The sequence below is a fragment of the Rhizobium sp. BK196 genome (assembly GCF_014193255.1).
GTDB lineage: Bacteria > Pseudomonadota > Alphaproteobacteria > Rhizobiales > Rhizobiaceae > Rhizobium.
Window position 1 is genome coordinate 1 of the sequence record NZ_JACHZB010000011.1, and the last position, 115,343, is coordinate 115,343.

The following is a 115,343-nucleotide window of genomic DNA, read 5'->3' on the forward strand; positions in this document are numbered from 1 at the left end:
TTGATTTCTTCAGAACGAGGAACTTCGTCGCCAGCAGCGCCGCCGCCCTCGTCAGTGAGTGGGCTTATAATCCCACACCCTCGAAACAGTCAACACATCCAATCCAACTTTTTTGACATTTTTGTAACAGGTTGATTTTGCTGACGGTTTTATCGGATCCGATCGAAGGGAGGAATTTCCTCGTCAAATCACCCCATTCGGATCGACTTTCGGCGATTCCGGCCAGTCAGCGTCGGCTTTGCGTGCTGTCTTTTAATGGGCCGGTATACAGGTGATTTCCATGGCGCTTGCCTCAACCGCCCCAATCGGTAGTTTGACGGGATATATCCATGCCTTTGGGGAGTTCGGAATGCTTGTCCTCGATGAAGATCAGACGCGGTCGGCGCTGCCTTGGGCGCAGCTCATCGATGCGATCGAAGCGATGTTTCGAAGTGATTGCGTTATGCCCGTCCGCCATCATCACGACATGGAGGTTCCAGGAGAAGAGAATGCCACCCTGCTGCTCATGCCGGCTTGGCTTCCTGGACAATATACAGGCATCAAGACGGTTTCGGTGTTTCCCGGTAATGTTCGTCGCAGCCTGCCTGCGATCTTCGGGAGCTATCTGCTTTCTTCTGCGGCAACCGGACAGATGCTGGCCATCATCGAGGGCGGAGAATTGACGGCGCGGCGGACGGCAGCGACCTCGGCCTTGGCATCGCGCTATCTTTCCCGGACCGATGCAGAAGAAATGCTGGTCTGTGGCACCGGCCGGCTTTCACTTAACCTCATGCAGGCACACGGGACAGTCAGGTCGATCCGGCGCTACCGTATCTGGGGACGCAATAGCGAGGCGGCGGAGAAGGTGGCGGAGGAAGCGCGGGCTCTTGGACTGCGGGCCGAGGCGGTGAGCGATATTGAAGCGGCCGCAAGAACAGCTGATATCATTTCCTGTGCGACACTCTCCATTGAACCACTTGTTCGTGGCGAATGGCTTAAGCCCGGTGCCCATCTCGATCTGGTTGGCGCCTTTAAGCCTAGCATGCGGGAGAGCGACGATGCGGCCGTGCTGCGCTCCGCCGTCTATGTTGACACGAGGGCAGGTGCCCTGAGCGAAGGCGGCGACATCGTCCAACCTTTGAGAAGCGGGCTGCTGAAAGAGAGCGATATTCGCGGTGAGCTGGTAGAGCTGATATCGGGCGCCTGTGACGGGCGGAAAGATGCACAAGAGATTACCCTCTTCAAATCCGTCGGCGCAGCGCTTGAGGATCTGGCCGCCGCCATCCTTGCCTATGAAATGGTGACGGGCCGAAAGTGAAGACCGTGCCTCCTTTGCCGGAGCTTCCGGTTTCGCATGTGCTGCCTGATATCAGCACGGCGCTTGGCAAGGAGAAGCGAGCCGTGCTTTCGGCTCCTCCGGGCGCCGGCAAAACGACCTTCGTGCCGCTTCATCTGCTTGGCCAGACCTGGCGCGGCGACGGGAAGATCATCCTGCTGGAGCCACGCCGGCTGGCGGCACGTGCGGCGGCGAGCCGCATGGCGTCCCTGCTCGGCGAGCAGGTGGGCGAAACGGTCGGCTATCGCATGCGCCTGGATAACAGGATATCGGCGAGGACGCAGATCGAGGTTGTCACCGAAGGCGTCTTCGCCCGCATGATTCTCGATGATCCCGAACTCTCCGGAGTCTCCACCGTCATCTTCGACGAGTTCCACGAGCGGTCGCTGGATGCCGATTTCGGCCTTGCGCTGGCGCTCGACGTTCAATCGGCGCTTCGCGAGGATCTTCGAATCCTTGTGATGTCGGCCACGCTCGATGTCGAGCGGGTGGCTGCACTGCTTGATCATCCGCCTGTCATCGAAAGTACGGGGCGAAGCTTTCCGATTGATATCCGCTATCAGGACCGACCAGGCGGCGAGCGTATTGAAGACGCGATGGTGCGGGCGATCGTCGGTTTTCATGCAAGCGAATCCGGATCGATTCTCGCTTTCCTTCCTGGTCAGGCGGAGATTACCCGGACGGCAGAGCGGCTCGAGGGGCGGTTCGGCTCAGAAACGCTGATTGCGCCGCTCTACGGCAATCTCAGCCAGAAGGAGCAGGACGCGGCGATCCGCGCTGCGGCACCGGGTACGCGCAAAATCGTGCTTGCGACCTCGATTGCCGAAACCTCGATAACCATCGACGGCGTGCGAATCGTGATCGACAGCGGGCTGCAACGACTGCCGGTCTTCGAGGCATCGACGGGCATCACGCGGCTGGAAACCGTGCGGGTGTCGCGCGCTTCGGCCGATCAGCGCGCCGGCCGCGCGGGAAGAACAGAGCCCGGCATCGCGGTCCGCCTGTGGCATCAAGGGCAGACGGCGGCGCTTCCGGCCTTTACGCCACCACACATTCTTTCGAGCGATCTTTCCGGTCTCGTGCTCGATCTCGCCTATTGGGGCGTTCAGGACACGAAATCGCTGGCCTTTGTCGATCAACCGCCGGAGACGACGATCAAGGAAGCACGCGCGCTGCTGGTGCAACTTGGGGCGCTGGACAAAGACGGCACGTTGACGGCGCGGGGGAAGGTGATGCGCGACCTCGCCCTCCCGCCGCGGCTCGCTGCCATGGTGGTTTCGGCTGGCGAATCGGGTCACGCCAAGGAGGCGGCGCTGATCTCCGTGCTGCTGACCGAGCAAGGGCTCGGCGGCACCAGCGTCGATCTGGAAGAGCGGCTCAGGCGCTTCAAGAGTGAGAAAGGCGAAAGGGCCGAGGCTTCGCGACGGCTGGCGGGGCGGCTGGCGGAAGGGCTCAATACTGTTTCGAGTATTGCACCTGCGCTCGCAGGAAGGCTTTTGCTGCATGCATTCCCGGATCGAATCGCACTTCAGCGCGGCGCGCGCGGACGGTATGTCATGGCGAATGGGCGGGGCGCCGAGCTTGCGGAAACCGAGCGCCTGGCCGGCAGCCCAATGCTGGTCATTGCCGATCTGACAGGTCGGGCCGCACAAGGGAGAATTCTGGCGGCAGCGGACGTCTCCCGCGCCGACATCGAAGTCGAGCTTCCGGGTGAAATCCGGACGGAAGACCAGACCTTTTTCGACAGGCAGAGCCGGCAGGTACGGGCACGCCGCGCCACAAGGCTTGGCGCGATCATTTTCGAGGAAGCGCCGCTTCCGCGCCCCTCGGGCGAGGCGGTGGTGCGGGCGCTTGCGCAAGGATTGCAGGAGCTGGGGCTCGGTCAGCTACCCTTTTCCAAGGAGACCCTGCAGCTTCGGGAACGGATAGGCTTCCTGAACCGGACGATCGGTGAACCGTGGCCAGACGTGAGAGACGAAGCACTGCTTGAGCGGATGGAAGACTGGTTCATTCCTTTCCAGACGGACGCCAGAGGACTTTCGGATATTTCCGTCTCCGGGCTCTCCGACGGGCTGATGGCACTCGTGCCGCACGATCTGCAACGCGATCTCGCACGTCTTGCACCAACGCATTTCGAGGCACCGACAGGGCAACGCCATCCGATCCAATATGACGGCGAAGAACCGACGCTGACGATCCGGGTGCAGGAGCTTTTCGGCCTCAAGCAGCATCCGGCGGTTGCCGGTGGGCGATTGCCCCTGCTGCTGGAGCTTACTTCACCGGCTCACAGGCCAATCCAGACGACCCGCGACCTGCCCGGTTTCTGGGCGGGCTCGTGGAAGGATGTGCGCGCTGACATGCGGGGGCGCTATCCAAGGCATCCCTGGCCGGAAAAGCCTGACGAAGCGGCGCCGACGACAAGGGCAAAGCCCCGTGGTACATAATCTGCCGTCCTTGGAGCGCCGTGCGTCGATGCTGTAAGAGTATGGGCTGTAGGAGTATGGCGTGATTGAGAAGACCGAAACCCAGACACAGGAAGACAGGCTGAGCAGCCGCCGGCTGCGCTTGCAGACTTTGGTGCGATTGCGATGGCTGGCGGTCACCGGCCAGGCGGTAACAGTCGCCATCGTTGCATTCCTATTGAAATTCCCGCTGCCGCTGGTTGCCAGCTGCTCGCTGATTGCGGCTCTCGCCGGCGTGAATTTCTATCTGATGATTCGCTATCCGGCGACCCACCGGCTTGAGCCGCGTGCCGCTTTCGCGCTTTTGGGTTTCGACCTTCTGCAGCTCTGTGCATTGCTCTTCATTACCGGCGGTCTTGCCAATCCCTTTGCGGCACTGGTCTGCGTTCCCGTCATCATTTCCTTCGCCTCACAGCCGATCCGCTACAGCACGGCATTGATCGGCTTTGCGATGGTCTGCATTACCGTGCTTGCCTTCTCCCCCTTTCCGCTTCCGTGGTTCGACGGGATGGAAATCAATGTGCACAATGTCATGCAGTTCGGCGTCTGGTGCTCGATCGCTTCGACCATGGCCTTCGCCGCCTTCTATGCCTACCGGGTGTCGATGGAAGCGAGCCAGCTAGCCGACGCGCTCGCCGCAACAGAGCTGGTGCTGCAGCGGGAGAAGCACCTTTCCCAGCTCGACGGGCTTGCGGCCGCTGCAGCCCACGAGCTCGGCACGCCGCTTGCGACAATCAGCGTCGTTGCCAAGGAGATGGAGCGTGAACTTAAAAATGATGACCGGTTCCGCGAGGACGTGCAGCTTCTGCGCAGCCAGAGCGAGCGCTGCCGTGACATCCTTCGCCGGCTGACGACGCTCTCTGCCGAGGGCGAAGCGCATTTGCGGCGGCTACCGCTCTCCTCGATGATGGAGGAAATCGTGGCGCCGCATCGCGAATTCGATATCAAGCTGGAGTTGGTGGAGAAGAGCCCGCGCAGGGGCGAGCCTGTCACCGACCGCAACGCCGGCATCATGTACGGGCTTGGCAACCTGATCGAGAACGCCGTCGACTATGCGCGGGAGAAGGTAACGGTCACGATCGAGCACGATCACGAAAAGGTGCTCATCGTCATCGAGGACGACGGCAACGGCTACGCGCCCGAAATTCTGACGCGGATCGGCGAACCCTACGTCACCAAACGACAGAGAGAAGATACGGCTGGAGGCCTCGGACTGGGGCTTTTCATCGCAAAAACGCTGCTGGAGCGCTCCGGGGCATCTTTGATTTTCGAAAACCGCGAACCTGAAAGTGCCGGCGCCCGCATTCGAATCGAATGGCCACGCATATTGATAGACGCAAATTCGACAAAATGACTTTGTCGGCATAAACAGGATATAAGCGGTTGACGCATTTCCGACATTCAACCGCCGGGACCGTAGCCATGACAGACCAGAACCACGAGATTGCCGCAGGCTCCAACCAGGAGCATATCGGGCCTGACCCGAGCCTGCTGATCGTCGACGACGACGGACCTTTCCTGCGTCGCTTGGCACGCGCCATGGAGGCACGCGGCTTCCACGTGGAAACGGCCGAATCGGTGGCGGAAGGTGTGGCGAAGTCCAAAGGCAGGCCGCCGAAATATGCGGTGGTCGACTTAAGACTTGGTGACGGCAACGGTCTCGACGTCATCGAAGCTATCCGCCAGCGCCGCGACGACACGCGGATCATCGTGCTGACGGGTTACGGCAATATCGCAACCGCCGTGACGGCAGTGAAGCTCGGGGCTGTGGATTACCTGGCAAAACCAGCCGATGCCGATGATGTATTTGCGGCGCTGACACAGCGGCCGGGCGAGAAGGCAGAACTGCCTGAGAACCCCATGTCGGCGGATCGCGTACGCTGGGAGCATATCCAGCGTGTCTATGAAATGTGCGAGCGCAACGTGTCTGAGACGGCGCGCCGGCTCAACATGCACCGCCGCACGCTGCAGCGCATCCTCGCCAAACGCGCACCGAAATAATTAGACATCATCCACGCCGAACGGCTTGCCGTTTGCCCATTCGGCCATCATCAGCCGTTGCGCGGCCGCACGCGAGAAATTGAGCGTTACGGCCTTGCGGGTCGCCGGCGGCAGTCGGTGTTCAGGCGCTTCGCGCAGCATATGCGCGCCGTAACCATCTGAAAGAAAAAGACCACACTCTTCCGGGAAGATATCTGCAGGCACATCCTTGTGCGTCGCGAAGAACAGCCTGTCGCAATGCGGGCGGTAATCCGGCCATTTGCGATCGACCTTGAAGTCTTCGATCGACGTCTTGATCTCTATGATCCAGACCTCTCCCTTTTCAGAGATCGTAATCAGATCGGCCCGGCGGCCGCTCGCCAGCGGCAGTTCCGGCAGCACCGCGTGGCGCATGTCGTGAAGCAAAATCTGCATGCCACGACGCACCATCATCGCCCTGTCCGATTGCCGGCCATCGATTAACGGATTGTTATTGTAAACACTCAAAATCGTCATGGATAACCGTCGAGCGGGGTTGGCCGTTGTTGCAAAAAAGCCATGCGCTTTTAATTTGCGCCGCAGATGGACTTTGTCGCGCCGCAGCAGCTTGCAAAGACAAAGTTAATCGAAAATAAACCATAAGCAACGATGGTCGAAAGACTATCCTCTCTTGCCCCAAAACCTTCACGAGTCATCCATGCGCATCCGCAATGCATTCCCTGTATTTGGCCTGCTGGCGACCCTGGCACTGGCCGGCTGCTCCGCGACGTCCGACTCCGCGTCCCTCGACGACAAGGGCGCAGGTCCGACCGTTCAGACGGCACAAATCTTCAACGACGCCTATGGCGTGACGTCGGATGCCGGATACTCCCTTCCGGCAATCCCGATTAACCGCGTCAAGCCGGAGTTCCGCCGCCAGATCGTCAGCTACCAGAGCGACGAGCGTCCCGGCACGATCATCGTCAACACGCGCGAGCGGCACCTCTATTATATCCTGCCCAACGGCAAGGCCGTCCGCTACGGCATCGGTGTCGGCAAGCAGGGCTTCGCATGGTCCGGCACGGCCTATGTGGCCTGGAAGCAGGAATGGCCAAACTGGCACCCGCCGAAGGAAATGGCTGTCCGCCGTCCGGAAATCGCCAAGTATGTCGAAGACGGCATGGGTCCCGGCCTCACCAACCCTCTCGGCGCACGCGCCATGTATCTCTTCAACGAAGAGGGCAAAGATACGCTCTTCCGCCTGCACGGCACCCCGGAATGGGCTTCAATCGGCACCGCCGCCTCGTCCGGCTGCATCCGCCTGATGAACCAGGACGTGATCGACCTCTACAGCCGCGTCCGTCCGGGCAAGACCACCTCCAAGGTCATCGTTATCCAATAAGCTAAAAGCTGAATTCGGTATAAAAAAGGCCGCCGGATTTTGGATTCGGCGGCCTTTTTGTATCTGGCAAGTTCAGGCTCAGGCGGTCTGCTTTGCCTTGAGCTCGATTCGACGGCGATGCAGGACAGGCTCGGTGTAGCCATTCGGCTGCTCCCTGCCCTTCAGGACCAGATCGAGTGCCGCCTGGAAGGCGATCGAATCATCGAAATGTCCGGCCATCTGTATGTAGGCCGAATCGCCGGCATTCTGCCGGTCGACGACGGCGGCCATGCGCTTCATGGTTTCGACGATCTGCTCCTTAGTGACGATCTTGTGGTGCAGCCAGTTCGCCATGTGCTGGGCGGAAATCCGCAGCGTCGCACGGTCTTCCATGAGGCCGACATTATTGATGTCAGGCACCTTGGAGCAACCAATGCCCTGGTCGACCCAACGCACGACATAACCCAGAATGCCCTGAGCATTGTTGTCGAGTTCACGCTGGATTTCTTCCGGCGTCCAGTTCGGACGTACAACGACCGGCACCGAGAGGATATCGGATAGCTTGGCGCGGGTGCGATCCATCAGCCCTTCCTGCACCTTGGCGACATCGATCTGGTGATAGTGTGTGGCATGCAGAGTGGCCGCCGTCGGCGACGGCACCCATGCGGTGTTAGCCCCGGCCTTCGGATGGGCGATCTTCTGCTCCAGCATCGCGGCCATAAGATCCGGCATGGCCCACATGCCCTTGCCGATCTGCGCGTGGCCGGAGAGGCCGCATTGGAGACCGATATCGACGTTCCAGTTTTCGTAGGCGCCGATCCAGGCGGCCTGCTTCATGTCGCCTTTGCGGATCATCGGGCCCGCTTCCATAGAAGTGTGGATTTCATCGCCTGTGCGATCGAGGAAGCCCGTGTTGATGAAGACGACCCGTTCGCGGGCAGCGCGGATGCATTCCTTGAGATTGACCGTCGTGCGGCGCTCCTCGTCCATGATGCCCATCTTAATGGTGTTGCGTGTCATGCCGAGGGCATCTTCGACGCGTGAGAAGATCTCGACGGCGAAGGCGACCTCTTCCGGCCCATGCATCTTCGGCTTAACCACATACATGGAGCCGGCGCGCGAATTCTTGCGGCGGCCGGAGGCGCCGACATCGTAAAGCGCGATAAGGCCGGTGATCATGGCATCCATGATGCCTTCCGGCACCTCGTTGCCGTCGTAATCGACGATCGCCGGATTGGTCATGAGGTGCCCGACATTGCGCACCAGCATCAGAGAGCGGCGGTGCAGTTCGAAGGTCTCACCGCCCGGCGCTGTATAAGCGATATCGGGATTGAGCTTGCGGGTGAAAGTGGAGCTGCCCTTCGTCACTTCCTCCTGCAGGTCGCCCTTCATGAGGCCGAGCCAATTGCGGTAGACGGCGACCTTGTCCTCCGCATCGACGGCTGCAACGGAATCCTCACAGTCCATGATCGTGGTGATGGCAGATTCCAACCAGACGTCGGAAATATGGGCCGGATCGGTCTTGCCGATCGGGGTCGAGGCATCGAGCACGATTTCGATATGGATGCCGTTATTCTTCAGGAGAATATGGGTCGGCGCGTTCGCATCGCCGCGATAGCCGGCGAAATGCCCAGCATCTTTCAGCGCCAGTGCTTTGCCATCGACGGCAGCAACCGTAAGAGCGGCATTCCTGACGGCGAAGGAACCGACATTTTTCCAGGAGCCACCCTCGAGGGGAACAGCAGAATCGAGAAAATTGCGGACCCAGGCGATGACTTTCTCGCCGCGCTTCGGATTGTAGCCCTTGCCCTTTTCCGCGCCGTCCGTTTCCGGGATGGCATCGGTGCCATAGAGCGCGTCATAGAGCGAACCCCAGCGAGCGTTGGCAGCGTTCAGCGCGTAGCGGGCATTCATGACGGGAACGACGAGCTGCGGGCCGGCGATAGAGGCGATCTCGGCGTCGACATTGGCAGTCGAAACCTGAAAATCCGGCCCCTCAGGCAAGAGATAGCCGATCTCCTTCAAGAAGGACTGATAGGCGTCCATATCCGTCGGTGCGCCGTTCCGGCGATACCAGTCGTCGATCTTTGCCTGCAGCTGGTCGCGCTTCAAAAGCAGCGCGCGGTTCTTCGGCGCCAGATCATGTACGATCGCCGCGAAATCGGCGAAGAACTTGTCCGCATCGATGGTGAGGCCCGGCAATGTCTCCTTCACGAGGAAATCATGAAGGACGGGTTCGATGAAGAGACCATTCTTTTCAATGCGGCTCATGCGGTGTCTCCCTTGCTGTAGCAGCTTTTTCATGCTGCCACTTTGCCCGGCTTTCATTCACAGTCAATTCAGCAACAATTCGAAAGATTTATGCAGGTTTGGAAACAGTCCGGCGGGTCACGCGCATCGGCAGGCCGTTTTGCGGCTGCGTCGTCAGCTTCTGCACCGGCCAGGGATTCGTCTGATCGGTCGAATCGAAACGATAGTCCTGCATCAGGACGGCCAGTGCGATAACCGCCTCCTGAAGCGCAAAGGTGGCGCCGATGCAGACGCGCGGACCGGCGCCGAAGGGCAAGAACTGGAAACGGCCAATGGAAGCACGGTTTTCCGGCAGAAATCGCTCCGGCATATAGGCGCGCGGCCGATCCCAATGGAGCTCATGGCGATGCAGCGTCCAGGGCATGACGAGCACGGTAACGCCAGCTTCGATTTCGACACGCTCGCCCTTGGGACTGGTCCAGGAATCATCTGCGATGGCAGCGCGATTGATCGAAGGGGCTGGCGGATAAAGGCGGAGTGCCTCTTCGAAGGCGGCGCGGGTCTGAGGCATCAGATCCGGCCATTCGACCGGTTCCGCGCCTGACGCGAGGATCCGGTCGATCTCCTCTTCCATCGCCTCGCGGATATGCGGGCTGTTCGATACGCAGTAGAGCGTCCAGGCGAGCGCGCGGGCTGTGGTCTCATGGCCCGCACCAATGAAGGTCAGGATATTGTCCTCGATCTCCTCCTTCGTCAGGCCATCGGGACCGGCCTGCTCCAGCAGCAGGGTCAGGAAATCGTTTGGTGCCGTGCTGCGGTCGGCTTTCATCTTGGCAAGCCGCATATCCATGGTGTTGCGCACAATGGCTCGGAATTTCTCCAGGACCTTCCGGCCGCCGATGCGTGTTACACGTGGAACCCAGGACGGCGCACGCAGCAGATCCATCGGATCGACGCGGCCCATGCGATGCAGCAGCTCGTTAACATCATCGGCGAAGTGGCCGCTCGATGTGACGATCTCACCGGAAAATAACGTGTCTGCGAGGATGGCGAAGGTCAGTTCCGTCATGTCGGTGCTGATATCGAAAATCGTGCCGGCCTCGCCGACATCGGCATATTTGCGGGCGTAGTCTTCCGACTGGCGCAGCATCTGGCTGGCAAAGCCCTTGGCATGCCGGGGCGTGAAGACGGGGGCAACGGCCTTGCGCGAGCGTTTCCAAACCGAACCTTCTGCGGTCAGAAGACCGTCACGCAGGATCGGTCGCAGTACCAGCTGGCGGACGTCGGACATGCGGTAGTTATTGGCATTGTCGACCAACACGTGCTTGATCAGCCCAGGATCGTTGACGATCAGCGTTCTCTGGCCGAAGAAATTGGTGTGGATCCACGGCAGCGTATAGGAAGGCTCACCCCAGAGCTCGAGCGGATTGCGGAAAATGATCCTGATGATCTCGAGCCGAGACGGCGGCACGGTGCGCGGCAGCGGTGCCGGCGGAACGAAGGGGTCTGGACGCATGTCCATGAGCATAGCCTTTCACGGGAGATATCGTCTTCCCGGCAGGCTTGAAGGTTAGAGCAGGCCCTTCAGCTCGTCCAGTTTGTCGTTGATCAGCCAGCCGTAATAATTCTCTTCCGGCCAGACCGTCGTGCCGGAGGAGCGGTTCCTGGCGGCAAGAGCTGCGGCGCGCTGGCGGGAATTGCCGACATTATAAAGGGTGGCTGTCACGCCCGGATTGCCGGAGATATCCATGCCGGCGATCTCCTTATAGTCGTCAATCGATCTGCGGATCGAGGCGGCGACGAAAGCGAGCGAGATGTCCGGATCCATGATTGCCTTGTAGACCGAGCCGGCATTCTTCTCGTTCAGCTTCGGATAACCGGAAACGCGCGATACGAGATCTGATAGCATCAACGCCGTCAGCGGGTTGACCTGGCCAAGGCCGAAGGTCTGGCCTGCATAGAAGGGCTGGAAAAAGACAGCGCTGAAGCGGTTGTTCGGAAAGCTCTTTCCACCAACCGTTTTGCCACGGAAATCACTTTCCCAGACATCCTCACGGCAGCTCCAGAGCGTGTAGGAATCGCTCTTGCCGTTGCAGGCGGCAAATTGCGGCCGGTCGACGAAATCGTCGACGCTCTCGCCATCATAGGCGAAACGGAAGCTCTGGCCGGCATAGGAAGCAGCCTTCACATAATAGGCCTGAAGGCGGTCATAGGCATCGACATTATAAGTATGTTCGCCGACGATCGCGCCGATCACATGAATAGGATTGATGCCGTAGGCGTTCGAAACCTTCTTGATCTTGCCCAGGAGCTCGTGGTCGGTCGACAGGAGGTCGTAAACCTTCTCATATTTGACATCAAAGGTCGTCTTCGTGCCCTTGGTGCGGCGGACCGAAGCGCCTGGAATATCCGGCTGCTCGGCATGACGGTTTCCGGGCGGAACAGCCTGCGCCGCAAGCGCAGGAACCGAGCCCGCAATGGTCATGGCAATCACAAGGCTTGTCAAAAGGCGTCGCACGATCGGCTTTCCCGTCTTTCCCTGTCGTCTACATGTCGCGGCTGACTGGACCAGAATCTTGTCCGAATAAAGCCGTACAAAAAACAAAGCGGGCCTTTCACTAAAAAGTAAAAGGCCCGCTGTCGAGAGTTCAGATCGTCAAAGTTTCTGCGTTATCTGCGCAAAGACAGGAACCGATGTTTCCCGATCACAGGATGAAGCGCGACAGGTCGGTATTCTGGGCGAGATCGCCGACATGCTCGCGCACGTAAGCGGCATCGATCTTCACGTCACTGCCAGCGCGATCCGGTGCGTTGTACGAAATATCGTCCAGCACCCGTTCCATGACCGTCTGCAGACGGCGTGCGCCGATATTTTCGACAGACGAGTTCAGATGGACGGCGACATCGGCGAGAGCATCGATCGCGTCATCGGTGAAATCGAGTGTCAAGCTTTCCGTTTCCATCAGCGCCTTGTACTGGCGGATGAGGCTTGCCTCGGTTTCCGTCAGAATGCGGCGGAAGTCTTCCTTGTTCAGCGGACGAAGCTCGACGCGGATCGGCAAGCGGCCCTGCAATTCGGGCAGCAGGTCCGACGGCTTAGAAACATGGAAGGCGCCCGAGGCAATGAAGAGGATGTGATCCGTCTTTACCGGGCCGTACTTCGTTGAAACCGTCGTGCCTTCCACCAGCGGCAGCAGGTCGCGTTGGACGCCTTCGCGGGAAACGCCGGCACCAACACCGCCATCGCGAGCGGCGATCTTGTCGATTTCGTCGAGAAAGACGATGCCGTCGTTCTCGACCGAGCGAACGGCTTCGCGCTGGATGACCTCGTTGTCGATCAGCTTGTCGGACTCATCACGGATGAGGTCCGTGTAAGAGGCCTTCACTGTGGTACGGACCTTCTTGGTGCGTCCACCCATCGCCTTGCCAAACATTTCCGACAGGTTCAGCACGCCGATATTGGCGCCTGGCATGCCGGGGATGTCGAATCCGCCAATGCCCGAGCCGGTATCGGCCACTTCGATATCGATTTCCTTATCGTCGAGTTCGCCGTTGCGCAGCTTCTTGCGGAAACTCTCGCGCGTCGCAGGCGAGGCTGTCGCACCGACCAACGCATCAAGAACACGTTCTTCAGCGCTCATATGCGCCTTGGCCTGAACTTCGCTGCGCTTCTTTTCACGCACCAGGCCGATGCCAACCTCGACGAGATCTCGGATGATCTGCTCGACATCGCGGCCGACATAACCGACTTCGGTGAATTTGGTGGCCTCAACCTTGATGAAAGGCGCGCCGGCGAGCTTGGCGAGGCGGCGAGAGATTTCCGTCTTGCCGACGCCGGTCGGACCTATCATCAGGATGTTCTTCGGCATGACTTCATCGCGCAGGCTCGGATCGAGCTGTTGGCGACGCCAGCGATTGCGGAGCGCGATCGCCACGGCACGCTTGGCCTCGTGCTGGCCGATAATGTAGCGGTCGAGTTCGGAAACGATCTCGCGGGGGGAAAAAGTGGTCATTGTCTGTTATTCTCCTGGCGGTCCAGGGCCATCAGAAGCGCCCGGCCGTAATTCGTAGTAGTTTCGCCAAGTCTTTGAAAGCCTGCCTTGGTATAGGCTCTGATTGCGAAGACATTGTCCGGATGCGGATCGACCAGAACGCGGTTCTTGCCTCTGTTGAAAAGCGTCTGGCAAAAGTGCGCCATGAAAGCCGGGCCGTGACCCTTTCCTAGAAGCGCTTCGACGCCGATAAACTGATCGATGCCACAGGTGCCGTCCGGCTGACCGTCCAGTGCAGCATCGTCTTCATCATCGAGATCCGCCACCTGAATGAAGGCAAAATCCCTGCCCTCAAGCGTCACGATATAGGGTTCGACCGTTGGATCGCGCAGATGCTCCTCGATTGAGGCCAGTGCCTCTTCCGGCTCGCTCCACCAGCGGCGGACATGAGGCTCCTCAAGCCATTCGGCCAGGAGCGGCAGATCAGCCACCGTGACGGGACGGAAGACATAGTCCGTCATTCCGAATCCAGCGTTTCCACGATGACATTGTGGTTCGTGTAGACGCAGATGTCGGCCGCGATATCCAATGCCCGGCGGGCAATGTCTTCGGCGGACTTATCTGTGTCGCCCAGCGCAAGAGCTGCAGCAAGCGCGAAATTACCGCCCGAACCAATGGCCGCAACGCCGTGCTCGGGTTCCAGTACGTCCCCGTTACCGGTGATGGCGAGAGTCACCGACTTATCGGCAACCAGCATCATGGCTTCGAGATTGCGCAGGTAACGATCGGTGCGCCAATCCTTGGCGAGCTCGACGGCGGCGCGCATCAGCTGGCCCGGATACTGCTCCAGCTTCTTTTCGAGCCTTTCCAGAAGGGTGAAGGCATCAGCGGTAGCGCCGGCAAACCCAGCGATCACCTCGCCCTTACCGATGCGGCGGACCTTGCGCGCATTACCCTTCATGACGGTCTGACCAAGGCTGACTTGGCCATCGCCAGCCACCACGACCTTGCCGCCTTTTCGAACTGTAATAATTGTCGTCATCAAACACCTGTTGCCCCAACTCATGGGCGGTTCCAGCGGGCCGAACATCGGCCCGTTGAACCCTATGTAAGAGGGCCTGCGGAGATTGCAAATGGCGTGCCTTTTCTGCCCTCCGGCTTCTGGATATTTCGCAATCCGCCTGATAAGGAACCACCTTGATTTCAAGGAGAAAGCCATATGGCCGAGACCGCCGCAAGCCGAACGGGCAGTGTTTCCCGCAAGACCAACGAAACCTCCATTTCCGTTTCCGTCAATCTCGACGGCACCGGCAAATCGACGATTTCGACGGGCGTCGGCTTCTTCGACCATATGCTGGATCAGCTTTCGCGACATTCGCTGATCGATATGCAAATCGAGTCCAAGGGTGATCTTCATATCGACGACCATCACACGGTCGAGGATACCGGCATCGCCATCGGCCAGGCGATCGCCAAGGCGCTCGGCGACCGCCGCGGCATCACCCGCTATGCATCGATCGATCTCGCTATGGACGAGACGATGACGAAGGCCGCCGTCGATCTCTCCGGCCGCCCCTTCCTCGTTTGGAACGTTTCCTTCAGCGCGCCGAAGATCGGCACTTTCGATACCGAACTGGTGCGTGAATTCTTTCAGGCGCTTGCCCAGAACGCCGGGATCACCCTGCATATTCTCAATCACTATGGTGCCAACAACCACCATATTGCAGAGACGTGCTTCAAGGCCGTCGCTCGCGTTCTGCGCACGGCGACAGAGATCGATCCGCGGCAGACGGGCCGTGTTCCCTCGACCAAGGGCACGCTCGCCTGAGCCCCATCAGGGAGCGTCAGATGGCATCCAGCTACGTTTTTCTTGTTCCGCCTGATGGTCAGCGCGAGGACACGCGCACGATCCGTGACGGTTTCTCGTGGCTTGCTTTCCTCTTTCCCTGGATCTGGCTGCTTGCGCATCGCCTCTGGCTTCATGCGATCATTGCGTTCGCGCTGCAGGCGATCGGCGGCGTGCTGGCAGAAGAACCAGGCTTCGGGCCGGCGGGTATGGCTCTCGCGTTTGGCGTCAACCTGCTCGTCGGGTTAGAAGGACAGAATTTCCGCATCCGCGGTCTCGCCTCCCGCGGCTGGCGCGAGGAGGCCGCGATCGGCGCTTCCTCGATCGATCTTGCGGAAGAGATCTATTTTTCCAACATCGAGACCGGCGCCGATTTGAAGGTGCCCGAATGGAACCAGGCTTCCAGTCCGCAGACGCGGCCGGGTCATTCCACTTCGCTCGGTCTCTTCGGTTTTGACGGAGGGCGCAAATAATGCGCGTCGCGATTATCGACTACGGCTCTGGCAATTTGCGCTCGGCCACCAAGGCTTTCGAACGCGCGGCCCGCGAAGCCGGCATCGAGGCCGAGATCAATTTGACCGACAAGGCGGAGATCGTTGCCGCGGCCGATCGGATCGTGCTTCCCGGCGTCGGCGCCTATGCCGATTGCCGCCGCGGGCTCGATGCCGTGCCCGGCATGACAGAAGCTTTGCTTGAGGGTGTGGAGAAGAAGGCGCGACCCTTCCTCGGCATTTGCGTCGGCATGCAGCTCATGTCCTCGCGCGGTCTCGAAAAGACGGTGACCCAAGGTTTCGGATGGATTCCGGGTGACGTCGTCGAGATGACGCCCGCGGATCCCGAGCTGAAAATCCCGCAGATTGGCTGGAACACGCTCGACCTGAAATATGAGCACCCGCTTTTCGAGAGCATCCCGATCGGACCTGATGGCCTGCACGCCTATTTCGTGCATTCCTACCATCTGGCTGCCCAAAATGCCGGAGACGTCATTGCCACCACCGACTATGGCGGGCCAATGACGGCCTTCGTAGGTCGGGACAATATGGCTGGTTCGCAGTTCCATCCGGAAAAGAGCCAGAAGCTCGGACTGGCGCTGATCGCGAATTTCCTGCGCTGGGCGCCGTAAGGGCTGTCTTTTAATACGCGCGCCTTATTTCCCCTATAAGTGAAGAGGTTGATACAGGAGCGTGCTCAATGCCGGCTTCGCGGAAATCAGGCAAGGTATTCTACAGGCTGCGGCCGGCCAGAGAGGGCCAGCCGCCGTTCGTCGATATCCGACTGCCCGGCGGGGTGATCATCCGCCAGGTCGATGAGGCCCTGCATCGCAAAGCACTCGCGAAAGCCGCCAAGGCTCTTAAAGAGAGGCTCGGCGGCTGATGCAGGAGACCTTCCCAGGGAACGAGAATTCACGGCTGCGATCGGGTGAAATAAGCGCCGGCGATCTCGCCGAAGCGGTGCTGGAATTCTACATCGAAGGCGAAGACGATCTGATCGGTCTGCTTGCCTATGCGCTTTACGAGCGCCAGAAGCGCGACTTCGTCGTCAGCCATCGCAAGCGTAATGCAGGCCGCTCACCAAACGAGGCGGAAATCGCGGCGGTGACGAGCAACTACCTCTCGGCCGATCTGCGCAACACGCTGCGCGACCGCGCCTCGCAGATCCTGTCGAGCTATGCCGAAACCTATGTCGAAGCCATGGAGCCCCAGATTCAGCTCGTCGCAACCAACAGCGAGGCATTGCGCCAGGTGCGCGATATCGAAAAGTCGGTGAAGAAGCGTGCCGGCTTCTGGCGTCAGGTGCGGGTGGGTTTCACCATAACCTTGCTGCTAATCGTGCTTTTTGCAACGCTCACCATTGCCGCTGTCTTTTTTCGCTCGGATATCGTAGATGCGTGGAATGCACTGATGGTGCCAACGACGCTACGGACTTGAGACGAATGATCCTTTTTCCCGCGATCGACCTGAAGGGCGGACAATGCGTTCGCCTGAAGCTCGGCGACATGCAACAGGCAACGGTCTACAATACCGATCCGGCTGCCCAGGCGAAATCTTTCGAGGAGCAGGGTTTCGAATGGCTGCACGTGGTCGATCTCGACGGCGCCTTTGCGGGACATTCGGCCAATGGCGATGCGGTTGAAGCGATCCTGAAGGCCACGAAAAACCCTGTTCAGCTCGGCGGCGGCATCCGTGCGCTCGATCATATCGAGAACTGGCTGTCGCGCGGACTGCGCCGCGTGATCCTCGGCACGATTGCCGTGCGTGATCCGGCACTTGTTATCGAAGCCTGCAAGACATTTCCGGGCCGCGTTGCCGTCGGCATCGACGCCAAGGGCGGCAAGGTGGCCGTAGAAGGCTGGGCGGAGGCTTCCGAGCTCGGCATCATCGAACTCGCAAAGAAATTCGAAGGCGCCGGCGTCGCCGCAATCATCTATACGGATATCGACCGCGACGGCATCCTGACCGGCATCAACTGGACATCGACGCTGGAGCTGGCGGACGCCGTCTCTATTCCTGTCATCGCATCAGGAGGACTTGCCTCGATCGACGACATCAAGCGCATGCTGCAGCCGGATGCCCGCAAGCTCGAAGGCGCCATTTCCGGCCGCGCCCTTTACGACGGCCGGATCGATCCCAAGGAGGCGCTCGATCTCATCAAGGCCGCCCGGGCGAAGGAGACTGCATAATGAGCCTGAAAGCCCGCGTTATCCCCTGTCTCGACGTCAAGGACGGCCGTGTCGTCAAGGGCGTCAATTTCCTCAATCTGGTCGATGCCGGCGATCCCGTCGAAGCGGCCAAGGCCTATGATGCGGCCGGTGCCGATGAGCTCTGCTTCCTCGACATCACCGCGTCCTCGGACAATCGCGAGACGATCTTCGATGTCGTGGCGCGCGCGGCAGAGCAGTGCTTCATGCCGCTCACAGTCGGCGGCGGCGTTCGCACCATCGCCGACATCCGCAAGCTCCTGCTTTGCGGTGCCGACAAGGTCTCGATCAATTCGGCTGCCGTCAACAATCCGGATTTTGTAGCCGAAGCGGCTGACAAGTTCGGTGACCAGTGCATCGTCGTGTCGATCGATGCCAAGCGGCGCCTCACGCAGCAGGTCGGCGGAGACAATCTCAGCGCCTGGGAGATCTATACGCATGGCGGCCGCAACGCCACCGGCATCGATGCGGTGGAATTCGCCCAGAAGATGGTCGCCCGGGGCGCCGGCGAGTTGCTCGTCACCTCCATGGACCGCGACGGCACGAAGATCGGCTATGATCTGGAGCTGACACGGGCGATTGCCGATTCCGTCCGCGTGCCGGTCATTGCGTCGGGCGGTGTGGGCGACCTCGACGATCTCGTGGCCGGTGTGAAGGAAGGTCATGCCAATGCGGTGCTTGCCGCGTCAATCTTCCATTTCGGCACCTATTCCGTCGGCGAAGCAAAACACTATATGTCAGAGCGCGGCATCGCGATGCGCCTCGACTGAGTTTGAAAGCAGTATCATGAGCGGATTTTCCCTTTCCGACCTCGAACGGATCGTCGAAGAGCGGGCTAAGGCCTCCCCGGACGAATCCTGGACCGCCAAGCTGGTGGCGGGCGGACAGCAGAAAGCAGCCAAGAAACTCGGCGAGGAAGCGATCGAAGCTGTCATGGCCGCCGTCACAAACGATCGCGATAACCTCACCTATGAAGCAGCCGATGTCCTGTATCACCTATTGGTCGTATTGAAGATTGCTGAAATACCGGTAGAGAATGTCATGACCGAACTTGCGCGGCGGACCGCACAATCCGGCCTCAAGGAAAAGGCCAGCCGGCAGAGTTCATGAGCATCGCGACACAGATTATCGGAGTGGCGGAAAAGGTGGATGACTTCCAGACCGCTTCTTATTCTCCCTACCATTTCTTCAGCTCGGATCAGTGGGCAAAGTTTCGAGCCGATACGCCGCTGACGCTGACGGGAGACGAGGTCAAACGGTTGCGCTCCATGGGCGATCCAATCGACCTCGATGAAGTTAGGCGCATCTACCTGTCGCTCTCTCGTCTGCTTTCGGCGCATGTTGAATCTTCGCAGTTGCTGTTCAAGCAGCGCAATCGGTTCCTCAGCCTGTCGAATGTGACCAAGACGCCGTTCGTGATCGGTATTGCGGGATCGGTGGCTGTCGGTAAATCCACGACGGCGCGTATTCTAAAGGAGCTGCTTGGCCGGTGGCCGTCCAGTCCTAAGGTCGATCTCGTCACTACGGACGGTTTTCTCCATCCGAACACGGTGCTGAAGCGCGAGAACCTGATGCAGCGCAAGGGTTTCCCGGAAAGTTACGACACCGGCGCAATCCTGCGTTTCCTGTCGGCGATCAAGGCCGGCCTGCCGGATGTGAAGGCGCCCTCTTATTCGCACCTCGTTTATGACGTGCTGCCGGACGAGTACAAGATCGTCGACCGGCCCGACATCCTGATCTTCGAGGGCATCAACGTCCTGCAATCGCGTGACCTGCCGGCAGACGGCAAGATCGTGCCGATGGTGTCCGACTTCTTCGACTTTTCGATCTATATCGACGCTGAAGAAACACAAATCCATAACTGGTACGTGACGCGCTTCATGCGCCTCAGGGAAACCGCCTTCCGGGATCCGGATTCCTACTTCCACCGTTATGCGTCAATCAGCGAGGAAGAAGCCGTTGCGATTGCCGAAGACCTCTGGGCGAATATCAATCTCAAGAACCTGCGCCAGAATATCCTGCCTACACGGCCGCGCGCCGATCTCATCCTGCGCAAGGGCAAGGATCACCTGATCGAGCAGGTAGCGCTGCGCAAACTCTGAAGAACGTGGGTCAGGGATTGACGCGGCGGAGCGTCAGATTGATGCGGCCGCCATTCTTCAGAAGCGTCGAGGTGGCCGGGTAGATGCGGTCGACGCCATGGAAGCAGAGGCGTCCCTCCCCACCGAGAATGACGAGATCTCCGCTCGATAGCTTGAAAGATATGGTCTTGTCGTTGCGGTTCAGACCGCCCACGCGAAACAGGCAGGCGTTGCCGAGCGAAATCGAGACGACAGGCGCTTTCAGGTCGTTCTCGTCCTTATCCTGGTGCAGGCCCATGCGCGCCGCATCCGAATAGAAATTGACGAGGCAAGCTTCGGGCGGCTTATCATAGGCCGAAACATCGCTCCAGATTTGCAGCAATTCCGCAGGGATGGGCGGCCATGGCCTGCCGGTCGCCGGATGCATCGACTGGTAGCGATAGCCGCGTTCCTTATCCGTCACCCAACCAAGCGAACCGCAATTGGTCATCCGGACCGACATCGGCTTGCCGGTGCCGGGCATGACCGGCACGTAAAGTGGCGCTTCTGCGACGATAGTCCTGATGATGCCGACCAGCGCCTCCTGACGGGCACGATCCAGGTATCCTGGAAGGTGGCGGACGCCGCTCAGGAGTTCCGGCATGTCATTCTCCGCCGCCCGGCCGGCCGCGCATCTTCTTGACTTCCGAGCGGCCGGATTTTTCCTTTAGGCGCCGTTCAATCGAGCCTTTGGTCGGCTTTGTTTTCTTACGCGGCGGCGGTGGCGGCTTGGCGGCCTCCAGGATCAGTTCCTTCAGCCGCTCGCGCGCATCCTCGCGGTTGCGGTCCTGGCTGCGGAACCGGCTTGCCTCGATCATCAGCACACCGTCCTTCGACATGCGCCTGCCGGCGAGCTTGATCGCATTGGCCTTGACCCGCTCGTTGAGCGAGGGCGAGTTCGGGATGTTGAAGAAGAGTTGGACGGCGGTCGACACCTTGTTGACGTTCTGACCGCCCGGACCGCCCGCCAGAACGAACTGCTCCGTCAGCTCCCATCCGGCGATGGTGATCCTGTCATCGATGTAGAGCGCGTCGCTGGCCATGCCGCCTTCTAGCGCATAATGACTGCGAATTGAAAGCGGGTGAAACCCGGCGCTGGAGCGATCGGGTTTCACGTGAATCGACTGGTTCCAGTACCGAGTTACTCGGCTGCAACCTTGATGCCGGGCGCTGCATCGCGCACGCCGCCGTCGACATGGTTTTCGAACTTGGCGAAGTTGGCGATGAACATGGAGACCAGCTTTTCGGCCTGCGCGTCATAAGCCTGCTTATCGGCCCAAGTCGAACGCGGATCGAGGATGCAGGTATCAACGCCTTCGACTGCGACCGGAACGGCGAAGCCGAAATTCGGATCGATGCGAAGCTCGACCTTGGCGAGTTCGCCGGAAAGGGCGGCCGTCAGAAGTGCGCGCGTTGCCTTGATCGGCATGCGCTTGCCGATGCCGTAAGCACCACCGGTCCAGCCAGTGTTGACTAGCCAGCACTCGACGCCGTGTCGGCCGATGAGCTCCTTCAGCAGATTGCCGTATTCGGCGGGATGACGCGGCATGAAGGGGGCGCCGAAGCAGGTCGAGAAGGTTGCTTCCGGCTCCGTGACACCCTTTTCCGTGCCTGCCACCTTGGCGGTGTAGCCGGATAGGAAGTGGTACATGGCCTGCTCGGGCGTCAGCTTGGCGATCGGCGGCATGACACCGAAGGCATCAGCCGTCAGCATGATGATCGTCTTCGGATGAGGCGCAAGGCCGGTTTCCGATGCATTCGGAATAAAATCCATCGGGTAGGCACAGCGCGTGTTTTCGGTCAGCGACGCGTCGTCGAAATCCGGCTCGCGGTTTTCGTTGAGAACGACGTTTTCAAGCACGGTGCCGAAGCGCTGGGTCGTTGCGTAGATCTCCGGCTCCGCCTCTGCCGAGAGGCGAATGGTCTTGGCATAGCAGCCGCCTTCGAAATTGAAGATGCCGTTTTCGCCCCAGCCATGCTCGTCATCGCCGATCAATGTGCGGGCCGGATCTGCCGAAAGCGTCGTCTTGCCGGTGCCCGAGAGACCGAAGAAGACGGCGGCGTCGCCTGCCGGGCCGACATTGGCGGAGCAGTGCATTGGCATCACGCCCTTTTCCGGCAGCAGATAGTTCAGCACAGTGAAGACCGATTTCTTCATCTCGCCGGCATAGGAGGTGCCAGCAATCAGAACGATGCCGTTCGTCAGATCGCAGGCGATCACCGTTTCAGTGCGGCAGCCATAACGATCCGGATTGGCCTTGAAGCTCGGAAGGTCGATGATCGTCAGCTTCGGTGCGAAGCTTGCAAGCGTATCGGCCTTCGGACGGATCAGCAGGTTGCGGATGAAAAGCGAATGCCAGGCGAATTCGGTCACAACGCGAGTCGGCAGCGCGTGGCCTGCATCGGCGCCGCCGACGAGATCCTGTACGAAGAGGTCCTTGCCGGCCGCGTGGGCCAGCATGTCCTTATGCAGCAGGGCGAAATGCTCCGGCGACATCGGCTTGTTGTTGTCCCACCAGATCTGGCCGTCGGTGTTTTCATCGCGGACGACGAACTTGTCACGTGGCGAGCGGCCTGTGTGCTGGCCGGTGGTGGCACGGAGGGCGCCCTGGGCTGTCAGTTCGGCCTCTCCCCGGCGAATCGCTTCCTCATAGAGAAGAGCGGCGGAGAGGTTGTAACGTACGCTCCGTACGCCGCTGAAACCGATCGTCGCCAGCTCGATTGCCTGGTTATGAACTCCGAACGTCTCCATAGCTTTTCCCTTCGCTGAGGCGCCTTGGCCATTAAAATCTGCCTGAAAGTAAAAGGAGAAATTTTAAATGGCAATAGCATTAATCCCGAAAAATACAATGATATCAAACAATTAATCGATTTAAATTCCGTAAGCCAGTTTTAAATCGTTTGAAGACCTCCTGTTGAAACAACTAGTCGCACCACTTTTGATTGTGAACCGCCAGAACTGGCAATCTACCCCTTTATCTTTGCCACAATTTGTTCCACCTTTATCCTCCATAAGCGCAACCGGTCACGAAGACCGCCTGGGGACGACCAATCCGGGAGATTGCGCACTGATGACGGAGACCAACACCATGCCGACAATCGCGCTCGTTGATGACGACCGCAACATCCTCACTTCCGTGTCGATTGCACTGGAAGCCGAAGGATATAAGGTCGAGACCTACACGGACGGCGCTTCTGCGCTGGATGGTCTACTCGCTCGCCCGCCGCAGCTGGCGATTTTCGATATCAAGATGCCACGCATGGACGGCATGGAGCTGCTGCGCCGCCTCCGCCAGAAATCGGACATGCCCGTCATCTTTCTCACCTCCAAGGATGAAGAGATCGACGAACTCTTCGGCCTGAAGATGGGCGCAGACGATTTCATCACCAAGCCTTTCTCGCAGCGTCTTCTGGTCGAGCGTGTTCGCGCCGTTTTGCGCCGCGCTTCGAGCCGTGAAGCAGCCGCAACCGGCGGCGTTGCCGCTGTCGGCACGCCAAAGGCGGGTGCGGTTCAGCAGGCCCGTTCGCTCGAGCGCGGCCAGCTGGTCATGGACCAGGAACGCCACACCTGCACCTGGAAGGGTGAGGCCGTCACCCTCACCGTCACGGAATTCCTTATTCTGCATTCGCTGGCCCAGCGCCCGGGTGTGGTGAAAAGCCGCGATGCCCTGATGGATGCCGCTTATGACGAACAGGTGTATGTTGATGACCGCACCATCGACAGCCACATCAAGCGGCTGCGCAAGAAGTTCAAGATGGTCGATACTGACTTTGATATGATTGAAACGCTTTACGGTGTGGGTTACCGCTTCCGCGAAGCAGCCTGACGCCAAGAGGCGCGGCAAGAGACGATTGAGGGCGGCGGGCCAATCAAACGGCCCCGCCCTGCGAAAGGGCCGTCATTGGCACAGTTGGTGCAGGAAAGGGATTTGGACGATGCGGAGGGCGTGAGCACCCGCCGCGTCAGAGGCCGGCGTTGGTCGCATCCCTTCACCCTGATCCGCCGAATTTTCGGCAACGCCGTCTTTTCGAGCCTCACGCGCCGCATTGTCTTCTTCAACCTTGCGGCCCTGCTCGTCCTAGTCGGTGGCATTCTCTACCTCAACCAGTTCCGTGAAGGCCTGATCGACGCGCGCGTCGAGAGCCTGCTGACGCAGGGCGAGATCATCGCCGGCGCGGTTTCGGCCTCAGCCTCCGTCGATACGAATTCGATTACCATCGATCCGCAGAAGCTGCTCGAACTGCAGGCAGGCCAGAGCATTACGCCGGTACCGAACGACGAGGATCTCGAATTTCCGATCGACCCGGAAAAGGTAGCACCGGTTCTTCGCCGGCTGATCTCGCCGACCCGCACCCGAGCCCGCATCTTCGATGCCGACGCCAATCTGCTGCTCGATTCCCGCCATCTCTATTCGCGCGGACAGGTTCTTCGTTTCGATCTGCCGCCGGTGGAAGAAGAAAAGCAGACCTGGAGCGAATGGTTCACAGCGCTCTTCAACAAGGCGCTGCAGCCGGGCAATCTTCCCGTCTACAAGGAGGCGCCGGGCGGCGATGGCTCCATCTATCCCGAAGTGATGAATGCGCTGACGGGTGTACGCGGCGCGGTCGTGCGCACGACGGAAAAAGGCGAACTTATCGTCTCGGTTGCCGTGCCGGTCCAGCGCTTCCGCGCCGTGCTCGGCGTATTGCTGCTTTCGACGCAGGCCGGCGATATCGACAATATCGTGCATGCCGAGCGCCTTGCCATCATGCGTGTCTTTGGTGTCGCAACGCTCGTCAACGTGCTCTTGTCGCTGGTTCTTTCCTCGACCATCGCCAATCCGCTGCGGCGGCTTTCGGCCGCCGCGATCCGCGTGCGCCGAGGCGCCAAGGAGCGTGAAGAAATTCCTGATTTCTCCGTGCGCCAGGATGAAATCGGCAACCTTTCCATCGCTCTGCGTGAGATGACGACCGCCCTTTATGACCGGATCGATGCGATCGAAAGCTTTGCGGCCGATGTCAGTCATGAATTGAAGAACCCACTGACCTCGCTGCGCAGCGCCGTCGAAACGCTACCACTTGCCAAATCCGACGATTCCAAGAAGCGGCTGATGGATGTCATTCAGCACGATGTACGCCGCCTTGACCGCCTGATCAGCGATATCTCAGACGCATCCCGTCTCGATGCGGAGCTCGCACGCGTCGATGCCGGCTCCGTCGATCTGGAAGTACTACTGCGCGATCTGATCGATGTGTCACGCCAGATTCGCAGTACCAAGAAGCAGGTCGAGATCGAATATGTCATCGACCGCAAGCCGAATGTGAAGACGCGTTTCGTCGTCAATGGCCATGACCTGCGGATCGGCCAGATCATCACCAACCTGATTGAAAATGCGCGTTCCTTCGTGCCTGAGCATAACGGCAAGATTACGGTCCGACTTGTCCGCACTCGCTCGCGCTGCGTCGTCTATATCGAAGACAACGGTCCGGGCATCCAGGCGGAGAATATCGACCGCATCTTCGAACGCTTTTATACCGACCGGCCGGAATCAGAAGGCTTCGGCCAAAATTCAGGTCTCGGACTTTCCATCAGCCGGCAGATCGCCGAGGCGCATGGCGGTTCTCTGCGAGCCGAGAACATCGTCGACGACGAGAATGGCAAATTGCTTGGCGCCCGCTTCATCCTTGCCCTTCCGGCAGATGCCGCAGCATGATCAATATCCACGCCACCGCAATCGTCATCGGAAAGACCGGCCTGCTGTTCACCGGCCCGTCAGGCTGGGGCAAGTCGATGACCGCCTTTACCTGCATAGTGGAGGCGCGGCGGCAGGGTGTTTTCTCTGTTCTCGTGGCTGATGATCAGGTGCTTCTTTCAAAGCAAGATGGAGCAATCACGGCCGCCTGTCCGCCCGCCATTGCCGGGCTCATCGAATTGCGCGGCACCGGCATCGTAGAGCAAGATCATATTACCCAGGCGACGATGCATTTTGCAGTTCTGCCGGCCAGCGCGACCGGAGAAAACCGGATCCCTCCCGAGCGAGAAACGGTTGTTGTTGCCGCGGGTTTCGAACTGCCCGTACTGCGGCTGCTGCCCAATCTTCCACTACCCCTTGCGGTGTTGATGGCGAAAGCGCCGGAAATCGGAAGCTGAAGTCTTCCGCAGGTCCCGATACGGCCTACATATTTGTATTTTTATCTTGCACTTCGGCTTTTGATCGCCAAGATGTGCCCCCACTGGTGGACGTAATTGCTGCGTTGCGATATTGGGGCCACGATTTGCGTATGCCATGGGAGCAGTAATATCATGATCGGACTTGTGCTTGTCACTCATGGCAAGCTGGCTGAAGAGTTTCGTCATGCCGTAGAGCACGTCGTCGGTCCTCAGAAATTCATAGAAACGGTCTGCATCGGACCGGAAGACGATATGGACCAGAGACGACAGGATATTCTTGAGGCCGTTTCCGGCGCAGACGACGGTCATGGCGTCGTCATTCTTACCGATATGTTCGGCGGCACGCCTTCCAATCTCGCCATCTCAGTGATGAGCAGCGGCCATACCGAAGTCATCGCCGGCGTCAACCTGCCGATGCTGATCAAGCTCGCCGGCGTGCGCGGCGAGAACAATATGGAAAAGGCGCTTGCTGAGGCTTCCGAGGCAGGTCGTAAATACATCAATGTTGCGAGCCGGGTTCTAAGCGGAAAGTAAGAAGCCTCCATGACACCGCTCTCCCGCGAAATCCTCATTATCAACAAGCGCGGCCTGCATGCGCGCGCTTCGGCAAAGTTCGTTCAGACGGTCGATGCGTTCGATGCCACGATCACCGTTTCCAAAGACGGCATGACGGTTGGGGGCACCTCCATCATGGGCCTTATGATGCTTGCGGCGAGCCCCGGCTCCAGTGTCATCGTCTCGGCGAGCGGCAACCAGGCTGCCGAAGCGCTGAATGCCCTCGATCAGCTGATCCAGAACAAGTTCGGCGAAGAAATTTGATCTTCAACGCCATATAAAGATATAAAGACCTCTTTATATCCCCGTTGCCTTCGTGACCGAAGCCTGCTAAACGGCGAGCATGACGTGCACCCGCACCTGTTCGATCCGTTGCGGTCATCGTTGCGTCCTTGCGACGTTTTTTTGAGCCGTTTTCAGCCTGGAGAGCCCTATGAGCACTGAGAAAGATTATGTTGTCGCCGATATCGGTCTTGCAGATTTCGGCCGCAAGGAAATCACCATCGCCGAAACCGAAATGCCCGGCCTCATGTCCTGCCGGGCCGAATTCGGTGAATCCAAGCCGCTGAAGGGCGCACGCATCACCGGCTCGCTGCACATGACGATCCAGACGGCCGTTCTCATCGAGACGCTGGTTGCGCTCGGCGCCGAAGTTCGCTGGGCTTCGTGCAACATCTTCTCGACGCAGGACCATGCCGCTGCAGCGATCGCCGCCGCCGGCATTCCGGTTTTCGCGATCAAGGGTGAGTCCCTCGTCGACTACTGGAACTACACAGACAAGATCTTCCAGTGGAGCGATGGCGGTTTCTCCAACATGATCCTCGACGATGGCGGCGATGCCACCATGTATATCCTGCTCGGCGCTCGTGCCGAAGCCGGTGAGGACGTTCTATCCAACCCGCATTCGGAAGAGGAGGAAATCCTCTTCGCCCAGATCAAGAAGCGCCTTGCCGCAACGCCCGGCTGGTTCACCAAGCAGCGCGATGCCATCAAGGGCGTGACCGAAGAAACCACGACTGGCGTCAACCGCCTTTATCAGCTCAGCCAGAAGGGCCTTCTGCCTTTCCCGGCGATCAACGTCAACGACTCCGTCACCAAGTCGAAGTTCGACAACAAATATGGCTGCAAGGAATCGCTGGTCGACGGGATCCGCCGCGGCACCGACGTCATGATGGCCGGCAAGGTTGCCGTCGTTTGCGGTTACGGCGATGTAGGCAAGGGTTCTGCCGCTTCGCTCTCCGGCGCCGGCGCCCGCGTCAAGGTCACGGAAGCCGATCCGATCTGCGCCCTGCAGGCCGCGATGGACGGTTACGAAGTCGTTCTGCTCGAGGACGTCGTTTCCTCGGCCGATATCTTCATCACCACCACCGGGAACAAGGACGTCATCCGCATCGACCACATGCGTCAGATGAAGGATATGGCGATCGTCGGCAATATCGGCCACTTCGACAACGAAATCGAAGTCGCAGCGCTGCGTAACCTGAAGTGGACCAACGTCAAGCCGCAGGTCGATCTGATCGAGTTTCCGAAGGGCAACCGCATCATCCTTCTTTCCGAAGGTCGCCTCTTGAACCTCGGCAATGCGACGGGCCATCCGTCTTTCGTCATGTCAGCCTCATTCACTAACCAGACGCTGGCGCAGATCGAACTCTTCACCAAGCCCGGTCAGTACGAAAGCAAAGTCTACATCCTGCCGAAGCACCTCGACGAGAAAGTTGCGCGCCTTCACCTCGACAAGCTCGGCGTGAAGCTTACCCAGCTTAGCGAAGAACAGGCTGCCTATATCGGCGTGAAACCGCAGGGTCCGTTCAAGTCCGACCACTACAGATACTGATTGCGCTTTCGATATCCACAAGATGTGGTGGCCCTGGCATTGACAAATGCCGGGGCTTATTTTTTGGGCGCTCTCTTTCCGTCGATTCCCTTCCGAAGTATTGTTTTAAGACTTGATTCGTGGTTTCGGACCTCTCCGTTTCCACGAAAATGGGATGTCTTGTCGTGATGCGGCACATTAAAGGACGGAGACATACCTCGGATGTCGAAAATGAAACACAGCCTGCCCTGCCAGGCGGACGATAGCGCTTACGCCGCTGACCGCCCGCTTCAGGCGGGCCAAAAATATAAGTTCGCCGCGGTCCCTGTGACCGCCAGGCAGAAGCAATGGTCTTTGGCACGTATTGCAAAACTATGCGCTGCAAGCACAGCAATCGCCGTACCGGCATGGCCGGTTCTGGCGCAGGCGGAGCCTGTTATCGGCGCATCGGCACGTCTTTTCACTTCTTCGCAGGTTGTCGGCCTTTCCGTCGTCATCGGTGTAATTTCGGCTGCCCTGCTTTCGACGCTCTGGCTGGTGCGCCAGCGCGGCAATCTCGAAAATGAAAGTCGCGAGATCCGCTCGGCGCTTTCGGACGCGCAGCAGCGCATCTCCCAATATGAGGCGCTCATTGCCGACAAGAACCGGCGCATCGTCATCTGGGATGGCGGTGCCCGACCGGAACTCCTCGGCCAGCTCCCACCGGAAACCGGCGCCCCACAGGACAATGAGTTCCTTGCCTTCGGCCTCTGGCTGAAGGCGCGATCGGCTTCCGAACTGGAGCGGGCCGTCGGTCGTCTGCGTGAACAGGCTGAAAGTTTCGACATGGTGATCGAGACTATCAGAGACGAAGTAATCGAAGCACAAGGCCGGGTTTCCGGCGGCCGTGCCTTCGTGCGCTTCGTGGCGCTCAACAATCTGCGCGCCGAGCTGGCTGAACTGAAGATCGAGCGCGATCGGCTGATGACGTCGATCTCCGCCTTCCAAACCATGCTCGACGCTATCGACATGCCGGCCTGGCAGCGTGATACCGCCGGGCGTCTGACCTGGGTCAATCACGCTTATGGTGACGCTGTCGAAGCGCAATCACCCCAGCAGGCTGTCAATGAAGGCCGCGAAATCCTGACAACCGTCGCCCGCGAGCGCATCCACGCTACGGCAACGCCGGAATCGCCTTTCCATGACACAATTTCGACAGTCGTTCGCGGCAACCGCACATTCTTTGATGTGGTCGACGTAAAGGTCCCCAACGGCTCAGCCGGCCTTGCCGTCGATGTTTCCGATGTCGAAGCGGTTCGCGCCGAACTCGAGCGGACGCTTAAGAGCCATGCGGAAACACTCGATCATCTGGCGACCCCTGTTGCTATTTTCGACGGCGACCGCCGGCTGCAATTCTACAACCAGGCCTTCGTTTCGCTCTGGGAACTCGATATTTCGTTCCTCGAAAGCAAGCCTGACAACAGCGAGCTTCTGGAACGCCTTCGTGCAGCCAAGAAACTGCCGGACCAGCTGAACTGGAAATCGTGGAAGGAAACGGCGCTTTCCGTCTATCGTTCGCTCGATACACAATCCGACCTCTGGCACCTGCCGAACGGGCAGACGCTGCGTGTCTTTGCGACCGCGCATCCACAGGGCGGCGCAACATGGGTCTTCGAGAACCTGACCGAGCAGGTCGATCTCGAAACGCGCTACAATACGCTGGTGAAAGTACAGGGCGAGACGATCGACCACCTTTCGGAAGGCGTTGCGGTCTTCGGGCCTGACGGCCGGATCCGCCTCTCCAACCCGGCCTTCCGTGCGCTCTGGGGTATTACCGAGACGGAAGCCAAGCCCGGCACGCATATTCGCGGCATCGGCGAGGCCTGCGCCCCCTCCTATGACCAGCCCGACGGCTGGAAGACCTTTGCGGAGCTGATCACCAGCTTCGACGACGAGCGTCGTTCCAGCCAGGGAACGCTCGAACTGCTGTCCGGCCTCGTGCTCGACTTTGCTGTCATCCCTCTGCCGAACGCTCAGACCATGCTGACCTTCGTCAATATGACAGACAGCGTACGCGCCGAACGGGCGCTGACGGAAAAGAACGAGGCGCTGCGTAAGGCGGATGAGCTGAAGAACGACTTCGTGCAGCATGTCTCCTACGAACTGCGCTCGCCGCTGACGAATATCATCGGCTTTACCGATCTGCTGCGCACCCCGGGTGTCGGCCCGCTGAATGAGCGGCAGGCCGAATATATCGACCATATCGCAACCTCGTCCTCGGTGCTCCTGACGCTCGTCAACGACATCCTTGATCTCGCGACCGTCGATGCCGGCATCATGCGGCTGAACTACGCGGAAATCGATCTCGCCGACCTTCTCGACGATGTTTCCATGCAGATCGCCGACCGGCTGCAGGAGAGCGGTGTATCGCTGGAAATCACCGCCCCGGCCTACCTCGGATCGATCGTTGCCGATCCGCAGCGACTGAAGCAAATCCTGCTGAAGCTTCTGGCCAATGCCGCAAACTTCTCGCCCGAGGGTGCGTCGATCGCGCTGGAATGCCGTCGCGAGGGCACGGATTTTGTCTTCTCCGTAAGGGATCGTGGCCCCGGTATCTCGCCTGATATGGTTGCTACCGTCTTCGACCGTTTCGCAACCGGCGCGAAGAGCGGCAAGCGCGGCGGTGCCGGACTTGGCCTCTCGATCGTCGACAGCTTCGTCAGCCTGCACAATGGCGAGGTCAGCATCGACAGCGAACCCGGCAAGGGAACGACGGTGACCTGCCGCATCCCTTCCATCAACCTGCCCCATTCCGTCGCCGCCGAATGACGCAAGGCGACATCATCTCGCTTTTTCTGGAAGACGATGCGGCAACCCTTCGCCTTGGCAATGATCTGGCGCTTGCGCTGAAAGCCGGTGATTGCCTGGCGCTGTCGGGCGATCTCGGCGCCGGAAAATCCTCGCTGGCGCGGGCTTTCCTGCGCACCATGGCTGATGATGACGGCCTGGAAGTTCCGAGCCCCACTTTCACGCTGGTGCAATCTTATGATCTGCGCATTCCCGTTTCGCATTTCGATCTCTATCGGCTTGGCGATGCATCGGAACTGACGGAGCTTGGCTTCGACGAAGCGCTTGAAAACGGCATCTGCATCGTCGAATGGCCGGAGATGGCTGAAGGTGAATTGCCGATATCGCGCATCTCGTTACGGCTGGAGCATGAGGGCGTCGGCCGTCGTGCGACAATCACGGCACCGGAGAAGGTATTGGCCCGAATCCATCGTGTGCTGGCGATCCGCCGCTTCCTCATTGACGCTGGCTACGGCGATGTGGAGCGACGGTTCTTGACGGGCGATGCTTCACTTCGCGCCTATGAATATTTCCATCTCGGTAATGGCACGCGGAAAATCCTCATGGATTGGCGGCCGCCTCCGGAAGGCCCCCCGATCTATGAGGGCAAGCCCTATCCAAAGGTCGCGCATCTTGCGCAGGACGCCTATCCTTTCGTGGCGATCGCCGAGGCGTTGCGCGAGCGCGGTTTCGCAACGCCGGAAATCGAAAAGGTCGACTACGAACAAGGCATCCTGCTGATCGAGGATTTGGGCACGGGCGGTGTCCTGGATGACGAAGGCCGGCCGATCGTCGAGCGCTACCGCGAAAGCGTCGCCTGCCTTGCCCATCTCCACTCGATGAAAATCCCGCAGGATATCCCGGTTTCCGCCGCGCATACGCATCACATTCCGGACTTCGATCGCGTAGCGATGAAGATGGAAGTGCGGTTGATACTCGACTGGCATATCGCCTGGAAGCGCGGCACGGGACCGACGGATGCGGAGCGAGACGAGTATCTGGCAATCTGGGACTATCTGATCGACGAGCTGCAATCGGCCGAAAAGAACCTGCTGTTGCGCGACTTTCATTCGCCCAACATCATCTGGCGCGAGCGGGAGAGCGGATTCCGCAGGATCGGCATCATCGACTTCCAGGATGCGATGATCGGGCCAACCGCCTACGACCTTGCCTCCCTCGTTCAGGATGCGCGCGTCACGATCGAGCCGGATCTTTTTCGCCAGCTGATGGATGACTACCTTTCGCTCCGGCGCGCCCAAGGCGGCTTCGACGAAGCCGGATTCATGAAGGCATGGGCCATCATGTCGGCGCAGCGAAACTGCAAGCTTGCCGGCCTCTGGGTGCGGCTCCTGCAGCGGGATGGCAAGCCCGGCTATCTGCAGCATATGCCGCGCACGCTTTCCTATCTTAAGGTTGCGCTGGAACACGAGGTGCTTGCCCCCTTGCGCGAATGGTGCACAAGGGCTGGAATACTGCCAGTCAATCATAAATCCGGACCAGCATGACCATCAGACAAGCCATGGTACTGGCCGCGGGACTCGGAACCCGCATGCGCCCGATTACCGACACGATTCCGAAGCCTCTGGTGAAGATCGGTGGAAAGCCGATGATCGACTATGCACTGGATTCGCTTGTCGAAGCCGGGGTCGAACAGGCCGCGATCAATGTCCATCATTTTGCCGATCAGATGGAAGATCACCTGAAAAACTATCGCGGCCTCGATATTCTGATTTCCGACGAGCGCAATGCACTGATGAATTCGGGCGGCGGGCTGGCGAAGGGCCTGAAGCTGCTCGGCCGAGAACCAGTTTTCGTCATGAATGCCGATCTTTTCTGGATCGGTGAACCGACCGACCGGCCCAGCAATCTACGGCGCTTAGCCGGATTCTTCGATGCCGAACGTATGGATATGGCGCTGCTCTGCGTGCGCATCGAAGATACGACCGGCCATAATGGCAAGAACGATTTCAGCCTGAGGCCCGATGGTCGATTGACGCGCTATCGCGACGATCCCTCCAATCCGGTCGTCTATGCCGGTGCAATCGTCATGCACCCTGCGTTGCTGGACGATGCACCCGAAGAACCCTTCAACCTGAATATCTATTTCGACAAGGCGATCGGCCGCGGCCGGCTTTTCGGCATGATGATGGAAGGCCATTGGCTGACGGTCGGCACGCCCGATGCAATTGACGACGCGGAGGAGACGATCCGGCGGTTCCGGACGTTTGCGTGAGACATGACGGAGCGGCACCGGCCACGCATTCTGACGATCCCCTCCGGCCTTCCCTTTCTGAAGACGCTGGCGAGTTCGCTTTGTGACGGACGCCTGACACCGCTTTTCGCACATGATCCCGCCGACCCACTGTCTCTTGCCAAGGTAACGATCTACCTGCCGACCCGGCGCGCTGTACGCGTGCTGCGTTCGGAATTCGTCGATCTGCTTGGCGGCCGTTCGGCGATCCTGCCGGTTATCCGGCCACTGGGAGAGACGGATGACGACAGCGGCTATTTCGACGAGGCGCTGCCGGGAACGATCGATCTTGCCCAGCCGCTTTCCAATACCGCGCGCCTTCTGGAACTGGCCCGGCTGATCCTTGCCTGGCGCAACAAGCTGCCGGAGATCGTCCGACACATCCATTCGGAATCGCCTCTCGTCGCGCCGGCAAGCCCGGCAGATGCTATTTGGCTTGCCCGCAATCTGGCGGAGCTGATCGATTCGATCGAAACGGAGGATCTTGCCTGGTCCGAACTCGGCAAGCTCGATACGGGTGAGTATGCGGCCTGGTGGCAATTGACGGCGGAATTCCTGCAGATCGCCAGCGCCTTCTGGCCGGAACGCCTGATCGAACTTGGCCGATCATCGCCGGCCCGCCACCGCAATGCCATTCTGCGCGCTGAGGCTGGCCGGCTTTCGACGGCGAAACCTTCCGGTCCGATCATCATTGCCGGTTCGACGGGTTCGCTTCCTGCCACGGCCGATCTCATCGGCGCCGTGGCGAACCTTCCGGAAGGCGTAATCGTGTTGCCCGGCCTCGACCTCTCCATGCCGGAGGAACATTGGCGGCTGGTCGCGCCCGATCTTCTGCCGGGTCAACGGGCCAATCCGGCAAGCCGCACACATCCGCAGTATGGTCTTTCCGTGCTGCTGAAGCGGCTGAAACTGACCCGTGAGGACGTTCAGCCGATCGAGGAAGCGGAAGCCGATCTGCGCTCGCGCGCGGAAGTCCTCTCGCGGGCGCTTACTCCATCGGAAGCCACGAGTGGCTGGGGCGATTGGAAAAAGGACCTGCCGGAAGGGACCCTTGCCGCGGCATTCGCGGACGTATCGATGATCGAAGCCGCCAACGAGCGCGAGGAGGCGACGGCGATTGCCGTTGCGCTGCGCCTTGCCCTGGAACGGCCGGGAAGAGATGGGGAAAGCAGGGCTGCGCTTATTACGCCAGACCGCAACCTGGCGCGCCGGGTCATGGCGGAGCTTTCCCGCTTCGGCATTCTAGCCGACGATTCAGCCGGTACGCCACTTTCGGCAACGCCACAGGGCACGCTGCTGCAATTGCTCCTTGAAGCGACACTTCGTCCCGGTGATCCCGTCGCCATCGTTTCGCTGCTCAAACATCCGCTTGCCCGCTTCGGGCTGGAGCGCGGCTTTCTGACTGGAGCTGTGGAGGCATTGGAGTTGCTGGCGCTGCGGGGCGGCGTGACAGAAGTGGATATAGGATCGCTTGAACAGCTGCTCGACCATCAGCTTTCGGAGCAGGCGCTCGACAGGCACGCGCCGGTGTGGCGCAAGTCGCTGCCATCAGAAGCGTCGGAGATGGCCCGCAGGTTAGCCCGGAAAGTTGAACGTGCCGTGGAGCCATTGGTATCGGCGCTCGTGCGGCATCCTGGGGATGATGACGGCCTGACGGGTCTCTTGCTCTCGCAATGGGCCGAACGGACGGGCCGCGCTCTGGAGAGTATCGCTGCCGACGGACATGGCAATCTGGCAAGCCTCTGGTCCGGTGAAGCGGGTGATGCCCTGGCAAGTCTGCTTGGCGAAATCATCGATACCGAAGGCCAGATGGAAGCGGAGGGGCCACAATGGATCGATATCATGCAGGCGTTGTCGGCCGGTCATGCCGTCAAACCCGGCGCCCTCAGCCACCCTCGCCTCTTCATCTTCGGTACGTTGGAAGCGCGCCTGCAGAATGTCGACACGCTGATCCTCGGCAGCCTCAACGAAGGGTCATGGCCGGGGCAGACGACCAATAATCCCTTCGTCTCCCGCACGATGAAGACGGAAATCGGGCTGGAGCCGCCGGAACGGCGCATCGGCCAGCTGGCGCATGATTTCGAGATGGCGAATGGCACACGCCATCTGATCTACTCGCGCGCGCTGCGTCAGGGCTCGACGCCGACGGTCGCCTCCCGATGGCTGCAACGGCTGCTGGCGCTCGGCGGCGAGGATCTCGAAGAGCAATTGCGCAAGCGGGGCGCGCGCTTCGTTCACTGGGCAAACCTGATAGACCTGGGTGACAATCAGGCGCCAGCGCAGAGACCCTCTCCCAGGCCACCACAGGAACTGCAACCCAAATCCTATTCCTTCAGCGAAGTCGGTCGGCTGCGCCGCGATCCCTATGCGATTTATGCGCGGCGCGTGCTGCGGCTCGATCCCGTCGACCCGTTCAATCGCGATCCTGGCGCGGCGGAACGCGGTACGCTCTACCACAAGATCATCGATCGCTTTGTTCGCGAGGACCATGCAGCAGGCACGCCGGAGGCGGCAGCGGCGATGGAAATCATTCTGAACGAACTCTTCGATATGGAGCAGTTGCCGCCGCATATCGACGCCGTCTGGCGGCCGCGCTTCCGCGAAGTCGCGCGGGCTTTTCTGAACTGGGAGGCCGGACGGCAGCCCGATGTGCAGAAGAGGCTGACAGAAGTCAGAGGCGGCATCGAACTCGATGGAATCGATATCCGGCTCACCGGCATCGCCGACCGCATCGATATCAAGGGGCCGAACAGTGCCGATATCATCGACTACAAGACCGGCTACAATCCCTCTCCGACGCAGGCCCGAGCGCTGCTGGACCCGCAGCTTGCGCTTGAGGCAGCCGCGCTTCAGGCCGGGGCCTTTCGCGATGCGGGCAGCCTTGTTCCAAATGATCTTCTTTATGTCCGCCTGCGGCCAGGCACGCGCTTTCTGGTCGACAAGATCAACAATGAGGAAGCCAACAGCGACAAGGCAAAATCGGCGATGCAGCTCGCCGAGGAATCGATCGATCAACTGGTGAAATTCGTGGCCCTGCTGCAGTCAGGTGAAAAAGGCTTCACCTCGCGGCTGATTCCCGCGCAGCAGTTCGATTTTGGCGGCGATTACGACCATCTCGCCCGTGTTGCGGAATGGGCAACCGCTGACCCGGAAGGAGGAGGCGATGATTGAGCCGACAGCGCTTCCCGAAGATGACGATCCCGGCACATGGATCAGCTGGACGACGATCCAGCAGGCGATCGCATCCGATCCCGGGCGTTCGGCATGGGTGTCGGCCAATGCCGGTTCCGGCAAAACGCATGTTCTGACCCAGCGCGTGATCAGGCTTCTGCTGGCGGGTGCGCGGCCTTCCGCCATTCTCTGCCTCACCTATACGAAGGCTGCCGCCTCCGAAATGTCGAACCGCGTCTTCGAACGGCTGGCGGAATGGGCAATTTTTCCGGATGAGGAACTAGCCAGGCGCATCACCCAGATCGAAGGTCGTGAGCCGGATTCACTGAAGCTTGCGGAAGCAAGACGGCTGTTTGCCAAGGCACTGGAAACACCGGGTGGGCTCAAGATTCAGACGATCCACGCCTTTTGCGAGGCGCTGCTGCACCAATTCCCGCTGGAAGCAAACGTCGCGGGGCATTTCTCCGTTCTCGATGACCGGGCGGCCGCGACGCTGCTTGCCGATGCGCGACGCTCGCTTCTGACAGCAACAGCCCCAGAGAAAGATCGAGAACTCGCCGATGCCTTCGGCTATGTGCTCAATCTCGGCGATGAAACGGGGCTTGAAAATCTGCTCGGTGAGATCGTTGCGAACCGAAATGCCATCCGCCGTTTCATGCTCGCAGCCGAGCCGCATGGCGGCGTTGATCGCTTGCTCCGCAAGAGGCTAAGCCTTTCACCTGATGATACGGAGGAGGGACTGGCCGAACGATATTGGCCCATGCCTGGGCTCTCCGGTGCAACGCTGGAACTTTACCTGTCGCTTGCCACAATGAAGGGTGGCGCTAAAGCGCAGGATGTTGCCGAAGGCCTGCGCCGCGCCGTACGCGAACGAGATGTGACCGCGCGTTCGCAGATTCTGGAGAAGATTTTCCTGACATCGAAGGGCGAGCCGAAGACGGACGGGCAATTCTTCGTCAAGGCGATGCTCGCGGAAGCGCCACAGCTTGCCGATGCGATCGCTTCCGCGCGGACGCATGTCGTCATGTGCCGAGACCGCCTGAAGATGATGCGAATGCATACGGCAACTCATGCCGCCCTCGTGCTCGCGGACCGGCTGAACCGGGATTATGAGGAGCTGAAAAAGCAGCGCAGCCATCTCGATTTCGAAGACCTGATCACACGTACCGCAGACCTGCTTACAAAGAGCGGCGTCGGCCCGTGGATCCACTATAAGCTCGATCAGGGAATCGACCATATTCTCGTCGATGAGGCGCAGGATACCAGCCCTATCCAGTGGAGTGTCATCCAGTCGCTGGCGGAAGATTTCTTCTCGGGCGAAAGTTCGCGGCCCGTGGCCCGGACATTGTTCGCAGTCGGCGACGAGAAGCAGTCGATCTATTCCTTCCAGGGCGCACGGCCCGAACGATTCTCCGAGGAGAAGGAGCGAACACAGCGCCGGGTGCAGAACAGCGGTCTCGATTTCTCGACCGTCCGCCTGCCGCTCTCCTTCCGCTCCACCTCCGACGTGCTGCTCGCCGTCGATCACATCTTTACCCCACCGGAGAATGCACGCGGCCTCGGCACCGAACCGGTCGTTCATCGCTCCAGCCGTATCGGCCATCCCGGTGCCGTCGACCTCTGGGAAATGGTCGTGCCCGATGCCGTGGTAAAGGACGAGGATTGGACCGCTCCTTTCGATGCAACGCCCGAGAGCGCGCCGGCCGCCATCCTGGCACGGCGCATCGCGCACACGATCGGTACTCTCGTCGGCCGCGAAACGATCGTCGAAAAGGGCAAGGAACGCTTCATCGAGGCCGGCGATATCCTCGTTCTCGTCCGCAAACGGGACGCCTTCGTCAATGCGCTGACGCGGGAACTCAAACGGCGTGGCGACATTCCGGTCGCCGGCGCGGACCGGCTGGTGCTAACCAGTCATATCGCCGTACAGGATCTGCTGGCGCTCGGCCGTTTTCTTCTTCTGCCGGAAGACGATCTTTCGCTCGCCGCTCTCCTGAAAAGCCCGCTCTTCAATCTCTCGGAAGAGGATATTTTTGCGGTTGCGGCGCTGCGTGGCGAGCATGAAAGCGTCTGGCACCATCTTCGCAAATATGCCGACGACGGCAATGAGCGCCTCGGCGCGGCGGTTGCAAGGCTGGGGCTCTTCCTTGCCCAATCCCGAAACCTTTCGGTCCACGATTTCTATGCCCGTGTCCTTGGCAGTCATGGCGGCCGGCGACAGTTTCTGGCGCGGCTCGGTACCGAAGTCAGCGATATTCTCGACGAGTTCCTGACCTTTGCGCTCGACCATGAGACATCGGGTCTCCCCGGCCTGCAGTCCTTTATCTCGACGTTGGAACTTGAAGCGCCGGAAGTAAAGCGGGAGCAGGACAAGGGCCGCAACGAGGTGCGCATCATGACGGTGCATGCCTCCAAAGGTCTCGAAGCGCCAATCGTCTTTCTGGTCGATGGCGGCTCCAAAGCCTTTACCCATACTCATCTGCCGAAGCTCCGGTTGCTTGATGCCGGGCCGGACGAGCCGCCGATGCCGGTGTGGATTCCCGTCAGCGATCTCGGCAACTCGCTGACGTTGACGGATGCAGCACGCATCCAGCTTCTTGCCGAAGAGGAATACCGGCGCCTGCTCTACGTGGCGATGACGCGTGCCGCCGACCGGCTGATCGTCTGCGGCTATCGTGGCGTGCGGCTGAACAACGACACTTGGCATATGATGATTTCCACTGCGCTCGACGCGGAGCATCCGCATGTCGAAAAGGCGACGTTCGCCGGCCCGGATGGCGAGTGGGACGGCATGCGCTGGCGTGTGCCGCAGGTCGAGCGCAGCTTCGAGCGAATGGACCGTGTGCCTGAGCAGGCAACGGTCGAAACGGTTCCCCCGGACCTGTTCCGCCCTCTGCCGCCTCAGAAACAATTGCCGCGACCACTCAGCCCTTCGGGTGCCGGAACGATCATTGACGAAGAGGCCGATGATCTCCTGGTGACCTCACCGCTCTTCGGCGATCAGGAGGGCAGCGATCGTTCTCTGGAAAAGGGCCGTCTTATCCACCGGATGCTTCAGGCTCTTCCCGATATTCCGGCGGAGGAGCGAGCCGACGCAGCGAAGCGTTATGCTGAACGCGCGGCGCAATTCTGGCCGGCTACAGAGCGGCAGGCTTTGGTCGATTCGGTCGTGAAGCTTTTGCAAGATGAAAGGCTTCAGGCCGTCTTCGATGATCGTGCCCAGGCGGAAATCTCGATCATGGGAACCTTGACGCTGGAAGACCGGGAATACGCAGTTTCCGGCCGGATTGACCGTCTTGCTGTCCTGCCAGACAACGTCGTTATCATCGACTACAAGACAAATCGTGTTCCACCGGCGAGCGAAGACAAAATCCCGTTTGCGCACAAGGCGCAGCTTGCGATCTATCGGGAAATACTGAGGCCGCTCTATCCTGCCAAACGGATTGATTGCATGCTGGTCTATACAGAAAATGCGACCATCCATACTCTTGGCGAACAGGCTTTGGCTTCGGCACTTGCAGGACTCAGCACAAAGTGAAATATCGGACATTGAAATTCCGGCGCCGCACCCTCACATGTTACGCAACAGCAAATTCCGGTAAAGGAGCAGCCTATGACCACCGTTAAGGTCGATATCAACAACTTCCAGTCGGAAGTTCTGGAATCCGCAGAACCCGTCGTCGTCGATTTTTGGGCCGAGTGGTGTGGTCCGTGCAAGATGATTGCTCCGAGCCTCGAGGAAATAGCTACGGAATTGGCCGGCAAGGTCAAGGTTGCCAAGCTCAATATCGATGAAAACCCGGAACTGGCTGCCCAGTTCGGCGTTCGCTCGATCCCGACGCTTGCAATCTTCAAGGGCGGCGAAGTAGCCGATATCTCTGTCGGCGCAAAGCCGAAGACGGCGCTTTCAAACTGGATTTCCAGCGCAGCCTAACGATATCGAATTCGATGCAAAAAGCCTGGCCAATGCCGGGCTTTTTTCATTTTGGGGGAGTGCCGTTTTCCGCCAGCACTTCGCCGACGAGATAAAGTGAGCCGCCGATCAAAATACGCGGTGGCGGCGCCTCGGGGTCGGCTGTCGAAGCGATGGCTTGCAGGGCTTCGACGACTGAGGACATCGGTTCGGCCACGAGACCGGCATCATAGGCGGCATGGGCCAGAATCACCGGATCGATCATCGCCTCGCTGCCGTGGATCGGCACGCAATAGATTTTCTCTGCGAGGCCCGCGAAGGCCTTGAAATAGCCGACGGGGTCCTTGGTGTTGATCATGCCCGATATCAGAAACAGCGGACGAGACTGGCGCTCCTCGAAATTCGCCATGGTTTCGGCAATCACTTCACCGGCACCCGGATTGTGGCCGCCATCGACCCAGATTTCCGACCGTGCCGGCGCATGGCTCAAAAGCCTGCCTTTCGTCAGCTTCTGCAGGCGGCCCGGCCATTCCACCGTTTCCATCGCCTTTTCCATCATCGGTTCGGTGACGGTGAAGCCCGCAGCCTTGACGGCGCGGATGGCGGCAGCGGCATTGGCATATTGATGGCGCCCGGGGAGGCGCGGCAAAGGCAGATCCGCCAAGCCGAATTCATCCTGATAGATCAGCCGGCCATATTCCTCATGCGCGATGAAATCCTGGCCGAAAACGGCACTTGGGCAGCGCAGCCGCTCGGCGGTCGACATCAGCACATCGAGGGCTGCGTCATAGTCCTGATGGCCGATGACGACCGAATTGCCGCGCTTGATGATGCCGGCCTTTTCCGCAGCAATCAATTCCACCCGATCGCCGAGATAAGGCTGATGATCGAGTGAAATCGGCATGATGACCGAAACGGCGGGATCCTCGATGACGTTCGTCGCGTCGAAACGGCCGCCGAGACCGACCTCGATGATTGCCGCATCGGCCGGATGTTCGGAAAAAAGAATGAAAGTGACGGCCGTCAGGATTTCAAAGACGGTGATCTTCTCACCATCATTGGCCTTGGTCACGCGTCGCAAAGCTTCTGCGAAAACGGCATCATGAACCAGCTGTCCACGCCCGCCTGGAACACCTAGACGGTAGCGTTCATGCCAATTTACGAGATGCGGAGATGTATGGACGTGAACGCTATATCCGCCCGCTTCCAGGAGTGCGCGGCAGAAAGCCGATGTTGAGCCCTTACCGTTGGTGCCGGCGACATGGATGACGGGAGGAAGGTTGCGCTCGGGATTGCCGAGTGCTTCCAGAAGACGCTTGATGCGGTCCAATGACAGATCATAGCCTTTGGGATGCAATCCCATGAGCTTTTCGATCTCCTGTGCCGCCTCACTCACCACGATCTGGCCTCTGTCTGTCATCGGCCCGCCCTATTCTGTGAGGTCTGCTGCTCAGGCGCTCGCCGCCAGAGCAATCATCCCATTGGCATCATTTGCTGCCGTAGCCGGCTTCTTGGTCAGAATCTTCAACAGGCGCGCCAGCGTCTCCGGGATATCGTGCCGCTTGACCACCATGTCGACCACGCCGTGTTCCAGAAGATATTCCGACGTCTGAAAGCCCTCGGGAAGTTTTTCACGCAAAGTCTGTTCGATGACGCGCTTGCCGGCAAAGCCGATTTCGGCGCCCGGCTCGGCCAGATGAATGTCACCAAGCATAGCGTAGGACGCCGTTACGCCGCCCGTCGTCGGATTGGTCAGAACCACGATATAGGGCTGGCCTGCTTCCTTGAGCATGTCAACCGCAACCGTCGTGCGTGGCAGTTGCATCAGCGACATGATGCCCTCCTGCATACGAGCACCGCCGGAAGCCGGGAACATAACGAGCGGGCACTTTTCCGCAATCGCGCGTTCGAACGCTTTGACGATAGCCTCGCCAGCAGCCATGCCGAGCGAACCGCCGATGAAGTTGAATTCATGGACGACGGCGACGAGCTTCAGGCCTTGCACGCTGCCGAGACCGGCAAGGATCGTGTCTTCCTGCTCGGTCTTGAGACGGCTGTCACGCAGACGATCGCTATATTTCTTGGAATCGCGGAACTTCAGCGGGTCCTGGGCGACCTTGGGCTGTGGCAAAGCTTCATATTCGCCGTTGTCGAACAGGTCGGCAAGGCGCGCCTTTGCCGGCATCTTCATGTGGTAGCCGGAAGCGGGGATGACCCACTTGTTGCTTTCCAGGTCCTTGTGAAAGACCATCTCACCCGTTTCCGGGCACTTGATCCAAAGGTTCTCCGGCACTTCGCGACGGCCCAGCATGGAATTGATCCGCGGGCGAACGTAGTTAGTGATCCAGTTCAACTCGAATACTCCTGATTGACTAGTGCCAATGTGGGGAAACTATTCGGCAGCAACAAGGCGCGCCGAACGCGTTCCTGTGGAAAGACCCCGAACCAGCGTCGCAACGGCTTGAACCGTATCCGCTGTCGCCTTCCCCTCTGCCGTCAGGCTGTTGGCCACCTGATTGACGATTGCGGTGCCAACGACGACGCCGTCGGCCGAAGCACCAATGATCTTTGCGTGTTCAGCCGTTTTGACGCCGAAACCGACGCAAACGGGCAGATCGGTATGGTCCTTGATGCGCTTGACTGCGCCCGATATCAGCGACGGATCCGGCAAGGCCGAACCGGTGATGCCGTTCATCGAGACATAATAGACGAAGCCCGACGTATTCCTCAAAACGGTCGGCAGGCGCTTTTCATCTGTCGTCGGTGTGGCCAAACGGATGAAATTGATACCCTTCTTCAGAGCCGGGATGCAGAGCTCGTCATCCATTTCCGGCGGCAGGTCGACAATGATGAGGCCATCGATTCCGGATGCCAGCGCATCATCGAGAAACTTTTCGACGCCGTAAATATAGATCGGGTTGTAGTAGCCCATCATGACGATCGGCGTCGTATCATTGGTCTTGCGGAAGTCGGCAGCGAGCTGCAGCGTCTTCTTCAGCGTCTGGCCGCCCTTGAGGGCACGCTGGCCGGCGAGCTGGATCGCGGGACCATCGGCCATCGGATCGGAAAAGGGCATGCCGAGCTCAATAACGTCCGAACCTGCTTCCGGCAGCGCCTTCATGATGCCGAGCGAGGTCTCGTAATCAGGGTCGCCTCCCATGAAATAGGTTACGAGCGCCGGGCGGCCTTCCGCCTTCAGATCGGCGAAGCGTTTGTCCATACGTGCGGTCATATTTCTTTACTCACCCATTCCCAGGATCTTGCCGACGGTGAAGATATCCTTGTCGCCGCGGCCGGAGAGGTTCATGAGGATGATCTCGTCCTTGCCCATCTTGGGCGCGCGCTTGATGACTTCGGCAAGCGCGTGCGAAGGCTCGAGCGCCGGAATGATGCCCTCAAGGCGCGTCAGCGTCTGAAAGGCTTCAAGCGCCTCATGGTCCATGATCGGCACATATTCGGCACGGCCGATATCATTCAGCCATGAATGTTCCGGGCCAATGCCGGGGTAGTCGAGGCCAGCCGAGATCGAATGACCTTCCTTGATCTGCCCGTCATTGTCCTGCAGCAGATAGGTACGGTTGCCGTGCAGTACGCCCGGCGAGCCGGCTGTGATCGAAGCGCAGTGCTCATCGCCCTGCAGGCCCTTGCCGCCAGCTTCAACGCCGACGATCTTGACTTCCTTGTCGTCGAGAAAGGGATGGAAGATGCCGATCGCATTCGAACCGCCGCCAACGGCAGCGATGACGAGATCCGGCAGACGGCCTTCCGCTTCCAGGATCTGCTGCTTGGCTTCCGTGCCGATAACGGCCTGGAAATCGCGCACCATTTCCGGATAGGGGTGCGGACCGGCAGCCGTGCCGATCAGGTAATAGGTGCTGTCGACATTGGTGACCCAGTCACGCAGCGCTTCGTTCATAGCGTCCTTCAGCGTGCCGCTGCCGGCCGTGACAGGCTTTACCTCGGCACCCAGCAGCTTCATGCGGAAGACGTTCGGCGCCTGACGCTCGACGTCGGTGGCGCCCATGTAGACGACGCAGGGCAATCCGAAACGGGCGGCGACGGTGGCAGAAGCCACACCGTGCTGGCCTGCACCGGTTTCGGCGATGATGCGGGTCTTGCCCATGCGCTTGGCCAACAGGATCTGGCCGATGCAGTTGTTGATCTTGTGCGAGCCGGTATGATTGAGCTCTTCGCGCTTGAAATAGATCTTGGCGCCGCCGAGATGCTCCGTCAGGCGCTCGGCGTAATAGAGCGGGCTCGGGCGGCCGATATAATGGGTGCCGAGCTGCTTCAATTCCGCCTGGAATTCCGGATCGTCCTTTGCCTTGTTCCACTCTTCCTGCAGATCGAGGATCAGAGGCATCAGGGTTTCGGCCACGAAACGGCCCCCATAAATGCCGAAGCGGCCGTCTTCGTCCGGACCGGCGCGGAAGGAATTCGGTTTAGGCGTCTCGTTCAATTTACACTCCCTGTGGTCGTTTCAGGCATACATGCCTGTTCAACCGCATCGAAAAACTCATCGATCATGTCCAGGCTCTTCACGCCCGGTGCACTCTCGACACCGGAGGCGGTATCGACACCCGGCGCCTTCGTCATTTCAAGAGCCTGGCCGACATTGGCCTTATTAAGTCCGCCTGACAGCATGTAGTCGACATTGCCGTCAAGCCAGGTGAGCAGGCCCCAATCAAAGGAAACGCCATTGCCGCCTGGCAGTTCGGACCCTTTTGGCGGCTTGGCATCAAAGAGAAAACGGTCAGCGATGCCGATATAGGCTTCGACCCTCTTCAGGTCGTCGGCGGTGCGGACCGACAATGCCTTGATGACGGGGATGCCGTACATCGCCTTGATGGTCAGCACGCGCTCGGGGCTCTCGCTGCCGTGGAGCTGCAACATGTCCGGTCGCAAAACTGCAACGATTTCATCGAGATCGTCATTGCTCGGATCGACCACGACGGCGACGATCTTCGCCTTGCCGCGAGCCGGTTCCGCGAGCTTGCCGGCAATATCCGGCTCGACATAACGCGGGCTTTTCTGGAAAAAATTGAAGCCGATATGCGTCGCTCCGCGCTTCAATGCGCGCTCGACAGCCTCAGGCGTCTTCAAACCGCAGATCTTGATATCCGGTCTCATGGCAGCGAAGTGACACGAAAAGGGAAAAGAGTCGAGCCAATTTGCAAATGCTCGCCGTATTTAACGCTGACGCTTAATCGAACTCTATCGCGTGCAATTGGCTGCCGTGGCGTTTCAGCCAGGATTTAGCCTCTTCCATGTGCGGGCACAGCTTCTTGCAGAGCGCCCAGAAGTGCGGACCGTGGTTCATTTCCTTCAGATGCGCGACCTCATGGGCGGCAAGATAATCGATAACCGAAGGCGGCGCCATGACGATGCGCCAGGAGAAGCTCAGGTTTCCTTCCGAGGAGCAGGAACCCCAGCGGCTGCGGGTATCTTTCATCGAAATCGAGCGGATCGGCGCCTTGATGGAACCGGCATGCAGCCGCGACAATCTCTCAAGATCACTGCGCGCCTCTTTCTTGAGGAAGGTCGCGATGCGCCGGCCAATATGTTCCGGCATGCCGCTGACGCGGAGTACCGGTTTGCCGCCCGTCACGACGGCCTCAGTCAGCCCACGCAGGCTGCCTGTGTGCTCGATACGATGTCTGACACCGCGAAAGAGAATTTCACCACCGTCGCGCAGGCCGGTATCTGTCGAGAATTTCGCAAGCTTGGTCAGCAGCCAGCCCTGATGCCGATCAAGGAAGGCGTTGACTTCGCGGGCGGCAAGTCCCTTCGGCACCGTCATCTTAAGAGCTCTGCCGCCCGGCTCGATACGGAGCGTGATCCGGGTGGCGCGATCATGCTGCTTGATCGTCAGGGGCATCAGACGGCCGGCGACATCGAGCGTCCGCGTTTCGGGCGGCACCGGTTTTCTCGTCGGGCGGCGAATCTTCGGGAGCGGAAACATAGGGATTTTCTATATGATTCGGCGGAAATCCGAGCAAAGAAAAACCGGCATCGGAAGCGATGCCGGCCGTAGATTTTCTGTGATCACACTTTACGGCGTCTGGTATTCGGCGACCGGACCATTGTCGTCGCGTCTGCCGTTCTTGCGCTCGCGCATGAAGCGATCGAATTCTTCCTGATCCTTGGCGCGACGGAGCTCGCGCAGGTAGGAATCGAACTCCTCACGCATTTCATCGAGCTTGCGGCGCTCCTCCTCGATACGATCGAGCTCGGCCTTGCGCCAATCGTCGAAGGCGACATTACCCGTCGAGAAATGCGGGCGGTGACGGCCGTGCGAACGGCGGCAGCCTGCAAAGAAGCCATCCGTTGCCTGGTTAACGTCACGCTTGAAGCCACGCAGCCGCTCGCCGAAGATGATGTAGGCAAGCATGGCCAGCCCCAGAGGCCAGAAGACCATGAAGCCGAGGATCATCAAGGCAACGGTAGCCGGAGTCCAATCCGGGCGAAGCAATGCTGACTGGTTCATCGTGCGGTATCCTCGCGTTCAGCACCCGACAGGATGCCGAGTGCTGAAAAAACAGATGGTTACCGCTGAACCGGCCTTCAAGACGATTTCAGGTTAAATCGAATAAGACCTTGAATCGATGGCATTAAATCAGCGTTTTCTAACTCACGCGGATTTGCCACCTTTTATGACGCGCTGAACCGCCGGTTTCTTCGCTCGCGAATGCTGGCGCGTGAAGGAGACGATACGAGGTGCGATCTCTCGGCGGAAGCGAGAACCGTTGAAGACGCCATAGTGGCCGACATCCGGCTGCAAGTAGTGCATGCGCATATGTTCAGGGATGTTTACGCAGATGGACTGCGCGGCCTGAGTCTGGCCGACGCCGGAGATATCGTCGTTCTCGCCTTCGACCGTCAGCAAAGCCACATTACGGATCACAGCGGGGTCAACGCGCTTGCCGCGATGCATCAATTCGCCCTTCGGCAGCGCGTGTTTCATGAAGACCTGCTCGACCGTCTGCAGATAGAATTCCGCGGTGAGGTCCATGACGGCGAGATATTCATCATAGAAATCGCGGTGCTTTTCCGGTTCGCCGTCGTTCTTCACGAGATGCATGAAGAACTCCTTGTGGGCGATCAGGTGACGGTCGAGGTTCATCGACATGAAGCCGGAAAGCTGCAGGAAACCCGGATAGACGGGGCGCATGAAGCCCGGCTGCGGCCAGGGCACGTTCATGACGACATTGTCGGCAAACCATTCGAGCGGGCGCTCCTTGGCAAGCTTGTTGACGGCCGTCGGATTGATACGGGTATCGATCGGGCCGCCCATCAGCGTCATCGACGACGGAGCGAGCGGATCCTTGGCCTCTTCCATGATCGCAGCAGCTGCCAGCACCGGCACCGAGGGCTGACAGACCGCGATGACATGCGTGTCATGGCCAAGGAAATGCAGCATCTCGATGACGTAGTCGATGTAATCGGAAAGGTCGAAGGTACCCTCCGTCATCGGCACCATGCGCGCATCGACCCAGTCGGTGATATAGATGTCGGCGTTCGGCAAAAGTGCTTCGACAGTGCCGCGCAGCAGCGTCGCATAGTGGCCGGACATGGGTGCGACGATGAGGATGCGCGGATCGCCATTATGGCCAGCCGGCACATCGCGGGAGAAATGCAGGAGACTGCAGAAGGAGCGCGTCCAGACCACTTCCTCGCGAACCGTAACCTTCTTCCCGTCGATGACGGTCTCATTGAGCCCGAATTCCGGCTTGCCATAACGGCGCGTCGTGCGCTCGAACATTTCGAGGCTGGCCGAAATGGTGCGACCGATCGGAGTCTGCGAGAAGGGGTTCAGCGGATTGGCATAGGCAAAACGCATCATATCGGCTGCAGCGCGGAAGGGAGCCAACGCTGCATGGTTCAATTCGTAAAGCTGGTAGAACATGAAGGGCGCCACCTTTCTCTATCCGGCAAAGACGGCGCCAATTGAAGGGCACCGGACTCTTTCCGTTAACGCTGGCACATCAACGTAGGCTAACAGGTTTTTGTTGCACAGCAACATAACATTACAGTCCGAAAGAAAAATGCCGGAAAATTGATCCCCGGCATTACCTTGATGCACAAAGTTTAAGCTTTTCAGCCGGAAAAATAGTTAACGATCCGCTACGAAGAGCTGCTTCTGAGTGCCGAGACCTTCGATACCGAGTTCGACGACATCGCCGTCCTTCAGGAAGCGCGGCGGCTTCATGCCCATGCCAACCCCCGGAGGCGTGCCGGTAGAAATGACGTCACCGGGCTGCAGGGACATGAATTGGCTGAGATAGGACACGACGAAAGCGACACCATAGACCATGGTCTTGGTGGAGCCGTCCTGCATCATCTGCCCGTTGACCTTGAGCCACATGCCGAGGTTCTGCGGGTTCTCGACCTCATCCTTGGTGACGAGCCAGGGGCCGATCGGCCCGAAGGTGTCGCAGGACTTGCCCTTGGTCCACTGGCCGGAACGCTCGGTCTGGAAGGCGCGCTCGGAGACGTCGTTGGAGACGCAGTAGCCGGCGACATAATCCAGGGCCTCGGCTTCGCTCACATATTTCGCGGTTTTGCCGATGACAACACCGAGCTCGACTTCCCAGTCGGTCTTTTCGGAACCGCGTGGGATCTGGACATTGTCGTTCGGGCCGACGATCGCCGACGTTGCCTTCATGAAGATAACGGGCTCGGGCGGCACGGTCGCGCCGGTTTCAGCCGCATGGTCGGAGTAATTCAGGCCGATGCAGATGAATTTGCCGGTGCCGGCAACGCAAGCGCCGATACGGCCGGGCGCGAGTTCCGGCAGGCTCTTCGGATCAAGGGCGGCGATCTTTGCAAGACCTGCCGGCGTGATCGCCTCGCCGCCGATATCGGCGACATGGGCGGAAAGATCGCGGATCTTGCCATCGGCATCGAGCAGGGCCGGCTTTTCGCGGCCCGCTTCTCCAACGCGCATCAGCTTCATGAATATCCTCCTCATGGAAAGCGGGGTGCGCCACCTATGAACGAATTATTCATCGGTGTCATTATGCCTTTCTGCACAAGCGGTACGCTCGGCTAGAAAATTTCAGGGCACATTAGAACCACTCCCACCTGTCGGACCTGCTCGAGTTGACGCCGCCTTAGCGTGAATCTTCGCGAGCGTAAGGCTGATTCTACAACTGATCGTGTGATGGCTGCGACCAAACTGTGCTTGCCAAGCAAGCGAGGACGGAAATATCACTTAAGTGGTCCCACAATGGAATCCCCGTCCATCGCCAACATCCGGAAGCCAGCATGACGAAAGCCAACAGCCGCGAATCCGAATATCCAATCGATCCGATGTTTCTCGACCGTTGGTCACCCCGCGCCTTTACCGGCGAGATCATTGAAGAAGCCCAGATTCTGACGCTGCTCGATGCAGCGCACTGGGCGCCATCTTCCGCAAACTTGCAGCCATGGCGCTTCCTCTACGCATTGAAAGGCTCCGAGCACTGGGAAGAATTCGTGAGCCTGCTCGTCGAATCCAATCAGGAATGGGCGAAGAATGCCTCGGCACTGATCTTTGTGATCTCGCGCAGCTTCAACGGCGCTCGCAGCGAGGGACGGTCAAGCTACACACACTCTTTCGATGCCGGCACGGCCTGGGGTCACCTTGCCATTCAGGCCCGTATTTCCGACCTCTATGCTCATGGCATGGGCGGCATCAAGCATGATGAGATCAAGGAAAAGCTTGGGATCCCCGATGGCTATCGCGTCGAAGCCGGCATTGCCGTCGGTCGCATCGCCGACAAGAGCATCCTTTCTGAGCGCAATCGTGACCGCGAATTTCCGAGCCAGCGCAAGCCGCTCTCGGAGGTCGTCTTCAACGGCCATTTCGTCGGAAACGATTGATTGCAAAATAAAAAGCCCCGCGAGCCGATGGCTGCAGGGCTTTTTGGTGACCGGTTCGGTCAGATATCGAGGTTGGCGACGCTCAGCGCATTGTCCTGGATGAATTCGCGGCGCGGTTCGACTTCATCGCCCATGAGGCGGGCAAAGAGACCATCGGCATCGGTCGCATCGCTGACCTTGACCTGCAGCAGCGAGCGAACGTTCGGATCGAGCGTCGTTTCCCAGAGCTGCTCGGCATTCATTTCGCCGAGACCCTTGTAGCGCTGCATCGTTAGTCCCTTGCGGCCGCTGGCGAAAATCGCATCAAGAAGAGCGCGCGGGCCGGAAATTTCGACATCGCCATCACGTCGGCTCAGTGCCGGTGGCGTTTGATAAATTTCCTTCATGCGTGGCGTCAACTGATCGATAAGACGGGCATCCTGGGAGCCGATCAATGCCATGTCGAGCACGATGACTTCCTTGACGCCGCGAACCATGCGTTCCAAACGAATGCCGCCCTCGCTGGTGAGGTTACCTTCCCAGCCGCGTTCAGTTTCCTCAGCGATAAGGTCGAGCCGCTTGGCGACTTCGCCCGCCAATTCCAGAGCACGGTCCGCATTGCTGACGAGTTCGGCATTGAGGGCACCGGCGATCGCCGCCTGTTCGACGACGGCACGATTGTAGCGCGAATGCAGATTATCGAGCAGCGCGCGCAGACGCAGGGCATCATGAATGACTTCATTCAGATCCTGCCCGACGCGAACTTCGCCGCTGGCGAGCTTCAGCGCCGCATCTTCCAGCCCCTGACCGATCAGATAATCTTCCAGCGCTTTTTCATTCTTGACGTATTGCACCGACTTGCCGCGCGAAACCTTATAGAGCGGCGGCTGGGCGATGTAGAGATGGCCACGCTCGATCAGTTCCGGCATCTGGCGGAAGAAAAAGGTAAGCAGCAGTGTGCGGATGTGGGCGCCATCGACGTCGGCATCCGTCATGATGATGATCTTGTGATAGCGCAGTTTCTCGGCATTGAACTCATCCTTGCCGATGCCGGTGCCAAGCGCGGTAATGAGTGTGCCAATTTCCTGGCTCGACAGCATCTTATCGAAGCGGGCACGCTCGACATTCAGGATCTTGCCGCGCAGCGGCAGGATTGCCTGATTTTCACGCGAGCGTCCCTGCTTTGCCGAACCGCCTGCCGAGTCACCCTCGACGAGAAAGACTTCAGACTTGGCTGGATCGCGTTCGGAGCAGTCGGCCAGCTTGCCCGGCAGTGAGGCAATATCCAGCGCACCCTTACGGCGCGTCAGCTCGCGCGCTTTGCGCGCAGCTTCACGGGCGGCAGCGGCTTCGACGACCTTGCCGACGAGAACCTTGGCTTCGCCGGGATGTTCCTCGAGCCAAGTGCTGAGCGCTTCGTTGACCAGGCTTTCGACGACCGGGCGCACTTCCGAGGAAACGAGTTTGTCCTTGGTCTGCGAAGAGAATTTCGGATCCGGCACCTTGACCGAAAGAACCGCCGTGAGGCCTTCGCGGCAGTCGTCGCCCGTCAGCGTCACCTTTTCCTTTTTGGTGATGCCGGATGTGTCGGCATAGGAGGTGATCTGGCGCGTCAGCGCGGCACGGAAGCCTGCCATATGCGTGCCGCCGTCGCGCTGGGGGATGTTGTTGGTGAAGCAGAGCACATTTTCGTGGTAGCTGTCGTTCCACCACATGGCCACTTCAACGGTAATGCCATCTTTTTCGCCGCGGATCGCCACGGGCTTTTCAACGAGCGGCTTCTTGGCGCGGTCGAGATAGGAAACGAAGGCTTCAAGGCCGCCGTCATAGACCATCTCTTCCTGCTTGATATCGGAGTGACGTTTGTCCGTCAGCAGAATGCGGACCCCTGAGTTGAGGAAGGCGAGTTCGCGCAGGCGGTGCTCGAGCGTGCCGTAGTCGAACTCCGTCATCGTGAAGGTTCCTGAGCTCGGCATAAAGCTCACTTCCGTGCCGGTCTCGTTGCCGGCCTCGCCTGTTACCTTCAGAGGGGCATCCGCGACACCATGGGTGAAGCTCATCTCGTGGATCTTGCCCTGGCGACGGATCTTCAATTTCAGCCAGACGGAAAGTGCATTGACGACCGAAACGCCCACGCCATGCAAACCGCCCGAAACCTTGTAGGAATTCTGGTCGAACTTACCGCCGGCATGGAGCTGGGTCATGATGACTTCAGCTGCCGAAACGCCTTCGCCGCTGTGAATATCGGTCGGAATGCCGCGGCCGTTATCCGTCACGGTCACAGAGCCATCCGGATTGAGCGAGACGGTGACAATGTCGGCGTGGCCGGCCAGCGCTTCATCAATCGCGTTATCGACGACCTCATAGACCATGTGGTGGAGGCCCGAGCCGTCGTCAGTGTCGCCGATATACATGCCGGGGCGTTTGCGCACGGCATCGAGGCCTTTCAGGACCTTGATGGAGTCTGCGCCATATTCGGTGTTTACGCCGTTTTCCGTCGCGGGTGCATCGGTCATTCTGTCGAGATTTTCCCTGTTGTCGTCAGCAACGGCGCGCCTTGCGAATCACCGGCTTTTTCAATGTTGAATATAGGTTTTTTGCAGCGAGTTCCCAATGGCAAGGTCCTAAAACAAGGCATAAATCAGGGGATTATGACGCTTTTCCGTCCACTTTGCCGCCATTTTCAAGAAGCGCCGATAACCGGGCGATATCGGCGCTGTCAAGGCTGCGGATTCGCTTGGCCAGCCGATTGGCAAAATCGGTGTATTCGGGCGGCAGCCCCGAAGTATCGACGACAACACGCGGATCGGAAGAGCCGGCAACGAGGAAGAGTTCCTCGGCCTCATCCCAGATGATGTTGAAGTAGCCGGCGATGCGCTGCAGCAGATCGAAGCTCGGCATGCCGCGCTTTCCATGCTCGAGTGCCGAGAGATAGGCGGGTGAGACATTGAGCGCCGCCGCCATCTGTTTTTGCGTCACGCCCTTGCGGGCGCGCAGCTTGCGGACTGCTTCAGCAAACGGCGTCATGAGTTTTCCCCGGCACGCCGCGACAGGCGGATATAGAGGGCACCAGCCCCACCGTGATGCTGGGCCGCAGGTTCGTAGGACGAAATCAGAAAACGGAACTCCGGTTTGGAAAACCAGAGCGGCACCGCGCGCTTCAACGCGCCCTCGCTGCCCATGGAGCTGCCCTTGCCGGTAATGACGAGGACATGCCGCATGCCGCGTTCATGCGCACGGATCAGGAAATCGAGCAGGAAGGAATGGGCCTCACTCTGGACCATGCCATGAAGATCGATCCGTGCTTCCAGCGCCAGCTTGCCTTTGGCGATCTTGCGCTGGACCGGCCGCTCCAGCGGATGGTGGACGCCCGAAGACTGTTTTGCGGGGATCTGGGCTACTGCTTGCTGCGGAACCGGTGTGGCCGTCTTCTGCTTCTCCGCCTTTTCTTGTTCGGCGGCCGCTTCAGCCTCCGCCAGGAAGGCATCAAGGGCCGTCAGTTCATCCGTCTTGCCGGGCATAGGCCGGGTACTGCGGGCGACCTTGCCCCAGAGGATTCTCTCGTCTGCGCTGAGCTTGCGGTCCTTCGCCATCAGAGGAACCTCGCTGCAGCGGCATTGGGGATGAGAATTACAAAATCGGCATCGTTGCGTACCGTTCCCGCCAACTCTCCTGCATCATAGCCCGAACCAGTGAAAATATCTCCGCGCGCCGGACCGACAATTGCCGAACCGGTGTCCAGCGCCAGCATCAGTCGTTGAAACGGCTTACCGGCATCAAGGTGTGTCAGGGTTTCGGAACGGATGAAAAATGGAAAACCGAACGTGTGGATCAGGCGGTCGACGGCGAGCGATCGTCCCGCGAGCAGCGGCACTTTTGCAGCGGCGATCGGCCCTGAATTTGCATCGTCGACCGGTACTTCACGAAAGAAAATATAGGACCGGTTATGCCATAGGACTTCATCGACCTGGTCCGGATGAGCGGCAAGCCATGCACGGATCGCCTGCATCGAAATTTTTGCGCGATCGATCTCGCCGCGGTCGATCAGCAGCTTGCCAATAGCCGAAAATGGATGACCAGCTTTTGCGGCGTAGGTGATGCGGCCAAGTCTGCCATCCGGATAGCGCAGCCGGGCAGCGCCCTGCACATGGACAAAGAAAAGATCGACCTTCGAATTTACCCAAGCGATCTCAAGACCACGGCCTTCCAGATAGCCCTGATCGATGTCGCGGCGATCCGGATAGGCATCGATCAGCCCGTCCCGCACACGCCCGAATGCGTAGGAACTATCGAGATTGCCTGGACGATTTTGATCGTCGAGGTCGACAAGATCCTCCGGTCGCCGGTAGATCGGAAACCGATAGGTCGCGTCCCGTCTGTCGGAAACTTCGATTTCGGGTTCGTAAAAGGCGGTGACGAAACCGCTAGCGTCGTCGGCCCGGACAATCCGAAATGGCTGACAGTACTTCTCAAAAAAGGCGCGTGCTTCCTCCGCTGAAGACGGACGAAACGCCTCTGCTTCCTTCAGCAATGGAAGTAGGTCAGCTGAACTCAGCCCCAGCGACCCCATACGATAGGGTTTGGTTTCGGAAATATGGCTGCGACAGGTAGCCATGACTTCAAAAAGGCTGGAGGGATCGTCATCCCTCCAGCCTTCCAATGCGTCGAAACTGACTGCCTGAAGGGCGAAGCCTACTGCGTCACTCATGTTCCGATTCGGTCGCGACGAGTTTCCAGTTGGGGTCGCGCGAGCGCGTATCGCGAGCGAAGGTCCAGAGATCGTTGACCTCGGCGACATTTTCGGCGTCGCCATCGATCAGCACGTCGCTCTTGTCGTAGGTCGCTGAGATCAGCTGGCTGATGATGCGCACAGTGATTTGCGCCTCGCTGCCCTTGGTCTCGGCATGCGTGATCTCAGCCTTGTCAATGCCCACGAAGGTGGACTTCATCTTCTCGCCCTTGTTTTCGCGATCGCTGATCGCCGCATCAAAGCCGTCATAGACCTCCCGGGATAGAAGATTCTTCAGCGTTTTGCGGTCGCCATCAGCAAAGGCCATGACGATCATCTCGTAGGCCATGCGGGCGCCATTCAAGAATTCCTTCGGGTCGAAGGAGGCATCGGCTCTGCTGAGCGCGCGCAGCGATTCGTTCAGCGGCGTGCCGGCTGGTGCGAAAGCATCGATGGCAGAGAAGCGGTCTTCCTCTTCCCCGTTCACATCGCGCCGCGGCAGGGTTACGACCTTGCCGACATCGGCCGTATCGTTCTGCGCGGCGTCCCGTGGCGTATAGAGATCACGCGGCGGCTTCTCATTTCCGGTGCGGCGTCCAAGAACGGACCGAAGCTGAAAGAAAATCAGCACCGCCGCCACCAGAAAAAATAAAGTGATGAAGTCGTTTGAACTCATATCCCGCCGTTCGCTGTTAACATCCCTGATTTCTAACCCCATATAGTCCGGCTATACGAATGATTCAAATCATGGCTGGTATCTTGGCCAGTGCCAAGAGGAGCCCGGGGCACCCGGGAGAAAGAGATGCGTTTTTCCATGCTCCCGGTTTTTGCGCTGCTTCTGCCGCTTGCCGAAATCGCGGGTTTCGTGATTGTCGGCCGCGCAGTCGGACTTGCTGCGACGCTGGCGCTTGTCGTGCTGGGCTTTGTCCTCGGCTCGTTCCTCTTGCGCCGGCAAGGTATCAGCATCCTGCGTCGCATGTCGGCCGAAGGGCGCAACGGTACCATGCCCGGACGGGAATTGCTCAATCCGGCGATGACCGTAATCGCCGCGCTGCTCCTCATCATCCCGGGCTTTCTCTCGGATATACTGGCGATCCTGCTTCTTATTCCGCAGGTTCGAAACCTGTTTTGGCGGTCGATTGCAAAGCGTTTCGTTGTGGTCGATCTCGGCAGTAGGGGCTTTTCCTCATCCTCGCATCCGGATTTTCAGAGCCGGTCGGGCAAGCCAGGCGATTCAAAGGTGGTCGATCTTGATGAAGAGGACTATCATCGGCAACCGAACGGAAAGTCACCCTGGTCCCGCAAAAGGCTCGGCGACTAGGCCGAGGCACGCTAACTGCCCAGAGGCCCAGGGTTGTAAGCCCCTCCCCGAAATGTTAGATGGCGGCACCATCCAATGCCCCTCGAGGAAAAGCCCATGGCAGACGACAACAACAGCAACGGCGCAGCGAGCCCGACCCTTTCGATCCTTGCCCAGTACGTAAAGGATCTTTCCTTCGAAAACCCGGGCGCACCCCGCTCCCTTCAGGCCCGCGACAAGGCACCGGCGATCAACATCAATGTGAACGTCAATGCCAATCCGCTGTCCGAAACGGATTTCGATGTCGTGCTTTCGCTGATCGCTGAAGCCAAGGAAGGCGACAAGACGGTCTTCCATACCGAGCTCGTCTACGGCGGCGTCTTCCGCGTTGCCGGCTTCCCCCAGGAGCACATGCTGCCGGTTCTCTTCATCGAGTGCCCGCGCATGCTCTTCCCGTTTGCCCGCCAGATCGTTGCCGACGTCACGCGCAATGGCGGCTTCCCGCCGCTGATGATCGACCCGATCGATTTCGCACAGATGTTTGCACAACGCGTTGCCGAAGAACAGGCCCGCTCCAAGGTTCAGGCCGTTCCGAACTAAGCCGATCTTTACAGGCACTCGAAATCAAATGCCCGGGTGACACCCGGGCGTTTTTATTTTTAGTTGAGCTGACCATATTTCGACCAGACGGCCTTTTGACCGAGTTTGGCGATCAGGGCCGCATGAGCCTCGGCTTCCGCTTCGCTCAATCGCGGCGCCAGCGGCCGCGGCCTCTCCATGATGGCAGCGACCACGACTTCTTCCACGTCGGCATTGTCCTTGCTCTGGCGCGCAGATCCTGCGACGCCGAGCCCCAATGCAGCCTGCCGGCCGCCAATCATCTCGATATAGACTTCAGCAAGGAGTTCGGAGTCGAGGAGAGCGCCGTGTTTGGTGCGGTGCGAGTTGTCGATGCCGTAGCGGCGGCAGAGAGCGTCGAGCGAGTTCGGCCCCATTGGATGCTTGCGGCGGGCAAGCGAGAGCGTGTCGACGACGCGATCCGGCAGGATCGGCGGCAGGCCGAGCCTGGCAAGCTCGGCGTTCACAAAGCCCATATCGAAAGTGGCGTTATGGGCGATCCACTTGCCATCGCCGAAGAATTCCAGGATCTGCTCGACGACCTCAGCGAAAGGCGGCTTGTCCTTCAGAAATTCGTCAGTGATGCCATGGACGGCGAGCGCGTCTGGGTGAACCTTCTGATCACCCGGATTGACGAAAAGGTGAAGCGTCCTTCCTGTCGGAAAATGATTGAAGAGTTCGATGCCGCCGATTTCGATGATGCGGTCCATGCGGTTGTCGAGGCCGGTGGTTTCCGTATCGAAAATGATTTCACGCATTCGGGATTATTCCTTCGTTATCCGCTTCTTCAAGTCGGCGACGATATCTGCCACTTGTTCTCTCGTCGCCTCTATGGCGTGGCTGCTATCCACGATGTAGTCGGCCCGACGGCGTTTCTCCTCATCCGACATCTGGCGGGAGAGAATCATATTGAATTTTTCTTCCGTCATGTTCGGGCGCGCAAGCACCCTCTCCCGTTGAATCTGTGGATCGGCGCTGACAACGACAACGACATCCACTCTTTGATCGGCGCCGGTTTCAAAAAGCAGAGGGATGTCGAGCACCACCATGTCTGTCCCTGCCTTTTTCTGCCGTGCCAAGAATTCATTCTCCCGCTTGCGCACCAGGGGATGAACAATCTTTTCCAGCCGCTTGAAGCCGGCTGGATCTCGAGCGAGTTGCCGCCCAAGTTCCTGACGGTCGACAACACCGTTTTTCATCGTCCCGGGGAAAGCCGCATCGACCAGAGGTGCCGCCTCGCCTGCATAGAGATCATGCACGACAGCATCCGAATCGTTGACCGCGACACCGGCTTCAGCAAAGAGCTTCGCCGCCGTCGACTTGCCCATTCCGATGGAGCCGGTAAGGCCGATCTTCAGCATCAGTGTTTTTCCATGTCCGCGATGATGAGGGCACGCAGTGTTTCATCGACGACAGGCCGCCTGCCGAACCACTTTTCAAATCCAGGTACCGCCTGATGCAAAAGCATACCGAGGCCATCGACGATCGCAAATGCCTGTTTTTCTGCCTGGGCGAGGATCGGTGTTTTCAAGGGCACGTAGACGATATCGGTAACGACCGCGTCGGAACGCATCGGGGAGAAATCGATTGCGGGTGCCGCCTCCCCGTCCATGCCGAGAGAGGTGGTGTTGATGAACAGCCCTGCTCCGGTCATTACTTCGGCGAGTGCTGCGGTCGGATGTGCGTGGACCTTTGGGCCGAAGCGGTCGGCCAGTTCCTGCGCCCGCTCGACTGTACGGTTGACGACGTGGATTTCTTTGAAGCCGCGGTCGCGGGCCGCCTGGATGACAGCGCGACTCGCGCCGCCGGCGCCGAAGACGACGACCCGGTCATGCCGGTCCCATCCGGGGTGGCGTTCATCGAGATTGGCGGTAAAGCCGCGGCCGTCGGTGTTGGTCGCAAGAAGTTTTCCATCCTCCAGCCATAGCGTATTCGATGCGCCGAGTTCTTCTGAAAGCTCGTCCGGTTGGTCGGCCAGCTTGAACGCCATCTCCTTATGCGGAAGCGTGACATTGCCGCCAACGAAACCGGCACTACCGTTCCTTAACGAGACGATGAAATCTGCAAAACTTTCGGGGGCGACCTCGTACGCTTGGTAGCTGCCAGGCAGATCGAGCGTCTTCAGCCAGTAGCCGTGGATCAATGGTGAGCGCGAGTGTTTGACGGGAAAGCCAGTGACAAACGTTTTCGGCCCATGTGTTTCACGTGAATCATCCATCGATCGCATCCAGCTCCCGGAGTTTTGCGAGAAGAGGCAACATCGGCAGACCGAGGATCGTGAAATAATCTCCATCGATCTTCTCGAACAGTTGAATTCCCTCACCTTCAAGCTGATAGGCACCGACGCTTGCCAGAGCCTTTGGTCCCACGCGCTTTAAATGGCGCGCGATAAAATCATCGGTCAGCGGACGCATCGTCAGTTCCGCGTGCGCTACATGCCGCCACAAGACTTCGCCATCTCTGACAATCGCAACCGCGCTGTTCAACCGATGTGTTCTGCCGCCGAGCATGCTCAGATGACTGGCAGCGTCCGCCATATCCTTCGGTTTGTGAAAGACCCGAGCGGCGAGCGACATCGTCTGGTCCGAGCCGATGACGAGCGCCCCTTTAAAGCGCTGGCTGACCTCATCCGCCTTCGCTTCGGCAAGAACAAGCGCCACCTCATCCGGCGTGGCGCCCGATTTTTCCAGAGGTGCCTCGATCGCCCGTTCATCGACATGAGCGGCATGCGCTTCGAAGGCCAGACCTGCATTTTCCATCAGCATCCGCCGGAATGGGCTTAATGATGCGAGCACGAGCTTTGGTGTCATTCCAGGTCCTCGGGAGCGATTCGATCGTTCAGCGCTTAACGCAGCTTCGGACGCAGGGCAACGATAGCCGCTGCCGTTTCCTCGATCGAGCGCCGGGTGACGTCGATCATTGGCCAGTTGTGGCGAGCGCAAAGAGATCGCGCATATTTCAGCTCCTCCGAGATTGCTGCGCGGTCGGTATAGTGCTCCCGGTCGAAACCTTGCGTCGATCCGAGCAGACGATTTTCGCGCACCTGAGAAATCCGATCCGTGGTGGCGATGAGGCAGACGATCAGCGGTTTCGTCGCCGTCGCCAATGCATCAGGCAAAGGCACACCATAAACGATCGGGATATTCGCAGTCTTGATGCCACGGTTTGCGAGATAGATGCTGGTCGGTGTCTTCGACGTGCGGCTGATGCCGACGATGACAACATCGGCTTCATTGTAATCCTCCGGCATCTGACCGTCGTCATGGTCCATGGTGAAATTCAGCGCTTCGATGCGCGCGAAATAGCCGGCATTCATCACGTGCTGAGCGCCGACCCGCCTTCTGGAGGGAGCGCCGAGATAGATCTGGAACGCGCCGATGACAGGCTCCAGAACATTGACCGAGGCAACGCCCATTTCCGCGCAGCGTTCATCAATGATGCTGGCAAGCTCCGGATCAACGATCGTGTAGAGAACAATGCCAGGTTCGTTATCGATCGCCTGAAGCACAGGCATCAGCTGCTTGCGGTTCCGGATCAGCGGATAGACATGTTCGATCGGCTGAGAAGACTTGAACTGAGCCGAGGCGGCTCGGCCGGCGGAGATCAGAGTCTCTCCGGTCGAGTCAGAAATCAGATGCAGATGGAAGAAGTTCGTTCTGTTCTCCACGCTATTTTCCGCTGCCTGTTGAAAAGACTGGACAGGGAAGAGCTAATGGCGTGGCCGGGATCGAGGCAAGGGAAAACATGCCTCCTTATCCACATCCGGAATTCTCGGAGGCCGTCTCAGAGGCGCTTGTGGAGTATGGGGATAGTGATCATGCTTCTCGAAGCGATGCACAGCTTGTCCACAGGATAGGTGATGAGATGAATTCCTGGAACCTTCTGGAATTCCTGCGGTATTCGAATTTTCTATTGCTTTAAACGCAAATATACGAATTTCGATTCACATCAACCCCACGTGCGTGACAAATCGCGCCGGCAGTGGATGGATTTTAATCCTTGATAGACACCGACTCTAAGAAATAGAAACCTTTTAAAATATCTTTGGATTTTTATAGGGAAGAAGCGCTTGAGTGAAACGCGCCGGAAAATCATGCGGGTTCTTGATGGCGAGACCCTTACGCCCCCTCCCCTCTGGCTCATGAGACAGGCAGGGCGCTATCTGCCTGAGTACAGGGAAACACGCGCCAAAGCGGGAAGTTTCCTCGATCTCTGTTATTCACCTGATCATGCCGTCGAGGTCACACTTCAACCGATACGTCGCTATGGCTTTGACGCAGCTATCCTGTTTTCCGACATCCTGGTCGTCCCTGATGCGATGAAGCGCAATGTGCGCTTTACCGAGGGGCATGGTCCTGAAATGGATCCGATCGACGAGACGGGCATCGCGGTTCTGAATGGAGAAAACGTTGTCGATTACCTGCAGCCAGTCCTTGAGACGGTGAAGCGTCTGAGGAATGAGTTGCCCTCCGAGACAACCCTCCTTGGTTTCTGCGGCGCGCCCTGGACGGTAGCGACCTATATGATTGCCGGTCACGGCACGCCGGATCAGGCGCCTGCTCGCCTCTTCGCCTACAAGCATCCGCGCGCCTTCGAACACCTGCTGATGCTGCTTGCGGATGTCTCCGCCGACTATCTGGTGGCACAAATCGATGCGGGCGCTGATGCGGTGCAGATCTTCGATTCCTGGGCGGGTGTTCTCGGCGAGAAGGAATTTGAAGCTTTCGCAATCCGTCCCGTGGCGCGGATGATCGCGTCGATCAGAGCGCGGCGACCACAGGCGCGGATCATCGCCTTTGCCAAAGGTGCAGGCTACATGCTTAAGACTTACCGGCAGAAGACCGGAGCAGATGCCATCGGGCTCGACTGGTCCGTACCACTCGCCTTTGCGGCCGAGTTGCAGAAGGACGGACCAGTGCAGGGCAATCTCGATCCGATGCGTGTCGTGGCCGGCGGTCACTCGCTGGAGGAAGGTATCGATGACGTTCTTCAGGCGCTCGGAAACGGACCGCTGATCTTCAATCTCGGTCATGGCATCACGCCGCAAGCGGATCCGGAGAATGTGCGCCTTCTCGTGGAACGCGTGCGTGGCACGGGGGCTGCGTGATGGAAAAACAGACGGATCAAAAACCGGGTGCCTATGCCCGCCGGCGTGCGCATTTTGCGCTCGCCTTCTTCGCTCTTCTGGCTGTCGGGCTTTTCGTCTGGAACCCTGATAATCTCTATCTCTGGATCAAGGCCCTCCATATCATCGCCGTGATCTCGTGGATGGCCGGGCTTTTCTACATGCCCCGCCTTTTCATCTACCACACGGATGCGGAACCTGGTTCGGTTCAATCCGAGACCTTCAAGGTGATGGAGCGCCGGCTGCTCAAGATCATCATGAACCCGGCGATGATGCTGACCTGGATCCTTGGTCTTTATCTCGCCTGGTCAGTCTATGATTTTCAGGGAGGCTGGCTACATGCGAAGATCGGGTTGGTTGTTCTGCTGACCATCGTCCATGTCTTCTTCAGCAGAGCTGTGCGGGCGTTTGAACGGGATGAAAACCGTCGCTCGGCGCGTTACTGGCGCTTCATGAACGAGGCGCCAACGGCACTGATGATCCTCATCGTCATCCTGGTGGTAGTGAAACCTTTTTGAGACCCAGGAGTTGCCGAGGTTAAATTTCAGACATTTTAAGCAGCCCCCTTGCGGGCCGGGTTCTGACTCGCTATTTTCCGGCCATCTCATCTTCGTGGCATGTGTGTAGAGTTCAGTCGCCTGCGAGCCCCTTTCGCAGTACCGAATACGACCCAACATCGCCTTTCCCCTTATAAAATAACGAGTATTGGTCACTTCATGGCTGAAATGAAGCTTCAGGAACTTAAGAGTAAATCCCCAACGGATCTTCTGGCTTTTGCCGAATCGCTCGAGGTCGAGAATGCGAGCACGATGCGAAAGCAGGAGCTCATGTTTGCAATCCTCAAGGTTCTTGCCAGCCAGGATATCGAAATCATCGGCGAAGGCGTCGTTGAAGTCCTGCAGGATGGTTTCGGGTTTCTGCGCTCCGCAAATGCCAACTATCTGCCCGGCCCGGACGATATCTACATCTCTCCCTCCCAGATCCGCCGCTTCTCTCTGAAGACCGGCGATACGGTCGAGGGTCCGATCCGCGGTCCGAAGGAAGGCGAACGCTATTTCGCGCTTCTCAAGGTCAACACAATCAATTTCGACGATCCCGAAAAGATCCGTCATAAGGTTCACTTCGACAACCTGACGCCGCTCTATCCGAACGAGCGTTTCAAGATGGAACTGGATGTTCCAACTTCGAAGGATCTTTCGCCCCGCGTGATCGATCTCGTGGCGCCTCTCGGCAAGGGTCAGCGCGGTCTGATCGTTGCTCCACCACGCACAGGTAAAACGGTTCTCCTCCAGAATATCGCTCACTCGATCACGGCCAACCATCCGGAATGCTATCTAATCGTGCTGCTGATTGATGAACGTCCGGAAGAAGTCACGGATATGCAGCGTTCGGTCCGCGGCGAAGTCATCTCTTCCACATTCGACGAGCCGGCGGTTCGGCACGTGCAGGTCGCCGAAATGGTGATCGAAAAGGCCAAGCGTCTCGTGGAACACGGTCGGGACGTTGTCATCCTGCTCGATTCCATCACCCGCCTTGGTCGCGCCTACAATACCGTCGTTCCTTCATCGGGTAAGGTTCTGACCGGTGGTGTCGACGCCAATGCGCTCCAGCGCCCCAAGCGCTTCTTCGGTGCTGCACGCAACATTGAAGAGGGTGGTTCGCTGACCATCATCGCAACGGCTCTCATCGACACGGGTAGCCGTATGGACGAAGTCATCTTCGAAGAATTCAAGGGTACCGGCAACTCTGAAATCGTTCTCGATCGTAAGGTTGCCGACAAGCGTATCTTCCCGGCCATGGATATCCTCAAGTCTGGCACGCGTAAGGAGGACCTGCTCGTCCCGCGCCAGGATCTGCAGAAGATCTTCGTTCTGCGCCGTATCCTCGCCCCGATGGGAACGACGGATGCGATTGAATTCCTCATCGACAAGCTGAAACAGACGAAGAATAATGGTGACTTCTTCGACTCGATGAATACCTGATTATTAGCCGGATTCCTCAAGTTGGGGCTGGTGAGTCGTTTACACGACCCGCCAGCCTTTTCTGTTTCGATTGATTCGGAAACGAACCGATAGGCCGAACACGATATGGAAACGTGGAATGACACCATATTTGCGCTTTCGAGTGGCACTCCGCCGTCAGGTGTGTCGGTTTTTCGTGTCAGTGGTCCGCAGACCTGTCTTATCCTGGAGGCGTTAATTGGTGGGATTCCATCACCGCGAACCGCCGCTTACCGAACGATTCGGACTCGGAACGGTTTTCCCATTGATGCCGGGCTAGTTCTTTTCTTTCCTGGTCCGGCCTCCTTTACCGGCGAGGACTCCGCCGAATTCCAGGTCCACGGTTCGAAAGCGGTTGTATCGGCTCTATCGAGAGAATTGGCGACGTTTTCCGGGACCAGACTAGCAACGGAAGGCGAATTCAGCCGCCGCGCCTTTGAAAACGGTAAGCTTGATCTCGTCGAAATCGAAGGATTAGCGGACCTTATTGCGGCCGAGACGGAAATGCAGCGTCGTCTGGCGCTGGAGCAAAGCTCGGGTGGTCTGTCTCGCCTATATGATTCGTGGGCGGAACGAATTACGCGCTCGCGCGCCTTGCTCGAAGCCGAACTGGATTTCCCGGACGAGGATGACGTCCCTGGCTCTGTCTCCGATCAGATCTGGGTGTCACTATCGGAGCTTCGAATAGAGATCGAGGATCATCTTTCCCATGCCGATATGGGGGAGATTGTACGGGATGGTTTTAAAGTTGTTATTGCAGGGGCGCCCAATGCCGGTAAATCCAGCTTGATGAACTGGTTTGCGCAGAGGGACGTGGCAATTGTTACCGATATAGCTGGCACTACACGTGACGTGCTTCATGTCGACATCAACCTGAATGGTTATCTGGTCAAGCTTTATGACACCGCGGGTTTGCGAGACACAGCTGATATCGTGGAGCGAGAAGGTATCAAGAGAGCGCAACTGGCATTGAGTAATGCTGATCTTGTGCTCTTCCTGACCGATATGGGGTCGCCGACGCCGATAGATCCTGCCGACTTGGAACGAGCTCCTTCGCATGTTATTGTTGGCACCAAGCGGGACTTATATCCTTCAGTTGTTTCATACGACCTTCAGATTTCTACAGTGACGGGTGAAGGTCTTCCGGAACTTCGGGATTTTGTTTCTTCCTTCATCGAACAGAAGTTTAAGGGGCTGTCTTTATCTGTTCCGACGCGGGAGCGGCATAAGGATTCGCTTTTGAGATGCCTGAGCGCTTTATCGGCGGCAATCGATGAGGTAGAACAAAACCTGGAAATCAGGGCGGAATCGCTTAGGCTTGCCAGTGATCATCTGGGGCGTATTACTGGACGGGTCGACGTTGAGGATCTTCTTGGCGTCATCTTTTCGGAGTTTTGTATCGGAAAATGATTCACGTGGAACACGCAGGGCGCGGGTTTCACGTGAAACCTTTTGTGGAGTAGCGCATGAGCGCGAGTAGTTATGATGTTATCGTGATAGGAGGCGGTCATGCCGGGTCGGAAGCGGCCTCGGCGGCTGCGAGAATGGGCGCGAAAACCGCCTTGATCACGCATCGGCGCGACACGATCGGCGTCATGTCCTGCAATCCTGCCATTGGCGGTCTTGGCAAGGGCCATCTTGTTCGCGAAATTGACGCGATGGATGGACTTATGGGTCGTATCGCTGATGCCGCGGGTATCCAGTTTCGTATGCTGAATAGAAAGAAGGGTGCAGCGGTTCGTGGCCCGCGCACTCAAGCGGATCGCAAGCTCTATCGCCTCGCGATGTTGAATGCCATTGAAGCAATCGACCACCTTGATGTGATCGAAGGAGACGCGGTTGATTTGGATATCAAAAACAATCGAGTCGCTGGCGTAATGATGAAAGACGGACGACTCATCGGGAGCCCGTCTGTGGTGATTACGACAGGCACGTTCCTTCGCGGACTTATCCATATAGGAAATGCGAAGACACCTGCCGGCCGCACCGGCGAACCACCTTCGATCGGGCTTTCAACGACATTCCTTCGATTGGGTTTGAAGCTGGGGCGCCTTAAAACCGGGACTCCGGCCCGTCTGAACGGAAAAACGATTGACTGGAAATCCGTTGGTCGTCAGGCTGCTGATGAGGAGTTGGTTCCCTTCTCCTTCATGACAGATCGGATCGTGAATCCGCAGGTCGAATGCGGTGTAACGCGAACAACAGAGGCGACACACCGCATCATCGTCGATAATTTGCAAAAATCGGCGATGTATTCCGGCCAGATCGAAGGTGTCGGTCCGCGATATTGCCCCTCGATCGAAGACAAGCTCGTCAAATTTGGGGAGAGAGACGGGCATCAGATCTTCTTGGAGCCAGAAGGGCTTGACGACAGTACCGTATATCCAAATGGGATTTCGACATCCCTGCCGGCCGACGTTCAAACCGCGTTCATCAGGACGATACCCGGCCTTGAACACGTCGAAATATTGCATCCTGGTTACGCTATTGAATATGATCATGTCGATCCGCGGGAGTTGACGGCAGCACTTGAAGTAAAAAAACTTCCGGGTCTTTTCTTGGCTGGGCAAATCAACGGAACGACAGGTTATGAGGAAGCCGGCGCCCAAGGTCTCGCCGCGGGTCTCAACGCAGCGTTGTCGAGCGGCGACTCCAAACCTTTTATCTTCAGTCGCACGAACTCCTATATTGGCGTTATGATTGATGATCTGACCATGCGGGGCGTCACGGAACCGTATCGTATGTTCACATCTCGCGCGGAATATCGGTTGACGCTTCGCGCAGACAATGCCGATGCGAGGCTTACGCCAGAGGCGGTCGAACTTGGGTGTGTGTCCAGTGAACGCCAGGCGCGTTTTGCGGCATATCAAAACGAACTGGAGAGCGCTCGAACGCTGCTTCAGTCTTTTTCCGTCACGCCGAATGAAGCGCGTAAAGCGGGACTTAACCTCAACCTGGATGGTCAGCGCCGAACCGCTTATGAACTCCTTTCCTATCCAGAATATACGTTTTCGCAGTTGGAGCAGGTTTGGGGAGGTCTAAGATCTTTCTCGAAGAAAGTCGCTGAGGCCTTGGAGATCGAGGCGATCTATTCTGTTTACATGGATCGCCAGGCAGCAGCCATCGAGACGCAGCGACGGGATGAGGCACGCTTGATTCCGGAGGACTTCAACTACAGTAGCCTCTCGGGACTCTCGAACGAGTTGAAGAATAAACTCAACTTGCAGAAGCCTGCCAACATTGCTCAGGCTTTGAAGGTGGAAGGCATGACACCAGCAGCGATTTCGCTCTTGCTGGTGCATTTGCGCCGTGAAGAAAGTATTCGTAGTCAGGTTGCATAACGGCTGCAGATTTGAGAGTCTTCGAGAATGGAATTAAACGGATTGCGTGTTTCACGTGAAACACAGGAACGTCTGCAACATTTCGCAGAGCTCTTCACCAAATGGGCCAAGGCGATCAACCTTGTCGCGCCTTCGACCATGGGTGATATGTGGAGCCGGCATATCGCGGATAGTGCGCAAATATTTCAGATCTCTCCTCACCCGCAGACCTGGATCGACCTCGGGAGCGGCGGTGGCTTTCCGGGTGTGATTACCGCGATTTTTCTTACCGAACAGCAGCAAGGCTGGGTTCACTTGGTGGAGAGCAATAATAAGAAGGCGGCATTTCTGCGAACCGCTTTGCGAGAAACTGGCGCGCGCGGTGAAGTACATGCCGTCAGGATCGAGGATGCGCCGGTAGCAATAGCTGCTTGCGATGCTATCTCCGCCCGCGCGCTGGCGGATCTCGATAAGCTGATTGAATACGCGGCGCCATGGATGGCTGGAAAAGAAAATAATCGCGCATATTTTCACAAAGGCCGGGATTACCGGAGAGAGATCCAGAAAGCACATGGTCGCTGGACCTTTGATCTGCTAGAACACAATAGCGCTGTTGAGCAAGATTCTGTCATTCTCGAAATATCAAATCTCCAGCGCCTGGTTTAACGAAGCGGATATTGCGGCAATGGCTGGCGAACGTAATCGGATTATCACCATCGCAAATCAAAAGGGTGGCGTCGGCAAGACGACCACTGCTATCAATTTGGCAACCGCTCTTGCCGCCATTGGCGAGCGCGTGCTGATTATCGATCTGGATCCACAGGGCAATGCAAGCACTGGTTTGGGTATTGATCGACGCAATCGTAAGCTTTCCTCTTATGATCTGATGGTCGGCGGAGCTGGCGTCGGTGAGGTCGCGTTGGAGACCGCGGTTCCCAATCTTTTTATCGTGCCGTCGACAATGGATCTCCTCGGAGTGGAGATGGAGATCTCCCAGCAGAGCGATCGAGTCTTCAAGCTCAAAAAAGCATTGTCTTCTTCCGAAGCGGTGTCTTTTTCTTATATCCTTCTCGACTGCCCGCCTTCTTTCAACTTGCTGACGATGAATGCCATGGCGGCTGCACATTCCGTGCTAGTACCGCTGCAGTGCGAGTTCTTCGCCCTTGAAGGTTTGAGCCAGCTTCTGGAGACCGTCAACCAGGTTCGCCGAACGGTCAATCCGCAGCTCGACATCCAAGGCATCGTGCTGACGATGTTCGACGCTCGTAATAATCTGGCGCAGCAAGTCGTCAATGACGTGCGGACTCACCTTGGTGAGAAAGTCTATCACACGCTTATCCCACGTAATGTCCGTGTTTCAGAGGCACCCTCATACGGCAAGCCGGCAATTCTCTACGATCTTAAGTGCGCCGGCAGTCAGGCCTATCTGCAGCTCGCATCGGAAGTTATCCAGCGAGAGCGGCAGAGGCTGGCCGCTTGAAGAGTGCATGACAGAGTAAGCGAGTTTGGACATGAATGACGATACATCGAAAAGGCGGCTTGGTCGTGGTCTCGCGGCCCTGATAGGTGAAATGGATCAGCCTGTTCCGGTTGAGGCGGAGCGGCCTACGGTCAGCGCCGACCGGATGATCCCTATCGAGTTCGTCACCCGTAACCCTCGTAATCCTCGTCGTTTCTTCGATGATGCTGAACTTCACGATCTTGCGAGTTCGATCCGCCAGCACGGTATCGTGCAGCCGATCGTCGTCAGGACGCTGGGGCGGGACCGCTATGAAATCATAGCCGGCGAAAGACGTTGGCGGGCGGCGCAGTTGGCCGGTTTGATCGAAATCCCCGTTATTATCAGGGATGTTGATGACAAGACAGCGCTGGAAATTGCGATCGTTGAGAACGTCCAGCGCTCCGATCTCAATGCTCTCGAAGAGGCGCTCGGCTATGAACAGCTCATTGCCGAATATGGATATACCCAGAACGATCTCGGTGAGATTATTGGCAAGAGCCGCAGCCATGTTGCAAATTCGTTGCGCCTATTGAAGCTGCCCGAACCAGTTCGGGACATGTTGGCCGCCGGAAGCCTTTCCGCGGGCCATGCGCGTGCGCTGGTTTCGACATCAGATCCCTCCGCACTCGCGCGTACGATTGTTTCCAAGGGCATGTCAGTGCGCGATGCGGAGAAGCTTGCACAGAACGACATTAAGGCTCAGTCAGAGCCGCAGGCGCCGGTTCAAAGGAGCCAGAAGGATTCCGATACGTTGGCTCTGGAGCGCACGCTGTCGGATACGCTCGGGCTCGATGTCTCTATCAATCACAAGGCCAGCGGTGGTCAGATCCGCATCTTCTATAAGTCCCTGGAGCAGCTCGAGGAAGTCTGCAGGCTTCTGGAGCGTCGCTGATCAGCCTTGAGGGCGTCTTGCCGACTGCAGTGTCGTGGAGAGCAGCGTCTGCATGGCGATGCTGTCTTCCAATATCTGACGCTGCCTGGTTTGCAGGACAGCTGCCTGCAGGCGTTTTGTTTCACGCGAAATGGCCTCCGCGCTCCAGCTCTTTAATGCTTGTTCTATAATCGGCTTGCGACGGAAGTGAAGGTGCCTACCCTGCGTCTGCATAATTTGCGCAGCGGGCAGTTTCTTCTCGTCCATTTCCGCGCGCATCGTATCGAGAAGCTGAAACTGTCGAAGGCAAGCTTGCAGAACCAGGAAGACTGAGGTCTTGGAGCTGGTGATTTTCTGCATCGCATGCAGGAAGCTGTCACTGTTACCGCTCAATATCGCGTCAACGGCATCATCGACCGAAATCGCACTGGCATCGCCAATTATTTCGGTAACGTGATGACCCTCGATCGTTCCCATGCCTCGGCAATAGAGCGCCAGTTTGCGAATTTCATTTCTGGAAGCAATTCTGTCGCCGCCGATCAGCGCGACGAGAGCTTGCCTGGCAGCAGGGGTTATACCCAACCCTTCGGCGGAAAGTTCATTGTCGATCAGTGCGTTCAGCGCTCGGCCGTCGTCGGCATAGCAGGGGATGGCGACTGCTGCGCTACGAGCAGCCTCAACCGTCTTACGTAAGGCTGCCCCCTTTTTCAGGTCGCCTGCTTCGATGACGATACTGGCCGCTTCAAGGGACGCGCCGGCCAGAAATCCGACAGCGTCGACGAGATATTTCTCGTTTGTGGCACCCTTTACCCATATCAGCTTTTCACCGCCGAAAAGACCGATAGATTGGGCTTCGTCAACCAGTCGGCCAGGCTCTTTTTGTAAATCGCCGACATCGAGCTTGGTGACAGAGAACGGATCGCTCTGATCTATGCCACTCTTTGCAGCGATCATACCGGCGCGCTCGGAAACGAGTCCACGGTCCGGGCCGTAGATCAGGTAGATGCGGTACAGGCGAGCGGATTTCTGCAGAAACCCTTCAAACTCATGGGATTTGATTTCCGCCACCCTACCGCTCCCTTAGCGGCTGAGCGCGGCGGCGATATCTGCTCCCACGAATTCGGCCGCCTGATTGGCAGCGCGATTTTCGGCATCACGGATAGCCCGCTGCTTCGCAAATTCCTGTCTCGGGAAGTCGACCAGCGCCGTCGCTTCGCGTCTGCCCGCTTTGATCACTTGATTATCTTTGGTGGTACGCAAAGTGTAGCTGACCGAGACCGTCGCGCGACCTGCGCGAGATGTATCCGAGGACTGAACAAGCAATGTATCGGCAACATATGACGAAACTTGCATATCAACCATGTAATTCGGCTTTTCAACTTCACCGGCACCGCGGGACGCCAGGAAGATCAGATGGTTGCGAACTTCCTGGCCGACACGCGTACCCGCTTCGGAAAAGCCGACGGAGCCGAGTTTCTCGGTAACGCCGGTGCTTTCGGAGTAAAGCGGACGAACCTGGCAGGCGGAAAGAAACGCCGTTGTGACAAGGATCGTGACGATGCCGGCGCGGTGCGCAAGCTTGCGGACGAAATCAGACGACAATGTTAACAATCCTCTGTGGAACCACGATGATTTTCTTCGGTGCTTGGCCGTTCAAGACATTTTTCACCGCGTCCAATTCCAGCACGGCTTCGGTGACGGCATTCTGATCTGCGTCGCGAGAAATTGTCAATTCGGCGCGCTTCTTGCCGTTGATTTGCACGGGAAGGGTCACGTCGTTCTCCACGACCAGCGATTCGTCATAATTTGGCCATGCCGTATGGGCGATGAGCTCCGCGTTGCCAAGGATCATCCAGCATTCTTCGGCCAGGTGCGGGGTCATCGGCGCAACGAGTTGAATAAGGATTTCGGCCGCATTTCGGATGGCTGCCCGATAACTGGCATCGCCCTCCCCGGCCGCGACCTTCGTCAGCGGGCCTGCCAGCGCGTTGACGAGTTCGTAGATGCGAGCGACCGCCTTGTTGAACCAGAGCCTGTCATAGTCGTTCTGGACGGCCTTCAGCGTCTTGTGGGCAAGCTGCGAAATTGCCAACGCATCACCTTCCTTTGCCGGCTTGGGCTCGACAGCGGCCAGGGCTTCTGCCGCTTCCGAGACCAGACGCCAGAGGCGCTGTGTGAAGCGATGGGCACCTTCGACCCCGGCTTCCGACCAGATGACGTCTCGCTCAGGCGGAGAATCGGACAAGACGAAGAAACGGGCAGTATCGGCGCCGTAGGAGGCGATGATATCATCTGGGTCCACGACATTCTTCTTCGACTTCGACATCTTTTCGATCGAGCCAATGGTAATTTCTTCGCCGCCCTCCAGCAGATAGGCGCTGCGCTTTCCGTCGATCTCCTCGATGCGGATATCGGCGGGGGAAATCCACTCGCGATGCATGCCGGCGCCGCGGCTATAGGTTTCGTGGACCACCATACCCTGGGTGAAGAGACCCTTGAAAGGCTCCTTGACGTCTACATGGCCGGTCTCGCGCATCGCGCGGGTGAAAAAGCGCGAATAGAGCAGGTGCAGGATCGCGTGTTCGATACCGCCGATATACTGGTCCACCGGCAGCCAGCGGTTGGCCACAGCAGGGTCGGTCGGCTGCTTCTCCCAGGGTGCCGTGAAGCGGGTGAAATACCAGCTCGAATCGACAAACGTGTCCATCGTATCAGTCTCGCGACGCGCATCCTTGCCGCATTGCGGGCAGGCGACGTGACGCCAGGTCGGGTGACGGTCCAGCGGATTGCCAGGCTGATCGAAAGTTACATCCTGCGGCAGCTTCACAGGCAGGTCCTTTTTCGGAACCGGCACGACACCGCAATCATCGCAATGGATGACCGGGATTGGACAACCCCAGTAACGCTGGCGGGAAATGCCCCAGTCGCGCAGGCGGAAATTGACCTTGCGTTCGCCCTGCGGCGCATTGCCAAGCAGGGTGGACGACAGTTTGTCGGCAACAATCTGGAAGGCTTCGTCCGCTTTCTTGCCGTCGAGGAAGCGCGAGTTGATCATCACGCCCTCGCCGTCATAGGCGACATCGCCGATGGTGAAGCTTGCGGCATCGCCATCCTCAGGCATGACGACCGGCACGACCGGCAGGCCGTATTTGCGGGCGAAATCCAGGTCTCGCTGGTCGCCGGAGGGGCAGCCGAAAATGGCGCCCGTGCCGTAGTCCATCAGAACGAAGTTGGCGACGTAGACCGGCAGCTCCCAAGATGGATCGAGCGGATGCTTCACGCGGATGCCGGTATCCATCCCCTTCTTCTCAGCCGTCTCAAGTGCAGCAAGAGAAGTTCCAGCACGCCGGCATTCCTCACAGAAGGCCTCGATGTCAGGATTCCTTCCCGCTGCCTCCTTGGCGAGCGGATGATCGGCGGCGATCGCCAGGAAGGAGGCCCCGAAGAGCGTATCCGGGCGCGTCGTGTAGACCTCCACTTCGGTTTCGTCGGCAGGTGCGGTTTCCGGGACGATCTCCCAGCGGATCGTGAGGCCTTCAGAGCGACCGATCCAGTTTTTCTGCATCAGGCGCACTTTTTCCGGCCACTGATCGAGCGTATCAAGCGCGTCCAGCAGGTCCTGGCTGAAGTCGGTGATTTTGAAGAACCACTGCGTCAGTTCGCGCTGCTCGACCAGCGCGCCGGAACGCCAGCCACGGCCGTCGATGACCTGTTCGTTGGCGAGAACGGTATTGTCGACCGGATCCCAGTTCACCTTAGACTGCTTGCGGTAGACGAGGCCCTTTTCCAGGAAGTCCAGGAAGAGATGCTGCTGCTGCTGATAGTACTCGACATCGCAGGTCGCGAATTCGCGTGACCAGTCCAGCGACAGGCCCATCGCCTTCAGCTGTGCCTTCATCGAGCCGATGTTCTGGTAGGTCCAGGATGCGGGGTGTACGCCGCGCTCCATAGCCGCATTTTCCGCCGGCATGCCGAAGGCATCCCAACCCATCGGATGGAGCACATTATAGCCGCGGGCGCGCTTGTAGCGCGCCACCACGTCACCCATGGCATAATTGCGAACATGGCCCATATGGATTCTGCCCGAAGGATAGGGAAACATCTCCAGGACGTAATATTTTTCGCGCGGATCGGAGTTGTCGGTCTCGAAGACCTTTTCCTCGTTCCATTTCTGCTGCCAGCGAGGCTCGACATCGCGCGGATTGTAACGTTCGGTAGCCATAATCAGATTTCCGGAAAATCAAGGGAGGTTGGCCGAGACCTTCACCATGAAACCAATCAAGCGTCAAGTTTTGCGGGCGCTTCACGCGTTCGATCTTGGCTTGGAGGCGATTTCGCAGAGACAAGTCTTGGCAAGGCCACGAGAGCCCAGTAGTGCATTGCCGATGGATTAGCCGGATGTCGGGGCATAGCGATGGAACTTCAAGAGCGTTTGAAAGAAGTATGGTCCAAGATCGATGCCGCGGGGCGGGATGCGGGCCGTCCGGCACGTTCAGTGCAACTTGTGGCGGTCTCCAAGACTTTTGACGCCGATACCATTCGCCTGGCTATTGAAGCTGGCCAGCGCATTTTTGGAGAAAACCGCGTTCAGGAAAGCCAGGGAAAATGGCCGGAACTGAAGGCGGAAACGCCCGGCATCGAGTTGCACCTCATCGGCCCGCTGCAATCCAACAAGGCTGCGGAAGCGGTTGCGCTCTTCGATGTGATCGAGACCATTGACCGTGAGAAGATCGCGCGCGCCATTGCTGAGGAGATGAGGCGGCAGGGCAAGGTGTTGCGTCTCTATGTGCAGGTCAATACAGGCCTGGAACCACAAAAGGCCGGTATTGCGCCTGGCGATACAGCCGCTTTCGTGAACTTCTGTCGCAGTGAGCTCGGCCTCACCATTGAAGGGTTGATGTGTATTCCGCCGGCGGATGAAAATCCCGGCCCGCATTTCGCCCTGCTCGCCAAGCTCGCAGAAAAGTGCGGCGTACAAAGACTCTCCATGGGCATGTCGGGTGACTACGAGATCGCCATTGCGTTCGGGGCCACGAGCGTGCGTGTCGGCTCGGCGATTTTCGGGGCGCGTTAACAAATGGCGGAAAACGACCTCTTCGAATCAGAGGCTTGCTCGTGATTCAACGAGCTATCCGCGGCCCCCTGTTTGGAAAGCGATAATATTCATTAATGCGAAAAAAGTTTCAGCAGGCGGTTTCTCTCGTGAAGCCTTGATTGGTCAAACTCGGCCATGCTTCTCTAAGTCATTCTAAATACCAGATAATTTTTGCGGGATTCGTGTGCTTCTTCCAGGCTCCTCGGAAGCCGCCGCAAGCCCTAACGAGAGCTTAAATTAAATTTTCCGAAAAGCTAATTGAGGAATTATTAACTATGTTGGGTGCAACCATTCGTTAACGGCAATGACCCAGCTCTCTTGGGTTTTGCATGAAGCGTCGCCGTTACCGGACTTGTCCGGATGACCCCTTTCACTTTGATTGCGGAAAACGGAACATGACAAGCATCCTCACCAACAACGCTGCCATGGCAGCGCTGCAGACCCTGCGCGGCATAAACGATAGCCTCAAGGATACCCAGGGTCGGGTCTCTTCGGGCTACCGTATCGATAAGGCGGCGGACAATGCTGCCTACTGGTCGATCGCAACAACCATGCGTTCGGACAATAAGGCCCTCTCGGCCGTTTCCGATGCACTCGGCCTTGGTGCAGCAAAGGTGGACACCGCCTATACCGCCATGGACAACGCCATCGACGTTGTCACGGAAATCAAGGCGAAGATCGTCGCTGCCACGGAAAAGGGCGTGGACAAAACCAAGATCCAGGAAGAACTCGACCAGCTGCAGGAACAGCTGGTGAGCATCGCCCAGTCGGCTTCCTTCTCCGGTGAAAACTGGGTTGCCGGCGCTTCGGGCACGAAGAGCGTCGTCTCCTCTTTCGTCCGTGACGGTTCGAATGCCGTTTCTGTCAAGATGACGGATTATGTCCTGAACGACGGCACGCTTGGCAATGTGCTGTTCGGGATGAACAGCAATGGCACGATCCAAACGACGAGCGGCATCATCGGCACCGCCTTCAACGGGACTTATGGCAATACGGTTATCGTCATGCCGTCGATCTATGCGCTCGATATCACCACCTTCACACAAGGCCAGCTCGATGGAGCGCTTTCCGGCGTCGAACTTGTGCTCCAGGCCTTGACGAATGCAGGCTCGCAGCTCGGTTCGATTTCGACCCGAATACAGTTGCAGGAAACCTTCGTCAGCGCCCTGAGCGACTCGATCGACTCGGGTGTTGGCCGCCTCGTCGATGCCGACATGGAAGAGGAATCCTCCAAGCTCTCTGCCCTGCAGACGCAACAGCAGCTTGCGATCCAGTCTCTCTCGATTGCGAATTCCTCGGCACAGAACATTCTCTCGCTCTTCCGCAGCTAATAAGCGCGCAGGAGACGGCAACAAAAAACCCCGCCATTGGCGGGGTTTATTCATTTCTGCATATGACGATCTTAGAACTGATCGTCTTCATCCTCGTCCTTAGGCGCCGAACGCAGTGAGCTCAGCTTGCGGAAGACGGCATCGGCGTCGATTTCCTTTTCCTCCTCGCGCTCGTAGCTCGGCGTCAGACGCTCTGTTTCCTGAGCGGACTGCAGCGTTGCGCCGAGTTCGGCAGCGGTCGGCAGCGGACGGCCCTTGGATGCCTTTTCCACTTCCATGTCGAGATCGATCTGGCTGCAAAGGCCGAGCGTGACCGGGTCCATCGGTGCCAGGTTTGCCGAATTCCAGTGGGTGCGCTCGCGGATCTGCTCGATCGTCGACTTGGTGGTGCCGACGAGACGCGAAATCTGGGCATCTTTCAGTTCCGGATGGTTGCGAACCAGCCAGAGAATGGCGTTCGGGCGGTCCTGACGCTTGGAAACCGGCGTGTAGCGCGGACCGCGGCGTTTGGATTCCGGTACGCGGACCTTCGGCTCGGAAAGCTTCAGCTTATAGTTGGGGTTACCCTCGGCGCGGGCGATTTCATCGCGGGAAAGCTGGCCGGTGGCGATCGGGTCCAGGCCCTTGATACCCTGCGCGGCTTCGCCATCGGCAATCGCCTTGACTTCGAGCGGATGCAGTTTGCAAAACTGAGCGATCTGGTCGAAAGACAGGGCTGTATTGTCGACGAGCCAGATGGCAGTCGCCTTTGGCATGAGCAGTTGTTGAGCCATGGATATAGTCCTTCTGTCGTCCGCGCCGGTGTCGCGGTCCGTGGATTGTCACCACAATGTCCGGGAAATATGGCGCTATATAACCGCACTGTCGCAGAATTGCAATTCTTCAGAAATGAAATGACCTTTGTCTAATTGCCGTCATCAGACGACCTGATATGAATTGCGCAATTCAAGTCCGGTCGCTGCGTCGAAACCATCGGCCGTTGCATAGCCTTGTGAGGAGGAGTTCCCATGTCGGAGAAGATCTATCCGGTTTCCAAACCGGTGAAGACTCGTGCGCTGATCGATCAGGCCAAGTACGAGCAATGGTACGAGGAGAGCATTGAAAATCCTGACAAGTTCTGGGGTAAACACGGCAAGCGCATCGACTGGTTCAAGCCCTATACCAAGGTCAAGAACACCTCCTTCACCGGCAAGGTGTCGATCAAGTGGTTCGAGGACGGCCAGACCAATGTTTCCTATAATTGCATTGATCGTCACCTGAAGACGAACGGCAACCAGACCGCCATCATCTTCGAAGGCGACAACCCCTATATCGATAAGAAGATCACCTATAACGAACTCTATGAGCACGTCTGCCGGATGGCGAACGTGCTGAAGAAGCATGGCGTCAAAAAGGGTGACCGTGTCACCATTTACATGCCGATGATCCCGGAAGCCGCCTATGCGATGCTCGCCTGCGCCCGCATCGGTGCGGTGCATTCCGTCGTCTTCGGCGGCTTCTCGCCGGAGGCGCTGGCCGGCCGTATCGTCGACTGCCAATCCACCTTCGTCATCACCTGCGACGAGGGCATTCGCGGGGGCAAGCCGGTTCCGCTGAAAGACAATACGGATACCGCCATCCATATTGCGGCCCGCCAGCATGTCACGGTCAGCAAGGTGCTCGTCGTGCGTCGCACCGGCGGCAAGACCGGCTGGGCGCCGGGCCGCGACCTCTGGTACCATCAGGAAATCGCCACGGTGAAGCCGGAATGCCCGCCGGTGAAGATGAGGGCGGAGGATCCGCTTTTCATCCTCTATACGTCAGGCTCGACGGGGAAGCCGAAGGGTGTCCTGCACACGACGGGCGGTTATCTCGTCTATGCGGCGATGACACATGAATATGTCTTCGATTATCACCCTGGTGATATCTACTGGTGCACGGCCGATGTCGGTTGGGTTACTGGTCATTCCTATATCGTTTATGGCCCGCTGGCGAACTGCGCGACAACGCTGATGTTCGAAGGCGTGCCGAATTTCCCGGACCAAGGCCGTTTCTGGGAAATCATCGACAAGCACAAGGTCAATATCTTCTACACTGCGCCGACGGCGATCCGTTCGCTCATGGGTGCTGGCGACCATTTCGTTACCCGCTCTTCGCGCGAGAGCCTACGGCTGCTCGGCACGGTCGGCGAACCGATCAATCCGGAAGCCTGGGAATGGTATTACAACGTCGTCGGCGAAAAGCGCTGCCCTGTGATCGATACATGGTGGCAGACGGAGACCGGCGGCCATATGATCACGCCGCTGCCGGGCGCAACCGACCTCAAGCCCGGATCGGCCACCAAGCCCTTCTTCGGCGTCAAGCCGCAGCTCGTCGACAATGAGGGTAAGGTGCTCGAGGGTGCCGCCGACGGCAATCTCTGCATCAGCGATAGCTGGCCGGGCCAGATGCGTACGGTCTATGGTGACCACGAGCGCTTCATCCAGACCTACTTCTCCACCTACAAGGGCAAGTATTTCACCGGTGACGGCTGCCGCCGCGATGAGGACGGCTATTACTGGATAACCGGCCGCGTTGATGACGTTCTGAACGTCTCCGGCCATCGTCTCGGCACCGCGGAAGTCGAATCCGCGCTCGTCTCGCACAATCTCGTCTCGGAAGCTGCCGTCGTCGGTTATCCGCATCCGATCAAAGGCCAGGGCATCTATTGTTACGTTACGTTGATGGCGGGCAATCAGGGCACAGATGAGCTGCGTCAGCAGCTCGTTAAACATGTGCGTGGGGAAATTGGTCCGATTGCAGCACCTGACAAAATCCAGTTCGCGCCCGGGCTGCCGAAGACCCGCTCGGGCAAGATTATGCGCCGCATCCTGCGCAAGATCGCCGAGGACGATTTCGGTTCGCTTGGCGATACCTCGACGCTGGCAGATCCGGCCGTTGTCGACGATCTCATCGCTAACCGGCAGAACAAGGCTACGGCTTAAGTCAAAGGGCCGCTCCGCCGTCAGGAGCGGCCCTATTCTTCCGCGCAGAAAACCTGTGGCTTGCGGCCGCCGTCATAGGCGCGGACCAGTCCTTCCGAAAGAAGATCCTGTGCGGGATTGCCCCCGTTCGCGAAAGTGACATCAGCGAGAATTCGGCCGAAATATTTATCGCCGGCGATCCCCCTCAACTGAATAATGGAGACGCCTGATATCATTTGTTGAAGCGCATCGCGGGCCTTAAGACCAGCCCTCCGGATTTCCGTGCATTTCGAATGGATTTCGGGCGCGTCTATGCCGCGAATGCGGACATGGACTTCCATAGTCTGCTGTGGCCAGGGTGTTGCGGCAACCAGTAGCGTATCGCCGTCAATGATCTGGATAATCTTCGCCGATACGGGTCCGTCGATTTCGTCCCGTGCCGCAAGGGTCGGCACAAACGAAAGAGACAACAGAAGAATCGAGAGCGGCTTCAACATAACAGGATAAATTCCGATTACGCTGCGAAGTCAATGGGAATATTTACCTAGAAGTCGATCGCTCGACCGTTGATCTCATAGTCGCCAAAGCGGGAGGGGTCAGCTCCGCCCCGCCCGCCGATCTCCAGTGGCAGTTCGGCAGGCTTCGCATTCTTGCGGCGCTCTTCGGCTTCGGCGAGCGCACGCCTGGCGGCAGGGGAAAGCATCTTGCGCGGCAGCTCGGAGCCTTCTGGCGCCGGGGTTTCCATATTGTCGTTATCGGCCGTCTGCATGCTGCACTCCCGCCTGAAAATATTGAAAATGGCTGGCGAATAACCAAATCATAGAGCGTCGGCGCCAGGATTTAAAGCATCGCGCTGCAATCAAGGAGATGGAGACCTCTGATGAACCTCGTGCGTACTGCCATGTTGCTTGCCTTCATGACGGCGCTTTTCATGTTTGTCGGCTTTTTGATCGGCGGCCGGGGCGGCATGATGATCGCCTTTCTCATCGCTGCCGGCATGAATTTCTTCTCCTACTGGAATGCTGACAGGATGGTGCTGTCGGCCTATCGGGCGCAGGAGGTCGATGAGCGCAACGCCCCGGAATTCTATCGTGTCGTACGCGATCTCGCTCATAATGCCGGGTTGCCGATGCCCAAGGTCTATCTCTATGACAACCCTCAGCCGAATGCCTTTGCGACCGGCCGCAATCCGGAGAATGCCGCCGTCGCGGCTTCTACGGGCCTTCTTGCCGTCCTCTCGCCGGAAGAGGTTGCAGGCGTGATGGCGCATGAGCTTGCCCACGTCCAGAACCGCGATACGCTGACGATGACGATTACCGCCACGCTTGCGGGTGCAATCTCGATGCTCGGCAATTTCGCCTTCTTCTTCGGCGGCAATCGCGAGAACAACAACAATCCCCTGGGTTTCATCGGCGTGCTCGTCGCGATGATCGTGGCGCCGCTGGCCGCCATGCTGGTGCAGATGGCGATCAGCCGCACGCGCGAATATTCGGCCGACAGGCGCGGTGCTGAAATCTGCGGCAATCCATTGTGGCTGGCCTCGGCGCTGGGCAAGATTGCCCGCGGCACGGCGCATGTGCCGAACTACGACGCGGAGCGCAACCCGGCCACCGCGCATATGTTCATCATCAACCCGCTCTCCGGCGAGCGCATGGACAATCTGTTCTCGACACATCCGGATACCGAAAATCGTATTGCTGCCTTGCAGGAAATGGCACGGGGAGGTTTCGACGTCTCGACGCCGCCGGTTCGCGCTGCTAATCCGACACGCAAATCGCGCTCGGTTCCCAATACCGGTTTCGGCCGCGGTGACTCGCAACCGCCAAAGGGTCCGTGGTCTTGAATTCAGACGGCAAGAAGAAGCCAGCTCGCGAACAAAAAGCTTCAGCAGAACGCCCAGCGCCGGCACCGGTAAAACCCGGCCTGCCGGCGCGTGCGGCTGCCGCAAAAATCCTGGCCGCAGTCGTAGACAAAAAACTGCCGCTCGATGGCGCGCTGGATCACGAGCATGGAAATCCGGCCTACAAAGCGCTCGGGGAAAGCGATCGTGCGCTGGTCCGCGCCATTCTCAATACCACGCTCAGGCATCTGCCCCGCATTGATGCCGCCATTGCCTCGCTGCTCGAAACGCCACTGCCGGAAGGCGCCCGAGCTCTGCATCATGTGCTTGCCGTAGGTGCCGCGCAGATTCTCTATCTCGACGTTCCCGATCACTCCGCCGTCGACCTTGCTGTCGAACAGGCCAATCAGGATCCTCGCAATCGGCGTTTCGCCAAGCTCGTCAATGCGATCCTGCGCCGTCTCGGCCGCGAGAAGGAGCACATCCTTGCCGAGATTGCTGACATTCCGCCAATGCCGGCGTGGTTCATCGCGCGGCTTGCGAAAGCCTATGGGAAAGAGCGGGCGCTTGCCATTTCCGAATCCCAGCTTGAGCCTGCAGCGATCGATCTTACCGTTAAATCCGATGCCGCAGGCTGGGCGGAGCGCCTGAACGGCGCTGTGTTACCGACTGGCGGCGTGCGGCTTTCCGCTTTTGAAGGCGGCATTCCCTCGCTTGCCGGCTTTGACGAGGGTGAATGGTGGGTTCAGGACGCGGCTGCGAGCATTCCCGCAAAGCTCTTCGGTGAGCTTACCGGCAAGCGTGTTGCCGATCTATGCGCTGCACCGGGTGGCAAGACCGCACAGCTCATCCTTGCCGGTGGCAGGGTGACCGCAATCGATCAGTCCGAAAACCGGCTGAAGCGCTTGCGCTCCAATCTGGAGCGGCTTGGCCTCGAAGCCGATACGATCGCAGTGGATCTTACGAAATTCGAACCGTCCGAGCGCTTCGACGCGATTCTTCTCGACGCACCCTGCTCATCGACGGGTACGACGCGCCGGCATCCCGACGTGCTCTGGACGAAGGGGCCGGAGGATATTGCTAAATTGGCGGCACTGCAGGAGCGCCTTCTGCGCCATGCCGTTACCTTGCTGAACCCCGGCGGCGTGCTCGTCTTTTCCAACTGCTCGCTCGATCCGCAGGAAGGCGAAGAGGTCGTGGCGCGCGTTCTCGAAGATGTGAAGAGCGTCGAGCGGCTGCCGATCGACGCAATAAGATGGCCCGGCATGGAACAGGCCATTACACCGCTGGGCGAGTTTCGCACGCTCCCTACGATGCTGGATATGCCTGAAGGTTTCGCTTCGGGCCTCGACGGCTTCTACGCCGCAGTGCTCAGACGAGTCTGAATGCTATTATATTCTAACTTCATCACAAAATAATACATCGTGGCTAATGAAATCGGTTTAGATTCATCTATTCTTAACCACGAGGGTCAATAGACATTTGATATGCAGTCCGGTCGGCGTCTTGCGAGCATGTATGTTCGGGAAGCTTGGCGGCGCGGTACGCGCCGTGCCGCACTTCTGCGGCTGCGCTTCTTCCGACATGCAATTCCGGTTCCCGAACGCCTGATCGTCGCGCCGACGGATCTGAGAGGCGTCGATTCCCACGTTGCCGACGAGATCATCGACGGACGGTTTCCGCTCGCGGGCCGAATGCTGGAAACCGGTGGCAAGTCCCCCTTTACGCTTACTCTTCCGTCGCGTGCTTTCGCGATCAGGCTTCATAGTTTCGGCTGGCTGCGGCATATGCGGGCCAACAAGAGCGAGCGCGGTTCGGCTGTTGCCCGCGCGATCGTCGACAGTTGGCTTTCGATTCATGGAGGCCGTATCGAGGGGATCGCCTGGGAGACCGACGTCGTCTCACAGCGCGTCATTGCCTGGCTGGCGCATTCTCCGGTCGTTCTGCAGAACGCCGATCGCGCCTTCTATCGCCGCTTCATGAAGTCGCTCGCTTTTCATATCGGCTATTTGCGGCGCATGGCGCCCTATTCGACCGGCGAAGTCCGCTTCCGGCTGCGCATCGCGCTTGCCATGGCCTCCGTCGCCATGCCGGTGCGTGCCTCGACCATCCGGCGCGCCGCCCAGGCGCTCGACCGCGAATTCGATAGCCAGATTCTGCTTGACGGCGGCCATATCTCCCGCAATCCACGCATCGGGTTGGAGCTATTGCTCGATCTGCTGCCGCTGAGACAAACCTATGTCAATCTCGGCCATGATCTGCCGCAGAAGCTGATCTCCGGTATCGACCGCATGTACCCCGCCCTGCGCTTCTTCCGCCATCAGGACGGAGATCTGGCGCTCTTCAACGGCGCGACATCCACGCTGGCAGACGAGCTGATGTCCGTGCTGCGCTATGATGAGACGGCGGGCCAGCCTTTCAAGGCGCTGCCGCACTCACGCTATCAGCGGCTTGCCGCCGGCAAGACGGTGATCATTGCCGATACAGGGCCACCCTCGCCCGGCTGTTTCAGAACGGCCCACGCAGGCAGTCTCTCTTTCGAAATGTCCTCCGGCCGTTACCGCTTCATCGTCAACTCAGGATCACCGAAATTCGCCGGCCAGCGCTATGTTCAGATGGCCCGCACCACGGCTGCCCATTCCACCGTGGTTTTGAACGATACGTCCTCCAGCCGTTTCTCTCCCTCAGCCTTTCTGGCTCACATGATGACGGAACCGGTGGAAACGGTTGCCGCCGAGCGCGTGGAGACTGAGGATGGCCGCGAAGGCATCAAGGCAAGGCATGACGGTTATCTCGACGCTTTTGGGGTCATCCATGAGCGGGAGCTGACGCTGAATGCCGCCGGCTCCATCGTGACCGGCATGGACCGTTTCGTGACGGATGACCGGTATCACAGCGAAGGCCCGCTCCGGGCGGTTGCCCGCTTCCATATCCATCCCGCCATCGTGCCGCGGCAGAACGACACGGAATCCGTGCTGCTGACGGCGCCGGATGGCGAAAGCTGGTTGTTCTCCTCTCCCGGCAATGAAGTGCTGATCTCCGAAGATATTTTCTTTGCCGACAGCGCCGGTATCAGCAGCTCGGACCAGATCGAGATCGACTTCGATTTGGCGGAGAAACCTGAAATTCGCTGGTTTTTATCGCGCAAGAGCTAAAGCATTTCTGTTTTCTCTGAACATGGAAATGCTTTAGCTCTTTCCTTTATGCAGTTCCGAACGCAAACACTTTTGCTGGAATTGCTTCGGCGGCTGTTTGCGCCGGCTCCAAGCTGTGCTAACGCGGCCTCATCAAGCGTCCCTCGCCCGGATGTCTCCCGCGTAGCCCGAACGGAGAAGGTTCATGGCCGTCATTTCCAAGAAAATCCCCGCCCCCGACAAGGTCGAGATCAAGACTGCGCTGCTTTCTGTCTTCGACAAGACCGGTATCATCGACCTTGCCCGGTCGCTTTCGGCGCGTGGCGTGCGCTTGCTGTCGACCGGCGGCACCTACAAGGCGATCGCGGCCGAGGGACTTGCCGTAACCGACGTTTCCGAAGTGACTCAGTTTCCTGAGATCATGGATGGCCGCGTGAAGACCTTGCATCCCAAGGTGCATGGCGGCCTGCTGGCGATTCGTGACGATGCCGAACATCAGGAAGCTATGAAAGCACATGGGATCGACGGCATCGACCTGCTGGTCGTCAATCTCTATCCTTTCGAGGATGTTCGTGCGGCCGGTGGAGACTATCCGACGACGGTCGAGAATATCGATATCGGCGGCCCGGCAATGATCCGCGCTTCGGCCAAGAACCATGCCTATGTCACCGTCATTACCGACCCGGCAGACTATGCCGAGCTCGCCGAGCAACTGTCGGCCGATGCCGGCAAGACGGCCTATGCCTTCCGCCAGCGCATGGCAGCTAAGGCCTATGCCCGCACCGCCGCCTATGACGCTGCCATCTCCAACTGGTTTGCCGAGGCGCTTTCGATCGATACGCCGCGTCACCGCACCATTGGCGGCGTGCTGAAGGAAGAGATGCGCTATGGTGAAAACCCGCACCAGAAGGCTGCCTTCTATGTGACGGGCGAAAAGCGCCCGGGCGTTTCGACAGCCGTCCTGCTGCAGGGCAAGCAGCTTTCTTATAACAATATCAACGATACCGATGCGGCCTACGAGCTCGTTGCCGAGTTCCTGCCTGAGAAGTCGCCGGCCTGCGCCATCATCAAGCACGCCAATCCCTGTGGTGTCGCAACCGGTTCAACGCTTCTCGAAGCCTACAAGCGGGCGCTTGCCTGCGATTCCGTCTCGGCTTTCGGGGGTATTATCGCGCTGAACCAGACGCTCGATGCGGCGACAGCCGAAGAAATCATCCAGCTCTTCACCGAGGTCATTATCGCACCTGACGTCACCGAAGAAGCCAAGGCGGTCGTCGCACGCAAGCCTAACCTGCGCCTGCTCTCGGCCGGCGGCCTGCCGGATGCGCGTGCGGCCGGCATTACTGCCAAGACCGTTTCCGGCGGCCTGCTCGTCCAGAGCCGCGACAACGGCATGGTCGAGGATCTGGAACTGAAGGTGGTCACCAAGCGTGCGCCGACGGCCCAGGAGCTCGAAGACATGAAGTTCGCCTTCAAGGTCGGCAAGCATGTGAAGTCGAATGCGGTCGTCTATGCCAAGGACGGCCAGACTGCAGGTATCGGCGCCGGCCAGATGAGCCGCGTCGATTCCGCCCGCATCGCCGCGCTGAAGGCTGAGGAAGCGGCAAAGGCGCTCGGCCTCGCCGTTCCGATGACGCATGGTTCGGCAGTCGCTTCCGAAGCCTTCCTGCCCTTCGCCGACGGTCTGCTGTCGATGATTGCTGCCGGCGCTACCGCCGTGATCCAGCCGGGCGGTTCGATGCGCGATCAGGAGGTCATCGATGCCGCAAACGAGCACAATGTTGCGATGGTCTTTACCGGCATGCGCCATTTCCGCCATTAAACGGGACAACGGATAGATCCCCGACTTTGCGGCCGGGGAGTTTACCAGGCGCGATCTGCCGGATAGGGCGTGCGGATCAGCAACACCAGGCCTGCGGCCAGGAACAGGATCAGCGTCGACATGCCGAGATGCGCCGATCCGGTCATATAGGTCACGATCGAAAACAACAGCGTTGCCATGAAGCTCGTGGCGCGGCCGGACAGCGCATAGATGCCGAAATAGCGGCCGGCTTCTTCCAGGCTGACGCTGCGCGCCAGATAGGAGCGTGATGAAGCCTGCACTGGTCCGAAGGCAAGACCGATCAACAGGCCATAGAGAATATAGGCCTTTTCCGCCATCGTGCCGAATAAGCCGCCGCCGTCGGCAGTCGAAAGCGGCATCAGTCCGAAGAAAGTGTAGCCCGGGCCGGTGGAAATGATGCCGATCGTGGCCAGCAACAGCATGGCCAGGCTGATGATAACGGTAACCTTGGAGCCGATCCCCCTGTCGACGTGCCCGGCAATCAGGCAGCCGAGGATCGCCACGACATTGAGGATGATCCCGTAGATGCCGATCTCGATCGTTGCCCAGCCGAACATGCCCGCCGCGAAGGCGCCACCAAGGATCAGCAGGCCGTTGACGCCATCCTGATAGATCATGCGGGCGATAAGGAAGGTCAGGATGCCGCGGCGGGTCTTCAATTCGGCGAGCGTATTGCGCAATTCCCTGAGGCCGAAGCGCACGGCAAAGCTGAAAGGCAGGCCTATGCGGGCATCCGGTGTGAAGAAAAACATCGGCAGGATGAAGATCAGATACCAGACGGCCGAAATCGGACCGGTGACGCGCGCATCCTCGCCCGTATGAGTATCGAGGCCGAAAAGCGGATCGAGGCCCAGAATGGTCTTGCCGCTTTCCGGGCTGCCGGCCAGCAGCGCCACGACGGCGATCAGCACGATCATGCCGCCGAGATATCCAAGACCCCAGGCGGTGTTGGAAAGCTTGCCCACCTCGTCCTTGCCGACGAGGCGCGGCATCATGGAATCGTTGAATACGATCGAAAACTCCGCCGAGATTGAGGCGAGGATCATGAAGATGACGGGATAGATGATTGGCGAGCCGGGTGCCGCAAACCAGAGGCAGCAGAGGCTGACGATCTTGATCACAGCGAAGAAGGCGATCCAGGGTTTGCGCGCGCCGGACTGGTCGGCAATGGAGCCCAGTATGGGAGACAGGATGGCAATGATAACAGAGGAGATCGTCGCCATATTGCTCCACATCGTCTGCGCGGAGACGGGATCGGCCGTCAGTCGCGAGACGAAGTAGGGGCCGAAAATGAAGGTGGTAACCACGGTGAAGAAAGGTTGGGCTGCCCAATCGAAGAGCATCCAGCCCCATAGGCCCTTCTCCGTGGCTTTCGGCGGCTGCGTTCCTGTCCAGTCAATGCGATTCAAACGTCCGCTCCTTTTTTGGGCGGACTGTGTCACCTCGCCCGGTCGCGCGCAAGATCGGTCAGGATACCTGCAGCAACTGTGATGCGCGCGAGGTTTGGATCGGCGCCGTCACTGAGGGTTGCAAGCTCCTCGACGATGCGGTTGATGCGGATTCTGTCCTGTGCATGCCAGGCCTGGACCGGCCGTTTCTCCTTGCCGTGGTCTGAAAGCGCGGAGATCACGATATCGCGACGGGCGCTGGCAATTTGATCGATACTGCGGGCAAGCGCGAGGTTTTCGTAATGGTCCGAAGTGATGATGCGGTTGCCAGCAGCAAGCAGCCGGCCAACGCGGAAGGTCTGCGTGAAGGCAAAGTAGTTTTCGGCGGCACGCGTCAGCGTTTCGCTGGTCCTGTCGGCGATCTGCATGATTTCCGGCACGAGGGCGAAGGTCGGAAGAGCGGCGATGTCAGCGGCGAGTTTTTCCGGCAAGCCGGCCTGTTGATAATCCTGCCGGCGCGTCGCGACATCGGTCCCGGCCTGATCGGCAAAGACGGGTTTGAGTTTTTTCAACGCTGTCTGCAGCCGGCTAATGTTTTCGGCTAGATCGCCCTTGGTCATGCCGGTTTTCAGCAGCAGGCGTGTCAGCACCACGAAGCTGTTGCTGATCTCTTCATAGACCCTGTTCTGCACTTCACCGGACACCTTGTTGTCTAAGGCGTCGGTTTCCGCCCATAGCCGGTTGAGATCGAAGCCGTCGCGAGCGGCGATTGCGGCGCGTACGACTTCGGGAGCGGAGGCAGCGGTCGCATCCATCATGCTGACGACGAAGCCCGGTCCGCCGCGATTGATCGCCTCGTTTGCGAGCACGGTCGCGATGATTTCCCGCTTCAATCGGTGGCTGTCGATGTCGGATGCACTGGATTTCTGCATCTTGGCTGGGAAGTAATTGAACAGCGTGCCAACGAAATACGGATCGTCAGGCAACTCGCTGGCGATTAACGCATCGAAGAGCACGATCTTGGCGTAGGAGAGCAACACGCCGATTTCAGGGCGCGTCAGCGGCTTGCCGGCAGTATAGCGCTCGGACATGGAAGCATCGTCGGGCAGCGTTTCCACCTTGCGGCTCAACTGTCCGGCTGCTTCCAGCACGCTCATAAAACGGCTGAGTTCGAGGCCGTTTGCCGTTCCCTTGCGGGCTGTGAGCGAGATTGCCAGAGACTGCAGGTAGTTGTTGCGCAGCACGAGGCCTGCCACTTCGTCCGTCATGCTGCGGAGAAGCTGGTCGCGCTTGGCGCGGCTGAGACGCTGCTCATGCATGGCGTTTGCCAGGGCGATCTTGATGTTGACCTCGACGTCCGAGGTGTTGACGCCGGCAGAATTGTCGATTGCGTCGGAATTGCTGCGGCCGCCCTTGAGGCCATAGGCAATGCGTCCCTTCTGGGTAACGCCGAGGTTGGCGCCTTCGCCGATGACCTTGGCGCGAACTTCGTCGGCCGTAATGCGGATCGGATCGTTGGCGCGATCGCCGACGTCGGTATCGGTCTCCGATGCTGCCTTCACATAGGTGCCAATGCCGCCGAACCAGAGAAGGTCGATGGGGCTCTTCAGGATTGCCGTCATGATTTCGAAGGGCGTGGCGACGGCTTTGTCGATGCCGATTGCAGCCACGGCCTCCGGCGTCAGGGTGACTGACTTTGCGGAGCGCGAAATGATCATGGCGCCCTTAGAAAGGACGGACTTGTCGAAATCCTGCCAACTTGAGCGCGGCAGGTTGAAGAGACGCTGACGCTCGGCGAGCGTCTTTTCCATGTCCGGATCGGGATCGATGAATATATCGCGGTGGTCGAAGGCAGCCAGCAGCCTGATTTGCGGCGAGAGGAGCATGCCGTTGCCGAAGACGTCACCCGACATGTCACCGACGCCCGCTACCGTGAAGGGCGTGGTCTGGATGTCGATGTCCATTTCGCGGAAGTGGCGTTTCACCGTTTCCCAGGCGCCACGGGCGGTAATGCCCATCTTTTTATGGTCGTAGCCGGCCGAGCCGCCTGACGCAAAGGCATCGTCCAGCCAGAAACCGGCTTCCTGGGCGAGCGCATTGGCGGTGTCGGAGAAGGTCGCCGTGCCCTTGTCTGCTGCGACGACGAAATATGGATCATCGCCATCGAGCCGCACCGTGTCCTTGGGGGGGACGACGTCGGCGCCGGAAATGTTGTCGGTGATGGAAAGCAATGTACGGATATAGGTCTTATAAGCTTCCCGGCCCGTATTGAAGATCTCTTCGCGGCTGCCGCCGACCGGCAGTTTTCTTGGATAGAATCCGCCTTTGGCACCGACAGGCACGATCACGGCGTTCTTGACCTGCTGTGCCTTCACGAGGCCCAGGACCTCGGTGCGGTAATCCTCGGCGCGATCCGACCAGCGCAGGCCGCCGCGGGCAACGCGACCGAAGCGCAGATGCACGCCTTCCACTTCCACGCCATAGACGAAGATTTCGCGGAACGGTTTCGGCTCCGGAAGACCATCGACCAGATGCGGGTCGAGCTTGAAGGCGAGCATCGGCTTCGGTGTTCCATCAGCATTGCGCTGGAAATAGTTGGTCCGTAGCGTCGCATCGACGATGTTGACGTAGCGGCGCAGAATACGGTCGTCATCCAGGCTCGGCACGTCGGCAAGTTCGGTTTCTATGATGTCGTGCAGTTCGGCGAGCTTCTTGAGCTGCGCCTTTTCAGGAAGCCCCGGGTCGAGCGTGTCGTGGAAAAGGCGGAAGATCGAGGCGGCAATGCCAGGATACTTGTCGAGGGTTGCGGCGATATAATCCTGCGAATAGGCAATGCCTGCCTGGCGCAGATAGCGCGCGTAAGCACGCAGCACGTTGACTTCCCGGGCCGAAAGGCCGGCCGATAAAATCAGGCGGTTGAAGCTGTCATTGTCGATCGCGCCTTCGAAGGCGGCAACGAAGGCTTCTTCGAGCGGTGCGCCAAAACGTGCAAGGTCGATGTCTGCACCGCTACGGGCCTCGAGTTCCATGTCGTGCAGCACCACAATGTTGATCGCGCCGTCGGCTGTCGGAACTTCGATATCGAAGGTCCGCTCACTCAGGACATTGAAGCCGAGATTTTCTAGGAGAGGCACGCGGCGCGACAGCGGCAGCTGTTCGCCACTATGGAAGATCTTCAGCGACAGGATGCGGCCGCGTTCATCGTCGTGGCGATAGTAGAATTCGATGCGGATCGGCTCACCGGCGGCGCATGCGGCGATGTCGGGCAGGTCGCCGACCGCTTCATCCGGCGTGAAGGCCTCCTGGAAGGCGTTGCTGACGCCGAGCTTCGGCGCCTTAGAGCCGGCGAGCATCTCGAAGCGGCTGTCCCAGCGTGCGGTGATCTGGCGAATCGCCGCTTCCAACTTGGCCTGCTGGACGCGCGGAGTCTTGCCGCCAGAGCGGCCGATAATGAAATGTACACGCGCCACGCCGCCTTCCGGGAAGGCGGGGTAATAGGCGGAGACGCGGCCGTCATAGACGGTCTTCAAATAAGTACCGATGCGTTCGCGCACGATCGAATCATATTCCTCGCGCGGTACGAAGACGATGACGGAAACGAAGCGGTCGAAATGGTCGATACGCGGTAGGGCTCGGACGCGCGGACGGTCGACGAGATCGTTGATCTGCTCGGCGAAGTTCGCAAGCAGCGTAGTATCGATCTGGAAAAGATCGTCGCGCGGGTAGGATTCAAGCGTGTTGTCGAGCATGCGACCCGAATGGCTCATCGGGTCGAAGCCGAAATGCTCCTTCACCTTTTCGATCTTGGAGCGCAACAGCGGGATTTCGGCAGCGGACGAGGTATAGGCAGTCGAGGTGAAGAGGCCGACGATACGCAGCTCCCCTGTCACGTTGCCCTGTGCGTCAAAACGTTTGACGCCGACATAGTCCATGTAAGCGCGGCGATGGACCACGGACTTCACATTGGCTTTGGTGACGATCAGGAAATCCGGGCCATCGAGGAAGGCGAGGATCTCCGGCGTTGTCGTCACCGCGTCCTTGCCGGTGCGCAGGACCAGAACCTCGGGATTGGAGAGAATGCCAAGGCCCGTTCCCTTGTCGCGTTCAACCTTCGCATTCGCCCCTTTGCCGGAATAGACATAATCGCGCATGCCGAGGAAGGTGAAGTTCTCGTCGCGCAGCCAGGTCAGGAAGGCGATCGCCTCGTCTCGGTCGGCCTTCTTGCGGCTGGCGTTGTAGTTCGAAAGCTCTGCAATCACCTCGTCGACGCGCGAGAGCATCGCCTTCCAATCGGAAACGGCAAGCTCCACCTGCTGGAGCACCGCGTTGATACGCTTGATGAGATCGTCTGCCTGCGAGGCGGCGAGTGGCGAGATATGAAGCTGGATGTGGCTGACCCGCTTTGCCGGATCGCTCGGCACATCGGCGGAGTAAAGTTCCGGGGCCTTGTCGTCCTCCATGATCAGGATCGGGTGAACGGCCATGGAGATGTCGCGGTGGGTGCTGGTCACCTCGCCCATCACGGATTCGTAGAGGAAAGGTTTGTTGTGATCAGTCACCGAGAGAACGGAGACGGCGACGCCACCGGGGGTGACATCGGCGATCGTGCCGATGTTGACACGCGGCGACTTGCCGTTCCAGGCGGAGAGTTCTGCTGCCGAATGCAGGGCGGAAAGCGCCAGCATTTCCGGTGTATAGAGTTCGAGGTCGTCGCCGCTGGCCCGGCCGAAGAGGATCTCGGGGTCGAGATAGGGTTCGCCGGTGGCAGCCGCAATCTTGCGCGCGCTTTCGATCTGCTTTTCCCGTTTCGGATTGTTTCTGACGGCCATGGATCATCCCCCCGATTGTTTTGATGTGGGCAAGTTAGCAGAAGGTTCTTCGAAAAAATCCTTAAAAGAGGGCTTCGAAACGTAGTTTTCGTGCTTTTTTGGCTGTGCTGGCGAGAGATTTTGAAGTTTTTTGGTCGATTTATGCCGGTGGATGGCAAAATGCCTTGTCCGGATTTCCGACGGCTCACATTTCCACGCTCGCGTGAAGAATGGTTGACAGCGCCTCGTCAAAAATATCATCAACGGCGGTCGAAATTCGGGACCGGATGCCATGTCGGAAAACACAGCAGGCGCAGTCATCGTCATTTCCAGCCACGTGGTGCGCGGGTCGGTCGGAAACCGGGCTGCGGTCTTTGCGCTGGAAACGCTTGGCCATCAGGTCTGGGCGCTGCCGACGATCGTGCTGCCCTGGCATCCCGGTCACAGCCGTTCGACACGGCTTGCCTTCGCCGAGGCCGATTTCGAAGCGGCGATCGACGATCTCATCCGCGCACCGTGGATCGGCGAGGTCAAAGCCGTCTTGTCGGGCTATTTCGGCAACGCAGCCCAGGCCCGCTCCGTCGCGAAACTCGTGTCGTCGCTGCGCGAAAAGAACCCGGAACTACTCTATGTCTGCGATCCGGTCATGGGCGATCTCGGCGGCCTTTACGTGCCGGAAGCGACAGCCGAGGCGATCCGTGACCATCTGATACCGCTCGCTTCGCTCGCAACACCGAACCGATACGAACTTGCGTGGCTGTCGGGTGCGGCACTCGATGACAATAACGCGGTCATGGAGGCCGCACTTTCGCTCGGCCCCTCGCGCATGCTGGTCACATCGGCGGTGCCGATGATGGCAGGCGGCACCGGCAATCTCTATCTTTCCGGAAGGCATGCTCTGCTTGCCGAACACCGTGTCGTCGAAAACCCACCAAATGGGCTTGGAGACCTGCTTGCAGCGCTCTTCCTGTCCCGCCTGCTCTCAGGTGTGGAGGATGAAAAGGCGCTGCAGTTGGCGACTGCAAGTGTGTTTGAAGTGCTGGCGCGTGCCGTCAAGCGCGGCAGCAACGAGCTGATGCTGGCAAGCGATGCCTCCAGCCTTTCGACGCCCATGGCAATGGTGCAGATGCGTCACCTCGTCCATCCTGCCCAGCGGCGGAAAAAATAGGCTTCATACTTTTGCAGCGCAGCAGTTGATCTCGGCGCGCGCGCGCGCTAATCCAAAAGTCATGATGAGTTTTCCCAAATCCCTGGTGGACGGTTATCGCAACTTCATGAACGGGCGATATGCCGATGCCCGCGACCGGTATCGGCAGCTTGCGGAAAACGGGCAAAGCCCGACGACGCTCGTCATTGCCTGTTGCGACTCACGCGCGGCTCCCGAGCTGATTTTCGACGCAGGGCCGGGCGAACTCTTTGTCATCCGCAACGTCGCCAACATGGTGCCGCCTTATGAACCGGATGGCCATTTCCATTCCACGTCGGCGGCGCTCGAATTCGCCGTGCAGGCGCTGAAGGTCAAGAATATCGTCGTCATGGGTCATGGCCGCTGCGGTGGCATCCGCGCAGCCCTCGATCCCGATGCCGAACCTTTGTCATCCGGCGATTTCATTGGTCGCTGGATGTCGCTCGTTCGTCCTGCCGCCGAACAGATCGGCAGCAACGACGTCATGACGCCTGCCGAACGGCAGACCGCGCTGGAGCGGGTCTCCATCCGCAATTCGATCAACAATCTCAGATCCTTCCCTGATATCAGGGCGCTCGAGGAAGAGGGCAATCTGGAGCTTCACGGCGCTTGGTTCGATATTTCGACCGGTGAGCTCTGGGTGATGGATTCTGAGACACTCGATTTTATTCGTCCCGAAATCTAGGGATAGACCGCTTTATCGGTTTTTTAAGATATTTCACTAGGCTCACTTGCGGGCAGTCTATGCGCGTGGATCGGTCATGAATTTCGAAGTGGTGAAATTCAAGAATATCAGAAGGGTAGTTCTCGCCGCCGTTCTGCTGCCCTTCGTCTTCATGATTGCCGAAGGGGTAGTGTTGATCCGCTTCTCGCTCATGCAATACCGCGCGCTCGAAAACGATCATCTCTTTGCCGACGTCCTTGCCCGCGGAGGATCGATTGCTGCCAATGAAATTCTGGCGGAACTCGTCGCGGCGCGAACTTACATTAATAATCCCAACGAGATGACCAAGGCTGCCATGATGGAAAGGCGCAGCGCACTCGACAGCGAACGCGCGCGTTTCAACGCCAGCCTCCCGCCCGTTGAAACGCTCGATCTCGGTCTGCAGTCACAACTTGCCAATCTCCGCCTCGCTTACAGCCGTATCGTTGCGACACGTTCGGCGGTCGATCGAGGTTATTACGGCAAAGGCGGCAACCCCGTTCATATCTATGGACAGGCCGGATTGAAGCAGCTCGGACTTGTCGAGTCGCTTTCGTCGAGGATCCATGATCCCGTGTTGTTGCGCAAATCCAGCGAGCTGATGAGTATCCTGCTGACCTATTACGGCGAGCGGCTGATCGGCAATCTTGGCCAGCGCTATTTCGACCGAGCCGACTTTTCCGCCATGTCGCATGAACAGCTCGTTCAAGGCGAAACAATGCTCGGCAACGGCATGGATCGCTTGCGTTTTCATTCCTCCTCGCCTGTCGTACGGGAGATCCTTGCTTATAGGTCTCAGCCCGACGAGGTCTGGGCCGATACCTTCACAAATGCCATGGTTTCCGGTGCGCTGCGGCCGGACAAGGCGATCCGAGACAAATGGATCGGTATCCAGAATAAGCGGTTGGATTTCCTGCAGCAAAAAATCGCCTCCGTCACCGATGATATTCATGTGACCGGACAGAAGCTGTCGATACGCTCGCATATTCACATGACGGTCGTACTTGCGTTGTCATCCGGACTGGTGCTGCTCGTTGCCCTTATTGTGGCGCTTGCTGTTCGGGGTATCCGTCTCGTTGCCCGCGTCACCGAAGAGCGTGAACTGCTCATCAACGAGCTGCGCAATGCTGCCCAGACCGATCTTCTGACGGGCCTTTATAATCGCCGTGGCTTCGAGGCTGCTGCTTTAGCGCTTCTGATGCAGGCTAAGTATGGATCACGCTGGATTTCGGTCGTTTTGTTCGATCTCGATCACTTCAAGAAAATCAATGACATATATGGCCATGATGCCGGCGATATCGTCCTGAAGCACGTAGCCGGCATCGCGCGGGAAAGTTTCCGCTCCTTCGATCTGCTGGTTCGCCACGGCGGCGAGGAGTTCATGGCGCTGCTGCCGGATTCGACACCAGAGGATGCGTCGGTCGTTGCCGAACGTGTCCGGTTGGCCATCGAGGCTGCTGAGATCGCGCTTCCGAGTGGCGAGCGTCTGCGAATGACGGCAAGCTTCGGCTGTGCGGGGCGCGCAAATGCCGTCAGCAATCGCAATTTCGACGATTTGGTGAAGCGTGCTGACCTAGCGCTCTATGCGGCGAAGGCTTCGGGACGCAATTGCGTCGTTGCCGGGCCGATTGTTCCTTCCGCGGCATCGCAGGAAGAGCGCCGCAAGAGTGCCGGCGGAACCCACGACTTCCGCAAATGAAAAACGCCGCATTCGCATGCGGCGCTCGTGTTCATTTTCCTACCGATGTTTCTTCAGTTGCCGTCGATCTGCTGACCGATATAGGCGATTGCCTGCTGATAGACGGCTGCGGCATTCCAGCCCTGGATGGCGACGAAGTTCGGCTCACCCGGCTGGTAACCGGCGCCAGCACGCCAGCCGTGGCCCTTGAGGAAATTGGCAGTCGAGGCCAGCGCATCGGCGCGGGATCCGACCATATCGATGCGGCCGTCGCCGTCGCCGTCAGCGCCGTAGCGCACCACATTGCGCGGCAGGAACTGCGTCTGGCCGATTTCACCATGGGCAGCGCCTCGGGCTTGCGGGCTGAGATAGCCTTCCGAAACGAGCTGCAAGGCTGCATAAAGCTGGTCGGTGAAATATTCCGAACGGCGGCAGTCATAGGCAAGGGTAGAGACAGCGGACATCGTATGTTGGCTGCCCATATAGCTGCCGAAGCCGGTCTCCATGCCCCAGATGGCGATCAGCGGACCGGCCGGCACGCCGAAGCGTCGCTCGATCGAGGCGAAGAGAGCCTGATTGGCGGCTTTCATCGAACGGCCGCGGGAAATGACGGCGGCACCGCCGCGCTTCTTCATGAAAGCGTCGAAAGACAACTTGAAGCTCTTTTGGCCGCGGTCGGCTGAAATAGTCGGCCGGTTATAGCTGACATTGGCGAAGGCGCGGTTGAGAACCGACTGGCTTACACCATTGGCTGCTGCCGTCTGCTTGAAATCGGCCACCCAGTCCTCGAAGCCGGCACTGGTATTGCCGCATTGTGCCCCTTGCGCGAACGCCGGTGCTGCATGGAGGACGCCCATTGTCGCGGCGGCCGCCAGAATCAATTTTATCATGCGCATTGAGAAACCCCGCTCTCGATCTGCATAGCTTTTAGCCGGGCAGGAGAATGCCAGCCACCGGCGATTTTGTCACGATCACCTTTTAGCGAGCGCTTATACGACGGTGTCTGCCCGAAAAAGCCCCGCTCGTCGAGCAGGGCTTTAGCATATTATGGTTTATAAATGGTATCAGGCTGCCTGCTTGCGCGGCTTGACGAGGCCGCGATTAACGAGCAATTCGGCGATCTGGATGGCATTAAGAGCCGCACCCTTGCGCAAATTATCGGAGACGACCCAAATGTTAAGGCCGTTTTCGACGGTCGCATCTTCCCGGATACGAGAGATATAGGTCGCGTCTTCGCCCGCGGATTCGTAAGGCGTGATGTAGCCGCCATCCTCGCGCTTGTCGATGACGAGGCAGCCCGGTGCGTCGCGCAGGATATCGCGGGCCTGGTCGGCAGTGATCTCGTTTTCGAATTCGATGTTGACCGATTCCGAATGACCGATGAAGACGGGAACGCGGACCGCGGTGCAGGTCACCTTGATCTTCGGATCCAGCATCTTTTTCGTTTCAGCCAAAACCTTCCACTCTTCCTTCGTGTAGCCGTCCTCCATGAAGGTGTCGATGTGCGGAATGACGTTGAAAGCGATGCGCTTGGTGAACTTCTTGTTCTCGATCGGGTCGGCAACGAAGACGGCGCGTGTCTGGTTGAAGAGTTCGTCCATGCCATCCTTGCCGGCGCCGGAAACCGACTGGTAAGTCGAGACGACGACGCGCTTGATCTTGGCGAAGTCATGCAGCGGCTTCAGCGCGACGACGAGCTGGGCGGTCGAGCAGTTCGGATTGGCAATGATGTTACGCTTGGTGAAGAGCGAAATCGCGTCCGGGTTCACTTCCGGAACGATCAGCGGCACGTCGGCGTCGTAGCGCCAGGCCGAGGAATTATCGATGACGACGCAGCCCTGCTGGCCGATCTTCGGGGAGACGCGCTTGGAAACCTCGCCGCCGGCCGACATCAGGCAGATATCGGTGTCGGAGAAATCGTAGTTCTCCAGGTTCGAGACCTTCAGCGTCCGGTCGCCGTAGGAAACCTCGGTGCCCTGGGAGCGGGCGGAGGCGAGTGCGACGACTTCATCGGCCGGGAAACCACGCTCGGAGAGAATGTTGAGCATTTCGCGCCCGACATTTCCGGTCGCACCCGCGACTGCAACTTTGAAACCCATTTCTCAAGCTCTCTTTCTCTTCTCTCCTCTTGTCCGGTGAGGGGGGAAGCGCGACATCATCGCGACCTCCTGTCCCCGGCCGGGCCGGGGAGAGAGCGGCAGGCCAGAGACGTCAGACGGTTTTCGTCGTCGTTTTGGCCTTGGTTTTGGAAGAAACCGGAACGGCAAAATCCAGCCCGGCATTCTCTGCCAGGTTATTGCGCTCAGCGATGGCGTGCTCGTGGCGAACCATGGATATTCCTTTTCCGTCGTTGCTCATAAAAGGTTTTCCACAGGAGTCAAGGTGTTTGCGTGCGCGATGAGAAGAGGGGAAGGGTACTGCAGCGCTGCGGTGTTTCGTCATCCGTCTGTCACTGCCGGGGGGTATTTCCGAGCAGTTGCAACGACTGCAACGAAAAACGGGGGTTTTTCCATGCGTATGCTTCTCGCCGCTTTCGCGGCCACCACGATTCTAGCCGGCGCCGCGCAGGCAGCTTCGGTCTATCCGCTTGATCGCGCTACGATTCTTGTCGGTTCGCCGTTCGATTTCAAGGTCGAGCTCAGCAAGCAGGTCAAGCCGGAAGACGTGAAAATCACGGTCAATGGCCAGGATTACAAGACCGTCCTCGGCGGCGAGGCACAGTTCGTCGAGCTGGAAAAGGGCAAGGAAGACAAGGCTCTCGGTTCCGCTCTCCTGCTGCGTGGCCTAAAGATTTCCGCTCCGGGCGCTTACAAGGTCGAGATCGCCGCCGGCGACGAAACGAAGTCCGTGACCTGGAACGTCTACGACACGGCGGCCCAGCCGAAGGCAAAGAACATCATCTTCCTGCTCGGCGACGGGCTTTCCGTCGCGCACCGCACGGCTGCCCGCATCATGTCCAAGGGCATGACGGAAGGCAAAGCGAATGGCCGCCTGAACATGGACGACCTCGATCATATGGCGTTCATCGGAACGTCGGCGACGAATGCCGTTTCCACGGACTCGGCAAATACCATGTCGGCCTTCATGACGGGCCACAAGACGGCCGTCAACGCGATCGGCGTTTACGCAGATCGCACGCCGTCCTCGCTCGATGATCCGCGCGTCGAAACCTTCGCAGAAGCCGTTCGCCGCATGACGAAAAAATCGGTCGGCATCGTTGCGACGGCTGAAGTCGAAGACGCTACGCCGGCTGCCGTCGTTTCCCATACCCGCAACCGCAGCGACAAGGCCGACATCGTCGGCATGTTGCTCGACGTCAAGCCGGAAGTCCTCCTTGGCGGCGGCTCAGCCTATTTTCTCGGCAAAGAGGTTGCCGGTTCCAAGCGCAAGGACAATCAGGATTACATCAAGCTGTTCCAGGACGCCGGCTACAAGCTCGCGACGGACAAGAATGAGCTCGCAGCCAATGCATCGGCTGAAGGCAATCTCCTCGGTCTTTTCCACACCGGCAATATGGACGTCACGCTTGATCGCGAATTCCTGAAAAAGGGCACTGTCGAGAAGTTCCCGAACCAGCCGGGCCTCGTCGACATGACGAAGGTCGCGCTCGATCGTCTGTCCAAGAATCCTGATGGTTTCTTCCTGATGGTGGAAGGGTCCTCGATCGATAAGATGTCCCATCCGCTCGATTGGGACCGCGCCGTCGTCGACACTATCGAATTCGACAAGGCGATCGGCGTAGCCCGCGAATTCCAGAAGGCCCATCCGGACACGCTGATCGTCGTCACCGGTGACCACACGCATGGCGTTTCCATCATCGGCACGGTCGATGACGAAAAGCCGGGCACGGAAATGCGCGAAAAGGTCGGCACTTATGCCGAAGCCGGTTTCCCCAACTACAAGGACGAAAACGGCGACGGTTATCCCGACAAGATCGACGTCAGCCGCCGCCTGTTCCTGAGCGCCAACAACGGCCCTGACCACTACGAGACCTTCCGTCCGAAGCTCGAAGGCCCGTTCGTTCCGGCGATCCAGAACGAAAAGAAGGAATATGTCGCCAACGAACAGTATAAGGATGTTCCCGGCGCGGTCTTCGTTCAGGGCAATCTTCCGAAGAGCAGCGAGAGCGGCGTCCATGCTGTAGACGATGTCGTGCTGCAGTCGGCCGGTCCGGGCGCTGAAGGCTTCCATGGCTATATGGAACAGAGCGATGTCTACCGCGTGCTGGCAGATACCTTCGCTCTCGGCGCCAAGCAGACCAACTGATCCCGAGCTGATCCGAAGGCCCGGGCCGGCCTTGCCTCTTTCATCGATCATAATCCCGGCCGCCCGACGGCCGGGATTTGGTTCCTGGAGATCGCCATGGAAAAATTTTCTTCGTCGCAGCTCAGCAGACGCCGGCTGATGGCCGCGGCCGTTATGCTTCCCTTCACCACGTCCCTTGTTCGTGCTGCCGATACTTCACTCACCTTTAACGAGCTCTACGGCAAGTTCGGTGTGCTCGGGCTCGAATTCTCCGACAAGGTGAAAGCGCTTGCCGGTAAGGACATCAGCATGAAGGGCTTCATGGCTCCGCCGCTGAAGGCGGAGGCGCAATTCTTCGTGCTGACTGAAGTGCCGATGTCGCTCTGCCCGTTCTGTTCGTCGGATGCCGACTGGCCTGACAATATCGTCGTCGTTTATCTCGGGGAAAAGCAGACTTTCGTACAGCCGAGCCAGACGATCGAGGTGCGTGGCAAACTGGAATATGGATCCTGGCAGGATCCTGAAACCGGCTTTGTGAGCCTGCTGCGTATCCGCCAGGCTGAATATTCCAGCGTCTGAGTATCGATGCTAGATCTTGAAATCGAACATCTGGCCATGACGTTTCCCGGTCTTTCGGCGCCTGCGCTCGCCATCGATAATCTATCGATTGCTGCCGGCAGCCGTGTCGTGGTTACCGGCGCCTCGGGCTCCGGCAAAAGTACCTTCGTCAACCTCGTCACCGGATTGGAGCGGGTTCGCGAAGGCCGCGTCCGTTGGAATGGCGAAGATATTGCCGCACTCTCCGAAGGTCGCCGTGACCGCTTCCGCGCCGCCAATATCGGACTGGTCATGCAGGAGTTTCATCTTTTTCCTGGGCTTTCGGCGGTCGAAAACGTGCTGTTGCCCGCGCGTCTTGCCCGTGCTGCCACATCGGCGGTCATCGAACGTGCCCATAATCTTCTCGAGATCGCTGGCGTCGGCCGTACTTGGCAGAAGATCGAGACTATGTCGCGCGGCGAAATGCAGCGTGTGGCCATCGCTCGGGCACTGTTGCGCAGGCCCGGCGTCATCGTCGCCGACGAACCGACCGCCAGCCTCGATGCGGAAAGCGGCGATGCGGTCGGTGATCTGCTGCTCGATCTTGCCGCGACCGAAGGCAGCACCCTGATCGTCGTGTCGCACGATCCTCGCATTGTCGGCCGCCTCGATCGTCGCCTGATATTTCAGTCCGGCCATATCGTCGAGGATTCTACCATCAAGGGAGCGGCCGCATGATCCGCTTCATCTTCGCAGATCTGCGCCGCTTGTGGGCTGGTTCCGTCGTTGTCGTGCTGCTGGTGGCGCTTGCGACGGCGCTCGGCGTATCCGTCATTCTGCAGGAACGGGCTCTGCGTCTCGGCAGTGCGCGGGCGGCAGACAAGTTCGATCTCGTCATAGGCGCTGGCGGCAGCGAGACCCAGCTTGTGCTCTCATCCGTTTTCCTGCAGCCGTCCGCACTGCCGCTGATGTCCGGCGCCGTCCTGGCCAAGCTTGCCGCCGATCCGCGCGTGGAATGGGCTGCTCCCGTCGGCTTTGGCGATTCCTTCGCGGGCTATCCGATCGTCGGCACGACGAGGGTGTTGACGGAAACGATTTCCGGCGGCCTTTCGGAAGGCCGGGCGTTCGCCAGTGAGGGCGAGGCTGTCATCGGCGCGAGCGTCGACCTTGCCATCGGCAGCGAAATCAAGCCGATGCACGGCACAATCGAAACCGGCGGCCATACCCATACGGAACTTGCCTATCACGTGATCGGGCGCCTGCAGCCGACGGGAGCAGCTTGGGACCGCGCCATTCTCGTTCCGATCCAGGCCGTCTGGCATATTCACAGACTGGAAGCTGCCGAAGAGCATGAGCACGACCACGCCGCGGAGGCCGATCATCATGAGGAAGCCGCACACGTGGAAAGCGCGCATGAGGATGTCGACCCTCATGCGGAGCCCGACCCTCATGCCGGCCTGAACGAGAGGTGGACCGCGGAAACGCCCGGCCTTCCGGCCATCCTCGTCAAGCCGAAGACGATTGCCGATGCCTACAGGCTGCGGCAGGACTATCGCAACGGCGCGACGATTGCCGTCTTTCCCGGCGAGGTGCTGACCAATCTCTATGCGACGCTCGGCGATGCCAAGCAGATTCTCGTTGCCGTCGCCTCCGGCGCGCAGGTGCTCGTTGCCGCCTCGCTGATCCTCGTGACCGTTATCCATATCGGCCAGCGTCGGCGGCAGATCGGCGCGCTCCGCGCCTTCGGTGCTCCACGCGGCGCGATCTTCGGCATTGTCTGGCTGGAATTATTTATCCTCGTCGCTGTCGGAATAGCGCTCGGTTTTACACTCGGTTATGGCGCAGCACGCATTCTTTCCGGCTTCTTCTCGCAAAGCAGCGGCGTCAACCTGCCTGTCGGCTTCGCACCCGAAGACGGAACGCTTGCGATGATCTTTCTCGCCTTCGCTGCTGTCCTCGCTGCCTTGCCGGCGGTGCTCGCCTACCGACAGTCTCCGGCCCAGGCTTTGCGGGGATGATGATTGCGGCGTGCCATGCCTGCTCCGCCATGGCAGGAGCCATGCTGCGACAATTCGCGCGCAAAATTAGACTAAAGTCATAATCCCAAAGCATCCCTCTTTCTGACGCGTCTTTTCTGTCAAACTCTTGTCAGGCGTGTCGCGGCCAGGGATGTGCTTCGAGGAGAGTAGGCCGCGACCGTTGCTCATCACTCTGTGGAGGACAGACAATGGCAAATGTCGCAAGCGTCGACAACGTGAAAGCCGGTCCGATGACGGGCGAGGAGAAGAAGGTCATCTTCGCCTCGTCGCTCGGCACGGTTTTCGAATGGTATGATTTCTATCTGTATGGTTCGCTCGCCACCTATATCGGCGCGACCTATTTCACCCAGTATCCGGAAGCGACGCGTAACATCTTCACGCTTCTCGCCTTCGCTGCGGGCTTCCTGGTGCGACCGTTCGGCGCATTGGTCTTCGGCCGCCTCGGCGATCTCGTCGGTCGCAAATACACCTTCCTGGTGACTATTCTCATCATGGGTCTGTCGACCTTCCTGGTTGGCATCCTGCCCGGTGCTGCCTCCATCGGCATTGCCGCTCCGATCATCCTGATCGGCCTGCGCCTGCTGCAGGGCCTGGCGCTCGGTGGCGAATATGGCGGTGCGGCGACTTATGTTGCCGAGCACGCGCCGAACGGCCGCCGCGGCTACTTTACGTCCTGGATCCAGACGACGGCAACGCTTGGCCTTTTCCTGTCGTTGATCGTCATCGTCACCGTCCAGTCGATCATGGGAACAACTGCCTTCGCCGCCTGGGGCTGGCGCATTCCGTTCCTCGTCTCGGTCGTCCTGCTCGGTATCTCCGTCTGGATCCGGTTGAAGATGAACGAGTCGCCCGCCTTCCAGCGCATGAAGGCGGAAGGCAAGGGGTCGAAGGCACCGCTGACGGAAGCTTTCGGCCAGTGGCGGAACGCGAAAATCGCGCTGATTGCGCTTCTCGGCGCCACGATGGGTCAGGCAGTCGTCTGGTACGGCGGGCAGTTCTATGCCCTGTTCTTCCTGCAGAGCGTGCTGAAGGTCGACCTCTACTCGGCCAACATCATGGTTGCCATCGCCCTCTTCCTCGCCACGCCATTCTTCGTCATCTTCGGCGGGCTGTCGGATAAAATCGGCCGCAAGCCGATCATCATGGCGGGCCTGCTGATCGCAGCGGTCACTTATTTCCCGCTGTTTAAGGCGATGACCTATATGGCAAATCCGGCTCTCTACGAGGCGCAGGCGACGATCCGGGCAACGGTGACGGCCGATCCGGCGGATTGCAAATTCCAGTTCAATCCGACCGGCACGTCGAAATTCACCAACTCCTGCGATATCGCAACGGCGTTCCTGACCAAGAACTCAGTGCCTTATGACGTGGTGCCGGGTCCGGCGGGCCAGCCTGCGACCGTGAAGGTGGGTGACAATACCATTACAGGTTATGACGCCGTCGCAGCCGGCGCCGATGCAGCCAAGACCAATGCCGCCTTCGAAAAGGGCGTCAATCTTGCCCTTCATGATGCCGGTTATCCGCTGAAGCGCGGTGCTGCCAAGGTTGCCGATGCCAAGCTCGATGCCTTCATCGCCGCCAATCCGGAGCTCAACCTCAATGCCGACGCGATACGCGCCGGCCAGAAGGAAACGCTGCCGGCCGACAAACTCGTTGCCGGCAAGCTGCTGACGGCGGATGAAGCGAAAAGCGTGACGGACATGGCCGTCTACACGATCCCTGGCGGCGGTTCGTTCGCGATGGTGGCCGATCCTGCCCGCGTCAACTGGATCGGCACGATCGCCATCCTGTTCGTGCTCGTGCTCTACGTGACGATGGTTTACGGCCCGATCGCGGCCCTGCTGGTCGAGCTCTTCCCGACCCGCATCCGCTATACCGGCATGTCGTTGCCCTATCATATCGGCAACGGCTGGTTCGGCGGCTTGCTGCCTGCCACGGCCTTCGCGATGAGTGCCGCCGCCGGCAACATCTATTATGGCCTCTGGTATCCGATCGTCTTCGCAGCGATCACGCTGGTCATCGGCGTGCTGTTCCTGCCGGAAACCAAGAACCGGGATATTCATGCGCTGGACTAAGGCGCGTCGAATATTCTGAAATCAAAGATCCGGCGTTCAGAAGACGCCGGGTTTTCTATGCCGCATAGGGTGCAGGAGATGCAGGCCACTTTAACGCTCTTCAGGAAATGTCAGATTTAGCGACTGTCAACGTGACCTTCTCGCACGAAGGCAGATTCCAGCATCAGCCGTTCCTGTTGCCTTCCACATCTGCCCGACGCGACGGTGTTGTGAATTTTCCAGAGGACCGCGTCGTATTCAGCTTGCAGCCTCGATGAGATCGCCAAGCGTCTCCACCAGCGCTTCATGCCGGCGAGACCTTGTCTGCCACATTGACTACGAATGCCGCAGGAGTGTCATTTTACAATGCGTCTGGGAAGTATCGCTTGGACATGGGCCAGCCGTCCGGGCAAAGCTTGAAGAGCAGGCCATAGCGGGCATAGACGATTGCCGTCAGCAGCGAGAACCAGGCGCCAAAGGCAAGGCCGGCAATGACATCGCTCGGATAATGCGCGCCGACCATCACACGCGTCATGGCGAGCCAGATGGCGGCGGCGATGAAGGGAATCCGATAGCGCGGGAAGAGCAGTGCGGCGGCGGCAAAGAAAGCGCCCACGGTGGTCGAATGGCCGGACGGGAAGCTTTCCAGCGCTGCACGGCCGGAAAAGGGCGTGAAGGAAAGCACGCCGAGATCCTGGAAATGTTCGGGGCGTGCGCGGCCGATCATGCGCTTGAGAAGGTTTGCGAGCAGGCCGGAAAAGACGACGGTCGTGAACAGATAGGCGCCGATCCAGCTCACATAGAGGGCCTGGGCCTTTGCCCTTGCGCTTTTCAGGAGCTTGTAGCCAGCTCCGCCGTGGAAGAAGAGCAGGACGCTGGTGAGGATCAGCCAGGCGGAGTTGCCGAAATCGGTCAACATTTCCCCGAAGTGCTGAATGGGCTCCGGCAGGTGACCGGAACCGATCGGTGCATCGAAGACCAGCATGGAAAGGATGACGGTGTTCAGCGTAATGAAAAGCCATGCGCGCCACCGCAATGACGGCATGACGCGTCTATTTCTGCGCCAACGCCTGTCCAAGGAGACTAGAAGTTCCCGCATTCCGACTATCCCTGTAACCCTTGGGTATGAGATAGGCGGTAAAAATACACAGGATTACGACAGAGAGCGGGCTTCCTCAGATAATTCTAATCAATTTTGCTAATGGCCAACCGGCACGAGCGAGCGTGATAGGGGCAATGCGCCGATGCGACGACTGCCAGACCAGCCGTGACATACTCATAGGAACGGGAATCAATAAAAAGCCCTCCGCAGAGATGCGAAGGGCCGAAAAGCGTTTCACGTGAAATATCAGGCAGAAAGGGCCTTGAATTCGTCGAGGATGGCATCGCCCATCTCGACGGTGCCGACCTGGCGGCTGCCCGGTGCCATGATGTCGCCAGTGCGAATGCCCTTATCGAGCACGTTGGCGATCGCCCTTTCCAGGTTGTCCGCTTCCTTGACCAAATTGAAAGAGTAGCGAAGGCACATGGCGAAGGAGGCAATCATCGCGATCGGATTGGCGATGCCTTTGCCGGCGATATCGGGAGCCGAGCCGTGAACCGGCTCATAAAGCGCCTTGCGCTTGCCGGTCTTACCGTCGGGCGCTCCGAGCGAAGCCGACGGCAGCATGCCGAGCGAGCCGGTCAGCATGGCGGCAACGTCCGAAAGCATATCGCCGAAGAGGTTGTCGGTGACAATGACGTCGAACTGCTTCGGCTGACGCACGAGCTGCATGCCGCCGGCATCCGCCAGCATATGTTCGAGCTGCACGTCGGAATATTTCGCCTTGTGCGTCTCGGTCACGACCTGGTTCCAGAGCACGCCCGATTTCATGACATTGCGCTTTTCCATCGAGCAGACGCGGTTGTTGCGGGTGCGGGCCATTTCAAAAGCGACGCCGGCAATGCGCTCGATTTCATAGGTGTCGTAAACCTGCGTATCGATGCCGCGCTTCTGGCCATTGCCGAGATCGATAATTTCCTTCGGCTCGCCGAAGTAAACACCGCCCGTCAACTCGCGGATGATGAGAATGTCGAGGCCTTCGACCAGTTCCGGCTTCAGCGAGGAAGCTGAGGCGAGTGCGGGATAGCAGATCGCCGGGCGCAGGTTTGCGAAGAGTTCCAGATCCTTGCGCAGGCGCAGCAAGCCGGCTTCCGGGCGTACTTCATAGGGAACATTATCCCACTTCGGGCCGCCGACGGCGCCGAAAAGCACGGCGTCGGCTGCAAGCGCCTTCTTCATGTCGTCTTCGGAGATCGCTGCGCCATGCGCATCATAGGCGCAGCCGCCGACGAGGCCTTCGTCGGTGACGAAACCGGCACTCATCGCCTCGTTCATGTAAGCGATGATCTTGCGGACTTCGCCCATGGCCTCGGGACCGATGCCGTCGCCCGGCAGCAGGAAAAGATTGCGCACTGTCATGAAAGCCTCCGCGGAAAAACAAGCTGCGGCTTCTTAGACCCCGGAAATGGGCATTTCAAGCGAGAGAAAGGGTGAATCGGTACGCTTGTCTCGGCGTAATGTGATATCTGCGCAGGTTGCTCCGTTGCCTGCAAACGGGCTAAAACGGCAGCTCCGCCTATTCTTTTTCGGATATTCTCCATGTCCTTCGCGCCTCTCCATCTCGACACGCCCCTCCTCCAGACTACGGCTGATTATAGTGCCAGCGGCAAGCCGCTCTGGCTGAAGCTTGATGCTATGCAGCCCTCCGGCAGCTTCAAGCTTCGCGGCGTCGGCCGGCTTTGCCAGCACGAGGTTCAAAAGGGAGCGCGCGAAATCTTCTGCGCCTCCGGCGGCAATGCCGGCATTGCGGCAGCCTATGCCGGCCGGGCGCTCGGCGTACCCGTTACGATCATCGTGCCCGAGACGACGGCGCCCGACGTGCGCCGGACGATTGCCGCAATGGGTGCCAATGTACTGGTCCATGGATCTGTCTTTGACGAGGCCAATGCCCATGCGATCGAGCTCGCCGAAAGCAGCAAGGCGACTTACGTGCATCCCTTCGATCACCCACTCCTGTGGGATGGCCATGCGACGCTGATCGATGAAGTGGTGGCAAAAGGTGTCAAGTTCGATTGCGTCGTTACCAGTGTCGGCGGCGGCGGGCTGCTTGCCGGCATCGTCGAGGGGCTGAAGCGGAATGGGCTTTCCGACGTGCCCGTCATTGCCGTCGAGACGGAAGGAGCTGCATCGTTTCACGCAAGTCTGAAGGCCAATGAGCGTATTTCGCTACCGGTCATTACATCGATTGCCACCTCGCTCGGCGCGCGGCAAGTGGCGCAGCATGTCTTTGATCTGCCGAAACATCACCCGATCGAAAGCGTTCTCGTCAGCGATGCCGATGCCGTGGTCGCCTGCTGGAAATTTGCCGATGCGCAACGCATCCTAGTCGAACCGGCTTGCGGTGCAGCCCTTGCCGTTGCCGACGTGCATGCCGGTCTGTTGTCGCGCTTTAACAATCCGCTTATCGAAGTCTGCGGCGGCATCGGCGTGTCACTCGAAAAGCTTGATGTCTGGAAAGAGAAGTTTCTCTGAGATCCGGGCAAAGAAAAAGCCGGGTGAAAGCCCGGCTTGATCTCAAAGCAAATTTGGTGAGGCTCAGGCAGCCCAGGGGTGCGAAGCGGCGTTCTTCTTTTCGAACTCGTCGATCGCTGTGCCCTTTTCCATGGTCAGGCCGATATCGTCGAGGCCGTTCAGCAGGCAGTGGCGCTTGAATTCGTCGAGATCGAACTTGATCGAGCCGCCGTCCGGGCCGGTGATTTCGAGATTTTCGAGGTCGACGGTCAGAATGGCGTTGGAACCACGCTCGGCGTCGTCCATCAACTTGTCGAGGTCTTCCTGGCTGACCTTGATCGGCAGGATGCCGTTCTTGAAACAGTTGTTGTAGAAGATATCGGCGAAGCTGGTGGAGATCACGCAGCGGATGCCGAAATCGAGCAGCGCCCACGGAGCATGCTCACGCGAGGAGCCGCAGCCGAAATTGTCGCCGGCAACCAGGATCTTCGCCTCGCGATAAGCCGGCTTGTTCAATACGAAATCAGGATTTTCGGAACCGTCTTCGTTGTAGCGGGCTTCGGCGAAAAGGCCCTTGCCAAGGCCGGTACGCTTGATGGTCTTCAGATAGTCCTTCGGAATGATCATGTCGGTGTCGATGTTGACGACCGGCAGGGGCGCTGCGACGCCCGTGAGCTTCACGAATTTATCCATGACCGATGCTCCATTTCAGCAAAACGTACTTTCTGATTTTGCATCTATTCCAGTTTTCCGCCGAAATGAAGAAGAATCTTTCGCTGATGGAGGCCGCGCGACGTTTCCCGCGGCCTGCCGATTGCGCGACCTTTACTTGGACGGTGCGTTCAGACCCCAGAGCACACCGAACGGATCACGAAGCTGGCCGTAGCGGTCACCCCAGAACATCAGTTCGACCGGCATGACCACTTCGGCGCCGGCAGCCACCGCGCGATCCCACCAGAAATCGATATCGTCGATCACCAGCTGGATAGCAAAGCCTTCATGGCCCTTGAAGGGATGGCCGTATTCCGGATAGGCATCCGACAGCATGAGCGAGCTGCCGTTGATATAAAGGTGCACATGCATCGTGCGGCCACTCTCGTCGGGCGGCACGATATAGGCCTGTTCGGCGCCGAAAGCCTTCTTGTAGAATTCCGCAGCCTTTGCCGCGCCATCGACCGTCAGATAGGGAAGCAGGCCATTCTTGACCGGCGGCATCTTGGCCTGGTTGCTCTCCATCGCGTCCATGCTCGTCCTCCATTCGTTTTTGAAGTGCCGGCTGAATGCTCGGCTGCTTCAAGGACGTAGCATGGGAGTGTGAGCCGACAATGTCGGTCAGAATTTCAGCGAAAAGCGATCAGAGATCGATGATCGTGCCGCGGCCGTCATTCCAGATGCGCATTTCGCGCTTGCCGTCAGCGCGAGCGCGGGCGCGCACGGGAGCGGGCTTCATCTTCATCGAAAGGGCGCGGCCGACCATGAGCACGGTCAGGATGCCGCCGACGGCGAGCGTGACCGAGAAGGTGAGAAGCAGCATGGCCACGAAGACGGTGGCGCCAGCAAGCATGAAGAAGATGGAGCGAATGTTCTGCATTGGTTATAGACCTTTCTACGGAAAGGAATGTGGTCCTTCTTTTTCATCTCTGCAAGCCAAGCATGGCTTTTTGTTGTCTTGCGAGGCTTTACGAAGCTTGGCACTAATGGTCCATGAGCCGAACACCACCTCTTCGTTCCCTGCGTCTGCGCCGCTCGGTACTGAGCGTACCCGCCATCAACGCGCGTGCACTTGAAAAGACCCATTCCCTTGATTGCGATGCGGTTATTCTCGATCTCGAGGATTCCGTCGCGCCTGAGAAGAAGGCGGAAGCGCGCGACAATCTGAAAGCTTTTTTTGCCGGACCGCCGCTTGAGGGCAAGGAAAGGATCATCCGCATCAATTCTTTGTCATCCGGATTCGGACTGGCGGATCTGGAGTTGATAAAGGCATTATCGCCCGATGCTGTTCTCCTGCCGAAGGTGGACGAACCGCAGGACGTCATGGCCATCAGTGATCTGCTTGCCGAGGCCTATGCGCCGGAGGAGTTGCGCATCTGGGCGATGATCGAGACGCCGCGCGGCGTGCTGAATGCCGCAGCGATCGCCGAATCCGGCCGCACGCCGGGATCGCGGCTCGATTGCCTCGTCGTCGGCCTCAACGACCTGCGCAAGGAAACAGGGGTTCTGCCGCAGACCGGGCGGACTTATCTCGTGCCGTGGCTGATGCAGGTCATTCTGGCGGTCAAGGCCTATGGACTCGATGCGCTGGACAGCGTCTTCAACGATTTCCGGAATGCCGATGGCTTCGATGCCGAATGCGGGCAGGGCCGCGGCATGGGTTTTGTGGGCAAGATGCTGATCCATCCAGCGCAGATCGAAGCCGCCAACCGGTATTTCGGGCCTGACGCAGAAGAGATTGCGGAGGCGGAGGCAATCATTGCCGCCTTTGCCGACCCGGCGACCGAGGGGCTCAACGTCATCAATGCGAATGGGAGGATGATCGAGCGGCTGCATCTTGTCCAGGCCGAAGCTCTGGTCCATAAAGCGCACCTGATTTCCGCAAGAAAGCCCGCCTGATGAAACTCTACCGCTTCCTGACCGGTCCCGACGACGCTTCCTTCTGCCACAAGGTGACGGCGGCGCTGAACAAGGGCTGGTCGCTGTCCGGTTCGCCCACCTATGCCTTCAACGCTGCGACCGGCCAGATGCAGTGTGGCCAGGCCGTGGTCAAGGAGGTCGAGGGCAAGGATTATCACCCGGACATGAAGCTGTCCGAACAATAAATCAGCGTTCGGCCGCTTCTTCGGCGCTTGCCTCAATGCGTTCCATGTCGTCGTCGCTGAGGCCGAAGTGGTGACCGATCTCATGGATCAGCACATGGGTGATGATATCACCCAGCGTTTCGTCGTTTTCGGCCCAGTAATCGAGGATCGGACGGCGATAGAGGCGGATGCGGTTCGGCATTTCGCCGGTTTCCACTGTAAAGCGCTCCGAAATGCCGCGGCCCTCGAAAAGGCCGAGCAGGTCGAAGGGCGTTTCCAGCGCCATGTCCTCGAAAACTTCGTCATCGGGGAAGTCTTCGATTTCGATGGTCAGATTGGTCGTCAGCTTGCGAAATTCGTCCGGCAGATGGCTGTAGGCCTCCATTGCCAGCGACTCGAAGACGCTGATCGTCGGCGCATGGCGGTCCCGCCAATCATCGCTCCGGTCTATGTGGGCCATGAATATTCCTTCCTTTGCCGGCCCATATAGAGCCTTTATCGCCGATTTTCGAGTGCGGAATCAAAGGCAGGAATAAATTCTTATAAAATGGCCGTTGACTCTTCATTAGAGCTCTGGAATCTATAAGAACATAACAGGAACAAGACGGATGGAGAGAACGCCATGGCGCAGACCGCCCTGGCGCGCGAGCGGCTTTTTGCGCTCCGCGAAACCATTGCTCGACTGGAGGGAAAATCCACGCCGGCGCTGGCCGCGGCGGAACGGGAAGCCCTCTCGGAAGGTTGCGAGAGACGGCAGGATTGCATTCTGCCTCGGCTGTCTTTTGGCATTCAACCGTTCGATGAGGCCCTGGAAGGCGGCCTGCAGCTCGATGCGATTACCGAATTCCGTGCGGCGCGTTCCGGCGATGCAGGGGCGGTAAGCGGTCTGGCGATGGCCATTGCGGCGCGACTGCAGAAGCAGGAAGAGGATGCCGGCAGGCTGCTGCCGCTGCTCTGGATCGGTGATGCCGTCGGCACACTGGAGGCAGGTCGTCCCTATGCTCCGGGGCTGAAGGATTTCGGGCTGAAGCCGGAAAGGTTTTTCCATGCCGCGCCGCGCAAACTGGAGGATGCGCTCTGGCTGGCGGAAGCGGCCCTTGAATGTGCTGCCTTCTCGGCCGTCGTCTTTGAAGTGCGCGGCAATCCCTTGCATTTCGGCCTGACCGAAAGCCGCCGACTCAATCTCAAGGCACGCGCCGTCCGGCGTCCGCTCTTTCTCGTCCGTCAGGCCGGGGAGGAGGAGGCGAGCAGTGCCGCTTTCCGTCTGCATGTCGAGCCGGCGCCATCTGACCTGCGGCCGCTGCCGGACGGATCGAAGCTTTCCGGCAGCATCGGCAATCCGATTTTCCGTCTCACGCTGGAGAAGAGTCGCAATCCGGCCCCGCTTTCCTTTCTTCTGGAGTGGAACCCCCATGAACGCGAATTTCACCCTATCGACGAACCAAGCTTCGCTCGCCCTCCAGGCGAACAGTCAGCGCATTCTGGCGCTCAGCTTTCCGCATCTGCCAACGGACCGCATCGCCCGCAGACGGTGGGGGCTCTCCTGGCGTTCGAAAGGGCGTCCTGAAGCGGCACCCCTCGTCTGTTCCGGCAAGCTCAACAATGCCATGCGGCTGACGGCGCTGGACGAGTTCGCCGAGAAGGTGGGGCTGAGAAAGGAACAGGGTGTTGCCGAAGCGCGCGCCATGTATCCGGCGCTCGATGTCGTAGAAGAGGATCCTGCGGCCGATCGCCGGCTGCTGGATGCGATTGCAGATTGGTGCGACCGTTATACGCCGATGGTGGCGCTCGACGGCAAGGACGGGTTGTTCCTCGATATTACCGGCTGCGCGCATCTCTTCGGCGGGGAGAGGGCGCTTCTTCAGGATATCCTGTCACGGCTCTTTCATATGGGGCTCGATGCGCGGGGCGCGATCTCCTCGTCGCCTGGTCTTTCCTGGGCCGTCTCCCGTTTCGGGCAGGGCGGTGTCGTGGACGACGAGGAGAGTGAGCGTATGCTGATGCCGCTGCCTGTCGCGGCCTTGCGGCTGGAAGGCCAGACTGTCGATGCCTTGAGGAAGCTCGGTCTCAAATATGTCGGTGACGTTATCCATGCGCCGAGGGCGCCGTTGACCCGCCGCTTCGGGCCGGCACTGCTGCTGCGCCTCGATCAGGCGCTTGGCCGTGAAGAGGAGCCGATCTCACCTCGACGGCCTGTCGCCAGCCTCTCGTCCGAACACCGTCTGGTAGAGCCGATCGGAACGGAAGAACAGATCCTTGCCGTCACAGGACAGGCTGCCGTATCGCTGAAACCGTCCCTGGAGGCGCGCGGCGCTGGCGGGCGGGTTTTCGAACTGGTGCTATTCCGTGTCGATGGCAGAGTGTTCCGCATTTCTGTCGGTGCCTCCCGGCCGCTTCGCGAACCGAAGCTCATAGCGAGATTATTTTCCGAGCGGCTACAGGTGATCTATGACGATATCGACGCCGGCTATGGTTTTGAGATCCTGCGCTTGAATGTATTGCGGCATGATCCGTTCAACGATGCGCAGGGTGATTTCGAAGGGGATCGACAGGGGGAAATCTCGCTTTCGAGTTTTGTCGACCGTGTCGCGGCCCGGCTTGGCGCGGATTGCCTGCAGAGCTTCCAGCTTCGTGAGAGCCATGTGCCGGAGCGTGCCGTGATGACGGTGCCGGCAATGGAGAACCTTCCGGCATTGCGGAAGACGGAGCAGGGAAGCGCGCTTCCTTTCCGTGAGGAGCGTCCGCTGCGGCTTTTTGCAACGCCGGAGCCGGTCGAGGTCGCATTTGCCGAGGTGCCTGATGGTGCGCCGCAGACATTCCGTTGGCGGCGCCTGCAGCATCAGGTGGCGAGGAGCGAAGGCCCTGAACGGATTGCCATGGAATGGTGGATCGATGGGGATGAGGTCCAGGCGCGTGATTACTTTCGGATCGAAGATGAGGTCGGGCACCGTTTCTGGATCTATCGCCGCGGCCTCTATGGCCAGAAACCCGATCCTCAATGGTTCATGCATGGGGTGTTTGCATGAGACCCGAGCCCGCGTTCTTCGAGATCGGCACGAGGACGAATTTTTCGTTCCTAGAAGGCGCGTCGAAACCGGAAGAGATGGTCGTGCAGGCCGCTTATCTGAAGCTCGGCGGTCTCGGCATTGCGGATCGGAATTCGGTTGCCGGCGTGGTGCGGGCGCATGCGCAGGCAGAACAGCTCGAGGAAAGATATAAGAACAGGGATGCGATCCTGGCTCAGGCAAAGAAGGAAGGGAAAACGGAGATCATTCTCGACCCTATCCGGATTCAGCCAGGCGCTCGTCTCGTCTTTTCCGATGGAACGCCCGATATCCTTGCCTATCCGCAAAACCGGCGAGGCTGGGCAAATCTCTGTCGCCTGCTCAGTGTCGGCAACCTGAAGGAAGAATCGGTCAAGGGAACCTGCATCCTGACGGAAGCAGAGCTCATGGAATGGGGCGATGAGATGATGCTTGCCCTCGTCCCTAATCGCACTGTCGTGAATGATCCACCCGGCCAGCCAGTCCTAGAAGATTATCTGGAACGATTTCGCAAACGTTTTCGCAAGACATTTTTCATGGCGCTATCGCCAGCCTATGACGGTCGTGATCGACAGGCTTTTGCGGTGCTCGCCATGCTTGCCGCCCGCAATCGCGTGCCGTTGATTGCCACCAATCAACCGCTCTATCACCACCCCGAGCGGCGGCCGCTTTCGGACGTCGTCATCGCAATCCAGAAACATGTGCAGATATCTGAAGCCGGATTCCTCCTGGCGCCCAATGGCGAGCGTTTTCTTAAGGATTCACGTGAAATAGTCAGGCTGTTCCGGGATTATCCTGGCGCGGTCGAGAATACGCAGGTCTTTTTCGGCAGGTTGAGCTTTTCGCTGAACGAGCTAAAGCACAATTATCCGCCTGAAAACGATCCCGGTGAAACGCCGCAGGAGACTCTCGAAAGGCTGACAAGAGCAGGTGCGGTAAAACGTTATCCTGATGGCGTTCCCGAAAAAGTGGCGAAGCAGATCGATTACGAGCTGAAGCTCATCGGCGACAAGAACTACGCCTCTTACTTCCTGACAGTTCACAAGATCATTCACCACGCCCGTTATGTGCTCGAAGTTCTGTGTCAGGGGCGAGGGTCGGCGGCCAATTCGGTTATC

The 115,343-nt window shown here is 58.8% G+C and carries 104 protein-coding genes (1 of these 104 running past the window's edge); 58 read left to right on the forward strand and 46 right to left on the reverse strand.

Translation table 11 applies throughout. The annotated features are described in order from the left end of the window. Nucleotides 1–349: 349 nt before the first annotated feature. The 4 genes from FHT78_RS27195 to FHT78_RS27210 all read left to right on the forward strand — a co-directional run bounded on the left by FHT78_RS27195 (nt 350) and on the right by FHT78_RS27210 (nt 5,778). Complete coding sequence (locus FHT78_RS27195; RefSeq protein ID WP_183749861.1) at nt 350–1,297, forward strand: ornithine cyclodeaminase family protein; 948 nt, start codon at nt 350–352, stop codon at nt 1,295–1,297. Further along, the gene (hrpB, locus tag FHT78_RS27200) at nt 1,294–3,759 is read left to right on the forward strand and encodes an ATP-dependent helicase HrpB (RefSeq protein ID WP_183749666.1); all 2,466 of its coding nucleotides are present in this window, start codon (nt 1,294–1,296) and stop codon (nt 3,757–3,759) included. The genes FHT78_RS27195 and hrpB overlap by 4 nt, the downstream gene beginning before the upstream one ends. Nucleotides 3,760–3,820: 61 nt before the next feature. Next, nucleotides 3,821–5,131 carry an ActS/PrrB/RegB family redox-sensitive histidine kinase gene (locus tag FHT78_RS27205; protein WP_183749667.1) on the forward strand — a complete coding sequence of 437 codons (1,311 nt, stop codon included), beginning with the start codon at nt 3,821–3,823 and terminating at the stop codon, nt 5,129–5,131. Between the two features lie 68 nt (nt 5,132–5,199). Then, entirely contained in the window at nt 5,200–5,778 is a 579-nt protein-coding gene (locus tag FHT78_RS27210; protein WP_183749668.1) for an ActR/PrrA/RegA family redox response regulator transcription factor, read from the forward strand. Here FHT78_RS27210 and FHT78_RS27215 read toward each other — a convergent pair whose 3' ends face one another. Next, on the reverse strand, nt 5,779–6,273 hold the full coding sequence (locus FHT78_RS27215; RefSeq protein WP_183749669.1) for an MmcB family DNA repair protein: 495 nt from the start codon (nt 6,271–6,273) through the stop codon (nt 5,779–5,781). 181 nt (nt 6,274–6,454) lie between these two features. Between FHT78_RS27215 and FHT78_RS27220 the strand changes: the two genes are divergently transcribed. Next, nucleotides 6,455–7,138 carry a L,D-transpeptidase gene (locus FHT78_RS27220; RefSeq protein ID WP_183749670.1) on the forward strand — a complete coding sequence of 228 codons (684 nt, stop codon included), beginning with the start codon at nt 6,455–6,457 and terminating at the stop codon, nt 7,136–7,138. A gap of 78 nt (nt 7,139–7,216) precedes the next feature. Here FHT78_RS27220 and FHT78_RS27225 read toward each other — a convergent pair whose 3' ends face one another. The 6 genes from FHT78_RS27225 to hslV form a co-directional block, all read right to left on the reverse strand. Beyond that, on the reverse strand, nt 7,217–9,388 hold the full coding sequence (locus tag FHT78_RS27225; RefSeq protein WP_183749671.1) for a malate synthase G: 2,172 nt from the start codon (nt 9,386–9,388) through the stop codon (nt 7,217–7,219). Between the two features lie 88 nt (nt 9,389–9,476). Beyond that, nucleotides 9,477–10,889 carry a cytochrome P450 gene (locus tag FHT78_RS27230; RefSeq protein WP_183749672.1) on the reverse strand — a complete coding sequence of 471 codons (1,413 nt, stop codon included), beginning with the start codon at nt 10,887–10,889 and terminating at the stop codon, nt 9,477–9,479. Between the two features lie 48 nt (nt 10,890–10,937). Beyond that, complete coding sequence (locus tag FHT78_RS27235; protein ID WP_183749673.1) at nt 10,938–11,885, reverse strand: DUF1402 family protein; 948 nt, start codon at nt 11,883–11,885, stop codon at nt 10,938–10,940. 187 nt (nt 11,886–12,072) lie between these two features. Continuing rightward, entirely contained in the window at nt 12,073–13,380 is a 1,308-nt protein-coding gene (gene hslU / locus FHT78_RS27240; protein ID WP_183749674.1) for an ATP-dependent protease ATPase subunit HslU, read from the reverse strand. Next, entirely contained in the window at nt 13,377–13,880 is a 504-nt protein-coding gene (locus FHT78_RS27245) for a GNAT family N-acetyltransferase (protein WP_183749675.1), read from the reverse strand. The genes hslU and FHT78_RS27245 overlap by 4 nt, the downstream gene beginning before the upstream one ends. Further along, nucleotides 13,877–14,401: an ATP-dependent protease subunit HslV gene (gene hslV, locus FHT78_RS27250; protein ID WP_183749676.1), complete on the reverse strand. Its 525-nt coding sequence runs from the start codon at nt 14,399–14,401 to the stop codon at nt 13,877–13,879. The genes FHT78_RS27245 and hslV overlap by 4 nt, the downstream gene beginning before the upstream one ends. A gap of 177 nt (nt 14,402–14,578) precedes the next feature. Here hslV and hisB point away from each other — a divergent pair, with 177 nt between their 5' ends. From hisB to coaA, 9 genes are all read left to right on the forward strand, one after another. Beyond that, nucleotides 14,579–15,187 (forward strand): imidazoleglycerol-phosphate dehydratase HisB, encoded by a 609-nt coding sequence (gene hisB / locus FHT78_RS27255; RefSeq protein WP_183749677.1) that lies wholly within the window; start codon nt 14,579–14,581, stop codon nt 15,185–15,187. A 20-nt stretch (nt 15,188–15,207) separates the two neighbouring features. Next, nucleotides 15,208–15,678: a DUF2628 domain-containing protein gene (locus FHT78_RS27260; RefSeq protein WP_183749678.1), complete on the forward strand. Its 471-nt coding sequence runs from the start codon at nt 15,208–15,210 to the stop codon at nt 15,676–15,678. Further along, nucleotides 15,678–16,328, forward strand: coding sequence for an imidazole glycerol phosphate synthase subunit HisH (gene hisH, locus FHT78_RS27265; RefSeq protein WP_183749679.1), 651 nt, complete (start codon nt 15,678–15,680; stop codon nt 16,326–16,328). Before FHT78_RS27260 ends, hisH begins: the two co-directional genes overlap by 1 nt. Nucleotides 16,329–16,396: 68 nt before the next feature. Next, the gene (locus tag FHT78_RS27270; RefSeq protein WP_183749680.1) at nt 16,397–16,579 is read left to right on the forward strand and encodes a hypothetical protein; all 183 of its coding nucleotides are present in this window, start codon (nt 16,397–16,399) and stop codon (nt 16,577–16,579) included. Further along, entirely contained in the window at nt 16,576–17,133 is a 558-nt protein-coding gene (locus FHT78_RS27275; RefSeq protein ID WP_183749862.1) for a hypothetical protein, read from the forward strand. Before FHT78_RS27270 ends, FHT78_RS27275 begins: the two co-directional genes overlap by 4 nt. Nucleotides 17,134–17,138: 5 nt before the next feature. Further along, nucleotides 17,139–17,885: a 1-(5-phosphoribosyl)-5-[(5-phosphoribosylamino)methylideneamino]imidazole-4-carboxamide isomerase gene (gene hisA, locus FHT78_RS27280; RefSeq protein ID WP_183749681.1), complete on the forward strand. Its 747-nt coding sequence runs from the start codon at nt 17,139–17,141 to the stop codon at nt 17,883–17,885. Further along, complete coding sequence (gene hisF / locus FHT78_RS27285; protein ID WP_183749682.1) at nt 17,885–18,673, forward strand: imidazole glycerol phosphate synthase subunit HisF; 789 nt, start codon at nt 17,885–17,887, stop codon at nt 18,671–18,673. The genes hisA and hisF overlap by 1 nt, the downstream gene beginning before the upstream one ends. Before the next feature lie 16 nt (nt 18,674–18,689). After that, complete coding sequence (locus FHT78_RS27290) at nt 18,690–19,013, forward strand: phosphoribosyl-ATP diphosphatase (protein ID WP_183734621.1); 324 nt, start codon at nt 18,690–18,692, stop codon at nt 19,011–19,013. Beyond that, nucleotides 19,010–20,005 (forward strand): type I pantothenate kinase, encoded by a 996-nt coding sequence (gene coaA / locus FHT78_RS27295; RefSeq protein WP_183749683.1) that lies wholly within the window; start codon nt 19,010–19,012, stop codon nt 20,003–20,005. The genes FHT78_RS27290 and coaA overlap by 4 nt, the downstream gene beginning before the upstream one ends. Nucleotides 20,006–20,015: 10 nt before the next feature. Here coaA and FHT78_RS27300 read toward each other — a convergent pair whose 3' ends face one another. The 3 genes from FHT78_RS27300 to FHT78_RS27310 all read right to left on the reverse strand — a co-directional run bounded on the left by FHT78_RS27300 (nt 20,016) and on the right by FHT78_RS27310 (nt 22,775). Then, nucleotides 20,016–20,627, reverse strand: a complete 612-nt coding sequence (locus tag FHT78_RS27300; protein WP_183749684.1) for an alpha-ketoglutarate-dependent dioxygenase AlkB — start codon at nt 20,625–20,627, stop codon at nt 20,016–20,018. 1 nt (nt 20,628) lies between these two features. Next, on the reverse strand, nt 20,629–21,066 hold the full coding sequence (gene arfB / locus FHT78_RS27305) for an alternative ribosome rescue aminoacyl-tRNA hydrolase ArfB (RefSeq protein WP_183749685.1): 438 nt from the start codon (nt 21,064–21,066) through the stop codon (nt 20,629–20,631). 98 nt (nt 21,067–21,164) lie between these two features. Next, entirely contained in the window at nt 21,165–22,775 is a 1,611-nt protein-coding gene (locus FHT78_RS27310; protein ID WP_183749686.1) for a phosphoenolpyruvate carboxykinase, read from the reverse strand. 337 nt (nt 22,776–23,112) lie between these two features. Between FHT78_RS27310 and FHT78_RS27315 the strand changes: the two genes are divergently transcribed. The 12 genes from FHT78_RS27315 to trxA all read left to right on the forward strand — a co-directional run bounded on the left by FHT78_RS27315 (nt 23,113) and on the right by trxA (nt 40,724). After that, nucleotides 23,113–23,850, forward strand: a complete 738-nt coding sequence (locus FHT78_RS27315; RefSeq protein ID WP_210278563.1) for a response regulator transcription factor — start codon at nt 23,113–23,115, stop codon at nt 23,848–23,850. 75 nt (nt 23,851–23,925) lie between these two features. Continuing rightward, a complete protein-coding gene (locus tag FHT78_RS27320; RefSeq protein WP_183749688.1) occupies nt 23,926–25,716 on the forward strand; it encodes a sensor histidine kinase in 1,791 nt (596 codons plus the stop codon). Continuing rightward, the gene (locus FHT78_RS27325) at nt 25,713–26,153 is read left to right on the forward strand and encodes a serine/threonine protein kinase (RefSeq protein WP_183749689.1); all 441 of its coding nucleotides are present in this window, start codon (nt 25,713–25,715) and stop codon (nt 26,151–26,153) included. Before FHT78_RS27320 ends, FHT78_RS27325 begins: the two co-directional genes overlap by 4 nt. Before the next feature lie 153 nt (nt 26,154–26,306). After that, nucleotides 26,307–26,708 (forward strand): PTS sugar transporter subunit IIA, encoded by a 402-nt coding sequence (locus FHT78_RS27330; protein WP_007813746.1) that lies wholly within the window; start codon nt 26,307–26,309, stop codon nt 26,706–26,708. Between the two features lie 9 nt (nt 26,709–26,717). Further along, complete coding sequence (locus tag FHT78_RS27335) at nt 26,718–26,993, forward strand: HPr family phosphocarrier protein (RefSeq protein ID WP_183749690.1); 276 nt, start codon at nt 26,718–26,720, stop codon at nt 26,991–26,993. Nucleotides 26,994–27,162: 169 nt separating this feature from the next. After that, complete coding sequence (gene ahcY / locus FHT78_RS27340; RefSeq protein WP_183749691.1) at nt 27,163–28,563, forward strand: adenosylhomocysteinase; 1,401 nt, start codon at nt 27,163–27,165, stop codon at nt 28,561–28,563. Nucleotides 28,564–28,764: 201 nt separating this feature from the next. Next, nucleotides 28,765–31,350, forward strand: coding sequence for a PAS domain-containing sensor histidine kinase (locus tag FHT78_RS27345; protein ID WP_183749692.1), 2,586 nt, complete (start codon nt 28,765–28,767; stop codon nt 31,348–31,350). Next, complete coding sequence (gene tsaE / locus FHT78_RS27350; RefSeq protein WP_183749693.1) at nt 31,347–32,873, forward strand: tRNA (adenosine(37)-N6)-threonylcarbamoyltransferase complex ATPase subunit type 1 TsaE; 1,527 nt, start codon at nt 31,347–31,349, stop codon at nt 32,871–32,873. The genes FHT78_RS27345 and tsaE overlap by 4 nt, the downstream gene beginning before the upstream one ends. Next, on the forward strand, nt 32,870–33,601 hold the full coding sequence (locus FHT78_RS27355) for a nucleotidyltransferase family protein (protein WP_183749694.1): 732 nt from the start codon (nt 32,870–32,872) through the stop codon (nt 33,599–33,601). Before tsaE ends, FHT78_RS27355 begins: the two co-directional genes overlap by 4 nt. Before the next feature lie 3 nt (nt 33,602–33,604). Continuing rightward, entirely contained in the window at nt 33,605–36,790 is a 3,186-nt protein-coding gene (gene addB, locus FHT78_RS27360) for a double-strand break repair protein AddB (RefSeq protein ID WP_183749695.1), read from the forward strand. After that, complete coding sequence (gene addA / locus FHT78_RS27365; RefSeq protein ID WP_183749696.1) at nt 36,783–40,328, forward strand: double-strand break repair helicase AddA; 3,546 nt, start codon at nt 36,783–36,785, stop codon at nt 40,326–40,328. Before addB ends, addA begins: the two co-directional genes overlap by 8 nt. A gap of 75 nt (nt 40,329–40,403) precedes the next feature. Beyond that, a complete protein-coding gene (gene trxA, locus FHT78_RS27370) occupies nt 40,404–40,724 on the forward strand; it encodes a thioredoxin (RefSeq protein ID WP_183749697.1) in 321 nt (106 codons plus the stop codon). Nucleotides 40,725–40,770: 46 nt separating this feature from the next. Here the strand turns inward: trxA and FHT78_RS27375 are convergent, their stop codons facing one another. The 9 genes from FHT78_RS27375 to FHT78_RS27415 all read right to left on the reverse strand — a co-directional run bounded on the left by FHT78_RS27375 (nt 40,771) and on the right by FHT78_RS27415 (nt 49,659). After that, on the reverse strand, nt 40,771–42,123 hold the full coding sequence (locus FHT78_RS27375; protein WP_183749698.1) for a folylpolyglutamate synthase/dihydrofolate synthase family protein: 1,353 nt from the start codon (nt 42,121–42,123) through the stop codon (nt 40,771–40,773). A gap of 30 nt (nt 42,124–42,153) precedes the next feature. Then, nucleotides 42,154–43,056, reverse strand: coding sequence for an acetyl-CoA carboxylase, carboxyltransferase subunit beta (gene accD, locus FHT78_RS27380; RefSeq protein ID WP_183749699.1), 903 nt, complete (start codon nt 43,054–43,056; stop codon nt 42,154–42,156). 39 nt (nt 43,057–43,095) lie between these two features. Beyond that, complete coding sequence (trpA, locus tag FHT78_RS27385) at nt 43,096–43,935, reverse strand: tryptophan synthase subunit alpha (protein WP_183749700.1); 840 nt, start codon at nt 43,933–43,935, stop codon at nt 43,096–43,098. Nucleotides 43,936–43,941: 6 nt separating this feature from the next. Continuing rightward, nucleotides 43,942–45,162 carry a tryptophan synthase subunit beta gene (gene trpB / locus FHT78_RS27390; RefSeq protein ID WP_183749701.1) on the reverse strand — a complete coding sequence of 407 codons (1,221 nt, stop codon included), beginning with the start codon at nt 45,160–45,162 and terminating at the stop codon, nt 43,942–43,944. Continuing rightward, nucleotides 45,159–45,833 (reverse strand): phosphoribosylanthranilate isomerase, encoded by a 675-nt coding sequence (locus FHT78_RS27395; protein WP_183749702.1) that lies wholly within the window; start codon nt 45,831–45,833, stop codon nt 45,159–45,161. Before FHT78_RS27395 ends, trpB begins: the two co-directional genes overlap by 4 nt. Before the next feature lie 73 nt (nt 45,834–45,906). Further along, on the reverse strand, nt 45,907–46,665 hold the full coding sequence (locus tag FHT78_RS27400) for a M48 family metallopeptidase (RefSeq protein ID WP_183749703.1): 759 nt from the start codon (nt 46,663–46,665) through the stop codon (nt 45,907–45,909). A gap of 90 nt (nt 46,666–46,755) precedes the next feature. After that, the gene (locus tag FHT78_RS27405; protein WP_183734600.1) at nt 46,756–47,190 is read right to left on the reverse strand and encodes a DUF2852 domain-containing protein; all 435 of its coding nucleotides are present in this window, start codon (nt 47,188–47,190) and stop codon (nt 46,756–46,758) included. Nucleotides 47,191–47,334: 144 nt separating this feature from the next. Beyond that, nucleotides 47,335–48,609 (reverse strand): polyhydroxyalkanoate depolymerase, encoded by a 1,275-nt coding sequence (phaZ, locus tag FHT78_RS27410; RefSeq protein WP_183749863.1) that lies wholly within the window; start codon nt 48,607–48,609, stop codon nt 47,335–47,337. 207 nt (nt 48,610–48,816) lie between these two features. After that, nucleotides 48,817–49,659, reverse strand: coding sequence for a fumarylacetoacetate hydrolase family protein (locus FHT78_RS27415; RefSeq protein WP_183749704.1), 843 nt, complete (start codon nt 49,657–49,659; stop codon nt 48,817–48,819). 311 nt (nt 49,660–49,970) lie between these two features. Here FHT78_RS27415 and FHT78_RS27420 point away from each other — a divergent pair, with 311 nt between their 5' ends. Then, nucleotides 49,971–50,567: a nitroreductase family protein gene (locus tag FHT78_RS27420; protein ID WP_183749705.1), complete on the forward strand. Its 597-nt coding sequence runs from the start codon at nt 49,971–49,973 to the stop codon at nt 50,565–50,567. Between the two features lie 59 nt (nt 50,568–50,626). On the opposite strand, the gene gyrB is transcribed toward FHT78_RS27420, so the two are convergent. From gyrB to FHT78_RS27445, 5 genes are all read right to left on the reverse strand, one after another. Then, nucleotides 50,627–53,062 carry a DNA topoisomerase (ATP-hydrolyzing) subunit B gene (gene gyrB / locus FHT78_RS27425; protein WP_183749706.1) on the reverse strand — a complete coding sequence of 812 codons (2,436 nt, stop codon included), beginning with the start codon at nt 53,060–53,062 and terminating at the stop codon, nt 50,627–50,629. 133 nt (nt 53,063–53,195) lie between these two features. After that, entirely contained in the window at nt 53,196–53,573 is a 378-nt protein-coding gene (locus FHT78_RS27430; protein WP_183749707.1) for a helix-turn-helix domain-containing protein, read from the reverse strand. After that, nucleotides 53,570–54,139, reverse strand: coding sequence for a Smr/MutS family protein (locus FHT78_RS27435; RefSeq protein WP_183749708.1), 570 nt, complete (start codon nt 54,137–54,139; stop codon nt 53,570–53,572). Before FHT78_RS27435 ends, FHT78_RS27430 begins: the two co-directional genes overlap by 4 nt. Continuing rightward, nucleotides 54,139–55,254 (reverse strand): murein transglycosylase A, encoded by a 1,116-nt coding sequence (locus FHT78_RS27440; RefSeq protein ID WP_183749864.1) that lies wholly within the window; start codon nt 55,252–55,254, stop codon nt 54,139–54,141. Before FHT78_RS27440 ends, FHT78_RS27435 begins: the two co-directional genes overlap by 1 nt. Further along, complete coding sequence (locus FHT78_RS27445; protein ID WP_183749709.1) at nt 55,247–55,951, reverse strand: Tim44/TimA family putative adaptor protein; 705 nt, start codon at nt 55,949–55,951, stop codon at nt 55,247–55,249. The genes FHT78_RS27440 and FHT78_RS27445 overlap by 8 nt, the downstream gene beginning before the upstream one ends. Before the next feature lie 126 nt (nt 55,952–56,077). Between FHT78_RS27445 and FHT78_RS27450 the strand changes: the two genes are divergently transcribed. Beyond that, a complete protein-coding gene (locus tag FHT78_RS27450; protein WP_183749710.1) occupies nt 56,078–56,596 on the forward strand; it encodes an FxsA family protein in 519 nt (172 codons plus the stop codon). Between the two features lie 96 nt (nt 56,597–56,692). Continuing rightward, entirely contained in the window at nt 56,693–57,175 is a 483-nt protein-coding gene (gene secB, locus FHT78_RS27455) for a protein-export chaperone SecB (RefSeq protein WP_183749711.1), read from the forward strand. Nucleotides 57,176–57,234: 59 nt separating this feature from the next. Here the strand turns inward: secB and dnaQ are convergent, their stop codons facing one another. Genes dnaQ through FHT78_RS27480 form a run of 5 tightly spaced genes read right to left on the reverse strand, consistent with a single transcriptional unit; the run spans nt 57,235 to nt 60,860 of the window. Continuing rightward, nucleotides 57,235–57,951, reverse strand: a complete 717-nt coding sequence (gene dnaQ, locus FHT78_RS27460) for a DNA polymerase III subunit epsilon (protein WP_183749712.1) — start codon at nt 57,949–57,951, stop codon at nt 57,235–57,237. A 6-nt stretch (nt 57,952–57,957) separates the two neighbouring features. Next, nucleotides 57,958–58,554: a dephospho-CoA kinase gene (gene coaE, locus FHT78_RS27465; RefSeq protein WP_183749713.1), complete on the reverse strand. Its 597-nt coding sequence runs from the start codon at nt 58,552–58,554 to the stop codon at nt 57,958–57,960. Beyond that, nucleotides 58,554–59,411: a shikimate dehydrogenase gene (locus tag FHT78_RS27470; RefSeq protein ID WP_183749714.1), complete on the reverse strand. Its 858-nt coding sequence runs from the start codon at nt 59,409–59,411 to the stop codon at nt 58,554–58,556. The genes coaE and FHT78_RS27470 overlap by 1 nt, the downstream gene beginning before the upstream one ends. Continuing rightward, nucleotides 59,404–60,003 carry a Maf-like protein gene (locus tag FHT78_RS27475; protein WP_183749715.1) on the reverse strand — a complete coding sequence of 200 codons (600 nt, stop codon included), beginning with the start codon at nt 60,001–60,003 and terminating at the stop codon, nt 59,404–59,406. Before FHT78_RS27475 ends, FHT78_RS27470 begins: the two co-directional genes overlap by 8 nt. Nucleotides 60,004–60,038: 35 nt before the next feature. Then, nucleotides 60,039–60,860 (reverse strand): pyruvate, water dikinase regulatory protein, encoded by an 822-nt coding sequence (locus FHT78_RS27480; RefSeq protein WP_183749716.1) that lies wholly within the window; start codon nt 60,858–60,860, stop codon nt 60,039–60,041. 402 nt (nt 60,861–61,262) lie between these two features. Here FHT78_RS27480 and hemE point away from each other — a divergent pair, with 402 nt between their 5' ends. The 8 genes from hemE to FHT78_RS27520 all read left to right on the forward strand — a co-directional run bounded on the left by hemE (nt 61,263) and on the right by FHT78_RS27520 (nt 70,031). Further along, nucleotides 61,263–62,300, forward strand: a complete 1,038-nt coding sequence (gene hemE / locus FHT78_RS27485; RefSeq protein ID WP_183749717.1) for a uroporphyrinogen decarboxylase — start codon at nt 61,263–61,265, stop codon at nt 62,298–62,300. After that, the gene (gene hemJ / locus FHT78_RS27490) at nt 62,300–62,836 is read left to right on the forward strand and encodes a protoporphyrinogen oxidase HemJ (protein ID WP_113322176.1); all 537 of its coding nucleotides are present in this window, start codon (nt 62,300–62,302) and stop codon (nt 62,834–62,836) included. The genes hemE and hemJ overlap by 1 nt, the downstream gene beginning before the upstream one ends. Before the next feature lie 198 nt (nt 62,837–63,034). Continuing rightward, nucleotides 63,035–64,300 (forward strand): transcription termination factor Rho, encoded by a 1,266-nt coding sequence (rho, locus tag FHT78_RS27495; protein ID WP_029868909.1) that lies wholly within the window; start codon nt 63,035–63,037, stop codon nt 64,298–64,300. A gap of 105 nt (nt 64,301–64,405) precedes the next feature. After that, on the forward strand, nt 64,406–65,728 hold the full coding sequence (gene mnmE, locus FHT78_RS27500; protein ID WP_183749718.1) for a tRNA uridine-5-carboxymethylaminomethyl(34) synthesis GTPase MnmE: 1,323 nt from the start codon (nt 64,406–64,408) through the stop codon (nt 65,726–65,728). Between the two features lie 56 nt (nt 65,729–65,784). Further along, nucleotides 65,785–67,659 (forward strand): tRNA uridine-5-carboxymethylaminomethyl(34) synthesis enzyme MnmG, encoded by a 1,875-nt coding sequence (gene mnmG / locus FHT78_RS27505; protein WP_183749719.1) that lies wholly within the window; start codon nt 65,785–65,787, stop codon nt 67,657–67,659. A gap of 27 nt (nt 67,660–67,686) precedes the next feature. Then, a complete protein-coding gene (gene rsmG / locus FHT78_RS27510; protein WP_183749720.1) occupies nt 67,687–68,304 on the forward strand; it encodes a 16S rRNA (guanine(527)-N(7))-methyltransferase RsmG in 618 nt (205 codons plus the stop codon). 19 nt (nt 68,305–68,323) lie between these two features. Beyond that, nucleotides 68,324–69,118 (forward strand): ParA family protein, encoded by a 795-nt coding sequence (locus tag FHT78_RS27515; RefSeq protein WP_183749865.1) that lies wholly within the window; start codon nt 68,324–68,326, stop codon nt 69,116–69,118. A gap of 31 nt (nt 69,119–69,149) precedes the next feature. Next, nucleotides 69,150–70,031: a ParB/RepB/Spo0J family partition protein gene (locus FHT78_RS27520; RefSeq protein ID WP_183749721.1), complete on the forward strand. Its 882-nt coding sequence runs from the start codon at nt 69,150–69,152 to the stop codon at nt 70,029–70,031. Here the strand turns inward: FHT78_RS27520 and holA are convergent, their stop codons facing one another. The 3 genes from holA to leuS are packed head-to-tail and all read right to left on the reverse strand — an operon-like array spanning nt 70,032 to nt 74,232. Next, the gene (gene holA / locus FHT78_RS27525; protein ID WP_183749722.1) at nt 70,032–71,078 is read right to left on the reverse strand and encodes a DNA polymerase III subunit delta; all 1,047 of its coding nucleotides are present in this window, start codon (nt 71,076–71,078) and stop codon (nt 70,032–70,034) included. A 12-nt stretch (nt 71,079–71,090) separates the two neighbouring features. Continuing rightward, nucleotides 71,091–71,612, reverse strand: a complete 522-nt coding sequence (gene lptE, locus FHT78_RS27530; RefSeq protein ID WP_183749723.1) for an LPS assembly lipoprotein LptE — start codon at nt 71,610–71,612, stop codon at nt 71,091–71,093. Next, nucleotides 71,602–74,232, reverse strand: a complete 2,631-nt coding sequence (gene leuS, locus FHT78_RS27535; RefSeq protein ID WP_183749724.1) for a leucine--tRNA ligase — start codon at nt 74,230–74,232, stop codon at nt 71,602–71,604. Before leuS ends, lptE begins: the two co-directional genes overlap by 11 nt. A 192-nt stretch (nt 74,233–74,424) precedes the next feature. On the opposite strand from leuS, the gene FHT78_RS27540 reads away from it, so the two are divergent. Both FHT78_RS27540 and FHT78_RS27545 read left to right on the forward strand, forming a co-directional pair. After that, the gene (locus FHT78_RS27540; RefSeq protein WP_183749725.1) at nt 74,425–75,084 is read left to right on the forward strand and encodes a YggS family pyridoxal phosphate-dependent enzyme; all 660 of its coding nucleotides are present in this window, start codon (nt 74,425–74,427) and stop codon (nt 75,082–75,084) included. Nucleotides 75,085–75,500: 416 nt separating this feature from the next. Continuing rightward, the gene (locus FHT78_RS27545; protein ID WP_183749726.1) at nt 75,501–76,436 is read left to right on the forward strand and encodes a flagellin; all 936 of its coding nucleotides are present in this window, start codon (nt 75,501–75,503) and stop codon (nt 76,434–76,436) included. Between the two features lie 71 nt (nt 76,437–76,507). Here FHT78_RS27545 and FHT78_RS27550 read toward each other — a convergent pair whose 3' ends face one another. Next, nucleotides 76,508–77,209 (reverse strand): DUF1013 domain-containing protein, encoded by a 702-nt coding sequence (locus tag FHT78_RS27550; protein WP_113300824.1) that lies wholly within the window; start codon nt 77,207–77,209, stop codon nt 76,508–76,510. A 234-nt stretch (nt 77,210–77,443) separates the two neighbouring features. Here FHT78_RS27550 and acs point away from each other — a divergent pair, with 234 nt between their 5' ends. Next, nucleotides 77,444–79,399, forward strand: a complete 1,956-nt coding sequence (gene acs, locus FHT78_RS27555) for an acetate--CoA ligase (protein WP_183749727.1) — start codon at nt 77,444–77,446, stop codon at nt 79,397–79,399. Between the two features lie 32 nt (nt 79,400–79,431). On the opposite strand, the gene FHT78_RS27560 is transcribed toward acs, so the two are convergent. Both FHT78_RS27560 and FHT78_RS27565 read right to left on the reverse strand, forming a co-directional pair. Then, nucleotides 79,432–79,848: a thermonuclease family protein gene (locus FHT78_RS27560; protein WP_246715434.1), complete on the reverse strand. Its 417-nt coding sequence runs from the start codon at nt 79,846–79,848 to the stop codon at nt 79,432–79,434. 74 nt (nt 79,849–79,922) lie between these two features. Continuing rightward, nucleotides 79,923–80,147, reverse strand: a complete 225-nt coding sequence (locus FHT78_RS27565) for a DUF1674 domain-containing protein (RefSeq protein WP_183749729.1) — start codon at nt 80,145–80,147, stop codon at nt 79,923–79,925. A gap of 111 nt (nt 80,148–80,258) precedes the next feature. Here FHT78_RS27565 and htpX point away from each other — a divergent pair, with 111 nt between their 5' ends. The 4 genes from htpX to purH all read left to right on the forward strand — a co-directional run bounded on the left by htpX (nt 80,259) and on the right by purH (nt 86,174). After that, nucleotides 80,259–81,221, forward strand: coding sequence for a zinc metalloprotease HtpX (gene htpX, locus FHT78_RS27570; protein WP_183749730.1), 963 nt, complete (start codon nt 80,259–80,261; stop codon nt 81,219–81,221). Further along, the gene (locus FHT78_RS27575) at nt 81,212–82,603 is read left to right on the forward strand and encodes an RsmB/NOP family class I SAM-dependent RNA methyltransferase (RefSeq protein WP_183749731.1); all 1,392 of its coding nucleotides are present in this window, start codon (nt 81,212–81,214) and stop codon (nt 82,601–82,603) included. Before htpX ends, FHT78_RS27575 begins: the two co-directional genes overlap by 10 nt. A gap of 102 nt (nt 82,604–82,705) precedes the next feature. Then, nucleotides 82,706–84,373, forward strand: coding sequence for a heparinase II/III family protein (locus tag FHT78_RS27580; protein ID WP_183749732.1), 1,668 nt, complete (start codon nt 82,706–82,708; stop codon nt 84,371–84,373). A 184-nt stretch (nt 84,374–84,557) separates the two neighbouring features. Continuing rightward, nucleotides 84,558–86,174, forward strand: coding sequence for a bifunctional phosphoribosylaminoimidazolecarboxamide formyltransferase/IMP cyclohydrolase (gene purH / locus FHT78_RS27585; protein WP_183749733.1), 1,617 nt, complete (start codon nt 84,558–84,560; stop codon nt 86,172–86,174). A 41-nt stretch (nt 86,175–86,215) separates the two neighbouring features. Here purH and FHT78_RS27590 read toward each other — a convergent pair whose 3' ends face one another. Both FHT78_RS27590 and FHT78_RS27595 read right to left on the reverse strand, forming a co-directional pair. After that, on the reverse strand, nt 86,216–87,604 hold the full coding sequence (locus FHT78_RS27590; protein WP_183749734.1) for an MFS transporter: 1,389 nt from the start codon (nt 87,602–87,604) through the stop codon (nt 86,216–86,218). Nucleotides 87,605–87,633: 29 nt separating this feature from the next. Further along, the gene (locus tag FHT78_RS27595) at nt 87,634–92,412 is read right to left on the reverse strand and encodes an NAD-glutamate dehydrogenase (protein WP_183749735.1); all 4,779 of its coding nucleotides are present in this window, start codon (nt 92,410–92,412) and stop codon (nt 87,634–87,636) included. Between the two features lie 271 nt (nt 92,413–92,683). Here FHT78_RS27595 and pdxY point away from each other — a divergent pair, with 271 nt between their 5' ends. The 3 genes from pdxY (at nt 92,684) to FHT78_RS27610 (ending at nt 95,979) form a co-directional block, all read left to right on the forward strand. Continuing rightward, on the forward strand, nt 92,684–93,559 hold the full coding sequence (gene pdxY, locus FHT78_RS27600; RefSeq protein WP_183749736.1) for a pyridoxal kinase PdxY: 876 nt from the start codon (nt 92,684–92,686) through the stop codon (nt 93,557–93,559). Nucleotides 93,560–93,620: 61 nt separating this feature from the next. Beyond that, nucleotides 93,621–94,262, forward strand: coding sequence for a carbonic anhydrase (locus FHT78_RS27605; protein ID WP_183749737.1), 642 nt, complete (start codon nt 93,621–93,623; stop codon nt 94,260–94,262). 91 nt (nt 94,263–94,353) lie between these two features. Continuing rightward, nucleotides 94,354–95,979 carry a GGDEF domain-containing protein gene (locus FHT78_RS27610; protein ID WP_183749866.1) on the forward strand — a complete coding sequence of 542 codons (1,626 nt, stop codon included), beginning with the start codon at nt 94,354–94,356 and terminating at the stop codon, nt 95,977–95,979. Between the two features lie 53 nt (nt 95,980–96,032). Here the strand turns inward: FHT78_RS27610 and FHT78_RS27615 are convergent, their stop codons facing one another. The 3 genes from FHT78_RS27615 to FHT78_RS27625 all read right to left on the reverse strand — a co-directional run bounded on the left by FHT78_RS27615 (nt 96,033) and on the right by FHT78_RS27625 (nt 98,400). Further along, nucleotides 96,033–96,854, reverse strand: a complete 822-nt coding sequence (locus FHT78_RS27615; protein WP_183749738.1) for a lytic transglycosylase domain-containing protein — start codon at nt 96,852–96,854, stop codon at nt 96,033–96,035. A gap of 168 nt (nt 96,855–97,022) precedes the next feature. Then, entirely contained in the window at nt 97,023–98,057 is a 1,035-nt protein-coding gene (locus tag FHT78_RS27620) for an aspartate-semialdehyde dehydrogenase (RefSeq protein WP_183749739.1), read from the reverse strand. A gap of 112 nt (nt 98,058–98,169) precedes the next feature. Next, a complete protein-coding gene (locus FHT78_RS27625) occupies nt 98,170–98,400 on the reverse strand; it encodes a hypothetical protein (protein ID WP_183749740.1) in 231 nt (76 codons plus the stop codon). Nucleotides 98,401–98,469: 69 nt separating this feature from the next. Between FHT78_RS27625 and FHT78_RS27630 the strand changes: the two genes are divergently transcribed. From FHT78_RS27630 to FHT78_RS27650, 5 genes are all read left to right on the forward strand, one after another. Further along, nucleotides 98,470–100,224, forward strand: a complete 1,755-nt coding sequence (locus FHT78_RS27630) for an alkaline phosphatase (RefSeq protein ID WP_183749741.1) — start codon at nt 98,470–98,472, stop codon at nt 100,222–100,224. Between the two features lie 96 nt (nt 100,225–100,320). After that, the gene (locus FHT78_RS27635) at nt 100,321–100,782 is read left to right on the forward strand and encodes a hypothetical protein (RefSeq protein WP_183749742.1); all 462 of its coding nucleotides are present in this window, start codon (nt 100,321–100,323) and stop codon (nt 100,780–100,782) included. 6 nt (nt 100,783–100,788) lie between these two features. Next, nucleotides 100,789–101,478 carry an ABC transporter ATP-binding protein gene (locus tag FHT78_RS27640; protein ID WP_183749743.1) on the forward strand — a complete coding sequence of 230 codons (690 nt, stop codon included), beginning with the start codon at nt 100,789–100,791 and terminating at the stop codon, nt 101,476–101,478. Further along, the gene (locus FHT78_RS27645; RefSeq protein ID WP_183749744.1) at nt 101,475–102,758 is read left to right on the forward strand and encodes an ABC transporter permease; all 1,284 of its coding nucleotides are present in this window, start codon (nt 101,475–101,477) and stop codon (nt 102,756–102,758) included. Before FHT78_RS27640 ends, FHT78_RS27645 begins: the two co-directional genes overlap by 4 nt. A gap of 209 nt (nt 102,759–102,967) precedes the next feature. Further along, nucleotides 102,968–104,854, forward strand: coding sequence for an MFS transporter (locus FHT78_RS27650; protein WP_183749745.1), 1,887 nt, complete (start codon nt 102,968–102,970; stop codon nt 104,852–104,854). Between the two features lie 340 nt (nt 104,855–105,194). Here the strand turns inward: FHT78_RS27650 and lpxE are convergent, their stop codons facing one another. Beyond that, nucleotides 105,195–105,932 carry a lipid A 1-phosphatase LpxE gene (gene lpxE, locus FHT78_RS27655; RefSeq protein ID WP_183749746.1) on the reverse strand — a complete coding sequence of 246 codons (738 nt, stop codon included), beginning with the start codon at nt 105,930–105,932 and terminating at the stop codon, nt 105,195–105,197. Nucleotides 105,933–106,181: 249 nt separating this feature from the next. Further along, complete coding sequence (gene leuB, locus FHT78_RS27660) at nt 106,182–107,294, reverse strand: 3-isopropylmalate dehydrogenase (protein ID WP_183749747.1); 1,113 nt, start codon at nt 107,292–107,294, stop codon at nt 106,182–106,184. A gap of 180 nt (nt 107,295–107,474) precedes the next feature. Here leuB and FHT78_RS27665 point away from each other — a divergent pair, with 180 nt between their 5' ends. Continuing rightward, the gene (locus tag FHT78_RS27665; protein ID WP_183749748.1) at nt 107,475–108,407 is read left to right on the forward strand and encodes a pyridoxal-phosphate dependent enzyme; all 933 of its coding nucleotides are present in this window, start codon (nt 107,475–107,477) and stop codon (nt 108,405–108,407) included. 63 nt (nt 108,408–108,470) lie between these two features. Here FHT78_RS27665 and leuD read toward each other — a convergent pair whose 3' ends face one another. The 3 genes from leuD to FHT78_RS27680 form a co-directional block, all read right to left on the reverse strand. Next, nucleotides 108,471–109,079 (reverse strand): 3-isopropylmalate dehydratase small subunit, encoded by a 609-nt coding sequence (gene leuD / locus FHT78_RS27670; RefSeq protein ID WP_183749749.1) that lies wholly within the window; start codon nt 109,077–109,079, stop codon nt 108,471–108,473. Between the two features lie 132 nt (nt 109,080–109,211). Then, the gene (locus FHT78_RS27675) at nt 109,212–109,631 is read right to left on the reverse strand and encodes a glyoxalase/bleomycin resistance/extradiol dioxygenase family protein (protein ID WP_183749750.1); all 420 of its coding nucleotides are present in this window, start codon (nt 109,629–109,631) and stop codon (nt 109,212–109,214) included. Nucleotides 109,632–109,740: 109 nt separating this feature from the next. After that, nucleotides 109,741–109,977, reverse strand: coding sequence for a hypothetical protein (locus FHT78_RS27680; RefSeq protein ID WP_183749751.1), 237 nt, complete (start codon nt 109,975–109,977; stop codon nt 109,741–109,743). 113 nt (nt 109,978–110,090) lie between these two features. Here FHT78_RS27680 and FHT78_RS27685 point away from each other — a divergent pair, with 113 nt between their 5' ends. Together FHT78_RS27685 and FHT78_RS27690 are read left to right on the forward strand one after the other, a co-directional pair. Further along, the gene (locus FHT78_RS27685) at nt 110,091–110,996 is read left to right on the forward strand and encodes a CoA ester lyase (RefSeq protein ID WP_183749752.1); all 906 of its coding nucleotides are present in this window, start codon (nt 110,091–110,093) and stop codon (nt 110,994–110,996) included. Beyond that, entirely contained in the window at nt 110,996–111,202 is a 207-nt protein-coding gene (locus tag FHT78_RS27690) for a DUF1737 domain-containing protein (RefSeq protein WP_183749753.1), read from the forward strand. Before FHT78_RS27685 ends, FHT78_RS27690 begins: the two co-directional genes overlap by 1 nt. A 1-nt stretch (nt 111,203) precedes the next feature. On the opposite strand, the gene FHT78_RS27695 is transcribed toward FHT78_RS27690, so the two are convergent. Next, nucleotides 111,204–111,641: a metallopeptidase family protein gene (locus tag FHT78_RS27695; RefSeq protein ID WP_183749754.1), complete on the reverse strand. Its 438-nt coding sequence runs from the start codon at nt 111,639–111,641 to the stop codon at nt 111,204–111,206. 162 nt (nt 111,642–111,803) lie between these two features. On the opposite strand from FHT78_RS27695, the gene FHT78_RS29505 reads away from it, so the two are divergent. The 3 genes in view from FHT78_RS29505 to FHT78_RS27705 are tightly spaced (each overlapping or abutting the next) and all read left to right on the forward strand, a layout consistent with a single transcriptional unit that may run on beyond the window. After that, nucleotides 111,804–112,748 (forward strand): hypothetical protein, encoded by a 945-nt coding sequence (locus FHT78_RS29505; RefSeq protein ID WP_246715435.1) that lies wholly within the window; start codon nt 111,804–111,806, stop codon nt 112,746–112,748. Further along, the gene (locus FHT78_RS27700; RefSeq protein WP_348644770.1) at nt 112,699–114,207 is read left to right on the forward strand and encodes a DNA polymerase Y family protein; all 1,509 of its coding nucleotides are present in this window, start codon (nt 112,699–112,701) and stop codon (nt 114,205–114,207) included. The genes FHT78_RS29505 and FHT78_RS27700 overlap by 50 nt, the downstream gene beginning before the upstream one ends. Beyond that, nucleotides 114,204–115,343 carry the 5' end (the start) of an error-prone DNA polymerase gene (locus tag FHT78_RS27705; protein ID WP_183749756.1) on the forward strand. Its footprint extends 2,340 nt past the window's final position, so 1,140 of the gene's 3,480 nt are visible here — the first part of the coding sequence; it begins with the start codon at nt 114,204–114,206; the stop codon falls past the right edge of the window. Before FHT78_RS27700 ends, FHT78_RS27705 begins: the two co-directional genes overlap by 4 nt.

Bases quoted from the DNA above. Each gene is read 5' to 3' on its own strand.
- hisA (WP_183749681.1), top strand. From the start codon at position 17,139: ATGATCCTTTTTCCCGCGATCGACCTGAAGGGCGGACAATGCGTTCGC.
- coaE (WP_183749713.1), bottom strand. From the start codon at position 58,554: ATGCTGAAGATCGGCCTTACCGGCTCCATCGGAATGGGCAAGTCGACG.
- FHT78_RS27675 (WP_183749750.1), bottom strand. From the start codon at position 109,631: ATGGACGCGATGGAGAGCAACCAGGCCAAGATGCCGCCGGTCAAGAAT.
- FHT78_RS27375 (WP_183749698.1), bottom strand. From the start codon at position 42,123: ATGACAGACAGAGGCCAGATCGTGGTGAGTGAGGCGGCACAGGAGATC.
- FHT78_RS27300 (WP_183749684.1), bottom strand. From the start codon at position 20,627: ATGCCGGAACTCCTGAGCGGCGTCCGCCACCTTCCAGGATACCTGGAT.
- FHT78_RS27635 (WP_183749742.1), top strand. From the start codon at position 100,321: ATGGAAAAATTTTCTTCGTCGCAGCTCAGCAGACGCCGGCTGATGGCC.
- FHT78_RS27415 (WP_183749704.1), bottom strand. From the start codon at position 49,659: ATGAAGCTGATGCGCGTTGGAGAAGCGGGCCGCGAAAAGCCGGCCCTG.
- mnmE (WP_183749718.1), top strand. From the start codon at position 64,406: ATGGAAACGTGGAATGACACCATATTTGCGCTTTCGAGTGGCACTCCG.
- mnmG (WP_183749719.1), top strand. From the start codon at position 65,785: ATGAGCGCGAGTAGTTATGATGTTATCGTGATAGGAGGCGGTCATGCC.
- FHT78_RS27420 (WP_183749705.1), top strand. From the start codon at position 49,971: ATGACGAAAGCCAACAGCCGCGAATCCGAATATCCAATCGATCCGATG.
- FHT78_RS27225 (WP_183749671.1), bottom strand. From the start codon at position 9,388: ATGAGCCGCATTGAAAAGAATGGTCTCTTCATCGAACCCGTCCTTCAT.
- FHT78_RS27640 (WP_183749743.1), top strand. From the start codon at position 100,789: ATGCTAGATCTTGAAATCGAACATCTGGCCATGACGTTTCCCGGTCTT.
- FHT78_RS27565 (WP_183749729.1), bottom strand. From the start codon at position 80,147: ATGCAGACGGCCGATAACGACAATATGGAAACCCCGGCGCCAGAAGGC.
- FHT78_RS27545 (WP_183749726.1), top strand. From the start codon at position 75,501: ATGACAAGCATCCTCACCAACAACGCTGCCATGGCAGCGCTGCAGACC.
- leuS (WP_183749724.1), bottom strand. From the start codon at position 74,232: ATGGCTACCGAACGTTACAATCCGCGCGATGTCGAGCCTCGCTGGCAG.
- gyrB (WP_183749706.1), bottom strand. From the start codon at position 53,062: ATGACCGATGCACCCGCGACGGAAAACGGCGTAAACACCGAATATGGC.
- FHT78_RS27290 (WP_183734621.1), top strand. From the start codon at position 18,690: ATGAGCGGATTTTCCCTTTCCGACCTCGAACGGATCGTCGAAGAGCGG.
- FHT78_RS27435 (WP_183749708.1), bottom strand. From the start codon at position 54,139: ATGGCGAAGGACCGCAAGCTCAGCGCAGACGAGAGAATCCTCTGGGGC.
- hslU (WP_183749674.1), bottom strand. From the start codon at position 13,380: ATGACCACTTTTTCCCCCCGCGAGATCGTTTCCGAACTCGACCGCTAC.
- FHT78_RS27220 (WP_183749670.1), top strand. From the start codon at position 6,455: ATGCGCATCCGCAATGCATTCCCTGTATTTGGCCTGCTGGCGACCCTG.
- FHT78_RS27685 (WP_183749752.1), top strand. From the start codon at position 110,091: ATGAGCCGAACACCACCTCTTCGTTCCCTGCGTCTGCGCCGCTCGGTA.
- FHT78_RS27630 (WP_183749741.1), top strand. From the start codon at position 98,470: ATGCGTATGCTTCTCGCCGCTTTCGCGGCCACCACGATTCTAGCCGGC.
- FHT78_RS27595 (WP_183749735.1), bottom strand. From the start codon at position 92,412: ATGGCCGTCAGAAACAATCCGAAACGGGAAAAGCAGATCGAAAGCGCG.
- FHT78_RS27680 (WP_183749751.1), bottom strand. From the start codon at position 109,977: ATGCAGAACATTCGCTCCATCTTCTTCATGCTTGCTGGCGCCACCGTC.
- FHT78_RS27615 (WP_183749738.1), bottom strand. From the start codon at position 96,854: ATGCGCATGATAAAATTGATTCTGGCGGCCGCCGCGACAATGGGCGTC.
- FHT78_RS29505 (WP_246715435.1), top strand. From the start codon at position 111,804: ATGGCGCAGACCGCCCTGGCGCGCGAGCGGCTTTTTGCGCTCCGCGAA.
- FHT78_RS27550 (WP_113300824.1), bottom strand. From the start codon at position 77,209: ATGGCTCAACAACTGCTCATGCCAAAGGCGACTGCCATCTGGCTCGTC.
- addA (WP_183749696.1), top strand. From the start codon at position 36,783: ATGATTGAGCCGACAGCGCTTCCCGAAGATGACGATCCCGGCACATGG.
- rho (WP_029868909.1), top strand. From the start codon at position 63,035: ATGGCTGAAATGAAGCTTCAGGAACTTAAGAGTAAATCCCCAACGGAT.
- FHT78_RS27695 (WP_183749754.1), bottom strand. From the start codon at position 111,641: ATGGCCCACATAGACCGGAGCGATGATTGGCGGGACCGCCATGCGCCG.
- FHT78_RS27520 (WP_183749721.1), top strand. From the start codon at position 69,150: ATGAATGACGATACATCGAAAAGGCGGCTTGGTCGTGGTCTCGCGGCC.
- FHT78_RS27330 (WP_007813746.1), top strand. From the start codon at position 26,307: ATGATCGGACTTGTGCTTGTCACTCATGGCAAGCTGGCTGAAGAGTTT.
- FHT78_RS27230 (WP_183749672.1), bottom strand. From the start codon at position 10,889: ATGGACATGCGTCCAGACCCCTTCGTTCCGCCGGCACCGCTGCCGCGC.
- phaZ (WP_183749863.1), bottom strand. From the start codon at position 48,609: ATGTTCTACCAGCTTTACGAATTGAACCATGCAGCGTTGGCTCCCTTC.
- FHT78_RS27260 (WP_183749678.1), top strand. From the start codon at position 15,208: ATGGCATCCAGCTACGTTTTTCTTGTTCCGCCTGATGGTCAGCGCGAG.
- FHT78_RS27620 (WP_183749739.1), bottom strand. From the start codon at position 98,057: ATGGGTTTCAAAGTTGCAGTCGCGGGTGCGACCGGAAATGTCGGGCGC.
- FHT78_RS27645 (WP_183749744.1), top strand. From the start codon at position 101,475: ATGATCCGCTTCATCTTCGCAGATCTGCGCCGCTTGTGGGCTGGTTCC.
- addB (WP_183749695.1), top strand. From the start codon at position 33,605: ATGACGGAGCGGCACCGGCCACGCATTCTGACGATCCCCTCCGGCCTT.
- acs (WP_183749727.1), top strand. From the start codon at position 77,444: ATGTCGGAGAAGATCTATCCGGTTTCCAAACCGGTGAAGACTCGTGCG.
- FHT78_RS27625 (WP_183749740.1), bottom strand. From the start codon at position 98,400: ATGACGAAACACCGCAGCGCTGCAGTACCCTTCCCCTCTTCTCATCGC.
- hemJ (WP_113322176.1), top strand. From the start codon at position 62,300: ATGGAAAAACAGACGGATCAAAAACCGGGTGCCTATGCCCGCCGGCGT.
- FHT78_RS27405 (WP_183734600.1), bottom strand. From the start codon at position 47,190: ATGAACCAGTCAGCATTGCTTCGCCCGGATTGGACTCCGGCTACCGTT.
- FHT78_RS27400 (WP_183749703.1), bottom strand. From the start codon at position 46,665: ATGTTTCCGCTCCCGAAGATTCGCCGCCCGACGAGAAAACCGGTGCCG.
- FHT78_RS27440 (WP_183749864.1), bottom strand. From the start codon at position 55,254: ATGAGTGACGCAGTAGGCTTCGCCCTTCAGGCAGTCAGTTTCGACGCA.
- hisH (WP_183749679.1), top strand. From the start codon at position 15,678: ATGCGCGTCGCGATTATCGACTACGGCTCTGGCAATTTGCGCTCGGCC.
- coaA (WP_183749683.1), top strand. From the start codon at position 19,010: ATGAGCATCGCGACACAGATTATCGGAGTGGCGGAAAAGGTGGATGAC.
- FHT78_RS27515 (WP_183749865.1), top strand. From the start codon at position 68,324: ATGGCTGGCGAACGTAATCGGATTATCACCATCGCAAATCAAAAGGGT.
- FHT78_RS27210 (WP_183749668.1), top strand. From the start codon at position 5,200: ATGACAGACCAGAACCACGAGATTGCCGCAGGCTCCAACCAGGAGCAT.
- hisB (WP_183749677.1), top strand. From the start codon at position 14,579: ATGGCCGAGACCGCCGCAAGCCGAACGGGCAGTGTTTCCCGCAAGACC.
- FHT78_RS27580 (WP_183749732.1), top strand. From the start codon at position 82,706: ATGCAGTCCGGTCGGCGTCTTGCGAGCATGTATGTTCGGGAAGCTTGG.
- FHT78_RS27195 (WP_183749861.1), top strand. From the start codon at position 350: ATGCTTGTCCTCGATGAAGATCAGACGCGGTCGGCGCTGCCTTGGGCG.
- tsaE (WP_183749693.1), top strand. From the start codon at position 31,347: ATGACGCAAGGCGACATCATCTCGCTTTTTCTGGAAGACGATGCGGCA.
- FHT78_RS27345 (WP_183749692.1), top strand. From the start codon at position 28,765: ATGTCGAAAATGAAACACAGCCTGCCCTGCCAGGCGGACGATAGCGCT.
- lpxE (WP_183749746.1), bottom strand. From the start codon at position 105,932: ATGCGGGAACTTCTAGTCTCCTTGGACAGGCGTTGGCGCAGAAATAGA.
- leuB (WP_183749747.1), bottom strand. From the start codon at position 107,294: ATGACAGTGCGCAATCTTTTCCTGCTGCCGGGCGACGGCATCGGTCCC.
- ahcY (WP_183749691.1), top strand. From the start codon at position 27,163: ATGAGCACTGAGAAAGATTATGTTGTCGCCGATATCGGTCTTGCAGAT.
- FHT78_RS27450 (WP_183749710.1), top strand. From the start codon at position 56,078: ATGCGTTTTTCCATGCTCCCGGTTTTTGCGCTGCTTCTGCCGCTTGCC.
- FHT78_RS27335 (WP_183749690.1), top strand. From the start codon at position 26,718: ATGACACCGCTCTCCCGCGAAATCCTCATTATCAACAAGCGCGGCCTG.
- FHT78_RS27355 (WP_183749694.1), top strand. From the start codon at position 32,870: ATGACCATCAGACAAGCCATGGTACTGGCCGCGGGACTCGGAACCCGC.
- hisF (WP_183749682.1), top strand. From the start codon at position 17,885: ATGAGCCTGAAAGCCCGCGTTATCCCCTGTCTCGACGTCAAGGACGGC.
- FHT78_RS27270 (WP_183749680.1), top strand. From the start codon at position 16,397: ATGCCGGCTTCGCGGAAATCAGGCAAGGTATTCTACAGGCTGCGGCCG.
- hslV (WP_183749676.1), bottom strand. From the start codon at position 14,401: ATGACGACAATTATTACAGTTCGAAAAGGCGGCAAGGTCGTGGTGGCT.
- trpA (WP_183749700.1), bottom strand. From the start codon at position 43,935: ATGACCGCACGTATGGACAAACGCTTCGCCGATCTGAAGGCGGAAGGC.
- FHT78_RS27325 (WP_183749689.1), top strand. From the start codon at position 25,713: ATGATCAATATCCACGCCACCGCAATCGTCATCGGAAAGACCGGCCTG.
- FHT78_RS27395 (WP_183749702.1), bottom strand. From the start codon at position 45,833: ATGAGACCGGATATCAAGATCTGCGGTTTGAAGACGCCTGAGGCTGTC.
- FHT78_RS27540 (WP_183749725.1), top strand. From the start codon at position 74,425: ATGGAACTTCAAGAGCGTTTGAAAGAAGTATGGTCCAAGATCGATGCC.
- dnaQ (WP_183749712.1), bottom strand. From the start codon at position 57,951: ATGCGTGAAATCATTTTCGATACGGAAACCACCGGCCTCGACAACCGC.
- arfB (WP_183749685.1), bottom strand. From the start codon at position 21,066: ATGGCCAGCGACGCGCTCTACATCGATGACAGGATCACCATCGCCGGA.
- htpX (WP_183749730.1), top strand. From the start codon at position 80,259: ATGAACCTCGTGCGTACTGCCATGTTGCTTGCCTTCATGACGGCGCTT.
- pdxY (WP_183749736.1), top strand. From the start codon at position 92,684: ATGTCGGAAAACACAGCAGGCGCAGTCATCGTCATTTCCAGCCACGTG.
- rsmG (WP_183749720.1), top strand. From the start codon at position 67,687: ATGGAATTAAACGGATTGCGTGTTTCACGTGAAACACAGGAACGTCTG.
- FHT78_RS27430 (WP_183749707.1), bottom strand. From the start codon at position 53,573: ATGACGCCGTTTGCTGAAGCAGTCCGCAAGCTGCGCGCCCGCAAGGGC.
- secB (WP_183749711.1), top strand. From the start codon at position 56,693: ATGGCAGACGACAACAACAGCAACGGCGCAGCGAGCCCGACCCTTTCG.
- FHT78_RS27605 (WP_183749737.1), top strand. From the start codon at position 93,621: ATGATGAGTTTTCCCAAATCCCTGGTGGACGGTTATCGCAACTTCATG.
- FHT78_RS27470 (WP_183749714.1), bottom strand. From the start codon at position 59,411: ATGGATGATTCACGTGAAACACATGGGCCGAAAACGTTTGTCACTGGC.
- FHT78_RS27690 (WP_183749753.1), top strand. From the start codon at position 110,996: ATGAAACTCTACCGCTTCCTGACCGGTCCCGACGACGCTTCCTTCTGC.
- FHT78_RS27650 (WP_183749745.1), top strand. From the start codon at position 102,968: ATGGCAAATGTCGCAAGCGTCGACAACGTGAAAGCCGGTCCGATGACG.
- purH (WP_183749733.1), top strand. From the start codon at position 84,558: ATGGCCGTCATTTCCAAGAAAATCCCCGCCCCCGACAAGGTCGAGATC.
- FHT78_RS27475 (WP_183749715.1), bottom strand. From the start codon at position 60,003: ATGACACCAAAGCTCGTGCTCGCATCATTAAGCCCATTCCGGCGGATG.
- trxA (WP_183749697.1), top strand. From the start codon at position 40,404: ATGACCACCGTTAAGGTCGATATCAACAACTTCCAGTCGGAAGTTCTG.
- FHT78_RS27445 (WP_183749709.1), bottom strand. From the start codon at position 55,951: ATGAGTTCAAACGACTTCATCACTTTATTTTTTCTGGTGGCGGCGGTG.
- FHT78_RS27665 (WP_183749748.1), top strand. From the start codon at position 107,475: ATGTCCTTCGCGCCTCTCCATCTCGACACGCCCCTCCTCCAGACTACG.
- FHT78_RS27315 (WP_210278563.1), top strand. From the start codon at position 23,113: ATGCCGACAATCGCGCTCGTTGATGACGACCGCAACATCCTCACTTCC.
- leuD (WP_183749749.1), bottom strand. From the start codon at position 109,079: ATGGATAAATTCGTGAAGCTCACGGGCGTCGCAGCGCCCCTGCCGGTC.
- FHT78_RS27215 (WP_183749669.1), bottom strand. From the start codon at position 6,273: ATGACGATTTTGAGTGTTTACAATAACAATCCGTTAATCGATGGCCGG.
- FHT78_RS27310 (WP_183749686.1), bottom strand. From the start codon at position 22,775: ATGGAGACGTTCGGAGTTCATAACCAGGCAATCGAGCTGGCGACGATC.
- FHT78_RS27245 (WP_183749675.1), bottom strand. From the start codon at position 13,880: ATGACGGACTATGTCTTCCGTCCCGTCACGGTGGCTGATCTGCCGCTC.